Raw genomic sequence first — 115,343 nt, 5'->3', positions numbered from 1 at the left:
TCTGCAACCATCCCTTCTTTAGACGTCGGCACCGGTGGTCGAACTAACTATGGTCAGAACCTTCGCGGTAGAGCAATGTTGGTAATGATTGATGGTGTCTCGTTACAGTCTTCTCGCCCGATTAGTCGTCAGTTAGACGCAATAGACCCATTCAACATCGAGCGAATTGAAGTACTATCTGGTGCAACCTCCATTTATGGTGCAGGCGCTACTGGTGGTGTTATTAACATTATCACCAAGAAAGCGTACTCGGATGACTTGTCGTTTGAATCCTACGTGAGTGGCACTACAGGTTTTAATAGCAGCGATGACTTTGATTACAAACTCGCTCAGTCTATCTCGGGTGGTAATGAGCGAATTACCGCTAGAGGTTCGGTTGTGTACACCGAGACACAAGGTGCATTTGACGCAAATGGCGACATTGTCACCCCAGACATGTCACAGGGCTCTTTGCAGTATAATTCAACGCTCGATGTTATGGGATCGACCGAGATTCAAATCTCCGATGCCAGCAAGTTAAACCTTGTCGCACAATACTATGACAGCCAGCAAGATTCGCCATACGGTTTGTACATTGTTAACAATAAATTTGTTGACGTACGAGAGGGGTTCGATTCCGACCGTGAACATGGTACAGAGCGAGTTCTCTTAAGTGCGAACTACGCTCACGACAGCGTATTCGGTCATCAACTGATAGGCGAGTTATCTTACCGTAGTGAAGACCAAACCTTTACTCCTTATTACCAAAGTGCCTCTCAACAAAAAACAGAAGTTTTTGCTGGGCGCTTAGCGTTAGCTAAAAGCTGGGAGTCATTCAAACTTGTTTATGGTGTCGATGCGTACTTAGACCGTTTTGAAAGTAACCAGGCTCTGTTCGATCCAACCATTGCGAACAGCTCTGGGAACTTAATTAATCGAACCTATGCCGAAGTGGGACGTTACCCAGATGTTGATGTGGCGTCTTACGCAATGTTTGTCCAGGGGGATTACCAAATCAATCAAGATTGGTCAGTACAAGCAGGCTACCGCTACCAATACATGGACAATAAGATTGATGATTTTGTTGCCTATAGTATACAAAAGAAGATCGCATCGGGTAATGGTGTATCAGCGGATGCGGTACCAGGTGGCAGCACCGACTACTCTGTGAGCTTATTTAATTTGGGCACTATTTATCAGCTTAACGATGAATCTCAGCTTTGGGCGAACTTCTCTCAAGGTTTCGAACTCGCTGATCCTGCAAAGTACTACGGCCAAGGTAGCTACGATGCCGCGGATGCAAATGGTCACTACGCGTTGAACAATAGCATTAATGTATCTGACTCAAAAATGTCGGGCATCAAAACGGACAGCTATGAAATTGGTTACCGATTAGATACGGATACTGTCGCACTGCAAGCGGCGGGTTACTACTCGGTGTCGGATAACTCAATCAAGTATGACAAGAAGACGCTCCTAATCACCAATGTTGATGACGAGCAACGTGTATACGGTGCCGAAGCAAACATTAACTACTGGGTAAACCGTGATATTTTGTTAGGTGCATCAGGTCACTATGTGGTTTCTGAGCTGAAAACCAACGGTAAGTGGGAAGATCTAAGCGCGGGTAAAGCAAGTACATCAAAAGCGAACGCGTGGGCGGCTTACTATCAGGATGGCTATTCACTACGTCTACAAAGCCAGACGATGTTTGATTACGAAGATGACGCAAACAACAAACTAGATGGATACACTACGTTTGATCTTCTTGGTAACGTAACACTACCTATCGGGCAGTTAGGTTTTGGTATTCAAAACCTATTTGACGAAGACTACACAACCGCTTGGGGACAACGTGCGCAGATTCTTTATGCAGCACACTACGATGCAGCAGCGTACGACTACAAAGGAAGAGGTCGCACATTCACACTGAACTACAGTGTCGAATACTAAAGCTAACTCTCTCCGAATATCAAAAAAGCCGCTTGAAGCGGCTTTTCTTTTAGGCTTGATCTGTCTGCGCTGTGTCTACAACGTTTTCCGTGTGTTCTGAAGCTTGGTTTTGTTCTTCAGCTTCCATTTTCGCGCGTTCAGCTTTGGAGATATAACGCGGCTTGTTGCTCTTATGTAGCTTAGCATTATGCTTCTTCTGCTTCGCTTTCAAGATCTGATTGATTTTCTTCTTGCGGTTCATGGTGGTGGTCCTTTAATTTAGCGAGGCAGGATAGTTACTTTTTTATCAAGTTACAACTAAATAAGCGCCGGTATCGGTCGCAAAATTCAAGTACGTTCCTATGTCCAATCATCTATCGCGTTTTAATGGAGCCCAAATGAAAACACTGTACACCGAACGTTTGATACTGCGTCTTGTGAGTGTAGATGATGCACCATTTATACTAGAACTTTATAACCACCCAGACTTCTACCGTTTTGTCGGAGACAAACAAATTCGTACCGAATATGAAGCGGCGCGTTACATAAAAGAAAACATGCTACGCATGCAACAAATTAAAGGCGTGAGTTTACTCGTTGTAGAGAAGAAAGAAGATGGGCAACCCATCGGGATTTGTGGGTTGGTTAAACGTGACACATTACAACACTATGATCTCGGATATGGATTTTTACCTTCCGCTTATGGCTACGGCTACGGAACGGAGTCTGCAACCGCAGTGCTGGAATACGCTAGAGAGGAAATGAAACTCGATAATTTGGTTGCCATCACCAACAATGACAATATTCGTAGTATAAGTTTGCTCAAAAAACTGGGCTTTGAGTTTGAACGAGTTGAGCAGCAATATGATAATGGCCGCACGTTAGAACTTTACACAATGATGTTGTGATTTTTGCATAGCGCATGAGCGATATTTTACTTGGCAAACTCGCCACTGAATTTAAGACAGTAAAAGCCATGGTAGAGGTTTACTGTCATGACCATCATGGAACAAAACGTGACTTATGCTCAGAATGTCGTGAGCTGCTTGAATACGCAGAAGTGCGCCTCGACCGCTGTCCTTATGGAGAGAATAAACCGACGTGTAACAAATGTCCGATTCACTGCTACAAACCAGAGCCGAAAGAACAAATGCGTTTGGTCATGCGTTACTCTGGCCCCAGAATGTTACTGAAACATCCCATCTTGGCGGTTCGTCATTTGCTTCATGAAAAGCGCATGGTACCGGAAAAGCCTGCAGCGAACGCGTCAAACCGTCACAAGCGTTTATCTAAACAAAAATGCGAAGAATAAAAAAACGAGGGCGGCATGCCCTCGTTTTCGTTGAGTTCGTTGAGTAGAAGCGGCGTGATTAGAGGCCAGCGGCCATACGCTGCTTGGTTTTGCTCGCAGCAAGTAGCATGTATACGCCAGTCGCAACCAAAGCGGCAAACAAGTAGCCTAGCAAGCCGTGTTCTTGGCCCATGAATTTATCAGCGACAACAGGACCAGCAACAGAGCCGATGCTGTAGCTAAACAGCATGACTTGTGTCGCAGAGACAATAAAGCGTTCATCAAGTCCTTCGCAACCTAAGTTGATTGCTATTGGGTACAAGGCAAAAGTAGCTGCACCTAAAAAGAATAATGCAGCAGCCAATACCACGGCTGACGAGGAAATAAAGGTCATACCGATCGAAAAAATACCCAAAATACAGAAAAACGCCATTAGCACTGTGCGGCTCATGTATTTGTTTAACGCGGTCACCATTGGTTGAACTAGCATGCCACCTAGAATAACTAGCGCCATCAATGTACCAATGTCTTGATGGCTAATTTTACGGTTAGTTAACTCAACTGGCATTAATCCGTAGATCGCACCTAAGGTCAAACCTGAAACAACACAACCAATAATTGCTGCATGGTTTAGTTTGGCAATTTGCTTAAATGATAAAGCGGTTGATTCATGGCTGTTTGGCTGCTCACACTCAATGAACATTAGCACCAGCATCGCCATTAGGATCAACGTCGTGATCGCAATAAACGGAACGCCGCCACTTACGCCAAGCACGCCAATACCAAACTGGCCTAATGCTGAACCACCATAAAGCGATAGCATGTACAAGCTCAAACGTCTCGCACGCGATGCTTCGTCTCCAGACATTAGCCAAGACTCAACAATGACAAAAACACCAGCAACCGCGATACCCGCAATAAAGCGAGCGGCAAGCCACATCAATCCGTTAGCAAACACGGGTAGTGTGACGATAGTTAGCGAAAATACGGCCAAGCAACCAATAAACGCGTTACGGTGACCAACTTGACGTACGATACGTTCAATAAAAATCGCACCAGTTAATAAGCCGCCATAAAACACACTTGCCAACCAACTCGCGTAATCTGCTGAGATGTTGTATTCACCGAGCATGAGAGGGATCAAGCTCATTAAATAGCCCGAAGCCACCGCATAAAGAGACAGTGCGACGACTGGAACTGTAACTCGTGGTGATGCTGCAGGAACGACTGTGTTTTCCACTGTTTTGCGCCTATAAGTTAAATGAAATCTAAGGGTTATTCGGCGCGAATATGAGGCTAATAGTTAGGCAAGTAAAATGATAAATTTAAGTCGTTTCGACAAATAATATTTGTTAACTAGATAGGTTGATAAGTTGCATAAAAACGCCAACCTACAAACAAGGTTGGCGTGGAAGATTATTTAGTAAGTGCTTGATTTAACCATTGATCGAATTGAGTTTTAGGTAACGCACCATTGATCATATCAACACGTTGACCATTTTTGAAAACCATAATGGTAGGAATGCTGCGAATACCAAATTGCGCCGCAAGTTGTTGTTGAGCTTCGGTATCAATCTTAACAAAACGAGCCGTTCCGGCTTGCTCATGAGCAACATCAGAGAAAACAGGAGCAAAACCAACGCACGGGTTGCACCATGGGGCCCAAAAATCTACTACAACAGGCATATCACTTTGTAATAGAGCAGAAAAGTTATCTTGCGTACCTTCGATAGGCGAGCCGTCTAAAAGTGCACTTTTACATTTACCGCAAGTTGCAGATTCGGCAACGCGCTCATTAGGGACACGATTTAGACCGCCGCACGAAGGGCAGCGAGTTTTAAACGATGACATGACTTCTTCCTTTATTACGTATTGATGAAAACATGACTTACCAGTCAGCCTCATTATTTGTATACTTATTTTTTAACCTGCCGAAATAACGCAGCGCAGGTTTGTATTTGAGCCTAAGGTTCTAAGAAATTTTATTAAAATACAACAATAAATAGGTCTGCGATGACAAATTACTACGCTGAAATTACAGGTTGGGGGAAATGTGTTCCGCCAGCCGTGCTCTCTAACGATGATCTTAGCACTTTCCTCGATACTTCCGATGAGTGGATTCGTACCCGCACTGGTATCGAAAACCGCCGTATTAGTCATGTAAACACGTCAGACATGGCGACCGTTGCTGCTAAACATGCATTAGCTCGAGCAGGCGTCGATGCAACAGACGTGGATTTAATCATTGTGGCGACTTGTTCACCAGATTCATTGATTCCAAATATCGCGTCTAAGGTACAGCAGAACCTAGGTATTCGTGCAGCCGCTGCCTTTGACTTAAATGCCGCATGTACGGGATTTGTCTATGGCCTAGAAACGGGCACACGTTTGATTCAATCAGGTAACTATCGTAACGCGATCATTATTGGTGCGGAAAGATTGTCTTTCTACATCGATTGGGCAATGCGAGATACCGCTGTTCTATTTGGTGATGGTGCGGGCGCCGTTGTGTTATCAAGAACGGAAAAAGAAACGGGTTTACTACAGTCTCAAATCGGTTGTGACGCAAAAGGCCGCGATATTCTGTCCGTACCAAAGTTTGGTACTTGTATGGATCGCTTTGCGGAAGACAACGGTTACTGGGATTTCAACTTTGTAGGACAAGAAATTTTCAAACGTGCAGTAAAAGGCATGGGGCTAGCTGCGAAAACCGTACTGAAAGCATCACAGTTAACGACGGAACAAATCGATGTTGTGATTCCGCATCAAGCGAATATTCGTATTATTCAAACCTTGTGTGACCTGTCTGGAATTCCACACGACAAAGCGTTTGTTAACATTCAAAACTATGGCAATACTTCAGCTGCGACGGTGCCAATTGCATTGTGTGAAGCGGTAGAGCAAGGTCGAGTTAACCCAGGTGATAATATGCTTCTTGCTGCGTTTGGTGCAGGTTTGACATGGGGTGCGGCAGTATTGAAATGGGGTGACCGCGTAACGCCAATTGGCGAAAGTGATGCGGTTCTGCCTGAATGTGAGCAATCCGCGTTAGAATTACTTGAGCGTGCCATTAAGCTGTGTAACGAACGCCGTCGCGACGAGGTGTAACGGACACTTTGCAAACATAAGATGAGTAAGGGAGCGCGAGGCTCCCTTATTTGATGATGCGTTCTACAGCTACCTGTAAAATATCTTACGACATAAAACCCAGGTTTGAATGAGTAAAATTACGGATGTTCGGGAACACGTATTCCAGTGCAGCGTTATCACTCACGCCCATCCACTGCGCTAGTGTTGAACCAACTTGATCAGCGGCAATTTTGGGTATGAGTCGGCCTTGAGAGTAATCATCGTTTCCGCCCAGTATTAGTTCCGGCCATGTACCGATAGGTTGTTTCCCATTTACCGCGCCTCCAATTAATAGTTGATGGCCACCCCAGCCATGATCGGTACCATTTCCGTTGCTCATCATCCGTCGACCGAAGTCAGACATAGTGAAAGAGGTGACTTGCTTGTTTAGCCCTAACCGTTCGACTACACGATACATTGCTAAAAGGTTTGTCGCGAGATCCTCAAGTAGCACTGGATGACGTGCCAGTTGCGAATCGTGTAGGTCATACCCAGAGTGTTTAACGAAAAAGACTTGTCGTTGCTGCTTCAGGACATCTTGGCTTGCTATCAATTTGTACACGGTTTGCATCTGCTTGCCGAGCGTCGATGACGTAAACAGCGGCTCGTCAGCAATGTGGTTGAGTTGCTCGCTCAGTACACTGCTCATTACCATCGACTCATCAACCATCAAATTAAAATGACCATTAAATGGATTGTCAGTTTGATGAGAGAGAAGGCGATCATAGATACCTTTGTATAAAGGGCTATCAATCGCGGTAAGCTGAACTGCGCGATCTTTTTTCAGGACGGTTTGGCGGTGTTCCATTGCCCGTAACCAAAGCGAGTTGCCATGCACACTGTATAGCGGTGTTATTTCTGATTCAGAGTTTAATACATCCAACATTCTGCCAGCCCAACCAAGATTTTTAGACTCGCTCATTCCACCAAGTAACCAAGCGTCTGTTTGAGAATTATGAGAAAACAGTTGCTCGGGAAGTGATGCTTCACCTTGCTCAATAGCTTGTTTGGTGACGGGATGGTTGAGAATGCCACTATTGAGCACGATGCTGGCATCGCCTTGTTCGAAAACGGAAGTTAACGCATTTAACTTGGGGTGTAAGCCGAGCTTCACTGGGTGATTTGAGCTATCGACAGCACTCAAATTGATAGGGAGTATGTCTTCTTTGGCGACAGAGAGTGGCCCTCTGACTTTGGAATATTGATGATAGTGCGTCTCCGATAATGGTAGTACGGTGTTGAACGCATCGTTTCCGCCAGCTAAATAAACACATATTAATGCTCGAAAGTCATTAGATGGCGCTGCGAGAGAATAACCTGGCAGACTAAGAGAGGCTAGTGCGCCCATCGATAGCGTGCTTTGTATAAAATGTCGTCGTGAAATATCCATAATTCACTCCTAATCCTGAATATAGAATTCGTCGCCAGAAATGGCGGTAAATATCACTAGAGCGAGTTTTGTTGTTGGCACATAGTCCCCACGATAATCATTCAGGGCGGTGAGCATGAGCTCTTTCAATTCAGCAGAAGCCGTTCCAGCAAAGAAACGCTCGTTAACCAATTCGACTAAGGCACGGTGATCGTCCAGAAAAAGATAAAACTCGTTAAGATCGAAGTGGTAGGAATCACCACCTCCTCTACGAGTGCTGGTTAACATATAGTTGACCAAATCGGTATAAACAGACCAATTGAGAAGTTCATACTCTGGAGAGTTAATACCAGACTCCGTAAACTCGTTAGACGGCTGATAGTCTGGAGAGTAAAAATTAAACACGGAAGGAGAACGAAGCGGCCCTTGATTAGCGATGTTCATCATCGTTGTTGCGTCTTCGTAACGTGATCCTTTAACCGTAAAACCTGATGCTCGATGAAAATTAGTCAGGACCAGTATCGGTTCTTTCACTTTTATAGGCGGGGTATCCGTCATCCCTAATGCTTCAGGGTCGAGCAATATGGCTCGAACAACGGCGGTTAGATCGCCTTTTTCTCCTTCCCCATTGTTGTTAAATATCGTTGCAACACGCGCGACGTACTCTGGGCTTGGATTTGAACTGACCAAACGTTGGATAAGTAATTTTGAAACAAATGGAGCAACATTTGGGTGAGACATCAACATATCAATCACTTTTGAAAGCTCTTCTTGTGCGGTTAGACCCGATGGGATCACGTTCCCTAGAAATCGCTTCTCGCCGGTGTCGTGTCGCTGACTGATAACTCGCATCGGTTTCACGAATGCGATGTCGGAATTTTTCCATCCAGTTAATGCTCGCGCGAGCTCTTGAATATCAGTTTGATTGTACGTGGGGATAGGTTTGCCTGTTGCGTGGTTTAGCTTTTTACTGCCATCTAAATTGAGTTCATACAAACCGATAGTGAATAACTGCATTAACTCTCGAGCAAAGTTCTCATCGGGAAGCGTTCCTGTCGCACTATTTTCTTTTGCACTACCGAGCATAGACAAATAGCTCCCCATGACTGGATGGATGGAAACGTCATACAACAGGTCTCGGTAGTTGCCAAACGCATGCTCAACCAACAGATCGTAGTAATTCACTAACCCTGTAGGTTTGCTGGAAAGAACGCCGCCATAACGAGAAACGACTACGATCTGACTCAATGCATAAGCCGTTCGCTGCCTAAGCTGATCTTCAGCAGTAACAACAATTTGATACCAAGCATTTTCTCGGTTTGACTGTAGGCCTTTAGAAAAAGGCGTTTGATAAAGTGGTTGATGGTAGGTTGCTGGCAGGTTGATTTGTTTCTGTATCCAATCCTCTAACCCGTTTTCCCTAACCTCATTAATTAACGCAGGTGTTGGTCCAAAAGAGGTTTGATAGAGAAAACGCGCAACGGTTTGATCGGATGGGGATTGCTGTATTTGTGCTGATACATTAGACACATGGCTCAGCAATAAGATAGCCAATCCTAGTACCCAAGCAGAGATTTTATTTAGCTTCTGACGTCTCATAGTTAACTCGCTTACCCGAAGTAACGATTTAAGTCCATTTAACGGGAGTTATTAAGCTCTTTTGAGCTGTTTAGTAAATTTATGAAAATCAAGCAGCTGCATAGGCGAGTATAGTAGCTATAAGTGGTGAACAAAAAACTCAAACGGTCAATTTGGTACTATAGTGCTAGAAGTTTTTGATGCTATTTTTTCTAAGATACTGATATTAAATATGGCCAGTGAAGAGTAATAAGCAGAGATATCGCAATGGATATAGAAGGGGGACAGCTAAAGTACTGTTAACAAGAGATTGGTATGTTTGTTAAGGCTTAAGTTAGTTTCAAGAAATTATTGAGCCAATAAATAAAGTCCATTGGTTTGCACAAGAGAAAACCACACGGATGTTCTCTTGTACAAAGCAACAAAGGTTATTTTCGGGCAAGCTTATGGTGAGCACGAGAAAAGTGATCGGCACAAAATGCGCCAACAATCGAGAGTTCGCCAGCCAGACAAAGCGAAGCTGCGACTTCGGCTAACGCTTTCGCATTGCCGTTGCCGTGCAAACCCAAAATATCCAAACATGCTTTTTGCGTTGGAAGGCCAGTACCACCGCCAACCGTTCCCACCATGATGTTTGGCAAGGTCACGCACGCGTACAAGTTGCCTTGAGCGTCCACATCCATACGAGTGATTCCAATGGCAGACTCTGCAACGCAAGCGGCATCTTGACCACAAGCAATGTAAAGCGCGGCAAGGGCATTTGCGTAATGCGCGTTGACGCCAATTGTCCCGCTGAGTAAACCACCCACCGTGGTCATTTTGCCAAATTGAACCATAGACTCCGGCGTCGTATGCAGATATTTTTCCACCAACTCAGCAGGAATGGTCACTTCGGCGGATACTTTCTTACCGCGTACCGAGCGCAGTGTGTGTGCGTTTGGTTTTTTGTCGCCTGATAAGTTGCCATCCAAGAATGCTTGAGTTGGTTTGATTGGGCTGGTCGCCAAAATATGATGGAACACTTCGTTTGTTGCGATGGTCACCATGTTTTGTCCGGAAGCGTCACCAGTCACGTATTCAAAGACCAAATAAACATGGTTTCCTTCGATATTTACATTGATGTCTTTGAGTTTGCCATGTGAGGTGGTGGATTCCGCAATTTGACGAAATACGTCAAACTGGGTCACAACCCAACTGACGAACTGGCCGGCGTCAGCAAGGTGATTAAAGGCGAATACTGGTGTTCGGCTCACCCCTTCACTTAGTAACAATGCGCTCGCGCCACCAGCGGCGGTGATAAGATTTGCGCCACGGTTGTAGGAAGCGACTAACGCGGCTTCTGTCGTTGCGAGCGGAACCAAAAAGTCATCGTTCGCATACAAGCCGTTGACGCGCAAAGGGCCTGCAATGCCGACCGGCACATTAACAGTACCAATGAAGTGCTCGATGTTGTTGGAGTAAGCATCGCAATGTGACTGCGTGAAAGGATCAAGGAGATGATCTTTATTGGTCACGTGTTCCAATACTTGCCAACGGCGCGCCAAATGCTTATCCGACAGGCCAGGGCTTAAGCAGAGACGTTTCTCTGGCTTGTGAAACTTCGGTTCTAATGCCGATTGAATCTTACTGCTGGTTTCGATATCGGAAAGGGCGGAGCTTTGAACAGGGTTATCTTGGTTTAACTTCGGCATACAAACGTTAACTGAAAAATCGAACCAGAGATTGTAGTGATTGAGGCTTTGATTACAACGTTGATTATACGTTTTGCAACAAATACCACTGTGCAAGCGCCTTTATTATCCAAGTGATTTGATATTGGAGCGACGAATTTACCGGACATAAATGGGTTTTGACAATGAATGTTGCAGTAAATGGCAGATCCGGGAGGTTATGCCTCTTAGAGAAACTGGCCTGTAGGTGTTTGGATTCGACAAGGTGTAAGCATGAGTGCCTTAAAAGCGGAATGGTTCAATCTATGAAAGGAATAAATTGTCTAACCCAGTCCCTTGGGTCAGACGTTAGTTTGAATCAGTTATTCAAAAACTAGTTGAAGGCGCGAGCCACACGTCCCGCACTTTGAATACGGTAATGACCAACGTAAGCAGGAACAAATACAGATTGTCCTTTCGAGGCAGTTAACGTCTCACCGTTATCACTGATGAGTGTCAGGTCGGCATCAATCGCCATCAAAATCTCTGCGCTATTGGCATCAACCACTTCATTGTTCGGTTGGTTAAGAATGCTGAAACTAAAGTCTGCCACTGGAACGGGGTAAAGGCTCTGGCAACCATTGGCATTGGGTTTTAGGACAAGGCTGTGAAACGGCTTAGGCACAAAGTCTGTGCATTTAACCAGTTCTTCAACATCCATATGTTTCTGCGTGAGTCCTGCACGCAAAACGTTATCTGAGTTCGCCATGATCTCTAATCCCGTGCCTTTAATGTAAGCGTGTGGCGTTCTTGCGCTCAGGAACATCGCTTCGCCAGGTTGCAGCGTGATGACATTCAACAGTAATGGCGCAAACAAGCCGACATCGCCAGGGTATTGAGTGGATAGATCCAAGATGAGCTGGAAAACGTCGCTGTCAGTGCCTTGCTCTGATTGACGTGAGGCGCAGGCAAGAAGCTGTTTCAGTGCTCGCTCTTTTGTTTCTCCTTCCATGGTAAGAATGTGCACAAAGAAATCTCGCAAATCTTGTGAGTTGATTTCGCGTTTGAATGCATCTAATGGTGCGCGTAGCTCATCGATATCACAAAGGCTAAATGCCTCAATAATATCGGCATACGAGCGAAAACCGTTCATGGCTTGGTAACTTGTCAGTGCGTATACCAGCTCAGGTTTGTGGTTTGGATCTTTGTAGTTACGATGGCTCGCGTTTAGTGGGATCCCAGCACTTTGCTCTTTTTCGAAGCCTATTTCGGCATCTTGCTTGCTTGGGTGAACTTGAATCGACAGTGCGTGTTCGGCCGCTAAGATTTTAAACAGAAAGGGCAGGTCGCCAAATTTTGCTGCGGTTTCTGATGATAAATAAGCGGGTTGGTTTTGTTTGATCAGTTCAGACAAAGGCAGCGTGTTTTGCTCAACCTGAACTTCAGAGCAGCCGTTTGGGTGAGTACCCATCCATACTTCTGCTTGAGGCTCATTCGTTTCGTTAGAAAAGCCAAACAAATCGTGAATAGAAGAGGTGCTTCCCCAAGCGTAGTTTTGGATTTTGTTGTTCATTTGAAAGAAGCTATGCGATGAAATAGTGTTCAAATTCATGAATTTTTCCCATAGTTAACCCTCCGAACTGAATCGGAAGAAAAATTGAGCAGAGATACGTTAAATAAGGAGGGCGAGCGCGGTTAGGTCACTCGCCAATTTGCCCGAGGGCGATAAGTCGATTTACAACCGAGGTTTTGGTTCGAGTGGTTTTCGTGATGGTTGCGCTTGCAAAAATGGCAGCAACAAAAGGCCAATGACGGCTGCACAAACTGAAATGGTGATGAAGAAACCTGTCCAATGATATTCTTCAAGAATTAATGCCAGTGGATAGCCAGACAATGCTGCGCCCATGTAGGCGAACAAGCCCACGAATCCTGTTGCCGCGCCGGCAGAATCTTTGTGAGAGCACTCAGCCGCCGCCATACCGATAAGCATTTGTGGCCCAAAGACAAAGAAGCCGATGGAGAACAATCCCGCCGCTTGGAATGCAAAGTTGGTCAGAGGCATCAGCCAAAGCGCGGAGACAGATAAGAAAATCCCAATAGCGAACAGCAAGTTCATTGGCCCACGGTTACCGCCAAAGAGTTTGTCTGAGCCCCAACCCGCAACCAATGAACCAACAAAACCGCCGATTTCAAACATCGACAGAGCAGCGTTGGCGTTAATCAGGCTATAGTGATGCTGCTCGGTCAAGTACAGGTTTCCCCAGTCATTGATTGCGGTTCGGACGATGTAAACCAACACATAACTGAACGCGAGTAGCCAGATGTATTTGTTGTTAAATACGTACGATTTCAGAATTTCGCGGTAGGTGAGGCCACGTCCGTAATTTTCTTGCGCAAGTTCTAGTGCGTCGTTGCGCCATTGTCCGACACTTGGTAAGCCCATTGTTGTGGGTTTGTCGCGCAATCGCCAACAAACTAATAGACCGAGTAATACCCCGATGATGCCGGGTAGAATAAAGCCTTCACGCCAGCTGTAGTGCAACGTTAAATAACCCACCAAAATAGGGATCAGCGCGCCACCAACGTTGTGTGCGGTGTTCCAAATCGCCCATAAGAAGCCACGCTCGGAACGTGAATACCAAGTCGTTAACAGCTTGGAGCATGAAGGCCAGCCCCAGCCTTGGAACCAGGCGTTTAAGATCCACAGAGTAATGAAAGCCGCGAGTGAGCTAGAAAAACCGAACGCGATATTGACCAGACCTGTCGCAATCAATCCTAATCCCATGAAATAACGAGGGTTAGAGCGATCCGAAATCGTGCCAGAAATAAACTTCGAGCAGCCGTAGGTGATGTAGAAAAGTGTACCGATAAGACCCAAGTCGCCTTTATCTAAGCCAAGGTCGGTGATCATCGCTGGTGCTGCGTAGTTAAAGGTCTTACGGGTAAAGTAGAAACCTGCGTAGCCGATGTACATCCCCAACATAATGTGCAAACGCCAATGGCGGTAACGCTGGTCGATTTGCTCGTTGCTCAGACTCGGTTGAGTAAATTTAGGTGAACGTAAAAATCCAAACATCTTGAGTTACACCTTAGGTAAAGTAATGCTGATTTGTGTGCCGATCATTTGATCGCTGGTGGAGTAGATAACCATTTTTCCACCTAACGCGTGCACACGCTCTTGCATGCCGCGAACGCCCATGCCTTTCATGCTGTCCTGAACTTTGAAGCCGACACCATCATCGTGAATCATTAGTGACACCGCCGCTTCTCCGATCGTCAGTTCAATACTGATCAACTGCGCTTCTGCATATTTGGCGGCGTTATTCAATGACTCTTGGCATAAACGGAATAGGGTGACTTTGAGCGTGTCACTCAAGTTGGTGTAATCGCCTTGCCAGTTCAGTTGAACAGTCGTTCCGTGATTGGCAAATTCCATCTCTCGCGTCAGTTGCTCGACGGATTCTTTCAAGTCCAAATCATCCAGCATTTTTGGTCTTAGCTTGCTTAACAGTCGCTTAGTGGTGTCGTACACGTTGAGGGAAAGCCCTTCGATCATGTCGGCGCAACCTACGCGTGTTTCGGCGTTATTTACCCGCTTAATGATGTTGGCTTGTGTGCGGATCGCCGTGATGTTCTGTCCAATTTCGTCATGTAGCTCGCGCGCAATATCGCGTCTTACCGATTCTTCCGCTTTGATAAGCTGGCGAGACAAATTCTGATTGCGTGCAAGTTCGCCGCGCAGTTTGTGATTGAGGTCTTTTTGTTTCTGAACCCCTAAGCCGAGCATAATGCCGGTGATGGTTTGCGCCGAGAGAGATAATAACAAATCGGTGATTTCTAGATTTGATACGCCGCTGCGAGCCGCAATCAGCGCAATGCTGTTGAGCATGGTGGCGAGTAGAGCACCTTGCCAGCCGTAACGCAGAGCAAGCACGATGATTGGAATCGCCATACAAAACGGCGCAAACCGTTTTAGCTCTTCAGGCAAACTGGTTTGCACCAAAATACTGCCGCTCAAAAGCAGCGCATAAAGCACGATATGACGCACCTGAAATACAACGGCATTACTAAGTAGGAGAGAGCTAAGCGGAGACCAACGACTTTGGAACAAATAACTCCATAACAAGTAGCACATAGGCACCACGAGCAAGCCTCCAGAAATGCTAGCCAGCCATACCATGTAAACCGAAGGAACGTGAAAACCAACGGCCATCACATTAATAAACGCACTAATGATAATGACTGCGCTCATCACGGCTAAATGGCGGTTTTGGTCTCCGTAGTAGTATTTTTTCGCAATCAGAGTGACCGGGATACTGGCAATGCTCGCAATCAGCACGGTAAGCCACTGCGGTTGACCCAGTAACATTGCAAGTGCGATAGAAAGTCCCCACTCCGAAAGGTAAATCGTCGGCCAATAAGCGGTGCGAGTGTGTAGGGCGACACCTAATCGTAAAGCGAAAGGAAACAATAAGATCGCCAACTCGGGATCATTGACAAAGTAATAGGCAATCACCCACAAGCAAAACCAAGCGCAAGCCATAACAAAAAGTCCGCAAATGGTGGTAACAGCATAAGCTCGCATTAAAAGGACTCTTGAGAAAATAGTTTGGCGAGCTCAACGTTGTTTTTCACGCCGAGTTTGTCGATGGCATTCGCACGATGAACATGCACAGTCTTGTGGCTCAAGCCAAGCTCTGCCGCGACAGACTTTACATCCAACCCAGTGGCAAGTAGCTGACATACCTCGTTTTCACGTTTTGTCAGTTGGCATAGAGAGGTGGTGTTGTCGCTAGGCGTTGCAAGTTTAAGTGCAATATCTGATGTGAGGTAACAGCCGCCAGAAGCACTGGTTCTCACGGCTTGAATAAGTTCGTCTGGGCTACAGCGTTTACTAAGATAGCCTTTTGCACCTAGCTTTAGTGATTTTTCCACCATCGCAGGGGAGTCATGCACGCTAAGCATCACGCAGGCAATGCCAGTTGGTATTTCGCTGAGAAAGTTTAAGCCGCTTTCATCTGGCATGGAAATATCTAGGATGACGACGTGTGGGTGTACCGCAGGCAACCCTTTTCGCGCTTCGGCGACAGAGCCGAATTCACCAACAACGGTAATATCACTTTCTAAATTTAATAATTGTGCGAAACCCGAACGCACGATGACGTGATCATCAACTAGAGCAACATGAATCATTATTACAACCAAATAGAGCAGACGACTAACAGCAATAAGCTCCAACAGGAGCCAATAGAAAAATCTTTAATGATACTGAATTGAACCATGCTTTTTAATGATCTTGCGCGCTTTACCGAAGTAAAGCGCGCAGAGAAGTTAGGCTTGGTTTTGTGCAAGTTGAAGCTTCTTCGCGTGTCGAATCTTCTTCTCTTCCGCGATAGCGACGAAAGCAAGCAAAACAATACAAATCATGGCGGAGGTATCTAGGGCTGCGAAGGTACCTTTCCAACCTGTTAAGCCGAAGATAGGTGTACCGTCTGCAATCATACCGAGACCAAGTTTCGCGAAGCTGTCACCGATTAGGTAAGCGAATGTACCTTTTACGCCGTCAGCCACACTGATTGCTTTTTTAGGGACAAAACCAACCGCGGCAACACCGATAAGAAGTTGCGGACCAAACACCAAGAAGCCCAATACAAATAGAGAGGCTAAGTACATGAACTCGCTAGTGGCGTGTTGGTAGAACTCAAGCGATACGATGATCAAACCAAGAGACACACAAGCAACCAATGCGCGGCGACCGTTTGCTAAGTCAGATAAGTAACCCCACATCAAAGTACCCACAAGCGCACCGACTTCGAATAGAGTAAAGCCAGAGATTGCCGTTTCTTTTGACAGACCAAGTTCTTGGTACGCGTATACCGTTGACCATTGGTCGATACCGATACGAACGATGTAAAGGAAGATGTTGGCAAAGCAAAGTAGCCAGATAACTTTGTTTTTAAGAACGTATTCAACAAAGATTTCTTTTTTGGTCATCTGGTTTTCTTCAGCGGCGGTGTCTTCTTCACTCACTGCTTCATCGAAAAGTTCTTCTACTTTACCTAGACCGTAAGCTTCTGGAGAGTCGCTACCAAAGCGCATACCGATAAAACCAACGATGATCGCGATGATAGAAGGGAACACGAACATGCCGATTACGTGGCCGTCGAATAGGTAGTTGGCACCGAAAAGAGCAACACCCGCTGCGCCCGCACCACCAACGTTGTGTGACATGTTCCACAAGCCTAGGTAAGAGCCGCGCTTGTTACGAGGTGTCCATTTTGTAATGGTTGAGTAACTAGAAGGGCCACCAGTACTTTGGAAGAAACCACTTAGAGCGTAGAAAGCCACCATCAAGAACAGGCTTGCACTACCGCCGCCCATGCTGAAGCTGAAACCAAGCATTGCAAGACCAGAAAGGATCAGCATAAAAGGGAGGAATTGCTTGGTGTTCTTACCGTCAGCGTAGTAAGACACAACGGTTTTACCGATGCCGTATGTGATGGAGAAGCCAAGGCCAATAAGACCTAGGTCTGTCATGCTCAAACCGTAAGTAGAGATCATGTCGTTTTGCGCGACATTGAAGTTCTTACGAATCAAGTACATGGTTAGGTAGCCGATGAATACGACCAAGTAAGATTGGATGAACGGTTTAAACCACATCTTTCTTCTAACTTCGACAGGAAGATCGAGTGTCGGCTTCCGCACCTGTTCGAGGAATTTTAACATGATGAACTCTCTTGTAATTGTTTTAGAAACACAACGGAGACCGTTATGCGCTCTTGTTACCTTTGACTGAGCGGAATTCTAGAGAGTGGTTTTGTGAGGCACATGAGATGGTTGCCTAGATCGGCTAGGAAAAATTCCTAGAAATGCCTAGGAAGGTAGAAAAGCGTGAAAAGAGTCACACAAAATCCTTACTAATTTATGGGTTTTTTACTGGTTTCTTATCGGATTAGAAAGTGTTCAAATGCAAGCGGATTAATATGCTTAAGCGTAGTGCTGACAAGGGGTGAGTACGTTTGGTTGGAAGAGTAGTGTCTCGTTGCTAGCTATCAATCGCGAACGAGAAGCAAACAACAGAGACCCAGAGGTCTCTGTTAGAAATATTAGGAATTCGGCTAGGTTGACGTGTTAAGGGGCAGGGCTGTATAGACGCGGCGAGCCGTGTTTTGGTAAGTGAATTAGGTTCAAATGGTTTCTTCTTGCCCATTCGACAGTTAACGCTGTCGGTGCAGATAAGCAAACCAGAGTGGGGATACGCGCGCGAACGGCTTTGTGGATCAACTCTAAGCTGCAACGGCTTGTCATGATTGCGAAGCCACTTTTAGGTTCGATGTGATTGTTGGCCAATGCGCCAATCAACTTATCTAGCGCGTTGTGACGGCCGATGTCCTCTCGGCACAACTTGATGTTGCCTTGTAAATCTGAAAATAAAGCGGCGTGTAGCGCGCCAGATTCACGTGCGGCTTCTTGATGCACTGCGACTTTGTCTCGCAGCCCTTCGAATACATCGGAGCGCGGAGGAAGAGACGGTGTTAGCGGTGCTAAATCAGGCAAAGCTTGTTCCAGAGCCTCGACACCACAAATGCCGCATCCAGTTGTGCCGGCAAGATTCCGGCGTTGTGTTTTTAACGCCCAGAAAGCGCGGTTGCTGATTTCCACTTCCGCATAGTGAGATTCGTGATCGCCACCAACTTCAATGTCTTTGATCTCTTTGAAGTCGTGGACGATGCCTGTGCTTAGGCTAAACCCTTTCACAAAGTCTTCCAGATGGCCTGGCGTCACCATCATGACCGCTTGGCTAATGCCGTTGTAGCTGATAGCTAAGGCGGATTCACTCGCCAGCGACATTTGTTGCACTGGGCGGCCATCAATCAATTCTCGGTAATTGAACGCACTTGGTTGAGGTGGTGCTTGATTGAAATCGGATAGTTCAAAATAAGATTGAGTAGTACATCTCATGAAATCACCTCATAAGCCGTTATGTATGCCAAAAATTGACGTGTGGGTTGTTGTTATCGATTGAATATGTTTTTTGCTTCTGCGAAGCACTGATCGGTTAGCGCGGAAAAGGGTTCTTGTTTTCGCTTTAACAAACCTAGCGGGGCGTGAACGGCGGCTTCTTCGATAGGGATAATGCGAAGCGTATCGTTCAACTCTTCCAATCCACAGTTCAGCGGCATAATGGCGCAACAAAGGCCACTGGTTACTGCTTGGATCAAGTGAAAGGTGGAGTTACTTTCAATGACGGTTTGCGGAACCAGCCCTTTACTCACAAAGCTAAGATCAATTGAGTGGCGATAGTGCATACCCTTCGAAAGCAGCCCTAGCGGAATGTTATTGAGTGACTCCCACAACACTTCAGATTCGGCAAAATCGAAATGACGCTCATCGAATAAAACGCCAAGTTTGGTCGAGTCGAGCTCGATAACATCGAAGTAAGCGGTGTTAACTTGATCGACATAACACATCCCCAAATCTAGTTGATTGCGATTGAGTTGGTCTATGATCTGTTCGGTCGTCATGGAGAGTATTTGAAAGCGTAACTCAGGGAACTGTTGAGCTAATGGTTTGAGCAATTGCATAGGGTTTTGGCTGGCGAGTGGCACCATTCCAAGCCGAAGAGAGCCGACCAATTGACCACGGCAGTTGGCGGCTTCGGCTTGCAATCCATCATGAGCTGCTAAGACGGTTTTTGCCCAAGCCAAAATGCGTTCTCCGGCTTCTGTAAATCCTTCAAATCGTTGACTTCTTTGGATTAATTCGAGATCGAGTTCTTCCTCTAAGCTTCGGATCCTCATGGACAAGGTAGGCTGCGTAATGTGGCACAATGCGGCGGCTTGACCAAAGTGTTTGGTCTGTTCAAGTGCGATGAGATATTTAAGTTGTTTGATATCCATAATGGCTTGTTAACCTTGCGTTGTGAGTCACATGTACGGGGGAACTCCCTAAAAAGGGCACAGCACTACCGTACTTTTTAAGCGCTGGAGCGTTTTAACTAGGGAATGGAAAACCAAAACCAAGTCAAGAATAAAACCACACTCAAAATTGATCTGAATCAAGGCTATTCCTGATATTAATTAGGGTCAAATTTAAAGTATCTATAGTGTGATAGATATTATCTATTATCAAGAGTGCCGATTTTATTGAGTTCGTTAATCGAACTAGGTGGAATCGAATGGGAAAACGATTAACCTCATAAATTGTATTGATTAAAAATGTGATAACCGTCAGTGGAAAAATTCGTCATAGATTTTGTTTATCACTCGGTCAGGATTATCAATTGGACGCATATTGAATATCGACTTAATCTTTGATTTAGATCAAGACGCAGCAATGCGAATTGAATCTACCAGTCTTAGAAACAGTAGGCGGGTATCCGATATCAAGAATCTAGATAAGTAAACGCTCGGACAAGCGAGAGCGTGTTGAGTGGTTACTTATTTGGATTAAAAAATACATGGATTAGAAACTAAGCCCTTCAATACTTCCGCATTATCTCAATAAATAACGCGCTTGTTTTCACGGGCACCCTGCTTGCTGGTATATCTGCGAGGAGTAAAGTCGTGAGCCAAAAAGAACAAATAAAAGCATACAAAGGTCCAGCTGGTGGTTGGGGTGCACTGAAAGCCGTAACCAGAAGTTGGTGGGGCAGTGAAAATGCAGTTAAAAACATTCGCACTATGCTCAAAACCAACCAAAATGGCGGTTTCGATTGCCCGGGATGTGCATGGGGTGAGTCGCCAGATAGTGGTAAAGTCAATTTCTGTGAGAATGGCGCGAAAGCGGTAAACTGGGAGGCGACTAATCGTCTGGTTGATCCTGAGTTTTTTTCCAATCACAGCGTTTCTTCTCTCTCAACTCAAACCGATTACTGGTTGGAATACCAAGGCCGTATCACGCACCCAATGCGATACGATGCTGAATCCGACCACTATGTGCCTGTCTCTTGGGATGAGGCTTTTTCTCTTGTGGCTAAACATCTCAACCAATTGGATTCACCACACCAAGCGGAGTTTTATACCTCTGGCCGTGCAAGCAACGAAGCGGCGTTTTTATATCAGCTATTTGTGCGCGCATTCGGTACCAACAACTTCCCAGATTGTTCCAACATGTGTCACGAAGCCAGTGCAATCGGGATGAAAGACACCATTGGCGTTGGTAAAGGCACAGTGATCTTTGATGATTTTGAAGAAGCCGACGCGATTTTTGTGATTGGTCAAAACCCGGGCACGAATCACCCACGAATGCTTGAACCTCTGCGCGAAGCGGTAAAACGTGGTGCTCAGGTTATCTGTCTAAACCCGCTGAAAGAGCGCGGATTAGAGCGTTTCCAAAACCCACAAATGCCGATTGAGATGTTGAGTAACGGCTCAGAGCCTACAAACACGGCGTACCTGCGTCCTGCTTTGGGCGGAGACATGGCAGTATTTCGTGGCATCGCGAAATTCTTGTTGCAATGGGAACGCGAGGCATTGCAAAACGGTGGCAAAGCGGTATTTGACCGTGAATTCATCAAGCAGCACACGATAGGTATAGATGACTATTTGGCTGAAGTGGACGCAACCGCTTGGGAACACATCACGGAACAATCGGGTCTTGATTTAAGTGAAATCGAGATGGTGGCGAGCATGTATCGACGTGCAGAACGTGTGATCATGTGTTGGGCGATGGGGTTGACTCAGCATCGTCACTCTGTACCAACCATTAAAGAAGTCGCAAACGTGCAAATGTTACGAGGTAACGTTGGTAAGCCGGGCGCGGGTCTTTCACCAGTACGTGGTCACAGTAACGTTCAGGGCGACCGTACGATGGGCATTGATGAAAAACCTTCAGATCTGTTGTTGGATCGCATTGAAAGTCGATTTAACTTTGCCGTCCCGCGCGGTGAAGGCCACAACACTGTGCAAGCCATTAAAGCGATGGAAAAAGGGCAAGCGAAAGTATTTATCGGTTTGGGCGGTAACTTTGCACAAGCAACGCCAGACACAGAACGTACGCACAACGCGATGCGAAACTGTAATTTAACCGTACACATTTCGACGAAGTTAAATCGTTCTCACCTTGTCACAGGTAAAGATGCGCTTATTCTTCCGTGCTTAGGCCGTACTGAGATTGATCAGCAAGCGACTGGCCCACAAGGCGTGACGGTTGAAGATACCTTCAGCATGGTACATATCTCATTTGGTCAGCTAAAACCGCGTTCGGAGCATTTGCGTTCAGAACCAGCGATTATTGCCGGTATTGCCAATGCGACACTCGGGGCAAAACCAATTGATTGGTTGTGGGCGATTGAAGATTACGACCGTATTCGCGATTTGATTGCCGACACGATTCCGGGCTTTACCGACTTTAACCATAAGCTTAAACACCCGGGTGGATTCCACTTGGTAAACCCAGCTGCTGAGCGTCGATGGAATACACCAAGCGGCAAAGCACAGTTCAGCTCTAGCGAGTTGCCGAAGCAGTTGATCAGCGAAGCGATACTCGAAAAAGGCCAAAAGCCAGATTTGATCTTGCAAACCATGCGCTCACACGACCAATACAATACGACACTTTACGGCTTGAATGACCGTTATCGTGGAGTATTTGGTATGCGCGAAGTGCTGTTTATCAATGAAGCGGATATTCGTAAACTCGGTTTTGAACCGGGCGACAAAGTGGACATGGTGTCATTGTGGGAAGATGGCGTTGAGCGCCGTGTGAGCGGATTTACGCTTGTTGCCTATGATGTACCAGCAGGTCAGGCGGCGGCTTACTATCCAGAAACAAACCCATTAGTTCCTTTGGACAGTTATGGGGATAGAACGTTTACGCCAACCTCTAAGTTTATTGCGATAAAATTGGAAAAATCGACATCCGATAAGATCGCTTTGGTGGAAGCGGAATAGTGACCAAACCGGCACAACGACATTTCCGATAAGCAAACGGCTGATATTAATTATCAGCCGTTTTTAATTGCGCTCAGTCTGCATTTAGTGCGCATAGCTTGTGTATAATGTTAATGACATTATGCTGCTCGATAATAGACAGATAAGGCCGATTTGAATCTAATTTCAAGTAGTAAAACTAATAAGAAGATGCTTATGACCTTGAAAAATATAATTAAATTAACAATCAGTCACTTAGTGGCAGTTTCTATTGGCATTGCGATAGGTATCTATACTTTACCGATCCTTATTGCACCACCTGCGCCGACCGATGAACAAGTTGCTAAGAGCAAGCAAGGTGCAGAATACAGCGCAGTGTTTAAGAGGGAACTCAAAGGTAGCGATGCTTTTCATTGGGGAGAGGGAGAGATTCATTTGAGTTCTGAAGTCATTACGTTGGTAGGAAAACTCGCTCCCGGACCAGACTATAAACTCTATCTATCTCCTAAGTTTGTCGAAACGGAACAAGAGTTTAATGACCTTAAATCTGAAATGAGCTTAATTGGTGATGTAAAAACGTTCGATAACTTCGTTGTTGAGGTTCCTCAAAGCACTTCAATTTCTGAATACAATACGGTTGTTGTATGGTGCGAGACATTCGGTGAGTTCATTACTTCGGCAAAGTATCAATAAATCTTAGCAGTAGAGTAAAAGGCTTTTCTTTTCACTTTACGCTAGGATGTTGTTTCGCATCATTAGAAGGCAAAGACTCTTAAACATTCTAAATTTAAGAGTCTTTGTTTAGAGTTATTGACAGAACCATTCGACTTGTAAGTCGTTTGCACCTTTCAGGCTACGTTCTGGAAAAACAAGATTTCGAACTATTTAGAGTTATTCTCTGTTTGGCTTGTTTCGTTCTATGACGCTAATCGCAATGGCTAAAAATAGAATATCTTTTACTAAAAAAGAAGTTTGTCACCAAAACCCCATCAGACACTTTCCATGTATTCGGTGTCGTAATTAGAAAGCTGAGTGTCGCAAGAAAAATAATTGCGGCGGCTATGCCAGAAAAATAAGCGACTCGTGTGTTTTTAAGGCCAACGATTAATCCAATAGCGACAATGATTTCTGTTGCGCCAATGATGTTTGATACGGCTTGAACTGACATCACATCATACAACCAACTCATCAGAAAATGATTTTCAACGAGCGGTTGTATAAGCTTGGCCTCTGTAGGTGTGAATTTATAAATACCAATCCATATTAGAACTAAAGAAACGCCGAAAACTCCGATAAGATATCCAATTGAGTCACATTGATGATGGCTTTTTACGTTTTGCATAATTAACTACATTCTCCTGTTTGTTAGCGCTTCCCACAAGACCTATAAGGTTGGTAGAAAATTTCATAGTTTTTTTCGCTCAAACAACAGATATTAAAAATCACGTTATACAGAATTACGTGTTTGATAGAACTTAAGGATATTTCGTGGAAGTTAAAATTTTTCAGGTTGACTCGTTTACATCAGAGGTTTTCAAAGGCAATCCCGCGGGTGTTTGTATCACAGAGTCAAGCCTTGATGAGGAAACGATGTTGGTCATCGCGGCCGAGATGTCGTTATCTGAAACGGCATTTCTGTCACTCAGTACAATGCAACTTCGTTGGTTTACACCGAGGACGGAAGTTGCTTTGTGTGGACACGGCACACTTGCAACGGCGCACGTTCTGAAAGAGCAGGGGTTATATAATACTGGAGATACGATTGAGTTCGTTACGCTATCTGGGGTTTTAACCGCACAACTCGATCATGAAGAAATTCATTTGGTGTTTCCTGCTCCAACTTTAGATATGCGAGCTAGTATTAACAAAGACTTACTTCATGGTTTGGGGCTAGATGCCGCCAATGTAGTCGCCTACGGTCAGTTTGATAATAAGCAGTTGGTCGTCATTAATGATGAATTTGTGCTTGAACAGCTCGACCCTGATTTTGGTGCGCTGCTTAAACAAAAAGGCCGTGGCGTCGTCATCACTGCTCAATCAAGCACTGACGCCGATTTTGTCTCTCGATACTTCGCGCCTTGGGTAGGTGTTAATGAGGACCCAGTTACAGGCTCTGCACATTGCGCTTTATGTGTTTACTGGGCTAAAGAGCTCAACAAAAAGCAACTGAAAGGCTTCCAAGCCTCCAAGAGAAGTGGGGTCGTCCATACAGAGTTTTTAAGCACTGAGCACGTTAAGCTTTCTGGAAATGCAGTAACGATATTGCGAGGATATATGAGAATCGCGTAGCGGTCCTTGTGGGAATGATTTTATTTTCGTGTTACCCAATGCTCAATAGTGAAGACGCTTGAATGCTGCTTATTTAAGTGGCTGATTTTTTTGTAAAAACACCCTGGCACGGTGGTGTATAACGATTGGAGAGTTATATGAAAACTATCGGTCTTCTAGGTGGTATGAGCTGGGAGTCGACGCTTAGTTATTACAAATTGATCAACGAAGGAGTCAAAGAGGCGTTAGGCGGCCTAAATTCCGCAAAAATTTGTATGTATAGCGTGAATTTTTCGGAGATAGAGAAACTTCAACATCAAGGTAAATGGGAAGAAACGGCAAGCATTCTATCTGATGCTGCATCTTCAATAGAAAAAGGGGGCGCTGACTTCATTCTTATTTGTACTAACACAATGCACAAAGTTGCGCCTCAAATTGAAGCCAGTATTAATATCCCCATACTACATATCGCAGACGCGACTGCTGAGTTACTTCGTGAGAAAGGGGTTCAAAAGGTCGGACTCCTTGGTACTCAATTCACAATGGAGCAAGACTTTTATAAAGGAAGGCTTTCCGACCGTTATGGGCTTGATGTCGTCATTCCCGATCAAGACGACCGCTCTAAAGTACATAACATTATTTATAAAGAGTTATGCCAAGGTGAAATCAAAAAGGAGTCAAGGACGATATACTTGCAAATTATTGAAAAACTAAAAGAGCACGGAGCTGAAGCTGTGATTCTCGGGTGTACTGAAATTGCCTTACTTGTAAACCAAAGTCACACCGATGTTACACTACTCGATACCACTTCTATCCATGCTCAAGCAGCAGTCCGTTTGGCAATTGAAGGTGAATGATCTACGCTTTCTTTCCTGCAAAAAAAGAGAAAACCAAGCACGTGGTTTTCTCTTTTTTATTATCAAGTTATAAGCGAGCAAATTTGAGAGTTCTGTATCCACCAATCAAGTTGCGGGCTTTGTAACCATTGTTGACCAGCTGACGGTATGCTACGTTACCGCGTAACCCAACTTGACAGTAAATCACGATCTCTTTGTCTTTAGGAAGTTCGTGCATGCGACGACGTAGTTGATCGACAGGAATATTAATTGCACCTTCAAGATAACCAACGGACTCCAATTCACCAGGATTACGAACATCAAGTAACAGTTGGTCTTCTGTCAGTGAATCCATTTCATCATAATGAATCGCGGTCGCATCGCCTTTGATGATGTTATTTGCCACAAACGCCGCTTGGTTAATTACATCTTTAGCAGAGCCATAAGGTGGCGCGTAAGTTAGCTCGAGGTGTTGCAGTTGCTCTACCGTCATACCAGCACGCTGAGCAACTGCCATTACGTCGATACGTTTATCAACACCGTCTTTACCTACTGCTTGCGCACCTAATATTTTACCTGTTACTGGATCAAACAGCATTTTGAATGACACGGTTTCTGCACCTGGGTAGTAACTCGCGTGACTTGCTGTATGCACATACACTTTTTCATAAGCGATGTTTTCACGTTTCAGCTGTTTCTCGTTTTTACCAGTAGAAGCGACGGCTAAATCAAAAATCTTACAGATCGCCGTGCCTTGCGTACCTTGGTAAGTTTCTTGGCGGCCAAGCATGTTGTCTGCTGCAATTCGGCCTTGACGGTTTGCCGGGCCCGCAAGTGGCACTAGAGTTTGCTCGCCAGTCACAAAGTCTTTCTCTTCTACCGCGTCGCCGACAGCGTAGATCGAAGGATCGCTGGTTTGCATGTATTCATTGGTATAAATACCACCAAGAGCGCCGATTTCTAAGCCAGCTTCTTTCGCTAATTTGGTCTCGGGGCGAACACCAATTGCCATAATCAAAATATCGGTGGTGAGTCTTTCACCGTTGTTTAGTGTTAATTCCAATTCACCTTCTAGATGTTGGTGTTTTTCGCTCTCACCAGAGTCGAAACTTGCCACGTGCTCGTTAGGTACGAATTTCACCGACTCAAGTGCGACGCCAAGTTTAAGGTCGATGCCTTTCTCACGAATTTCAGCATGTGCGAAGCCAGCCATTTCACGGTCAACGGGCGTCATCACTTGATCCGCCATTTCAACTAATGTGGTTTTTATGCCTAGCTGGTGGAAGGCTTCCATCATTTCCAAACCGATAAAACCACCACCAACGACCGTAGCGTGTTCAACTTTGTTGGTTTCGATCGTTTTAATGATGCGATCCATATCTGGAATATTGCGCAGCGAGTGCGTTAACGGGTTATCAATACCCGGAATAGGCGGCACAACTGGACCTGCGCCAGGGCTGAGTAGAAGAAAGTCGTAGCTCTCTTGGTATTCCGAGCCATCAAGCAAATTGTTAACCGTAACCGTTTTGTCTTGACGGTTAATAGAAACCACTTCGTTCATCACACGGACATCAACATTGAAACGCGCTAGAAAGCTCTCAGGCGTTTGAAGAAGCAGTTTGCTGCGCTCTTGGATATCGCCACCAATGTGATAGGGTAAGCCACAGTTTGCAAATGACACAAATGGACCGCGTTCAAACATAATGATTTCTGCGTCTTCACTAAGACGACGAGCGCGAGCTGCTGCAGATGCACCGCCAGCAACCCCACCAATAATCACGATTTTGCTCATGGATTTCTCCTGCTGAATGATCGAAAACGCCTACACCTTACTTAAATAAATTAGCTGAGTCTAATGTTATTTAATCTACATTAGCATTGACTTAATAATATTAATTAGTAATATCTAATAAAATGTAATGTAATGTAATGTAGTAATGAAGAGGCATAAGAATGGGCGACAGTATGCTACAAAGTGCGACCGAAGCGAGTGAGCTGCTTAAAATTATGGCTCATCCAGAGCGCCTAATCGTGATGTGTAAGCTGATTGAAGGTGAGAAAGGGGTCGGTGAACTGTTTGAAGGTTCATCATTAAGCCAATCTGCTTTTTCACAACATCTCACCGTATTGAGAAAGCACGACATCATTAAAGCTAGGAAGGTTTCTCAGCAGGTATTTTATTCAATTTCTGATGAAAGAGTTGGTCCGCTGGTTGAAGCGTTTAAGCAAGTTTTCTGTAAGTAATTAGTTTGGCGGATGCTATGTTTGAAGTTCCTTGGATGTCGCTTTTGGGCGGCATAATAGTTGGCGTATCAGCGATAACACTGATGCTATTTACTGGCAAGACTGCTGGGATCAGTGGGATCTTAAACGGTGCCGTTGAGAGCGCAGACCGCGTTTGGCGAATTGTTTTTTTAATTGCGATGGTATTAGGTGGCTTGTTTGCTGTTTATGTTCTTGGCGGGCATGTACCAGATCAGTACAGCGGTTCTCTTATTTTAGTTATCGTTGCTGGCTTGTTAGTCGGTGTTGGTACGCGTATCGGCAATGGTTGTACTAGTGGCCATGGCATTTGTGGAATAGGGCGTTTCTCAATCCGTTCTGTGGTCGCGACGTGTACTTTTATGGCCACAGCCATGTTAACCGTCTTGCTAGTATCGTGAGGAATAGTGTCGTTATGAAAACTCACGTAATGAAAAGTATTAAGCAAATGTCCGTTGTTGCATTTTCTGGTGTGCTCTTTGGTATTGGTATGGTGGTCTCTGGTATGGCTGAACCGGCAAAAGTGATTGGCTTTCTCGATATTACTGGGGCATGGGATCCAAGCTTAGCCTTCGTAATGGGCGGAGCACTTGCGGTGTTCGTTCCAGCTTATCTTTTATTAATAAAGCCAAGAAGCGAATCTGTGTTTGGTGATGAGATTGTATGCCCAACTTCTAAAGCGATAGACAAAAAGTTAGTCGGTGGTGCTGTACTGTTTGGTATTGGTTGGGGCTTACTGGGTGTGTGTCCTGGTCCTGCGGTTGCCAGCCTTATTACTGGCAACACACAAGTTCTGCTCTTTATAGCGGCAATGTTGGTTGGGTCATTCACCGCTAAAAGAATGGTTCGTGGCTAAAGAGTTCTTCAACGCAAAAAAGAGTATCTCAACGTTAACAGAGAACTTAAACGCTAAAAAGTGAGTGTCGTAGAAACCGGGCAATGCTCACTCAGTTTATAGTCGAGTACATCTTGTGTTTTGAAAACGGTTTGAACACCAGACGACGCCTTTAAATCACCACTCGCAATGATGTGGTCTATCACCGAGCGGAATTGGTGGGTTTTATTCGGATTACGATTAGAGCGCACTTTACATTCTGCTTTAGTGTCTTTAGTCACTAGCTTTGCACTAGTATTGTCCGATATCACGTCCCACAACCAATCTCCTTGATAACCCAAGTTGTGGTTAAAGTCGCCAAGCACGACATAATGTTGTTTGTTGTCCTCGCGCGCCTTTATCCACTTAGCTAGTGCCTGTCCTTGTTGTTTCACTATCTTACAATCGCGGTTATTACGATACGCGCCACTGCAACCCGCTTTCAGATGTACAGAGAGTAGGTGAGTCTCGTTTTCTTGGTTTGGATTTAAAACAAGGTAGCTCGCGAAGCGCAGCTTGATGTTGCCTCGTGTGATAGAGAAGTCTGGCTTGTCTAATACGCTTACGCCATTGCGCACGGCAAAGCCTGTGTATTGGTTGGTGTCGTTAAACTGAAGGTGTCGGTTGGAGGCGTTTGAACGATCGGAAAGATAAATAGTGAAGTCATTGCCAACGGCTTTTTGGATGGCAGCAGCACTTTCGACTTCTTGAAAAGCAAGAATGTCGGCTTGTGTTTTATCCACATAGTGGGTCAGTTTTTCAAAATCTTGTGGTGTTCTCGACACTTTTCCACCATCTATAGATAACCATTCTATGTTCCAACTGGTTAGATTGATGGAGTTTTGAGCAAATGAAAGAGAACTAAAAAGTAATATTAACGTAACAAAAAGTGATCGCATTTTGGCCTGTTGCACTCCTATCTTTTAGCGTATTCCTTTCCATCCTTTATCCTACAAGACCTCCAAAAATAGCAAGTAGATTTAGTACCAATTTTGCAATTTTCATGGTTTTCTTCGCAACTGAGATCAACGCCAATAAGATCGATTTCTTCTTGTTCGCTAGCCAATCTTTATTGATCAAAATCAATGTTTTCGAGTGGTGCTTCTCGTTAAATACGCCACAATATATTGTGTTGCTAGAATAAAAAATAACCCCATATAGTGTGTTTGTGGATAACTCTGTGAGTATGCTCGGGTAAGGAGAACAAGGTGAAACCAATCGTAATCAAACGCGACGGATCAAGAGCTCCGTTCAACAGGGATCGTATCCAAGCAGCAGTTGAAGCAGCAGCGGAAAACAAAGATAGAGATGTCGCTATTTATGCTCTTAATGTGGCTCTTGCTGTCGAGTTACAGTTAAGAGAACACGATGAAGTTCACATCCATGAGATTCAAGACTTAGTCGAAAATGAACTCATGCAAGGTCCTTACAAAGCCCTAGCGCGTTCTTACATTGAATATCGCCACGATCGCGACATCGCTCGTGAGAAGCAAAGTGCACTAACTCGCGAAATCGAAGGTTTGATTGAAGAAAGTAATCTGGATCTAATCAACGAGAACGCGAACAAAGACGGCAAAGTAATTCCGACTCAACGTGACTTGTTGGCTGGTATCGTAGCGAAACACTACGCGAAGACGCACATTCTTCCTCGCGATGTGGTTCAAGCGCACGAAGTGGGTGACATTCACTACCACGATTTAGACTACGCACCGTTCTTCCCAATGTTTAACTGTATGCTTATCGATCTTAAAGGCATGCTGACGCATGGTTTTAAAATGGGTAACGCTGAGATTGATACGCCAAAATCAATTTCGACTGCAACAGCGGTAACAGCACAAATCATTGCTCAAGTCGCGAGCCACATTTACGGCGGTACAACCATCAACCGTATTGATGAGGTTCTAGAACCGTACGTAATCACAAGCTACGAGAAACACCTAGAGATTGCAAAAGAGTGGAACATTGCTGAGCCAGAAGAGTTCGCAAAAGCGCGCACTGAGAAAGAGTGTTACGACGCATTTCAATCTCTAGAATACGAAGTAAACACGCTGCATACAGCGAACGGTCAAACCCCATTCGTTACGTTCGGTTTTGGTCTTGGTACAAGCTGGGCATCCCGCCTGATCCAGAAATCGATTCTGAAGAACCGTATTGCAGGTCTAGGCAAGAACCGTAAAACAGCGGTATTCCCTAAACTTGTATTCGGCATCAAAGATGGTTTGAACCACAAATCAGAAGATCCAAACTACGACATCAAGCAACTTGCGCTTGAGTGTGCGTCTAAGCGTATGTACCCAGACATTCTTAACTACGACAAAGTAGTGGAAGTAACCGGTTCATTCAAAACGCCAATGGGTTGCCGTAGCTTCCTTGGTACTTACGAAGAAAACGGTGAGCTGATTCACGAAGGTCGTAACAACCTTGGCGTCGTGAGCTTGAACCTTCCTCGTATCGCTATCCGTGCAAACGGAAGCGAAGAGAAATTCTACGAGCTTCTAAATGACCGCCTACGTCTTGCTCGTAAAGCACTAGAGACACGTATCTCTCGCCTTGAAAACGTGAAAGCACGCGTGGCCCCAATCCTATACATGGAAGGCGCATGTGGTGTTCGCTTGAAAGCAGACGACTCAATCGCAGATATCTTCAAGAACGGTCGTGCGTCTATTTCTCTTGGTTACATCGGTGTACATGAGACAATTAACGCGCTATTCGGTACAGAAGCGCACGTTTATGATGACGCTGTTTTGCGTGAAAAAGCGGTCGCGATCATCAAGCATCTAAAAGATGCTGCGAATCAATGGGCTGACGAAACAGGTTATGGCTTCAGCTTATATGCAACGCCAAGTGAAAACCTATGTAGCCGTTTCTGCCGCATCGATGCGAAAGAGTTCGGCGTAATTGAAGGCGTAACAGACAAAGGTTACTACACCAACAGCTTCCACCTAGATGTTGAGAAGAAGGTGAACCCATACGACAAGATCGACTTTGAGATGCCTTACCCAGAAATCTCAAGCGGCGGCTTTATCTGTTACGGCGAGTTCCCGAACATGCAACGTAACGTTGAAGCACTAGAAAACGTATGGGATTACAGTTACACCCGAGTGCCTTACTACGGAACTAACACGCCAATTGATGAGTGTTACGAGTGTGGTTACAACGGTGAGTTTGACTGTACAAGTAAAGGCTTCACTTGCCCAAGCTGTGGCAACCATGATTCAACCAAAGTGTCAGTAACACGTCGAGTTTGTGGCTATCTAGGCAGCCCAGATGCACGCCCGTTTAACTTCGGTAAGCAAGAAGAAGTGAAGCGTCGAGTTAAGCACCTGTAAGGTTTACTTAAGCTCAAACCCAATAATGAAAATCAACTTTAAACAGGTTGATTTTCTCTTTCTCGATAACACAGAGACGCATTATGAATTACCACCAATACTATCCAATTGACGTTGTTAACGGACCGGGTACACGCTGCACGCTGTTTGTGTCGGGTTGTGTGCATCAGTGCCGTGGCTGTTATAACCAGTCGACGCAACGTTTGGATTCTGGTGTACTTTTCACGCAAGAAGCGGAAGACAAAATCATCGCTGACTTAAACGACACGCGTATCAAACGCCGTGGCTTGTCGTTGTCGGGTGGAGATCCGCTTCACCCTGCTAATGTGCCTCATATTTTGAAGATAGTGAAAAGGGTGAGAGAGGAGTGCCCAGGTAAAGACATTTGGGTTTGGACTGGCTACACGCTGACGGAACTGAATGACGCGCAAAGGGAAGTGGTGCAATACATCGATGTTTTGATTGATGGTAAGTTTGAACAAGACAAGAAAGACCTCAATCTCGAATGGCGTGGCAGTTCAAACCAAATCATTCATCGCTTTACGGACATCTAATCAAGCATTCTCCGCACATAAAAAGGGCTCACGCGTGCATAACGGGTGAGCCCTTTTGGTGTGAGTTCGTTAATGTCTTTTTGGTTACGCTGTCACCGATTGGTCATCTTCAACCATATTATTTATCCAACGTTTAGATTGAATACGGTAAGTCGTCAGTACGCCTTTCACTAACTCTTCCGCGAGCAGAGACATCAAGACAAAATGCAAAGGCAGCCCTAACACCATGCCTGTGTAATAAGTAAGGGGGACACCAATAGCCCACTGACCGAACGTGTCGATGAAAATGCTATAGCGAATATCAGCGCCACTCTTTAGTACGCCGCCAATCCCAACCATGTTAAACACCCTCAAAATCATACCTAGCGCCATGACTAAACATACGTTAAGTGCCATGTCTGCATCGGTTAACGGGCTCAGTACCAATAGGTGATGAATCATGGGCGAGCTCAACCACACTAGGAAAAACAGCAAGGTGGCTAAGATTGCGCTGGTTAACACATACCACCACGCCGTTTTCTCGACTCGGTCATAATGTTTTGCACCAATATCATTCCCAAGAAGAACGGATGCAGCGACCGCAAATCCCATAAAGGTTGAAATCAGTACCCCCTTCAATCGGTGATAAGAATGAGATGATCGCCAGTTCTGAAACGCCCAATTGACCATAGATGATGCTGTAAACGATCAATCCACCAGTCCAAAGCGCATCGTGGACCAACATGGGTAAAGAAACCTTAAAGTACTTTTTTCGATACTGTTTTAAGCGGCCTTGTACCCAATCGAACTTAGTCGGAATTAGGTAAGCATATCGTTTGTAGAAAAAATAAATCAAGACGGCGGTTTGGAAAAATCGAGAAACAAAACTACCTACGGCTGCACCAAATACGCCCCATTGAGGGAAACCAAATAAACCAAAAATCAAAACATAATTAAGCGCGACGTTAACGACAATGGCGGAGATACTAACGTTGGTTGCCAGTTTGGTTTGGCCCACGGAGCGCAATACCGCTTCAATCGGTACTACTATCGCCGTAGCAATGAGGCTAAAGCCCGTAACCACAAGATAATCACTTGCATAAGTGACGTATTCAGGATCGTCTGACATAAAAGAGACGATCTCTTCATCAAAAATCGCATAAAGAACGATAAACGGCAGCGTCACCAAAATGGAAATAAACCAAGATTGCGCCAAAGTTCTGCGAATTCCGGCTAGGTTTCCTGAGCCGTAGTATTGAGAAGCAAGTACGGTAACTGCACCGCACAGGCCAAAGACAACCGCTAGGTTGAAGAAAAAGATACGATTTCCAACTCCAACTGCTGCCGTTGCAGATTCTCCGAGTAGGCTTACCATGAAAATATCCACGACACCGAGCAAAGCAAAAAGCATGGACTGAAGTGAAACAGGTAGGCCAATCGTAATCAGCTTTTGCCAAAATGCTTTATCGATGTATTCGCGTGTTAAGAGCATCGCATTTCTCCTTAAAGATTAATGCGAGTAGTTTATCCTCATGATTTGGCGGTGTATTTTTCAAAGGAATCCAAAACCTTTGTAAAACTCTCTACTAACGCACATGTGAGCAATAAATCATGGAAGATAAACAAGAACGCTACGCGATTTCAGAAAAAACTTATCAAGAGTTTATTGATCACAGTCGAGTATTAGCACTTGAGGAGAGAGGCATTGTGCAGTGCGGCATTGCCACTTGTCGTGACTTCTTCTCTGTTTATCGTAAAAACCAAAAGAAACACATGCTGCTCTATACGGTACGTGGTAAAGGGTGGCTAGAGAGTGGGGCTTGTCGATACGATTTGGAACCGGGCTCGTTGATTACAGTACCCGCAGGTGTTGAAAACGGTTTTGGTATAGAAGAAGAACCTTGGCAGATCGCGTGGCTTTTTCTGGCTCCTGATAGAGAGTGGCCGATATTAGAATGCGATGTTCGCTACCAGCTTTCATCTACACCTGAAGTGATGTATGCATGTATCCAAACACTACTACGCAGCATTCACCTTCCAATCGATTATGGTGGTGCGGTAGGTGAGCATAGTGTGGCTCAGTTAGAGCTGATGTTAAACATGCCGCCCTCAGAGTCGATATCACGCAGCCAATTGAGGCTTCGGCGTGTATTTGACCTTGTCCAACGTCAGCTCCATAAGGATTGGAGCGTTGAGCAGGTAGCGGCTCTATATCCATGTTCGGAGCCTCATTTGCATCGACTGACTCAAAAGCAGTTTGGTCGAAGCCCAATGGCACATTTAACGCGTATGCGCATGGAATATGCTGCTAGGTTACTTCGTTCAACAGAATGGCCAATTCAGCATATTGGAGAAATAGTCGGATATCCGACCAGCGCTAACTTTAGTACACGTTTTAAAGCGTGGTCGACCATGACACCAAGAGAGTTTAGAAAAAACGGTAGAGTGGATTGGTACGACGAGGAGTGAATCGTTCTTTTTCTAAACGATAGAGCGCACAAAACTCACCGCAATCCAGAATTTTGTTCTCTAATTGATGAAATAAGTGAAAAATCATTTCGTCATTTTTTGCGATGGTGTTAACGTGAGGTTCGGTACTTGAATTTCAAAGGGTTATGACTTTCATGTTTTCTAATCTCCCAACTCCCGTATTAGATCCTATTTTATCTCTATCCGTTGCATACCGTAACGATGAACGTCCAAACAAGGTTGACCTTGGCATTGGCGTATACAAAAACAGCGCAGGCGAAACGCCGATTATGGAAGCCATTCAAATGGCGCAGGATGTCGTTGTTGAAACTCAAAAAACCAAGTCTTATGTTGGTCTTGCGGGTTGCGAAGAATTTAATAAAAGCATGATCGATTTGCTGCTGACGGGAACGTCTGCAATGGATCGTGTTGCAGCAATTCAAACGCCAGGTGCAAGTGGTGCGCTGCGTATGCTCGGTGATCTGATGAAGATCGCACAGCCAGATACGACGGTTTGGATTTCCAACCCAAGCTACGTAAACCACAAGCCAGTAATGGAAGCAGCAGGCCTTAAAGTTAAGTTCTACCACTATTTCTCTTCGGAAACGAAACAAGTAGACACCGCAAAAATGATGGATGATCTTGCGAAAGCTGGGCCTTCAGATGTGGTACTTCTTCATGGTTGTTGCCACAATCCAACTGGTGCGGATATTGACTTCTCTGCTTGGCAAGCCATTACAGAATTGTCGCAGAAGAACGGTTTCATCCCATTTGTGGACATTGCCTACCAAGGCTTCGGTGATGGCCTAGAAGAAGACGCAAAAGGTCTTCGTTTTATGGCAGATAACGTTGAAGAGATGTTGATTACTACTTCATGTTCGAAGAACTTTGGTCTGTACCGTGAACGAACTGGTGCAGCGATTGTGGTTGGTAAGAACATGCATGATGTAACCAATGCAAAAGGTAAACTCCTCACTCTAGCTCGCTCGACTTACACGATGCCACCCGACCATGGTGCAGCTTTAGTTAAGACCATTCTGCAAGATGACAATCTCACTTCCGTTTGGAAGCAAGAATTGAGTGAAATGCAACATCGTTTGGTTAGCCTTCGTCAAAGTTTGTGTAACGAGTTGAGAAACAACCATAATACAGCTCAATTTGATTTCATTGAGGGTCACAAAGGCATGTTTACTGTGCTAGGCTTTAGTGGAAACCAAATGGCGCAACTGCGTGAAGATTATGGCATTTATGGTGTTGGCGATGGTCGAATTAACATTGCCGGACTTACCGAAACTCATATTCCATACGTAGCGGACGCAATTAAGAAAGTATCTCAAGCTTAATTGGAGTGTGGATGAAAAACTGGAAACTGATTCTGCCGCTTATGATGAGCGGCAGTTTAATTGCTTGTACGTCAACTCAAACGACGCAGGAACCTGTTGAGCCAAAGCCGCCAAAGGTCGAAGAGCCCGTTAAAGTCGAGCCAGAAGTGAAACCTGAGGTAGATCCAAAGCCTGAGGTGGAGCCCAAACCAGAAGCGAAACCTGAGAAAAAGCCGGAACCAAAGCCTAAGAAGCCAGTCAAGGTCACAAAAACCCCCGATGGTATGTTAATTCTTGGTTCTGAAGAGTGGGTTTATGTTCCTGAAATTGACCAGACTTTCAAGGCTAGAGTCGATACAGGTGCGACAACATCATCAATTAGTGCGACTGACATTGTTCCGTTTGAGCGTGATGGTAAAGACTGGGTTAAATTTAAGATAGATTTAGGTGACAAAGACACCAAAGAATTTAAAGTACCCGTTGAGCGCTGGGCTAAAGTTAAGCAGTCTTCGTCAGAAGAGGTGGATAAACGAGCGGTGGTAAAAGCCTACATTACCGTTGGGGATCACAAAGAAAAGACAGAGTTTACGTTAGCCGATCGCGGACATATGACGTTTCCAATTTTGCTTGGTCGAAGCTTTTTTAGAGATATCGCCGTTGTAGATGTATCGAAAAAATATGTGCAAGATAAACCTAAAAAAACCGCTAAAAACTGATGTATTACAGCTAGTTTCTGCTACAAGCTAATAATTCGTGATTAACAAAAAATGGCCTCCAAAATTGGAGGCCATTTTTATTGAATCATATGCTTGCTTGTGATGCCCTGGTAGTCATAGTCATAGTCATGTCCACTAAAATGCAAAACGAGCAGACATTACAATTTGCTGGCCATAGACACCATTATTTTTGAAATCTGCACCAAGCGATAGTTGCTGAGTTGAGTGGAATCGTGCGCCCAGATTGTAAATGGTGTTCGAATCGTCATTATCTATGATTTGGCCGATACGGCCATGTAGCTCAACATTTTGCATAAACCAAATACGAGTGCCAATATTCACTTCCGTGCGCCACTCGTCGCCCACTTTATCACTGCCGTTCTCTTTAATGTTGTGTACCAACATTTGGCCATAAATATCTGCAAATTGGCCTGCTGGCCCATTAAAGCCTATACCACCAGCAATGTCCCAGTCTCCGCTGAATTCACTGTCTGCGCGAGCAATGAAATGGGTATTCTCTGTAAAGTAGGTATTGAACTCGCCACCAAATGTACCAGGGCTAGTGCCCATGCGAAATTCCATCGTGTTGTAGTTGAAATTATTTGCGTGTGCGGAAAGTGGCAAAATAGCACACAAACCAAAGGCTGCAACCTTTAGAGCTTTACCTAGCATGGTGTCTCCGGGCAAGATGATTAAAATGAACAAAAAAATGGTCTGCAAAAAGCAGACCAAGATTGATAAAGCTATCATTTTAAGTGCTTGCCGTCACTATTTAGCTGTAATCGTCACTACATCATGTTGATATGCACAGCAATCGGGGTTTGTTTTACATGACCACGAGTTGTTCGACTTCAATCTCTGGTTTGTTCCCGCCTTCAAATTCGCCAAACAGACGGACTTTAGTCGTGTGATCAATCGGAGTATTTAGCTGAATATCGTCATCGAGTTCGACCATCACTTCACCGGAACCATCGCTAAAGACAAACTTATCCGCGCGAACTTGACGCAATAAGTTACCTTCAACGACCACATCTTTTTCAGTAAACATATTGGAGTCGTTTAGCAAGGCATCCAATTTTTCCACAGTGACAGGACCGTTAAACTGCAAGTTTGATTGGTTTTGAGCGTTATCTTTCGCGAACGCGATAGAAGGAGCAATAGCTAAGGCGGCGATTGTTGCGATAATTGTATTCTTTTTCATGTTACATCCTCATCGGTTTGTTTTGATGGGGTCATTAAAACAGGGCTTGTTTGAACCAATGATGATTTCAACATTCATATTCTATTCATTTGCTTGAGTAAGTGGGGACGATGACGTTATGATTGTTCATCTTCCTCTATTCCTTAGAAACATTCATGAAATCAGCGATCCCATCTTTAATGGTTCAAGGCACCACTTCGGATGCCGGAAAAAGTGTCCTTGTGGCAGGTTTATGCCGTGTATTAGCACGAAAAGGGATAAATGTTGCCCCATTTAAGCCACAAAACATGGCACTAAATAGTGCGGTAACCAAAGATGGCGGTGAAATAGGTCGAGCACAGGCCGTTCAGGCACAGGCGTGTAATATTGAGCCAACTGTACATATGAATCCGGTTTTAATTAAACCTAACAGTGATACAGGTGCTCAGATCATTTTGCAGGGTAAGGCGATTTCCAATATGGATGCGGCTGGCTTTCATGATTACAAGAAAGTGGCGATGGATACGGTGTTAGATTCCTTCTCTCGTCTGACTCAAGAATTTGATTCGATCATTATCGAGGGCGCGGGGAGTCCTGCTGAAATCAATTTACGAGAAGGCGATATTGCAAACATGGGTTTTGCTGAGGCCGCTGATGTACCAGTGATCATTGTTGCTGATATTGATCGTGGTGGAGTGTTTGCACATTTGTACGGAACACTTGCGCTACTTTCTGAATCTGAACAAGCGCGAGTAAAAGGATTTGTTATCAACCGTTTTCGAGGTGATATTCGTTTATTGCAATCGGGCCTCGATTGGCTAGAAGAAAAAACAGGTAAACCTGTACTTGGTGTACTTCCTTTTCTCCATGGTTTGAATTTAGAAGCAGAAGACGCGATCACTGCGCAGCAAGAGTTGCACTCTGAGGTAAAACTGAATGTTGTTGTGCCTGTTTTAACCCGGATTAGTAATCATACTGATTTTGATGTGCTGCGATTGAATCCAGACATCAATCTACGTTATGTAGGTAAAGGCGAAAAAATAGATAAAGCCGACCTGGTTATTTTGCCTGGGACCAAATCAGTGAGAGACGATCTGGAGTATCTAAGAAGCCAAGGGTGGGATAACGATATCTTGCGTCATATTCGTCTTGGTGGAAAAGTGATTGGTATCTGTGGCGGCTACCAGATGCTTGGAAACTTGATTGATGATCCAAACGGCGTCGAAGGCCAACCAGGTCAAAGCGAAGGACTTGGGTTGCTTGATATCACTACGACGCTAACTAACAGCAAACAGCTTACAAACACACAAGCACAGCTTTCTCTTAACGGCAAAACAGCCAATGTAAAGGGTTATGAAATCCACGTAGGGCGAAGTGAAGTACGGGGCCTGCAACCTCTTACATTCAGTTCCGGTGAAGCGGAGGGGGCGATCAGCGAGTGTGGCCAAATCATGGGAACCTACCTTCACGGGTTCTTTGACGAGGCAGATGTCTTAAGCCTGGTATCAGAATGGGTAAACGGCACCCAAATCAAACAACAAGACTTTGAAGAGTTAAAGGAGCAAGGCATTAATCGCATCGCAGATGCGATAGAACAACATATGCGCCTTGATTTTTTGTTTAAATAGCACATTAACTGATTGAACTTTATATTCAAATAACCTGTTCTTTCGCTTGCCTTGTATTGGAGTATCTCTATGAAAGCATGGAAACAGCATGCTTGCCTTGCGGCAGTATTAAGCATTTCATTTTCAGCAAACGCAGCAACGAACCTAAAAGTGTATGCAGCCTCTTCTATGACGAATGCGATTAACGAGATCGCGCAAAACTTTGAAGAAAAGTATGACGTTTCTATCACTCCCGTTTATGGTGGTTCTTCTTCTATCGCTCGACAAATTATCAATGGCGCACCAGCGGATGTATTCATTTCTGCGAACACGAAATGGATGGATTATTTGGTCGATAAAGACGTCATTTTTCGTGACAATGTCACAAATCTAGTGCGCAATAGCTTAGTGTTGATTGCTCCCCAGTCTTCAGAATTAACCTCATTTAACTTTTCTGATGCAAAGGCATGGGAGAAGGCATTGCATGGAAATCGTCTTGCTTTAGGCAATCCGACGTCAGTACCTGCTGGTATGTACGCGAAAGAGTCATTGACTACACTGGGTGTATGGAAAGCGGTTCAAACTCACGTCGCACCAGCAAAGAATGTGCGCTTAGCTTTGGCGTTGGTTGAACGTGGAGAAGCGCCTTTAGGTGTGGTCTACAAAACCGATGCTCAGTTAACTGATAAAGTCAAAATTGTCGGCGAATTTGCGAGTGATACGCATGCGGCTATTGTGTACCCGGCTGCAATTGTGAATGATTCTACTGAGTCGGAGCAGTTCTTCCAATACCTAAAATCGGACGAAGCCGCACGCGTTTTTGCTCAATATGGCTTTCAGCAATAAACCGGCCTTCAATTATAGGAACGAAGCGTGACAGAACTGGAATACCAAGCCTTAATGTTAAGCCTCAAAGTAGGCGCGTACGCAGTACTTTGGCTGATTCCTCTCGGCGTTTTTCTTGCTTGGCTACTTTCTCGAAAAACGTTCTTTGGTAAATCGATTCTCGATAGCTTAATTCATTTACCACTGGTATTGCCGCCAGTGGTAATCGGCTATTTATTGTTGATTTCTTTAGGACGACAAGGGGTCCTTGGAAAGTGGCTCTATGAAAACTTAGGGGTAGTATTTAGCTTTAATTGGAAAGGGGCAGTAGTCGCTTGTATTGTCGTGGCTTTGCCTTTGATGGTTCGTTCAGTACGCTTAAGCTTAGATAGCGTCGACCCTAAATTGGAGCACGCAGCCTCTACGTTAGGCGCTTCTCCTTTAAAAGTGTTTCTCACCATCACGTTACCACTGACCATTCCCGGAATTATTACGGGCACGATGCTGTCATTTGCTCGTAGTCTTGGCGAATTCGGGGCGACGATCAGTTTCGTCTCTAACATTCCGGGTGAGACCCAAACGATTCCGCTGGCAATGTACAACTTTATTGAAACGCCAGGTGCAGAAATGCAGGCGGCTCGTCTGTGTATCATTTCTATCGCGTTAGCCTTGTCTACATTAATGATCTCTGAATGGCTAAATCGTAAAGCGGCAAGCAGATTGGGTGCGAAGCAATGACGATTAAAGTCCAATTTAAACAAATGCTTGGTGAGACTGACTTCGACATCAAACTTAAGTTACCCTGTAATGGAATTAGTGCCTTGTTTGGACGATCTGGTGCAGGTAAAACGACGTTGATTAACATCATCAGCGGATTGGTCACTCCAAGGCAAGGGTATGTTGCGGTTGGTGAGCATGTTTTGTTTGACAGTGAACAGGGAATCAACCTACCAACGCACAAGCGTGGTATTGGTTATGTGTTTCAGGATTCACGTCTGTTTCCTCACTATTCGGTTCAAGGCAATTTGTTATATGGCGTTAAAGAAAAAGATGACGAGTATTTTGATGCAGTCACCGAACTCTTGTCTATCAAACCGTTACTAAAGCGCTTTCCGGTATCACTTTCTGGTGGTGAAAAGCAACGTGTTGCGATTGCGCGCGCATTGCTATCTAAACCCAATTTGCTTTTGATGGATGAGCCACTTGCCTCACTCGATATGCCAAGAAAGCGTGAGGTAATGCCTTTTCTTGAGGAGTTGTCGGAGAAGGTAAATATCCCTATTATCTATGTCACACACAGTCTCCAGGAAATTTTAAGGCTTGCTCAGCACCTTGCAATTATTGACCAAGGTAAAATTTCGAGTTCAGGTAAGCTTGAGGAAGTGTGGGCTTCTCATGCTATGCGTCCATGGCAATCTTTCTCAGATCAAAGCAGCTTATTTGAAGGCCGGATTGCTGAACATCATGCACGTTATGCACTGACTTGTATCAGCCTTGCACCTAATGTATTCCTGTGGGTGCAAAAGATCGACGGAACACCAGACACGCCAATACGCTTGCAAGTGCGTGCCAACGACGTTTCTATCACGCTCGAGCAACCCAAGGCGACGTCGATTCGAAATATTTTGCCTGCTATTGTCGATTCCATCGAGGCGTTTAACGCAGCCGATGACAAGCAGAGTATTAATGTATCACTCAAGCTAGACGAGAAATGTTATTTGTGGGCAACGATCACACCGTGGGCCCTTGATGATCTCAACCTAAAAGTTGGTAGCCGTGTTTTTGCACAAATTAAAGGTGTCAGTGTGACACAAAAAGATATGGCACTAGCGCCTCATTAACCGTTTAGACTGATTTACGCTTCATGATCAAAAAAGGCCGCAAAGTGCGGCCTTTGTTACTAGAAGAATGTCGGAATTACTTCGCGAATACTTCTTTGAATTCACGCTTAAGAAGTGGGTCACGACGTGCTTTCTTAAGTTGCTTAACCATGTCTTTCACACAGTTGTGAAGCACATTATCAAGTAGTTGAGCACGGTATTCTTCTTTATCTTCATCTGTCATGTTTTCTGGCAGATTAAGAGTCGGAAACTCTTCCATCACATTAATACCAGCGAATGCTTGGCCTACAGAAACTAGAGCATGAAACTGTTCAAAGTTGTCTAGAATGTTCTGTGCACTTGCTGGCATTTCGTCCCATGATTCACGTACCGCTTCTTCAGACACTTCATGGATAGAGGTAACCATTTCGAACATTTGCTCTGGAACTTCGTCAAATTCGATAACTTTACGTAGCTCTGGAGAAATGCTGGCTAGATCGATTTTTTTGCTTTCGCTGTTAGTTGCTTCTGACATGGTGTGTCTCTCATTACAAAAAGGCGGGAATATTAATACCAAATGCATCAAATAGCTATACCCATTAATCCACAAGATGACCAAAGTGAATGAGTTTGTTGAACTTCTGCTCACAGGCCATGATTAGATAGGGTAACGTCCAGTCTAACTGCTTTATGCAATGGATTCCGTGATATTCAAACAAAAATATAGCACTTAATTATGAGTCGAATGCAACAACTCTATGAGTATGGTATATGTTTAATAAAGACATAATTAAAAATGGAACGCGTTATGCAACCGACAGGGACATCGATGCGAATCCTTCTGGTTGACGATGTTCAGCTAGACAGGATGCAGTTGGCTATTCGTCTAAAGCAACTTGGACATATTGTAAAAGCCGTAGGTAGTGGACTAGAGGCGTTAAATACCTACGAGAGTTTTGATCCGGAACTGGTGTTACTCGATATATCAATGCCAGATATGAACGGTTTTGAAGTCTCTCTTCATATAAGAGAAACGTTTCCGGATTGGATCCCTATTATTTTCTTGAGTAGTCACGAAGAGCCAGAAATGATTGCTAAAGCCATAGACGCGGGCGGTGATGACTATTTAATTAAGCCGGTAGATAAACTGGTACTGAACTCTAAACTTATCGCAATGCAGCGTATTGCTCATATGAGACGAGAGCTTAAGCAAGCGACAGCTCAATTGGAGCAAGTTAATCAACTTTTGACTCAGCAAGCGAATGAAGATGGCCTAACCAAACTCTATAACCGCCGTTATATCGACCATAAGTTGGAATCGATGGTTGCATGGCATGGCCGTCACAATATGCCAATGGCTTTGATTCTATTGGACGTCGATTTTTTTAAACCGTTTAATGATAATTACGGTCATATTGAAGGCGACCGTTGCTTGCAAGCGATTGCGAATCAACTAAAGGCGACGTTTTGTCGCTCTGGGGAATATGTAGGTCGATATGGTGGAGAAGAGTTTGTTGTGTTGCTAGGGTGTACCGACACTCAAACAGCAGAAAGAGAAGCCGAGCGTATACAAGAGGCTATGTATTTTCTCGATTACCCACATGAGTATTCTAGTGTGTCAAATAGAGTGACAGTGTCACAGGGTGTTTTTGTTTTTCAACCAACAGGGAAAGAAGTGCAATCAGACTTGTATGCAACCGTTGATAAAGCACTATATACATCAAAATCTTTGGGAAGAAACACACATACTGTAGTTAATTCTTTTTAAAACAAAGTCTTATGAATACCACTTTTTTGTTGCGTTGTCACGTTTTGGTAATTATTTTAAAGTTAACTCAAAGTAAGATAGGCAAACAGTGCGAACGGAATGTCGCAATCGGGCGTATACCTTATACCTTTGATTAGATAGATAACATCGGGATAGTGGCAACGATGAGTGCAGTTATTATGCTGATGGGGAAGTTCGGTTTTGTTTTAAACCCAGACAAGCTCGTTAACTTTCACGATTGGTGAGGGTCTAACGAAGCTTTATGCAGTCACGTCCGGCCTTTTTCGCTTTGTAAAGTGCTTCGTCCGCTGATTTAATAACGTCCAGAGGAGCTTGCCCATTCCGGCTATCAGCAACTCCGAAACTTGCGGTAACAAAAACCGACTTTCTTTTCGAACTGTTGCTACCACGACGTTTTTGTCCTTGTTTATGGTTCTCAGGGCGAGATTCTTCATCGCGTAATATCATCTCGTATTCTGCAATCGATTTGCGAGCTTCTTCCAAAAAGTTCTTACATTCGTCAGCGTATTTGCCTTTAAAAACGATGGTAAATTCTTCTCCGCCAAATCGATAAACTTTTGCGCCGCCTGGGGTTTTAGTGAGGCGCGAAGCGACCATTTTTAGAACGTCATCACCAGTATCGTGACCGTAGGTGTCGTTAAACTTTTTAAAATGGTCAACATCAAGCATTGCGATCGTGAACTTCTTACCCATGTGTTTTAGATCGAGATCAAGTGCACGTCTGCTTGGAATCAGCGTTAGGCTATCGGTGAAAGCCAGTTGATGGCTAGCGGAAGCGGCATAAATAATGATAAGCAGCCCTGTTAGCGTAAACATGGTGCTTGATATGTACTGCACATCAAAGAAAATGAACGTCGCAGACGCCAATACCATGGCAGAGTAGGTCATCGCATGAATAATTTCATTCTTCTTTAAAACAAGGATTCCAAGAAAACAGACAATACCCACGCAATATAAAACAAGAATTAAAGGCAGTTTAGAGACCGTAGGTACAATAAATAAAATACCGCTTGTCCATTGTTCAAACCCTCCTTCAACGTAATATGCTAGCGTTAGATAAGACCAAAGAACGAACATTGCTAACATCAAGATGTAAGTCAACATGGCTCTAGAGTCAAAACCTTCTTTACTAAACAAAAATACCGTAAGAAACGAGACAGGAAGTAACGTGGCTAAAATGGTTAGCTCAAGTAAAGCGGTACCACTTTGAAGCGGGACTTGTAGGCGGTGCTGTATCACGAAATAGGCTAGCAACATTGCCAAGCACACCATGGACTCTCTGCCTTGCTTAAATGAATAACAAAGGAGTAGCGCACAACCTAATAGTATGTACGGCAAGTTTGCGGCAATGCCCCAGTTTGCCTGAGTCATCTGAATAATGCTGTCCATGCCCGAACTCACTATGCCCAGTAGCAAAAAAGGGAATAAGAATCTGAAGCCTGATGAAGTCATTGACGATGAGGACATCTATTACAAACTGCCTGAAAATAGTTGACTATATAATTGGTTAGGTAAATCGTTTTATCAATATGGATATTTATCCGTTATTGAATTTCGAACTTTGAGAACTAGCAAGAATACGTCTATTTGTTCCTTTTCCCAAGTATTTTGGAAGACATTACGGCAAAAAGAGAGAGATTGATTAAATTAAGAGCAATCAATAAGTTGTTATAAACAAGTCGTTGCTATACTCATTTCATAGGAAAAAGGAGATTTACAGATGCAGATAAGCTCAGATGTGCACAATTACATGGAAACATTAGTAGGCCAGGTTCTCAGTTTGCCCGAATTTTTAGAACAGTATGACAACGAACAGTTAGCCGATATTGCTTGCCTTGCGCTTATCCAGCTCAAGCCTGTCTATATCCGTCATGATATTGATTTTTTGTCTTCACTTCCTGAACAAAAATTAAGCCAGTTTAAGCAAAGCGCGGATATAGCGGTGAAAAACGCCGCAGAAATGGTGAAAGAAGACAGGCGTAAGAACCGAGAGTATGATGTGCCTGTAATTTTTTCCCATACTAGTTATGATGATGACAAAGAGTTGGATTGGTATGAAAAACCGATCCTTAACGTTAATATCAAGTAAGAGTCGCTCAGTTGACTAGTGAGTTGACCCAAGGAGGAATCGTGGGATTTTTTTCGCGTTTGTTTGGTGGTAGTGAGAAAACCGCTGAAGCTAAAACTATCGAGCCAGTTGAGTATAAAGGTTTCTTTATTTACCCAGAGAGCCTTTCAGAGGGCGGACAATATCGCATCGCTGGTCGAATAGAAAAGCATGACAATGATGAAGTGAAAACACATCGGTTTATTCGCTCCGATTTACTTGGCTCAGAGCAAGATGCCAATGACCTTATGTTGAAGAAATCTCAAATGTTTATTGATCAAATGGGCGATAAAATCTTCGACTAGCAATTTACTGCAATTTGATTCCAGTCATCTTAAAAAGAGCCATTAGTGTATATGCTAGTGGTTCTTTCTTTTTAACGCTTAAATCTCTGTTAAGTCAGTATTTAATCGTTACCTGGTTAGACCTCAGTCTAGTACGGTGTTGCGTTGTTATTTTTCGAGCACAGAGCGACAATCATTCATTACTTAGCGTTATATGTAATGAAATTTAGTATTTAAATTACAAAACACTTGAAGTAATGAGACGCGTTCGATACAAACAGAATAATAACAGGGCTGTTAGTCAAGGTGTTATTGTGCAAATGGGTGTCCCCAAACATCATCTTTCGTTTGCAATTGTCTTGCGTGGTAAACAGATAGAAATAAAAAAGAATTAGAGTAGAGCGACGCTCTGTTTTGGGACTAATTTATTGATATGTATACAAGGAGTATGCGTTTTGCAAATCGGTGTACCTAAAGAGATACTCGCGGGTGAATCGCGAGTGGCTGCATCGCCGAAGTCGGTTGAGCAGTTAATAAAATTGGGATTCGATGTCGCGATTGAATCCCAAGCGGGGGTGCTAGCGAGTTTCGATGATGCCGCTTATGAAGCAGCTGGTGCGAAAATCGTTTCTAGTGAAGAAGTTTGGGCATCTGGCCTTATTTTAAAAGTTAATGCGCCAATTGTGGATGATGAGCAAGGCATTGACGAAATTGCGTTACTGCAAGATGGATCAACACTGGTTAGCTTTATTTGGCCGGCTCAAAATGCTGAGTTGATGGAACAACTTTCAAGTAAGAACATTAACGTTCTTGCCATGGATTCCGTTCCTCGTATCTCACGTGCACAAGCCTTAGACGCGCTATCTTCGATGGCTAATATCGCTGGTTATCGTGCAGTGGTTGAGGCAGCTCATGAGTTTGGTCGTTTCTTTACAGGTCAAATTACGGCTGCCGGTAAAGTACCTCCAGCGAAAGTATTGGTTGCGGGTGCTGGCGTCGCTGGCTTGGCGGCTATCGGTGCTGCAGGTAGCTTAGGTGCCATTGTCCGTGCGTTTGACGTCCGCCCAGAAGTAAAAGAGCAAGTTGAATCGATGGGCGCTGAGTTCCTGACCGTTGACTTTCAAGAAGAGTCAGGCTCTGGGGATGGCTACGCAAAAGAAATGTCTGATGACTTCAACAAAAAAGCGGCAGAATTATACGCAGAGCAAGCTAAAGATGTTGATATCATTATTACGACCGCGCTCATCCCTGGTAAACCTGCGCCGAAGTTGATCACCAAAGAAATGGTCGACAGCATGAAAGCGGGCAGTGTAATTGTTGACTTGGCAGCCGCTAATGGCGGTAACTGTGAATATACAGTGAAAGACCAAGTTATCATGACGGATAACGGGGTAAAAATTGTTGGTTACACTGACATGGTTGGTCGTTTGCCTACACAATCTTCTCAGCTTTACGCGACAAACCTTGTTAACCTTCTAAAACTGCTGTGTAAAGAGAAAGATGGCAACATCAATATTGATTTTGAAGATGTTGTTATCCGTGGCATTACCGTGGTGAAAGAAGGTGAAGTTACTTGGCCAGCGCCACCAATTCAGGTTTCAGCTCAGCCGCAAGTGAAACAAGAACAGCCTGCGAAGCCAGAGCCTAAAGTAGAAGAACCTACGTCTCCAACGAAGAAAATTATTGGTGTGGCAGCGGCTGTTGGAGCCTTTGCATGGGTTGCATCGGTTGCTCCGGCAGCGTTTCTTTCTCACTTTACTGTATTTGTTCTAGCGTGTGTTGTCGGATACTACGTAGTATGGAATGTTACCCATGCACTTCATACTCCACTAATGTCAGTAACGAATGCTATCTCTGGCATTATTGTCGTTGGTGCATTACTGCAAATTGGACAAGGTAATGGCGTCGTTTCATTCCTATCTTTTATTGCCGTATTGATCGCGAGTATCAATATCTTCGGTGGTTTCACCGTCACCAAGCGTATGCTTGAAATGTTCCGCAAAGATAAATAGGAGTCACAATGTCTGCAGGATTAGTACAAGCAGCTTACATTGTTGCTGCATTATTTTTCATCATGAGTTTGGCGGGACTTTCAAAGCAAGAGTCTGCTCGTAATGGTAACTACTACGGTATCGCTGGTATGACGATCGCGCTGATAGCGACGATCTTTAGCCCAGATGCGCAAGGTTTTGGTTGGATCATTATCGCGATGGCGATAGGTGGTGCGATCGGTATTTTCTATGCGAAGAAAGTAGAAATGACCGAGATGCCAGAACTGGTTGCGATTCTACACAGCTTTGTAGGTTTAGCTGCGGTTTTAGTTGGCTACAACAGTTACCTAGATGCGCCAGAAGCAGCAACACATGCTGAGCATGTTATCCACCTTGTAGAAGTATTCTTGGGTGTGTTCATCGGTGCCGTAACTTTCACCGGTTCAATTGTCGCATTTGGTAAGCTGCGTGGTGTGATTTCTTCGTCGCCACTTAACCTGCCTCATAAGCACAAAATGAACCTCGCAGCGGTTGTTATTTCTACGCTTCTTATGATCTACTTCGTAAAAGCAGATGGCAGCATGTTCGCTCTTATTGTGATGACTTTGATCGCGTTCGCATTCGGCTACCATTTAGTCGCTTCAATCGGTGGTGCTGATATGCCAGTTGTTGTCTCTATGTTGAACTCATACTCAGGTTGGGCAGCAGCGGCAGCAGGTTTCATGCTAGCAAATGATCTATTGATTGTAACAGGTGCTTTGGTAGGTTCATCAGGTGCGATTCTTTCTTACATCATGTGTAAAGCAATGAACCGTTCGTTTATCAGTGTTATTGCCGGTGGTTTTGGTCAAGAGATAGTGATTTCAGGTGACGAAGAGCAGGGCGAATATCGTGAAACAACGGCTGAAGAAGTTGCAGAGATGTTGAAGAACTCAAAATCAGTAATCATCACTCCAGGATATGGCATGGCAGTAGCTCAGGCACAATACCCTGTTCATGAAATTACTGATGTACTTCGTTCACAAGGTATTGAAGTTCGCTTTGGGATTCACCCAGTAGCGGGTCGTCTACCGGGGCATATGAATGTGTTACTCGCTGAAGCAAAAGTACCGTATGATATCGTTCTTGAAATGGATGAAATCAATGATGACTTTGCAGAAACCGATACCGTATTGGTTATCGGTGCTAACGATACGGTCAACCCAGCCGCACTGGAAGATCCGAACAGCCCAATCGCTGGTATGCCCGTATTGGAGGTATGGAACGCGAAAAACGTAGTGGTATTCAAGCGCTCAATGAATACGGGTTACGCAGGAGTACAGAACCCACTGTTCTTCAAAGAAAATACATCAATGCTATTCGGTGATGCGAAAGAAAGTGTTGAGTCTATTTTTAAAGCACTTTAACCATTCTTGATTTAAAACTATACAGGGTCAGCAATCGCTGGCCCTTTTTTGTTCCGTTTCAATGTTATAGTAATGCAAATCCTTCTGTTAGCAGATGTCAATTGCTTGTAGATTGATGTATAGTTTTGGCTAATGTAACAAGTGACGGTAACAGTTTGATTAAAAAGTTTTTGCTCGGTTTTGCAACTGTATTGCCGCTTTTTTCGGCACCTGCATTTTCCGATTCACTACCAGAAAGAATAGATACGTTTACAGAGCTATTTAACTATGAAGTAGCTCTTAAGTCGTACGATATTCGTATTCTGCAATCAAATTATCCTACCAAGTTACTTGCGCCAGATTCGCTTCTGCCGCAAACGTCTGACTATCCGTTAAAAGATATCCAACAGCTTTACAGCTTGGCGAATACTTGTCGTGGCAAATTACCATTAAGTCCTTTAATTACTGAGCCTTTAGTATTTACAAGAGCGATTTGTAAAGGGACGCAGCTGACACCTCGTTGGTTCTCGCGTAGTGGTCTCATTCACCCTGGTGGTGGGACGTACGCGGCACGTTATGTGGATAAGTATCCAGAACTCAAACCCAAACTATCTCAGTACATGCATATAAAAGAGCGTGATAACGAGGAAGGGGATGAGTTGCTAGAAAGCTTGAAAAACATGGATGACGACGCCATTAATGCTTTGATTGCGGGCGCGAGCATGTTTATTGAAGGTAACGAACTTTGGCTAAGACGTGGTGACCGTTACTTTGTTTTCGAGAAAGATATCTGGCAAGAGAACGTAGCGAATGCGGGTCTGTCATACGCTCTAGCCTCTCAAAGCAAAAGTTGCTTTGTTAAACGAGGCAATATTTGTTGGGATGTAGAAGATCACTCGCAAGTTTTGCGGATCAGTATGATCATACTGGTAATCGCCAATATTCTTTTGGTGATTGGTTGGGCGGTGTACCGTTGGAATAGCAAGCGAGAAGAACTACGTAGTAGAATGCTCGTGTTGCAAATTTTAACGCATGAGCTCAGAACACCGATTGCATCTCTGTCACTAACGGTTGAAGGCTTTCGTCGAGAGTTCGAGCATTTGCCTGAAAGTGTGTATGACGAATTCCGCAGATTGTGTGAAGATACGCGCCGCCTGCGTCAATTGGCAGAAGCAAGTAAAGATTATTTGCAATCTGATAACCAAATGCTTGCAACAGACTGGGTACCATCCGTTGCAGATTGGTTAGAATTTAAGATCGAAGAAGAATTTGATAGTGCCGTGCTTTTTAACATCAATGAAGATGTGGCTGCTAAAGTTAATGTGTACTGGTTAGGAACTTGTATCGATAACTTGCTTCGTAATGCGCTTAAGTACGGTGTCGCACCGGTTGAATTGGATGTCTCAACTAGTGAAGAAAAAATAGTATTCCAAGTCCGAGATGCAGGAGGCCTAACGGCTAAAGATTGGGCAAATTTGAAGAAACCGTTCGTAAGTAAGAGCGGGTTAGGACTTGGATTAACAATCGTTGAATCTATGGTAGGCCGCATGGGCGGAAAAATGTCCTTAATGGGACCACCTACAACTTTTATATTGGAGATACCTTGTGAAACAGACACTGCTTCTCGTTGAGGACGATAAAAACTTGGCTGACGGCCTGTTAGTAAGCCTGGAACAAGCAGGATATGAGTGTTTACATGTGGAGCGTATTGCAGACGTAGAGCCACAATGGAAAAAAGCTGACTTGGTAATTCTCGATCGCCAACTCCCAGATGGTGACTCTGTACAATGTCTCCCAGAATGGAAACAGATTAAAGACGTACCAGTTATCTTGTTAACGGCACTTGTTACCGTAAAAGATAAAGTTGCAGGCCTTGATTCCGGCGCGAACGACTACTTAACAAAGCCTTTTGCTGAGGCGGAGCTTTTTGCGAGAATCCGTGCACAGCTACGAGCACCGGATTCAGCAGAACAAAGCAACGCTGATAAAGTGATTACAAAAGACTTAGAGATTGACCGCTCGACTCGTGAAGTGACTTATAAAGACGAGCTAATTACGCTTACTCGAACAGAGTTTGATTTGCTGCTTTTTTTGGCGTCAAACTTAGGTCGCGTGTTTACTCGTGATGAGCTACTTGACCACGTTTGGGGTTACAATCACTTCCCGACAACACGTACGGTTGATACACATGTACTACAGCTTCGTCAAAAACTGCCAGGACTGGAAATTGAAACACTTCGTGGTGTTGGCTACAAGATGAAAGCATAAGTCGTAATGAAAATACTACTCCCTGTAGTTCTCTCATTAGCGTTAGTGAAACCAGTCCATGCAATGGACTGGTTTCAAACTAACACGCCTTTAACACAGGCACATCAACACTTACTTGAAGATGATCTTGCGGGTATGTTCAACTCTCTTGTTGAACTCTGGCAAACGGAACCAAGTAAAGATTTGACTCCTCACCTTAATGATCTTCTTGGTCAGTCACTATCTAGAAACTGTGGCAAGGCTCTCACTGGTGTAACGCTGCCTGATTGGATAAGTGGTGTGAACGTTATTCGTCAGACTATTCAAAGCCCTGGGCGAGATACATTTAGATTGGTAATCAAGCTAAGAGCTACAACTGACATCGAAAATATTTCATTTAATCGATGGGTGGATGATTCTATATCCGCGGACAGTTCATTCAGCTATGAACAACAGCCGAGCGGGACAGAACTTGCCAACGAGCGTAGCTACTCGAAACGCTATAACTTAACAGGTAAACTTGAAGCTGGTTTATATCACTTAACCGTTGTTTCTACTGATAAACAAGAGTATCGAACTTGGGTAATACTTGGAGATTCAAACTCTTCTCAATATGTTCGTTGGACATCTAAAGAGAATTGGAAAGTAGAAAAGAGCGCACTTCGTAATCCCCATTGTCCATTACCGCAACTTGAAGTCGGTTTGTATGACTACATTGATGGCCAGTACGAGCAAATGTGGAAAAAGACTTACGAGTCTAACTATCCAAATTCATTGGAGCTAGCGGGTGTCCCAAACGATAGATACGTATTGGCGGTAAGTATCAATAGTCGCCGTTGGCAGGGCGATATAATTGTTGAGCAGGCTCAAACTATTAGCCGAACCTATGATCTTTCCCAGGAAGAATAGTTAAAGAAATACTACTTGTGCCGATAAAGGTTCAGGACGAACTAAAATCATAAGTGTAGTATGAAAAACAAATATAAAATTCTTGCCACTTCTGTTGCTACTATTCTTTTCGCTAATGCTGCTTCTGCTGCTACTTATGCGATAGAGGCTCGTAGTGATGCAATGGGGGGCGTTGGTACCGTATCAGCAACTTATCTAACTGCGCCTTTTTTCAACCCCGCTCTTACTGCGATTTATCGCCGAAATGACGATGCAGGAATGATCGTGCCAAGTTTTGGTGGCAGCTACGATGATCAATATGATCTAGTTGATGAAATCGAACGCATCAGCAAATTGACAGACGTCGATGAAATCAAAAAATCGATGAATGCTATCGATGGGAAAAAGACAGACTTTGATCTTGGTGGTGTCGTTGCCATTGGTATCCCCAACAAATTCTTATCTGCAACTGTATACGGTAAGCTATACACTGAATCATTCGTACAACCAAATGTTGATACCTCAGGTACTAATCCATTAGATGATAGCTATGTACAAGGTGTTTCTATTGGCGTGGCTGAAGCTGGTATTTCACTTGCTAAATACACTAATTTCATGAACCAACACCTTTCTTTTGGTGTTACTCCTAAACTTCAGCGTATATACACATACTCATACGCCACGAGTTTTCAGAATTTTGATACTAAAGACTTACGTGAAAATGAGACCGCGGAAACGATGTTTAACTTAGACGCAGGCGCACTTTGGTTCTTTGGCCCATATCGTCTCGGTATTTCAGCGAAAAATTTGATCGGAAGAGACGTTAAAACAAAATCATTCCAATATGGCAGCGATACGATAAAATCATACGAATATAGCATGCGTCCTGTATACACCGTTGGGGCAGGGATTGTTGCCGATTACTTTACGATGAGTGTTGACTACGATCTTAACGAAGAAAAACGTTTTTCATCCTTTGATGATAATACGCAAATGATTCGAGCTGGTATTGAATTTGATATTTTGCGTCAAATGGCATTACGAGCAGGGTATATGAAGAACTTAGCTCGAAGTAAGGACGAAGGAACCATTACTGCTGGTATCGGGTTGTCTCCACTTAAGTTGTTCGAATTGGATATCGCAGCTCAGTACACAAACGAGAACGCTATGGGTGCATCCATTAATTTCCTTGCTACCTATTAATTGAATCGTTATAGTCAGCTCCTCAAAATGAGGAGCTTTTTATGTTTGACGATTTACCCCCTCTATCTCACCAAGAGCAACAACAAGCTGTAGAGAGAATTCAAGAATTGATGGCGAAGGGCACAAGTACTGCAGAAGCTATCAAAATTGTTGCCGAACGGATTCGTTCTGAGTACGCAGAAAAACAACAGCAACAAAACTAATCAATTCATGGACAGGGCATACGCCCTGTTTTTTTTGCCTTTCTATTTTCAATTCCTTTACATTCCCAAACACCACCCTAGTTACGCTGTAACTACAATTTACTAAACCTATATGATTTTAATCTTGTTCAATTGCCTTTAAGACTAAATAGCGAGTTAGTAAAATTTTACCCAATCGTGTTAACCTTAGTTTTCGTAGCACAGGTAATTAGGCGTTTTTTAAAGAACTCATAAATTAAACTCAATAATATCAATTCTTTACCTCGGGCATTTAATCTGCCGACCATATTGGTTGCGATTAATCTTGTAATTTAATTACAAAGTGCGAGAGGACTTCGTTCCCAGGTAGAGGATTATGCTGAAAAAAGAAAAAAAGATACACCGTAACTTATAACGGTAATTAAACTAGACTTATTAAATAAGCGATATAAGAACAGTAAGCACTCGCAGACATATGTAACAGATGAATCGAAGTTCATCTTATTGAGCTGCTTTTTTAGCCGAAATACGTCTCCTGGATTTGAGCGGAGCGTTACATATTGAACACGCTTAACCTAAAGTAGTTTTACTAAACTAGGCGACGTTGAAGTGGGTAATATGAAACCTCAAGAGTAGTAGAAATCAAGAGCAGTAACGCCTATTACAACGTAACGTTTCCTGACGTCCTTCCTGTTAAATAGTCCGATAATTAGAGAAGAAATTGGGAAAACATCGTTGATCTTTGGATGAGTAGCAGTAGTTTTGATGTTGTGTTCGCTCTATGTGGACTAGACTTAATATGAGAACAAAAACTAACCAAGGGAGGAATGATGGGTTACAAGCACGTTTTGGTTGCTGTCGACTTATCTAAATCTAGCCAAGCCGTTATCGAAAAAGCAATAATGCAAGCAGATAACTCAAGCAGCAAACTCTCATTTGTTCACGTAGATGTTGATCGCATAGTCATGGAAGCGAAGGAAGAGCAAGAATTGGAAAGAAGGCTGCAAGAGCTCGCTGATAAATGCTTATACCCAGTAAACGAGACCATGGTAGTAATCGGCGATCTTCATATAAAACTATCGGGAATCGTCAAAAAAGAGGGGATAGATTTAGTTGTCTGTGGTCATCATCACAACTTATTGAGTCGCTTTTTTTCATCGATACCAAAGGTTGTGAACGAAGTTGAAGCTGATTTATTAATCGTCTATTTAGACGAGTGATCGACAACTCTTGTTCGCACTCATCATTTTTTGTCACTAACAAGCCGAACGTTTATGTTCGGCTTGGTGTATCGGTGATAATAAAAGTTTTTAGCCAGGAATGATTGATGCCTCATGAGATAAAACAGATGCAGACTCCGCGTTTGACTGCAGATCAAAATGTACGTTAACTTGCACGCCTTCTCGCTCAAAAGTGACATCATCAAAATCGGTCATAGCGATTTTGAATCCATTTCTAGCAAAAAAGCCAGTCACCATAGTTCGCTGCTTAATTTCTAATGCAGACGCGAGTAGCTTATCCATGGCATTCTCCTTGGTTATTGTGGGGATATGGGTAGAAGATACACATAGATTGGTATGAAATCAATTTTGTATAAAGTTGCTTTTGATGAAAATTTTAATGTAAGTCAATCTATCGTTTACCCCACGTGATTTATTCCACGCAAAACCTTGATAACAAGACGGCAGAGCATCTCACATTGTGATAGCAAGCATAAAGATGGGGGTGTTAATAAATACCGCCGAAACAATATGTTACAAAGATTAGCGTTAGGCCTAGTTGAGTAGACAACGCAAAATTCTAAATCTGAACAACCGCCCTAAAATGACTCACTCTTCAATACTTGTGATAACTCAGACCTAATAAAAGTAGATATCTCAGCTAGCTTTCTTGGCAAAGGGTTTTGATAAGGGTAGGCAATATACATGGAACGTTCTATATCAAAAGTTTGCGATATTCGGATGTTTTTGTCTATATAATTACTTTTAACAAGATAGTTTGGAATGACACCAACCCCAACTCCCTCAGAAACAAAGTTTATTAAAATAGAGGTGTTATCAACTTCGATAACATCAGTATATTGATTTTTAATTGATTCCTTATTCGAATGATGTTTGTAGATTAATAGTTTTTTGTTGTTAGTATTACTTATCCTAGATATCAAAACATCACTATAATCACCAATTTTATGTGCAATAAGAGTGTCATCAATAACATTATTAAGCCTAATCGCTAAATCTACATTGCTTTCTAATAAATTTTCTACATTGTTACTTGACGATATTTCAAAATCAACTTTTGGATATCGTTCTTTTAAGTCTTTAAGAACAGAACCAAAAATAGAAGAGGCTATAGAGTTGGGCATTGTGATTTTAAACTTTCCATCAATGCATTCACTCAACGAGCTAGCTCTGTAATTTAACTCGTGCAAACTCTCTAACGTCTTGATAGCAAGCTCTCTAATGCTTTCGCCATGATCAGTTAAAACGAGTTTCCTTGTTGTTCTGTGGACGAGTGTTACGCCAAGTTGTTTTTCTAATGCTGCTAGCTGCCTGCTGACTTGAGCTTTAGACTTTCCAAGTTCTTTTGATGCCTCTGTAAGAGAGAGGTGTTTACAAATGGCTGCAAAGCAGATCAGCTCATTGTTCATCAATTCCATGATTGTTACCTTTTTGCAACTCTGAGTCACGTTGTCTTTTAACTGGTGGGAAAGTATAACTTGCATCATCGGAGGGGGACAATGATATTTAAAAGCCGCCATGAAATAATGGCAGACTACTATCTTAATAAAACCATATTGGATATTAAGTTAAACCGATATCCTGAAGGAATTAACTCAATCGGATTAAATATAGAAATAAAGATTTAAAAATAAAAAAAATTGTCTCGCGAAATTACTAAGTTGGATTCGGGTGATTTAATTGTTGATTGTGCATCATTGATAATGACTCATTCCATATCGGAAAAAGTAATAATAAAAGTTGAAATTGATTCTTTAAATTATAAAGTTAAACGTGTGAGGATATTTAAATATGAAGACTGCAATACAAAATTCGAAAAGATCTGTTTATCAGAAAGATACATTGTATAGAATTATAAATAATATTAGTACTTTGTATACCAAATCACTAGTAAAATTATTTGGTGAAGAGTTGAGAATCCATCATTGCAAACATAAGATTAATGTAAGAACCACTAACGAGTTGAGTGAGCATATGAAGAAAGATCTAGGTATAGATTGAAAAGTAGCGAGTTTACACCTGTTAGATTCCTTGTTCCTATAAAGATAATCTAGTACTTACACGTTTGGGTTAAGCAAACGCGTATCCATGTTGACTCATATTGAATGAGCAAGATGCAGAGCCAACGTGTACAGTGTTGAACGTAACCCAAGATACAATGAAGGAACTTAATCAGCCACACGGTTTTAAAGCAGCAACAGCCAAATACGGTGTAACTAAACTGACCTCACCAATGCTAATCTTCTAACCCTTAAGTTCGCATTATGTATATTATGTTAAATTGTATATCGCCGTACGCTAAATGTTGTCTGAGTATGCTCCTATTCCCCTGCAGATTTTAAATTTAAGGGCCTTACTGTGAGCATTAAACATAATGGTTATTTACCATAAAATAGCTAATATCGATCTATCAATCTACGATTGCTTGCTCTTCAATTAGCAACTTATAAAAAATGGCGTCTATTTCTTTAGACGCCATTTTTGTTTACTGGAAATATTAAATTAGCCACCGGCTAATTTGACTGTCATGCCTTTCTTTTCAAGATGTGCCTTGATCTTGTCTCTAGCATCACCTTGAATCTCGATATTGCCATCTTTTACAGACCCACCACAGCCACAGACTTTTTTGAGTTCTGCCGCTAATAACTTTAAAGGTGCATCATCCAAGTCTAAACCTGTAACAATGCATACACCTTTACCTTTACGGCCTTTCGTTTGGCGCTGAATCCGAACAACACCATCGCCTTTAGGGCGAGATACTTTTTCTTCTTCCGGTTTAATTCGACCGGTTTCTGTTGAATATACCAGAGTCATTCTATTGTTTCTTTTGTTGTTGAGCTTGCATCGCTTTTTGCTTTGCAACCAAATAAGCTTCGATATGGCGTTGAATAGCGGCTTTACTGCCCTTAATCAGTTTACCATTAAACATACAGTACCAAGAGTTAGGTTGGCCTGTATCATTTTGAATAGTATAGCCGTTAAAGACCTCTGATTTTGCAACACCTGTTTGCTGCACTCTCTGTCCGAGTGAAGCAAACTCTTTGGGATCAATAATCGATGCGGTGTCACACCACCAATCAATGCTTTTCTTTACCGCCGTCAAACTTCCCTGTAAGACGTGGTTCTTGATTTTAACCTTCCAAACACTGCCATCTGATCCGACTGACTGCAGGTTAAAACCTCTATAATTTGAAATCGCCATACCACTGAGTCATCTGTTTAATGCGTTGATATAATCATAATTGCTACTTAGCAATATTCAAATACGGCTTGAATAAACCTTGCTCTAGAAAACAACTTGTATCATAAAACGCGTCTCGATAACGTTAATCACTTTGCACTGTTTATACAATCTTCCAAGAACTCATGAAATTTGTGCCCGTTGTTTTGAAGCATTTTAGGGAACATTGAGATCGGAGTCATTCCTGGAAATGTGTTTACTTCGTTTAAGTAAATCTCATCATCTTCCGTTAGGAAAAAGTCGATACGAGATAAATGACGAAGATTCATTTGTTTAAATACCGTCTCTGACGCGTGTTGGATGGAATCTAATTGTATTTGAGTTAGATTCTTCGCCTCAACTTCTGTGAGCGAGTGACTTGAACTGCTGTACTTTTCATCGTACGAGTAAAAAGCACCATCAGGCGCGATGACCTCGCCTGGTTTAGTGATATGTAGTTGGCCATTCATCTCATATGCAGCAACTTCAAGTTCTCGAGGTTTTACTGCTTTCTCAACCAACACTTGGTCAGAAAACCCAAAAGCATCATTTACTGCATTAGAAAGCTTGTCTTTTTCTGTGACACTGTAACAGCCAACGGAAGAGCCTTGGCGAGCGGCTTTAACAAAAACTTTTCCCCACTTTTCAAAGGCTTTATGAGCTTGAACGTGAGCTTCTTCATCGTTTCGCGTTAAGAATAAGTATGGCGTATTGGGTATGCCGATAGCGTCGTACCAAAGCTTAGATGTGATTTTATTGAAACTATTGCTACTCGCTTCTGGCCCGCAGCCAAGATAAGGAATACCTGCGATTTCAAACAGAGATTGAATGTCGCCTGTTTCGCCAGGAAAACCATGTATACAAGGCACGATGAAATCAATGGTTTGATTAGATTCACTTGAGCACAACTGCTTGGTATTGAGATCCAAGTAAACCAACTCACCTTGGTTGGTCATCCAACCTTCGTTTTTTATTTCTACGCGTGTAACGTGAACGTCTTCAATAAGATTTAGTTGTTGTTCGACAAAGTTTGCAGACAATAATGAAATCTCGTGCTCAGAAGAGCCACCGCCGCATAGTAAAAGAATATTTTTAATCATGAATCCATCTTTCCGTGACCTACAAAAGATACTATTTATTATGATAAACCTTTGAAGTGTGACGTACAGTAATTTTAATGTGAGGAATGTTGTTCGAATAGGATTTGAGCAAATAAATAAGGGAGCTATTCGCTCCCTTATTTGATGTGTTAATTTAATTTGTTAAGCGTTGGGTAAGCTGAGTTTTTGATTGCATCAATGCTTTTAACAAATGGTCTTAACTGCTGAAATTGAGCTGGTAAAGTCGAAATCGCTTGCTTGGCTTCTGCGCTTGTTGCGTAGTCTCCGTATAAAACTGAGAACCACTTAGTACCGTTGACGACTTTGTAGTTTTCCCAAATTGGCTGACCGTTCTGTGGCAGCTTATTTGCAAACTGATCGACTTTAGCTTGGCTACCCACAGCTGCGACTTGAATGGTATAGCCGAATCGTTGAATGCCAGCTTGCTTTTTACTTGGTGGTACGATCTTAACTGGCTTCGCCTGCTCTTTTGGCGTTAGCTTGACTACTTTCTTTTCTTCAGGCTTTGCCGTCATTTTCACAACAGTTGGTTGTACGTCTTTTTCTACTACAGCGTTTTCAGACGCCATAATTGGTTTAGAGATACGATCTGATTTGTAGTCCTCTCGGTAACTTTCTGAGGTCACATCCGTGATGTAAGTTTCAGATGCACAAGCAGAAAGCAGAACTGACAAGCCGATGATTGCGATTTTTTTCATGAAGTAACAAATGCTCTGGATAAATATTACGATAAATCATGCCGATAGCAGGGCCGTTTATCAAGCATCAAATACAATAATCTGTGATTTTGATGTGATGAATAACACAAACTCCATAAGCATCGTACACATTTTCTGCAATGTCTGGTCTGAAGATGTTTTATCAGTAAATTATTCGTTTATGATTGATATGAAACCGAGAAGCCAACGTGACTTACAAACGGCTAGGAGTCAGCATGAATAAACTACATAAACTCTTTAAACCCAACTCTGTGGCCGTTATTGGGGCATCTCAAAAAGCATTGCGAGCAGGACATGTTGTGATGCGCAACCTTCTACAAAGTGGATTTGGTGGCGCGATTATGCCAGTAACGCCGCGATATAAAGCCGTATCTGGCGTGATCGCTTACCCTGATGTAGCTTCCCTGCCCTATACGCCAGATATTGCAATTTTGTGTACGAACGTTTCACGTAACGAGCAATTGCTTAAAGAGCTAGATGAGAGAGGCACACCGTTTGCGATTGTTATCTCTGATGACCCTAAGCCTTTAGATATCTCATCATTGAACATTCGAGTCTTAGGCCCAAACAGCTTAGGTATCATTCTTCCTTGGCACAATTTTAACTGCACGTTTTCCCCTGTTGCAGCTAAACCCGGAAAAATTGCTTTCATCTCACAATCCGCGGCGGTTTGTACCACGGTTTTAGACTGGGCAAATGATAAGAACATTGGTTTTTCTTCGTTCATTTCGATTGGGCGTGGACAGGATATCGATTTTGCAGATTTGCTCGACTATTTGAGTATGGATGGAAACACAGAAGCTATTCTGCTTTATGTTGATAATATCCAAGACGCTCGCCGATTTATGTCTGCTGCGCGCGCCGCTTCACGTAACCGACGTATATTGGTGCTAAAAGCGGGCCGCTCTAAAGAGATGAATACTTTTGAGCAGCAAGACGGAGATACACTTGACGTAATTTACGATTCTGCTATTCGCAGAACTGGTATGTTACGAGTCAGCAATACGCATGAGCTTTTTGCCGCGGTAGAAACACTCACGCATTCTGTGCCACTTCGTGGAGAGCGTTTAGCGATCATCACCAATGGCGGCGGCCCTGCTGTTATGTCCGTTGATACTTTGATTGAACGTGGTGGCCAACTCGCAACGCTTGATGACGCTTCCATTGAGCAATTACAAGCAGTACTTCCATCCAACTGGCGTGCTCGAAATCCGATTGATCTGTCTGGTGACGCAACCCAGAAACGCTATATTGATACCATTAACGCACTGATGAATAACGACTGTGCAGATGCGATATTGATTATGCATAGTCCTTCTGCTGTTTCTGATCCTCTTGACACTGCTCAAGCCGTTATTAATGCAATCAAATCTCACCCTCGGCATAAGCATTTTAATATTTTGACCAACTGGTCAGGAGAACAAACGTCGAGAGAAGCGCGACTGGCCTTTACTCAAGCAGGCATTCCAACCTATAGAACACCTGAAAGTGCGGTTGTAGCATACATGCACTTGGTCGAATACAGACGAAACCAGAAACAACTAATGGAAACGCCAACGACGGCAGAGCCATTACATTCAGGAAGTGTGAGTTCAGCAAAAGAATGGGTAAACGAACGACTACTGGATAAAAACACAGTCTCCTTAGATACGCATCAAACTAGCCCATTATTTAAGCTGTTCGGGTTTAACGTTTTGCCGACGTGGATTGCATCTGACGACATTGAAGCCGTTCATATGGCAGAAAATATTGGATATCCTGTTGCGGTTAAATTGCGTTCTCCAGACATTCCTCATAAATCTGATGTTCACGGTGTCGCTCTAAATTTAAGAAACAGTCGAGAAGTTTCCAACGCAGCGCTATCCATTTTAGATACCGTAAAGCTCAGCTACCCTTCCGCCAATGTACATGGGCTGTTGGTACAAGGGATGGCAAAGCTCGGCAGCGCTGAAGAGCTACGGATTAGTATTGCAGTAGATAAAGTCTTTGGCCCAGTGATCTTGCTTGGTCAAGGCGGCTCTGAGTGGAATATCGCCCAAGATGCCGTCGCTGCACTTCCTCCTTTGAACATGACTCTTGCGCGCTACCTTGTCGTTGTTGCCCTAAAGTCTGGAAAGATTCGCCTGCAGAAACACAAAGATGCGCTCGATATTACTGAGTTGTCGAAGTTCTTGGTTCGTATCTCCCAAATGGCAGTTGAGTTACCAGAAGTACAAAAACTGGATATCCATCCAGTGCTAGTGTCCGGAAGCGATTTAACTATCCTTGATGCAGATGTCACACTGTGTAAGTACGAAGGAGACGCCCAAAAACGGCTAGCGATTCGCCCTTTCCCGGCAGAGTTTGTCGAAACGGTGACGCTTCGAGATGGCCAACCTATCCTGCTTCGCCCTATCTTGCCTGAGGATGAGCCGCTGCATGCTCAATTCATTAATAGCGTATCGAAAGAAGATCTCTATAAGCGTTTCTTTTCTGAAGTTGGAGAGTTCAACCATGAGGCTTTGGCAAACTTTACTCAAATAGACTACGACCGCGAAATGGCGTTTGTTGCGGTAGCGTTTAATACTGACGGACCGTCTATCATAGGGGTAGCCCGCGCATTGATTACACCAGACAATAGTGACGCTGAGTTTGCTATTTTGGTTCGTTCAGATTTGAAAGGAAAAGGTTTAGGCAAAGTGCTGATGCAGAAAATAATCAGCTATTGCAAAGTTAAAGGCACAAAGCAAATGTCTGGAATGACCATGCCAACAAACAGAGGGATGTTGATGTTGGCTCAGAACTTGGGGTTTGAGATCGATATCCAGTTTGCAGACGGTATGGCAGATATGGTGCTCCCTTTAAATTGAAAAGCGCAGCATTAGCGATGACTTTTACTTCTTACATTCGGTAATCAATGGGAATCTAAGAAGTAAAAGTTACGTTGTTACTTTAGTTTCCAATTCTTTTTTAAGTACTGAATACACCAGGATTTTGCCTCACCCATAGTGTTCCGGCGCCATGCCAAAATAATATTCATCGGCTGTTCTTCAGTGCCTTCGATTCGTTTCAATACACCACTATCAATAAGAGGTTGTGCAATTTGGCTTGGTAATGTACCAATACCTAAACCTGCAGTGAGCGCTTCTACTTTTGCCGTAAAGTTGGTGACGGTCAAGCGAGGCTGTTTTTGAATAATATTAATTGAGAGCGCGGGTTGCTCACGTGCGGTATCTGCAATAGCAATGATCCGATACTTTTCTCGCGCTGCTTCATCAAACTTACCACTACGCTTGTGAACATAGTGATCAGCGGAAGCTACCCAATACATACTCATTTTACCAATTTTTTCTGACTTAACTTCTTGAGGAAGCGTATCCAGTGATGGGCAAATCAGTAAATCAGCTCTCCCCGTATTCAACGACTCCCAGCTACCAGCCAGAATCTCCTCTTGCAGCCTGACTCGAGTTGAGCTGACCTCGGCCAGCGCATCAACCATCGGGAAAAAGTTGGATATAGGAATAATGCCATCGAAGGCAATGGTAATATCCAGTTCCCAGCCATTCGCCAATAACGTTGCATCGTTCACTAACTTTTCACTGGCTTGTAAAATGGCTCTTCCTCTTTCAAGAATAAGCTTACCTGCTTCAGTAAAATGGGCTTTGTGACCAGAGCGATCGAAGATAATAATGTCTAAGTCTTGCTCGAGTTTCTGGATTTGATAGCTCAGCGATGACGGGGCTCTGTCTAACTCATTCGCAGCAGCAGCAAAACTCCCTCTTCGATCAATAGCATCTAGAATATGGAGTGCTTCTAACGTAATTGGACTCTGCACATGGCCTCTCTTAATGTGATATTCATCACATTCGTTGTATTTGGATGAACTTATCAAGAACTAACGACAAATAATATAACATATTGATAACTAAAGACTAGGAATGCTCATAGCCTAAGAATAAGATTCAATACAAATTAATAAATGACAATGGTAATGATAGTAATTACCATTTAGATCCATTAATATCCGCGTGTTGTTACCTATTATGGATCTAAGGTATTGAAGCCAATGTATAAAAAATCAATTTTGTCAGCCTCCATTTTAGTTGCCCTTTCCCATACTGCTTATGCGGAAGAAGCTTCTAAGTTTGAAGAAGTCGTTGTGTCGGCCACCCGTACCAACCAAACCATAAACACTGTTGCTGCTTCTGTTGCTGTTGTATCAGAGAAAGACATCGAAGAAAACATGGTAAAGGACTTGAATGATCTATTCGAGTATACGCCAGGTGTTACTGTTAATGGCACTCAACGCCAAGGCGTCCAAAGTATTAACATTCGCGGGATGGAAGGTAAACGAGTTAAAATCTTAGTAGACGGTGCATCTCAACCAGGTGTATTCAGCGGTGGACCATATTCGTTTATCAATTCTAGTGCCGTTACTGTCGACCCCGATATGCTAAAGAGTGTCGAAATTGTTAAAGGAGCAGCTTCTAGCCTACATGGTAGTGATGCAATTGGCGGTGTTGTCGCATTCGAAACAAAAGATCCGAAGGATTTCCTCAAAGATGGTAAAGACTTTGGTGGTCAAGCTAAACTCTCTTATTCATCGGAAGATAACTCTTTTAGTGAGCATGTAGCTTTAGCAAAGCGTTTCGGTAATACAGAAGCACTTATAGCCTTTACACGCCGTGATGGTGCAGAGCTACAAAATTTCTCTAAGGCGCCTTACGATAACTATTCTGTGGACAACCAAGATTATTACAAAAACGATCTATTGGTAAAACTTCAATCTCAATTGAATGACGCTCATCGCTTGGAGTTCTTGGGAGAAGTTATTTACAACGAGACTGACTCAGAGATCGCACATAAAAGTTACAAAAACTTCAACGCTGAAGACACAACCAAGCAAAATCGCATTGGGCTCAAGCACATTTGGTTTGCAGATGCAGCTATCTCGGATACGATCACGTCCAAGCTTACATGGATTGGTAAAGAAGAAAACGGCGTCTCTAATCGCTTTATCGAAGCTAGCCCTGGTTACCCACCTTACGTACCGCCTAGTGGTGACAACCAACAGAAAAAAGATTACGAATATACTGAAGACAAATTTGAATTCGAAACTCAGTTAGATAAAGAGATTCAAAATCACTATATTGTTTACGGAATATCGTACAAACATAGTGACATCAGTAATACCAATCGCGAGTTTAATTCCGATCCTAGCACGCCAGATACTGTTTACGTTTACACACCGGATGCAAAAGAAGAAAGCTTTGGTTTATTCTTGCAAGATGAAATATCGCTTCTTAATGACAAGCTAATTCTGACTCCAGGTGTGCGTTACGATTACTTCTCTACTAATCCTTCAAATACTTCTGAAGAGTCATTCGAGAAGTTTAGCGACTCTGCATTAACTGGTCGTTTAGGAGCAACTTACTCTATATCGCAACCAGGCACGATCTTCGCGCAAGTGAGCCAAGGGTTCCGAGCGCCATCGTTCGACGAGCTTTACTACACCTACGATAATCCGGCTCATGGCTATACCAACCGCCCTAACCCAAATTTGGGATCTGAAAAGAGTTTGTCTTATGAGCTTGGTTACCGTCATAACACTGCAGCGTCGGCAACTGAAGTAGCGTTCTACTACAGTGATTACAGTGACTTTATTGAGCAAACGTCATCAAACAATGGTGGTTTAACTGAATTCACAAATATCAATATTAGTGAAGCAAACATTAAAGGGGTTGAGCTCTCTAACCGTCTTGATTGGCATGCCATTGCTGGTCTTCCATCAGGCGTGACAACTCGCTTTGTTGCAGCATACACAGAAGGTGAAGATGGTGATGGTAATCCTTTGAACAGTGTAAACCCATGGAATGCCGTGGCTGCTGTAAATTACGATTCACCAAATGCACTTTGGGGGACAAGCCTAAAAGTAAACTACACGGCTAAGAAATCGAACAGTGATATCAACTCTGATGGTGATAAAGGCGGAATCAAAGACCAAGTTGCTTTGCCGTCTGCGACAGTCGTTGACTTAACGGCGTACTACAAACCAATGAAAGATATAACCATTCGTGCTGGTGTTATGAATCTAACGAATGAAGAATACCATCTTTGGAACGATGTTCGCGGTAAGACTGAGTTAAGTCGAGACAAAACGCAAGCTGAGCGTAATTACAACATTAGTGTTAAATACGAGTTCTAAACCTTAAAAACACAAAAGCCAGCGTAATGCTGGCTTTTTTTATGGCTTTCATTTCAAAAATGTAAAGAAAAGTATGAAAAATGAAAGTTTACTGTTTTGCCATCTCTTTTTTCACCATTACTGCTGCTGCAATGATGAAAGTGATGATCAGACCGAGTTCCATGAACTACCCCAATAGCTATGAGAAAATTTATAACCCAAATTAAGAGTCGGGCATAGTTTAACAGCTCTATCTATACTTGCTACCTTTTAACCAGTAATTTACGATTTTTTCCGATTTGGATCAAAAAAGACGCAATCACGCGCCTTTTTGTTACTATTATGTAAATTAAAGATTAGGCGTCTGGATAACCTTGAGGGTTAGTAGACTGCCAGCGCCATGTATCGCCAGTCATTTCTTCTAGAGTGCGAGTTGCTTTCCAACCTAACTCATTCATCGCTTTTGATGGATCCGCCCAACACTCTGCAATATCACCTGGACGACGCTCAACAAGTTGGTATGGGACATCTTTACCACTTGCGGCTTCAAATGCTTTCACCATGTCCAGTACACTGTAGCCGTTACCAGTACCAAGGTTATAGATATGAAGGCCAGCTTTGCTACCTACTTTTTCTAATGCAGCAACGTGACCATCGGATAAGTCCATTACATGAATATAATCACGTACGCCTGTGCCATCTTTGGTCGGATAATCACTACCAAACACAGAAAGGAACTCTCTTCGCCCTACCGCAACTTGAGAAACAAACGGCATTAAGTTGTTTGGAATACCTTGAGGATCTTCACCTAGCTCGCCTGTTGGATGTGAACCTACCGGGTTAAAGTAACGAAGAAGTGTAATGCTCCAGTCAGGGTTCGCATTTTGGAAGTCGGTTAAACACTCTTCCACCATTAACTTGCTGCGACCATATGGGTTAGTTGCGCTAGTTGGAAAGTCCTCAGTGATGGGTACAGATGCAGGATCACCGTATACAGTCGCTGATGAACTAAATACCAACGATTTAACTCCGGCTTCGCGCATTGCATCAACCAATACTAAAGTGCCATTAACGTTGTTGTCGTAATACTCTAGAGGTTTTGCTACAGACTCACCGACGGCCTTTAAACCTGCAAAATGGATAACAGCTTCAATATTGTGCGACTTTAGTGCTTCTACCATCGCCAATTTATCTCTGATATCGGCTTTAATGAAGGTTGGCTTTACACCACATACCTTTTCAATTCGATCTAATACCGTAGATTTACTGTTGTACAGGTTGTCTAGAATCACTGGCGTCATGCCAGCTTCGATCATTTGAATACACGTATGACTACCGATATAGCCCATACCACCCGTAACGAGTACTTTCATTTTATTATTCCTTCTGACGCGAATCGTGTTAGTTTAAAGCTTTGACGTTACGATTTAAACTGTCTCTTGTAATTCGCATCCCATTAATATTGCTTGGCCTTTCCCGGCTTTCTTTGCTTGATACATTGCCGTATCCGCACTTTTTAAAACTCGAGTAGCATCGCGCTCATTTACGCCGACTAATTTTACGCCGATACTAACGCCAACTTTGAGTAAGTGACCTTTGTACTCAATTGGAGCACATATGCTCTCGAGCAACTGTTCTGCTATTCGGGTGACCACTTTTTGATTGGCGGGATTAACCAACATGACAAATTCATCACCAGAAAGTCTTGCGATTAAATCACTATGTCTCGTCGCAGATGTTAGACGCTCGGAAACTTTTTTCAAAACTTCATCACCTGCATCATGACCGTAGGTATCGTTAACTTCTTTAAATCCATCCAGATCGAGGTACAAAACTGCAAATTCGTCACGCAAGTATCCAGAGCGTTGTACTAGTTGTTCCAACTCTAAATGGAACTTAGATCGATTGGCTAACCCCGTTAAAGCATCGTGATGAGCTAAATGCTCCAATCGTTCCATCTCTTTTGCGCCGGAAAGGTCGGTAAGAACAATAACCAGATCATAGAAACCATAGTCTTCACACTTAACGATACGATTGACTCGAGCAAACATCGGTACAAACTGACCAATATGGTTCTTCTCGATAACTTCACCTTGCCAAACGCCATAATTTTCTATCGACTCGATGATACTAGGCATCATTTCCTGTAACTTGCGCCACTTTAGCGTTTGGATGAATGACTTCCCAATAAGCTGATCCACCTCTAAGCCGACTAACTTAGTGACGGCAGGGTTTGCCATCGTAATGACACCGCGATGATTAAGAACAATGAGACCATCTTGGCTGCTTTCAAAAACGCGTCCCGCAACACGTTGCCGGTTTATGGCTTCTTCAATTTCGGTGATATCTTGAATCGAAAACAGTAAGTATTCATGTGTCGAGAGGCGACGACTGGTTAGGCTCAACTGCTGTTCGTTATCTGCATTTTTGAGGTGAATATCATCGCACTCTAGGCCTCGACTCAGGATCTGACTCAGCTCATTCGGTGTTTTGGTTTTAATTAGATCACGAATATTGGCATATTTAAGTTCATCTAATTTTTTTTGAAATATTTGCTGGGTCGCCGTATTACAATGAATAACACGTCCGGAATTGTCTGTAATAACTAATGCATGCTGAACAGATTCGATAACCTCTTCTGAAAATGCGCGCTTTTGTTCTAGTGTGTCTAGCGAATGTTGCCGCTGCTTCTCACGTACTGTTAACCTATTCATCATTTGATTGAAAGAGCTCGCGAGGTCTCCAATTTCATCCTTGGCGTAATAGCGAGCTTGATTTTCCGTGTTTCGTCCGTGTGTCACATTCTCTATTACGCGGTTGAGTTCCATCACGGGCCTGAGAACAAGCCTCTCGATACTTATGTAAAAAACAGTGCCACCAGCGATCAGAAACAGAAGAAGTAAAGCGCCATCTCGAAGTAAAGATTGTATGGCTTCTACAATTGGGCGATGAGAAAGCGTAACTCTCATGCTACCAATGACATAGCCATCATGGATAATCGGCTCTAGAACATAAAGAAATTTGGTTGATAAGGCATAGCCTAGAGCGTGCAACCTACTTCTTTCGGTTTGACTTGGAACGGGTGCCAGTGCCCCACTTATCTCCATAACAGCGAATGGTTGGTCATCTTGGTCATAAAGTGTGACCCGCGTTACATTTGGCTGGTTTAAAAAGTTGGCGAGAATAGTTTGAGCTTTTTGCTTGTCCTTTGTCGTCAGCGCATCTTTAATTGAGAAAGAAACGTTGTTAATCAACTTTCTTGTCTTCTCGACCAGTTCATGCTTAGACGATTGGTATACAGTATACGAGGTGTAACCTTTTGAGATAACAAAGATAGCCGTTAAAAAGACCAGAAGAGGCCAAATAAGCTTCGCTCGTAATGACATATATATTCCTGTCGCAGACAACCACAAAAATGACAGAAGAACCATTATGCAATCTATCACCCATGAAGGGCGACAAGATTAACACGATGCTAATGCAAAATAACCTTAAATTCTCAAAAATTGGATGGAAAAGAAACGAAATACCTTAAAATTCGGATCAACTCAAATAACGGCAACATCTTTATGGACTAACGTGATCTTTTTCGTCACCTATCTGCTCAAAAAGCCTCGTTTTCATGATAGAAGAATGAAGTGAGTCACTGAACCTAGATGCATTTTCCTGCATCGTAAACCCATTGCTTGTGTAGAAATAAAACGTATGACATTGAATAAACAGCAACTTACATTGAACTGTGATATGGGCGAGAGCTTTGGCTCTTGGAGTATGGGCGCAGATGAAGAAGTGATGCCCCATGTTGATATGGCGAACATCGCGTGTGGTTTTCATGCCTCCGACCCTAATGTCATGCACGACACTATCACCCTAGCGAATGACAACGATGTTGATATTGGCGCACACCCAGGTTACGCCGACCTACAAGGCTTTGGCAGACGAAGCATAAGCATGACGGGTGATGAAATTACGAACATGGTTATATATCAGGTTGGTGCTTTACAAGCATTATGCCGAGCGCAATACACAGACATCAGTTACATAAAGCCTCATGGTGCTCTATACAACGACATGATGAAAAGTGATGCGATATTTAGAGCGGTAGTAAAGGCGGCAGCACTGTTCAAAGTACCGTTAATGATCCTAGCTTCACAGGAAAACGAAAAATACTTAGAAATCGCAGACGATTATGATGTTCCCTTGCTATTTGAAGCATTTGCAGATCGTTTATACCAAGATGACGGCTTACTGACTCCTAGAACACAGCCCAATGCCGTGTTAAAAAGCGAGCACGCGATACTTGAGCAAGTCCGGACCTTAGCTGACTCTGGGCGTGTCAAAACCGCTTCAGGCGGTTACATATTATTGGAAGCCGACACAATTTGTGTTCATGGTGACAATGAAGAGTCGATCGCGCTGATCCAAAAGATCCGCCAAAGCCTATACGCTGGAGGAAATTAATGCATAAAGAGAAATTTAATATCTCTTTGATCTCCGAGTGCAGTATTTTCATTAAGTTTGATGAGAGTATTTCTGAAAATGCAGTCGGAGAGCTTGCTCGCAGCATAAGAGAAACTTTCGCTTCAATTGTTATGAACGTTGTCCCCTCCTATCAAACTATTCTCATTGATTACTTACCTTTTCGAATCAACGAAAAGAACTTAGTCAATGAGCTGCAACAAATCGTGAGCCAGTTTGATACTCAATCACTTAAGCTTTCCCAGCCGAATCACATTACTATCCCTGTATATTACTCTGAAGAAACCGCGTTAGATCTATCTCGTTTTAAAAAGCGAGGTCTGTCATTAGACGATCTTATTACCCTGCATACGAAAACCGAGTACGCGGTTTCTGCAATTGGATTTGCTCCAGGCTTTGCATTTCTCTCTGACGTTGATACTCAATTGCACATGGCAAGGCTTGCCACACCAAGAACTCAAGTGCCGGCCGGAAGTGTAGGAATCGCAGACTCTAAAACGGCCGTCTATCCATCAGATAGTCCTGGCGGATGGAACATTATTGGTAAAAGCCCGCTTGCGCTCTTCTCCGACTCTCCTCCTTTTATACCGTTTGAAGTGGGTGACAAGGTCACCTTTAATGCTATTTCAAAACAAGAGTTTATCGATTTAGGAGGCGTACTATGAGTTACGGTGGATTACTGGTGGAAAAGCCAGGACCGCTCTCTTTAGTTCAAGACTTTGGTCGTTTTGGCTTAGCGCATTTCGGTGTGACTCAAGGTGGGCCGGTCGACGACTATGCTTACAGCTGGGCCAACCATTTGCTTGGTAACGTAGTCAATTGTGTTGCGATTGAAATTACTTTGGGTAACGCTTGTTTTATTGCCTTGCATAACTGCCACCTTGCTATATGTGGCGGTGATTTAAATGCAAAAATAGATGGTGAACCTATTTCAAATTGGTCCGACTTTACGTTGAAAAAAGGACAGAAGCTTCAGTTCGGAGTCGCAAGAAATGGACTCCGCTCCTACTTGGCGGTTAAAGGTGGATTTAATGTTGCTCAGCACTTAGGAAGCGCATCGACCGTCTTGCGAGAATCTCTAGGTGGTTATGATTCAAATGGTGGCGCTTTGAAAGCTGGCGATATTCTTCCCTTTGTCCCTCATAACTTACCGAAACGTAAACCAAGGCAAATGACGTTTCGCTTTAAACCAGATTACAACTTACCCATTAAGCTGAGAGTGATTGAAGGCTATCAGAACGAGGACTTTGATGAAGACGCTCGCCAAGCATTTTACAACAAAGCATTCATCATCTCCCCCAATTCGAATCGCATGGGCTACCGTCTTGAGGGCAATAACATTCGTCCACCTTACGAAGGCGTCCTATCAGAGGGAATTGCATTAGGTTCAATTCAAGTACCTAGCGATGGTAACCCTATTGTGCTGCTCAACGATCACCAGACTATTGGCGGGTATCCTAAATTTGGCTGCGTAGCTCGTATTGACTTACCTAGACTGGCACAGGCGAAACCCGGACAAAAAGTCAATTTTGTGAAAGGAGATAGACTAGGCTTGCAAGAAGTATGGTGCCAATGGGCTCAGTTTTTTGGGTATTAATACAACCACTGAGCCCAAACACAGCCGATTATGCAGGCATACCATAACGCACTGCTAAAGCTTGTGGATAGCCTCGCTCTTGAGTGAGTTTAATCGCGTACTGCTCGACCTCTTGTTCAGACCACTTCACAGCGACCGGATGCTGTGTTTCCACATTTTGGTTAGGATCGATGTCAAACCAGAATTGAAGCATTTTTTGCGCTGCGAGTAGTGTCGATGACGCTTTTACCACCTCTATTCTCGCGTAGTGGTTATCTTCAAAAGTCACATCTGCCGCTCTGAGTACTGGATCTGTTCCGGGAATTTGCTGAGCGCCAAATAATGCTTTTCCTCCTTTTACAGCAGAGTGATAGTCGGGTATGAACTGTGCCATGTGTTTGATGGCGTTGTTCGTTCGCTCTTCTAACACTTCTTCTCTCCAGCCGTTACGGATCTTCGAGAGTAAAGGCATAGGCAGTTCAGGTTGAGCAGATGAGTTCGTGCTCTCCACTAAACCATCTTCAAACAGCGTGATTCCTTTTGTCATACCATGAAGTTGAAAGTAACCATCGCCATAAGGCGTCAATTGAGCCATTCCTTTATCGGTTCCACGCGGGCCATGAAAAATAACTTCTGGCCATTGTTGTTGACAGTCTGCCCACCTCGTAACGTAAGCGGCTTTAAACTCCACCAACCTGTCACGCTTGGCACCAACTGTGTTGTCAATTGAGCCTGTTTCAAAGCCACACGCGTTAACCAAGTAGTCGCATGTCATCAGGTAATCGATACCTTCACGTTCATAGCCAAGTTGCCAGTGTTCCCCCATCCAATCGGCTTGCTTAAACGTTGCTTGTGTGAAGACCGAAGCATTAGGAAGCGTATCTAGTGTTAAGTTGGCAATTGCGGCGAGGCGAAAAACACTCCAACCATATTCTTGAACTGCGACAACAGGATACTTTAGCGCTTCAAGATCAGCATGTTGAGCAAAAGGAATGCACCACTCATCGAAGTTTGTAGGATGACTTGGTTGAGTACGTTGCGCGAGAGCTTCTAGCTCCGCTTTTGAATACAGTTTGTAGTATTCACTTGGCTCGCCGAGCACTTTATTACTCTCATCTTTATCAACGAGCGTTTGATAAGCACTTTTCACAACCTCTAATCGCGGAATTAGTGTGGATGGGTCTCCACCATCGGAATGAGGAACCGCGATGATTGTCGGACGAATATTCAGTGAAAGCGGATACAGGCGAACAGTATCAATAGATTGTGCTAACAAGTCTAAGCATTGTTGCTCGGAAATCTCTCGATATAAATTACCACCAGCATGCAAATGACAAATGGGTGGACCATTTACTAGTGATACGCCCTTCTCTATTACGGAAACTTTAAAACCCAGCTCCGCAAAATGAATTGCTGCTGTTGCACCTGCTACACCGCCACCAACAACAGCGATATGCTTATCTTTATAACTTGGAAACTCAGACTTCATTGCTTCACTAAAAATTTTATAAGGAAAATTCTTTACTAACGGTGGATTCTACTCGTGTTTGGACTTGATTAAAATCACAAAAAGTTCATGGGTTTGCGAAATATCCAACAGCGCCTGTAAAGTGCATTAAAGTAGAAAAAATTTGCGAAAAAGTACTTGACGACATGGTTAAGAAGACACTTTTTTGTGTCTATGTGAATAAGAATTTCACTGTAAGACCCATGGCGCAAAGCCTGCAGAAACACCCCACTTTTTACCCCATTTAGTTATCCCAAAAGTTATCCACTGTTTTTGTGGATAACTAAAATAAAAGTGTCATGGAGTGTTCCAAACTTGATAACACTCGCTGCGATTAAGTGTTTACTGGCGTTAACAATCTTTTCAACAAACTCATCACTACAAGTGCCAACGTAACAAATGTTACAAGCGGTAAAGCTATCCACAATTCGGGGTTCTCAGATAAGTAAAACACGTGCTTTCCGGTAGGTTAGCATGATTATCTGGATGATATACACATGTCATACGTCTGGTCATACACGAATGGTTCAAATTACCTAATAAAAAGAGGAAGATTTTTTTACATTTCTATCCGTTGCGAAGGGAAAATTTTTAGGAAGTCACTTAAAACCGATATACTACCGATTGCTCAAGAGATGGTAGAAAATGTATTAATCGAAACAAGGAGAATTGGGAAAATGTCTGTAGAGCTACTGAAAGCTATTGTTGATGACCAGATAGAGATTGCGTTAGATGCTGTTACAGCCGTTCTATATCCCCGTTCAATTCAAGGTAAGGCAGCTATCAAAGCTCACTACAAGCAGACTATAGGCGCGACCTTACACAATATGCAGGTAGAAGATGCAGAAGGAATGGCAAGCGAAGATCTAAGCCAGCATTACAAACATGTGCCTACTTTTAGAGAATCACAGGTTGATAAGCTTCGCCGTCCTTCGAATTTACCTCAAGCAGATGAAAACGATTGTGGTTTAGAAGAACATTATGAACAGCCTACCCAAGAGTTAGGACTACTCGACACATATAAAAAATCGATTGCTAACGCTCTAGCCAATGATGACCTAGTTACGGCTCACAACAACCTAGCTGCTTTAAAACAAAGTTTTGAGATTGGTACAGCGTCACAAACTGAGTTAGTAGATTCCCCAACCACACCGACTTTCAAAGAAGCCTTAGATCAATATATTCATGATAAATCGAGCAACTTGTACATTAATAAAAACAAGCCTGTTAGTAAGAAAGCCTCAGATGAAAAGATTAACTATCTATCAGGTTTAATTCTGCACTTGTTGAAGGATAAACCAATCGGCGACATCAACGGTAAGGATATTGATAGAGCTTTCAGGTTGTATAGTCAGTTCCCTTTAACCAAACACAACCCTTGGAAGTCGATGACCCTTGAGGAGCGCATAGAAGCAGCAGAACAAGGTGATGTTCCAGAAGGTGAACGTGTAGGTAAAACACTAGCTAGGATTAAAACGGCTGTTAATTTGTTTTTTGACCACTTTTGGCGTTTGGCTGTGATAGATAACAATCCAGTGAAAGATATGCGCTTTAATGACTTTGTTGGAGGTGGTGAACGTGGTTCATTTACAAAAGCTCAGTTGAATGACTTTCAAACCTTTGCAACGAATAATGATTTAGATGGTTTCAAAGTAGCGATCCTTCTTCAAATGTATAGTGGGATGAGGAATAGTGAAATCTCTAACATTCAACCAGAAGATATTAAGACTGAGCAAGGTGTTGATTACATACATGTAAGAGGAACTAAAACCATCAATGCTGAGCGTTACATCCCTATTCACTCTAAGCTAAAAGAGTTCGGTGTGGTCGACTATATTAAAGCAGGTGGTGAAATATACACCTCTCAAAGCATCACACAACGTTTTAATCGTTTGATGCAATCTCTCAGTATGTCTAAAGAAGATAGCAAAGGCTTACCACTAAGCTTTTACAGCTTTAGACATAACTTTGCTTCTGGTTTGGCTTCTGGTGGTGTTTCAGAGCTTCACATTGAATGGTTAATGGGTCACAGCCATACAGGAACAAAACAACGTTACATAGATAGAGGTGTTGAACACGTTCCATCATTAGCGGAGAGTATCAATTGCTTAAGCTATGAATTCATGTAGAACTACAGGCGGCCACGTTGCCGCCTTATTTACCTTTTAAGTTTGCACCTCGCAGCGTTTGCCAGTGTACAAAGTCATGTTCGTTAACTCTTACAAAGGGGTAAGGCGCAGCAAAATAGACTAACTGATTACAGCTAGTACAAAGGTGGGGGATCTGATTGTGTCTCGTTATCGGGTGGTCTTGCGATACACGATAAAAACCTTCACCACATTCACAACGGTATTCTACGAGCAATGCAGATTTTAACGGTCTGGTAAAATGGTTCTCTGTAAGCTTCATATTGACATCCTCACTTGCTCAAAATGCTAGAATACACTAATGCTGTATAAATACACAGTATTAGTCGAGATATTGAACTGGTAGCGGATCTTTATGAGAGTCTTAAGTATTTGCTGTACCGAACGTTTGTAAAATGAGTGAGGAGAGTTCCAGCTCTTAACCGATTATTGTTGCGTATAACTTTTTATTATAGGAAGTACTCTGGAAACTCTAATGTAAACCATTCAACCGATTTGCCATCGAACAGCTCTCTGATTTCGGCAATGTCATCTTTGTTGTGCAGGTAAAAGGAGATATCGATAGGAGTGCGTATATCAATAAATGGGTCACCAATCATTAACTCCCCAACCTCACCACTTTCAAGATCTTTTACTTGCTTACCTTCCGTTAGTATCAGCTTTGACATGTTTGTTCACTTTCTCTCTAAAACAATCGCTAGTTTACTTTCGATTGACTAACGACGATGTAAGTAATAACTATGACATGCATTAGGTTTACCACCACAAGAGATAGGATTACCTTCAACCACCACATTGAAATACCTACCAAAAGCATCATCAAACAAGCACCAAATGTAGCTAATAGGAAGATTATTGCTGCACCATACAAGTTGAAGAAAACAGACAAGTAACCGTTGTTTCTCCATTCACTAAATGTTGGATTTCTTGATACAGAAAGTAGATAAGCTCCAATCGCAGCTATAAACCCTGTCATAGTTATACTGAACGTTGTTACTATACCTAACATTGTGGGTATATTGGCAGGATTAATAGCTGGGAAAAATGGAGTACCTTTTATCCAAATAATGAAGTGGTAGATAGCGAGAATCATAGGAACACCTAGGAACGATAGTCCCCACACTCCTCTCTTCCACCATTTTTCTTCATTATCGGTTAGCATTTCCATCGATTAATACTCTAGTAAAAATTTTTATTCTTAAGGTTAACCCATTTGGGACAAGGCGCAGATGTTTTTAGCTTGGAACTGTATTTGCTAAACTCTTGATTTGCCAATGTATTAACTTGACCATTTGCATAACTTTTATCTTGAATCTGAGTTTCAATAGTATTGCCAGATTTGGGATAAAGAATATCATATAGAATCATCGTCTTATCTAGTAAGATGTCCTTAATTGTTTCTTGGGCTGAGTGAGCCTTGCCTCTCAAATATACCTCTGCGAAATCACTGTTATTAGTATCGTTTTTGATGATCTCCAGCAGTGGATCTATTTGCGTTTTGATGTCAGCCCTACTATGAGCTTTACGCTTAACTTTTATCTCAATCTCTAAGTTGTCTGTATTACTTGTCGCATTTAAAAACGAAGCTAACTTACTGAATTGATTTGAGTCATCCCTCATTAACACTTTTGCTTCCGAAACTAAATTGATGTTCTTAACATTGTTCTTAGCTACGCCAGAGTTAATAGGCTTTAGTTCTAACGTGTATTCTGGTGTTTGTAGAAGACCATTGAGAACTTGATTCAAATAGTACTCTACATCTTCTTCTGTAGCCCCACCATGAGATGAGGCAATACCAATAACTGGTAGTTGGTCATCAAGGTGGACGTAAGTTACCTTTTCTAAACTGGCAGTGCCAATAATAGATTGTAAATCTTCAACAGTACCTGATGCTCTATCAAGCTTCCGATAGTTGTGTAATTGAGTTGGGGTCATCAAGTAGTAGACAGATAAGTAGGTAGCTGCCTTTGCAAAGTACAGCTTTCTAGAAGTTTTCTGATGAGTTTTCTCTAGAACAGCTTGTTGTTTCTGATAGGAGCAGTAAAAGTCGATAATGTCCTTCACACAAATCATGCAAGTGGTGCCTGATGATTTGAACTTGATCGTATAGGTATAGTAATTAAGCTTCATTGTGTATTTTGTTTGTGAAATTTGTTTCACTTAGTATACAAAACTTATTGCTTAATAGTATTGAAGTGGTTCAAAAACAACAGATGAACTTTTTCTGAAGCAGTGAATAGTTCCTTCAGCAATCACCAAGTATATGATCAATTACTCTGTCCAAATCCCATTATGATCTCACAACCAACAACCTTTTCTTTGTTGTAGAGCTTCACAGCATCATTGAACGCTTGTGTGAGTTCTTCTTGTGTTGGTGGCGAAAAAGGTAAGCCTGTATTTTCAACAAATTGCTGTAGTACAAAAATCAAATGATTGAACCCACCAGTTTTTAGAACGCTAAACAGTGTTTCATGCTCAGTCAGAAGAAATCCAAACAAAGCTTCTGAAGTATCGGTAGAGGTTAGGCTGATTAATGGACAGTATACCCCTTTCTCTTGGATCTCTTCTTCACTGTAACCAAGGTGTGTTAAGTATCTGTATAACAGTGAGATGTGCTCACCAATAAATCGAATTTGCATAGTACACCTCTCGATTAAAGTTTAGGGAGAAGAGAAGATTTACTATCTTTTGGTGCTGTCTTTTCTGCTTCTTTGACAGCTTCAAGAGCTAAGACAATCTGCTCACTGTCTTTGATAGATTTTTCTAAATCTGTAACCAGTGATAAGGCCATTTGAACCGCTTTCAATTGGACTCCTGAAATATCCTTGTTCTTACCTGTGGCGGCGTCGAGGATAACCTTTGTGAGCTTTGGGAATGCTTTCGTGAGATCACCTAAGCTTTTATTTTTCTGCGTAATCAGGTCTAGGATTTGATCTAGTTGCTGGTCAAGAATTCGCTGGTTTGTATTTTTTGGTTGAACTGGGATGTTCACTGTTACGGCTGACATTGTGTTGTTTCCTTATTTTTATAGGAGGTTGGCTTTTGTGTATAGTTCATGAGCTTCGAGTTTTAGTAACTTCACTGTGTCTTTGAATCGACTAGAAATTTTATAAACGGTTGTTAGTGTCGGGGATGAGTTGTGTACGGCTGGCTGAAGCTTTACCACTTGCTTAGGAGTTAGGTTCAAACCTAATAACCAGACTGTGATTACCGTACTCTCTGCGATCCTTGGTGTATCACCTATCAATGAGAACGTAAGAGTTCTTAAATCTGATTGAATTAATTCTGCAAGGCGTTGTTTTGCTGTCATTGGGATACCTTGATGTGTTGAAATATCGTGTAAAAAGGTGTGCTGCTTACTTTTGTCCAAATACGCCAACATTTAACATAATTTACTTGTATTTCAGTATCTTATGAAAGTTCTTGGTGTGCTGCTTAAAATTGGGGTATTTGGACTAGTTCGGGAAGGATGGAAATATTTCTATATGTCTAATTATACCATAAACAACATATTTATTCTTAAAAATACGCATATTTATGAAATTAAATTTGACACATAAGCATTTAAAATATTGGCTCTGGTGTAGATATGGCAAAATATCTAAATGGATAGATAAGGTAATGCTGGCAAGGTTTGGAAATTCAAAATTGAGAGATCGACTCACTGAGCACGGCACACACCCCCAGATGTGAAAATCGTAGAAATGTAGAAATATTTATGCACCTTACCTGCATACAGAAGACACTCTATTCAAACACCCCACTCTATGTACGTCCGTACAAGCACACACAGCCGCTTTAGGACAACTCGATGCAAGTGCATTCTTCACACAATTAACCTTCTCTCAGAAGCGTACATAAGCTTTAAACACTACCCTTTGCAACGATGTTGCAGCTACAATACATTGTCACGGTGTGACCAACATAATTTCATTAAACAATACAAAAATGATTATGTGCGCACCAAACCACAATCATACACCAAGCCTTATACAGTAAGGGATTCGAGCGTTTTATTACCGTAATAATAACATTTCAAGTGCGCGATAGATCCATTATGTTAAATTAGGCTGTTCTAATATTTATGAATTGAGGTTGAATGGTGTATTTTCGATAGTTTTCTATCTTTAAAGTTGGGAGTTTTGAACAAGAAAAGTTTGAAATTATTTGCACTATATTGGGGCATTGCAAAAACAGGTAGCTTTGTATAGATACCTCACCAACATCGTATATAAAGATAAATTAGAATTTACTAATGCACTGTTCATTATCTCCCTCCCTCTAAGCACATCCTAATCAACATCAATACAATCACACCAATTCACCGCTAAAACGCTTGTCTGAGCCGCATAGAAGCATTTGCTCACCAATTACCCCACACTCACACATCCAGTGCACAAATCGACTTAATATCAGAGTATTTGCATTTATATTGCACAAATGGGTTATATGCATTTCTTGAATTATTATTCAGCATCGAATGTTGCATTTTTGGTAAACTGATTACCATTTATGAAAAGTTTTAATCTGTGGGGTAAGAATGGATAGAGAGGTTTGTTTAGCAAGTAATAAGAAACCTATCGTTAATAGGTGTATTGCTTAATTTCACTAGTAATGACCTCTTTATCATCCACTATCGACTACTTTACAGAACCAACAACGGGTCAAGAATACGCCTAGTTACTGCACTTACATCGGCACAATCTCGGATAGATTTTACTTTTAAGGCTTCTTGATAATGTGGAAATACATGATCGTAAAAGTCATCTAAAGATGGTGCATTATTCAAATCTGTAATAACCCCATTATAAACTACGGTTTTCATCTGCTTATAAGTTTCATCCCAGTTTTTACTTCTATCACTTAGATTAGAATTAGCGATAATACTAAAAGCAGTTTCTGCGTTTTCTAGATAACTCCGATCTTCAATCGGTGAGCCGATATCATTTGAATATCTGCTGATAGCAGCACATGTCAGGTTAGACGCTGTTACTCCCAAGAGCACTTGGTTTTGTTCTTCCGTTAATTCTAAGCTAGGGATAGATACCGATTCATAGTCACCACAGCCTGATATTGCTATTACCAACAACGTTGTAACGTATTTTCTTTTCATCATAAGCCTCATCTATTAATCTGTGCATCTTACGGCACCGTGGGGATCTTTCTTACAGATTGATCCGTCCGACCCCCTCAAGTTTCCGTGAGCATCTTCTCGCCACGTATTACCCTTGTTATCTCTAATGATTCCGTTTACATCAGTCTTATATATTGAGCCGTCTGAGCCTCGTATAGCTCCATGAGCGTCAACCTTATACGTTGTTCCGTCCGATGATCTAACAGTGCCTTGCGTGTCCGTCCTGTACCTTGTCTCTACCCCATTGGAGTCCTTACAACGTGTTATTCCTATCGCATCGGTTTTACAGATGCTTTCTGCTTGTCCAGTAGCCGTAAGTAAGCACATAGCAGCCAGCAATAAACGTTTCATGGTGATGTCTCAGCGTTGAACAGAGTTAAAAGTATCATGAGGTTAAGTATAGCAATGTGTTGGATTACGACACTGCGAACTCTTTGAATAACACAAGATTTATGAAAGCAACACACAGCCCCTTTAGGGGTTAGATGAACACATCACACATGGAAAGTGAAATAGCTTGTCTATGAGCTTTACAGGTGGGTTGTATCGTGAATCTTACATACACATAGATAGCGGAGCTATAAAACACATTCACTATCACGAAGTGATAAACACACAACATGTGTAAGCGGAGCTTAAAGACAACACAGGGTTTCTTTTCTTAGTGAACACAGTGAACATAGAAAACACATAAGCGTAGCGTTGAGGACGAGGTTACGAGTCTCTTCTATATAACATATTAGTAAGCCCTTTAGGGCAGACGAACACAGTGAGTCTCTGATCTTACATATCTATATATTAATATTGTTAATACAAATATTACTGTGTTGGTTAGACGAACATGGTGAGTCTTGAGTGAGCACAGCGAACGAGATCTAACATATGGTGTTTAGGACGAATGTAATGAGTCTATGAACGTAGTGAAGATCTGACATATATTGGTTTGACGAGTTTACGAGTCTCTGATCTGACTTAGTATTATCTATATATAACATAGGTGACCTCTAGCGGGCAGTTTTGAGGTTAAGATTGCCTAAATTCAGGCACTTTTACTTATTGGTAGGATAAATCTGCCTGAAATCAGGCAAAGTTTAGATATGTAGAAATAAAAGATTGCCTAAATTTAGGCAGAAATACAGACTGGTTTCACAAGAGTGCAAAGTGTTGTTTCAGCTAAGAGGAAGATTAGGTAGATCACGACATTTCAAAATTAATTGAAAATAATTTCACCTTACCAAACATCATTCTATAAATAGCATTCTGTTAATCTCCTATATTTTTTATGAAAAGTCTGTGTTTGGACAGATAAAACCACTCCAATAAATTTAATATCTAACAGTTAAACGATTCCTAGTGATAAGCTCTAAAATTTGCAAAATAATCTAGTTCATGAGATTATTGAAACATCGCTATCACAAACAAAAACAGTAGTCAATGACAAATAACAAAAGTTCTTGACAAAGATCTCATATCTTGGTATGATTATTGTATAGTTTGAAATTAACCAATCAAATTACCCTGCTCTATCGGTCATCCTGACCACCTAGTTACACCTACTCCGTAAGGTGACATCACCACAATCTAACCTTTGCAACTGTGCCTTTACACGAAGGAATCACACAGGGGCAGTTTTCGTGTATCTGCTATATAAGGAAATCTTAAAATGAACGACATTATTAATAACATTCCCCAGCTCGATTGGGATTACATCCGATACCAACTAAAGCGACTTGAGCGAGATGAGATAAAGCGCACCGCTATTGTGAGAACATCATACCGCAACCCAGATGACCTGCTCTTGTGTATGCAAAATGACATCATTCTGGCTCTTTATTACCGTCAACAGAAACAGGAGACAACAGCATGCTAACACCAGAAGAAATCAGAGAGATTGAACTTGAATGCTACCTAGAAGAAGTGGAAGCCCTAGAGGGGCAGATTCCGTGGGAATGGTTATCTAAACGACCACAAGTTAAAGAGTTAGTAAAATCGTTAGGTCTACTACCGCAAACGCACTAATAGGAGTAACACTCGTGAAAATTCAACTCAAACACCCATACGACAAATTGGTTGGTGATTTGGCAGATCAGACAGGACTCAGCCCGACTCAATTAACAATCGAGCTAATGCAGCAATTACAACGTCAACTTTCTGAAACAAGTGCCCAAGTGGAGGCAAAGGAGAATACAAGTGGTAAGCGACTATAACAAGAATATTGGATTTGTTCAGATTGATGCTAGATATACGCTGGCAACTGGATTTAAGAATAAAAAGACAGGAGAGATCATTCCTTTTGATGGTGTGGACTTCAAGATCATTACCTTTATTACTCAACGTGAAGCCTACTTCAAGAACGTTAAACATTCTCCCTACTTCGAAAGCCTAGACAGGATTTGCACTGCTGTTACTGGTAGTTCATATCGTTCTAGTGGAAGTAACAGAGCACGTATAAAAAAGCTAATGCAGATTGGTTTACTTGATGTGGCAACAACTTCTAAAGGTTCGATTAAAAATGCTGGTAAGAAGTCAATCCGAAAGCTTGATAATGTGTTGAAAGATTACGATCTGGTAAACCCTGCCCTTTCTACTTTCGATACACCAGAAGCAACCGAGCAACGTAATGAGGCTAAAGCTGAACGATTAGAAGAACAGAAAAAACGAGAAGAAGACAGAAAGCAACCTTGTTACGGAACAGAATCATACTTCACCGAACACCCACACGTCGAATGTTATATGTTTGCTCTTACGGAACCAGATGGTTATGACGACGAAACAGATGCAAATTTCGGATTTGTCGATGATATAAACACTACAACTAACGATCCATGCCCTACTTACTATATGTGTGCTGCAGAGTTAGCAAGTTACAAACAGTGTTTAATGGTGGATGAAGAAACAGAAGAACGAGAGGACGCAGCAGTATATAGTTTTGTTCAGTCTAGTGATGGAAAGCCCGAACCAGTTAAACACATGGCACCTGTTGAAGCAGCAGAGGCAACAACAACGATTGTTGAAGCACCAACAGAAGTAACAGCACCGAAAGGTGACAAGTCCAAGCTGGTCAGCCTGATCGGAAACGTTGATGTTTCAGATATAGATGTTGAATCTAAAGGAGTTGGTTGGTTTGCTGCACCACTCGCCAGAAATGAACTTGATGTTGCAGATACAAAACGTTGGTTGAAAGTGTTGCATACACATTTCTGGGATGACTACTCACCAGATCAAACAATTGTAGAGGCAATACGTCAAAAGCTCACTTGTGATTGTTGTAAAGGTAAACTCGATAACTTCGGTTGGTGTCAAGACAGCAAGTGTCCAGAAAGCGACAGGCTACCGTTCTAAATGATAAAGCATCATCCCTTCCCTTTTAAACCCTCGTCAGTGCAACGCTGACAATTAGACCAAACGCTAGACCCACAACTAAAACAAACCTGATACATGCTTGAATGAAGCACAATGTAGGGCTACTTGTATGTATCACTCCAAACAAGAGGAAACAATGATATGAACACTAATGACACTTTTATTCTTTTAAAACCAGAAGAAGCGGAAACGCTGTTCATAACTCAAGATCGAGATATTGCCCTTGATATCTTAAAAAGCTCAACACCTGAATCATTAAGCTGGTGTGAACTCGAACTCAATGAAGAAGTTCAGGAGAGCATATACTTATACCTTGATGAATGGATCGATATGAACGATATCAAGATCCCATACAAAAGGATTGAACATGGTGGTTTTGCTTATGACCCAATTACAGTAGATGAGTTTGTTATTATCCTACGTGATTACCCCGATGCTGCAAGCAAACTGATTGAACTATCAGATTTAAGAAAATATCCGGTGTTGATGGAACAATTCTCACTATTGGCAACAGAACTTGAACGTGAAGTTTATGAAATCTATCAGAAATTCCCATTGAAAGATAAGTAACAGCAGCCCAATACAACCCTCTGTAACACCCTCAGAACCTATCTAAATAAAACCTAATATATTGCCCTATCTATACGTGCTGAAACGCTTGTAGACACACTCACGCACGTAATTTGGGGCAGAAATAACTATAAGGATAATAACGTGAAGAAATACCGAATCAAAGCAATCAGAAAGAGCCGTAAACGTTTTAACTTTTCATTATTGAACAAATAAGAGGTGAACTAATGGAAGACTTAAACAACAAATATGAACTTCTATACTCAAAACTCGAACCAGTTAAGCAAGAAAAGTTAAGAAATATTGTTGATCAATGGTTGCCTCAGTATAAGCAAGATTTAAATACAGTTTTGGAAGAACACCCAAACCTACACCTTGTACAGTCCCCAGTACTAGTGCCTGTTGGTGGAGGTGTTGCAGTGAGTAAGATGCGCTTTCAAACCTATCTCAAGAATTCAAAGACAGATACAATTTTTTTGTTAGATGTTGGTTTGTATTCATATAAAGAGAAAGGAGAAAAGGAGCGTGTACCATTTATTTTAAAATGGCTGGAACGAGCATTAACGCCACGAAAGAAGAAAAAAGAACCTAAGAACCTTGTTGAACGCTTCGAGTTAATGTTGAAATCCTTCGATAACGGCAGTGACTTGAAAAAGTGTCTTGATACCCTGCACGAATTAAACATAGTTTTACGTCCACACCTTAAAAATATAATGAAAGGTGTACGAGGTGCTCCTACCGTTTACGATTGGCGTTATAAATGCAATATATCAAAAGAAAAAATTAAGACTCTTATAAACAACCTAACAGAATAACTTTTCCTAGCACAACAAAAAGCAAAAGTATATATTATTTTCAAATTTATTATTGTATAAAAATCTATTATTTGGTATAATGGTTGCATAGAGTAAATAAAAAGACATAAGACTTCTTTTATATGTTACCTCTAGTGTTGCAATGCTTCTTCAAACATTCCTCATGTTTACTCAGCTTAATAGTAGTGACGGGCACCTCCTTTCCTTTAGCTATTGTTTTAAGTTGAGGTTTTGCAAGATTGAATTGTAATCAAAATGTTTACAATACTCTATATACCCCTATTCACCTCTCCAGTGAAATAAAAATAAGTTATACCCTTACCTAATTTAAATCAAACCTAATCAAATTAATGGAGACAAAACCATGCGAAAACGGCTTTTGTATAACTCTCCTGAAGCTTTACTCGATGAGCTTATTACAGGCAAACGAACAATCCAAAATACTTACATATTACGTTATCGAGCTTTAAACGTTTATGATGACTATGAGCAATTTCAGATCATAGACGAAGCTATAAAAATGTATCAAGCATCAAACAAAATAAAATTAATCGATTTCTAATCTATCCCCTACCAATAGCAGCAACACTATAATAATAAAAAGGAAGTAACATGAAGCTAAATGAGCTTATCGAACTGTACCCACATTTTACCAAACAACAATTAATTAGACTCCGCACCACTTTCAATAATATTAAATCTAGATGTAATAGTAAAAGTCATCATCATAAGCACTATCACCATGTTGATTTCAACTTTACAGCTTTAAATTCATTTATCGACTTCATTTTAAGTGAAAAAGAAAAAGGTCGAGATTATTTTCAGATTAAAGATCCTAATATTTGTCGAATCTTTGATCAAGGGGCGTATTCCCCGACCAATTGCATTATCCGGAGCAGAAAGGCCAATATTAGAGAAAGTTCTGGATATGAATTCAAGATTTACGACAGTCTGACTGGAAAGGTCGAGTATTTTAATAGTGTGAGGCTTTTCTATGAAATCAACAAGAATGTATTAGACATTTCACTCGCTACATTATATCGACGTATCAAAGATAATAAGATTATTAATGTAAACGATGGCGTAACATTTGGCTATATCAAAATTTCCTACATCAAATAACTATAACAAGGCATATCATGAATTACCTTTCAAAAGAAATCTTATCACGACCTCAATTAGCGAGTGTTGAACTTTTTACAACTGTTAGTGAGATTCTTGAAGATCGAGAACTTCGAAAGCAATTAGCCTCTGATAATAGCGGTTTTAAATCTACAAACACTTTGATTAATAAAATTGAATCATTACCTAACACGAAGGTTTTAAATGTAGAGGGTGCGTGTACTTACCGCAGCAATCCGTATCAAATGTTGTGTGGTGGGTGCAGTTATCAAGACCTTGTATCACAAATGGAAAGCTATGCAGCTAATGGAGTTAAAACCGTTGTCATGCTTGCCGATTCTGGCGGCGGTGAGGCTATGGGAGTGTTTCAAGCTGCAACCACAATCAAACGTATTGCCAAAGAGAATAATATTAAGCTCATTGGATACTGTGATGGAATGGCAGCCAGCGCTTGTTATGCACTTTTAGCGATTTGCGAGAGCATTTATACACATCCTATGGGTCAGCTTGGTTCTATTGGTGTAGTTGTTCAGCTTACTGATACATCAAAAGCTCTTGATATGGCGGGAATTAAAAGAATTTTCGTATCTGCAGGTGAGTCCAAAATTAGCGTGAATGAATCAGGGCACTTCAAAGATGAGTTTTTAGCAGACCTTCAGCAAAGCGTCGATGAACTTTATACAGATTTTATCAATCATGTAGCATCTAACCGCCCTATGTCAGCTAAACAAGTAAGAGATACGCAAGCTAAGGTTTTCTCTGCCAATAAATGTTTAGATATTGGCTTAGTCAATGGAATCAAAACACCAGATGAGTTTCTTCAGTTTTTGAAAAATTCAAAACTACATCAACCTGTTAATTCACAAACAAAAGCGTCTACATCAACCTCTAAACCAACTTCAAGTACTTTAACTGGCTATGAACGTGCTAAAGCCGTAGCACAAGCAAGTGTTAAGCCCGTAGTCAAGAGTGATGAGCCAGAACCAGAACTAACTTATGAGCAAGAAAAGTTAGAACACAAACTCAAACTTGAAGCAGCAGTTCGTAGAGCAGCGATGAAACGTAAACAAGAACAAGGTGGTTTGTAATATGGCAGAAGAAACCAAACTAGTTTTACAGAAACTCCGTACTCTCCAATCCCTAATTAAAAAACAAAATAAGGATAACAATAAATGAGCATTGCAACCGACACCTTACCAAATATCCAAACTGTTGAAGAACTTATCAAAGAATATTATCGCACTCAAGTGACTAAACCAGAACAAATTGATCAGGAACGTGTTGATAAGGTGGTTAATTTCAACCTAGCCTCTTATAACCTTCCTTTTATCAACACGTCCGCACCTAAAGCATTTAGTTCACGTAAAGATGAAATTACATACCTTTTAAGCGGTAGCAACCTTGTTAAAGAAAATAAACTGTGTGCATATCACCACGAATTTATCCGAGAAGGATTACAACAGCTTCTAGTGACTCATGATGAATTGTTGAAAGAAGGATATAAAACAGTCTCTAGTCAAGAACACAATTTATTCCATCAATTGAGTGTTAATAAGCTTATCATGAAGAAGCATGATTGCTTGATTAAGGAAGATATTAAAACTATCAAAGAACAAGTTGTATCTCTTATTAATGAACTTTATGAGATTGAACGTAAAGAAAAAATGGATGTTGTAAAAGCAACGAATTGGGCTCAAAACAAGCATTCTGAACAGCAAGCAGCTTATGATAAAGCTATTGCTGAATTAGCAGCTAGTGAAGCTAATAGCCTAAATGATATGTATGTTAATTTCTCACAATACTTTGATAGCATTGAGTCAAGAGATTATTGGTTCTTTGATGAGTTAAAAGATATGTGTGGAAACGCCTCAAACAAAGATATCGAAGAAGTTCTTACCCATTTAAATTTCATCCCTCTTCGTAAATATCTCGCTGATGATAAACAGCATAAACTTTGGGTGAAAGAAAGTGAAGCTGAAAATCTAGACTATAAGAGTATCCAATATAACAAATAAAATGATAACTGCCCCTTTTAACTAAGGGGTGGTTTATAAAAAGCCTATGGAATTTATACAACTACCTCCCCTCCTTCTGATCCTCATCCCTATTCTAATTATCAATACCCTATTTGGTAAACCAAAAGAGAAAGATCCTAAAGAGGATTATCGAACAGTATTGAAGAAGATAAAGAAGATTGTGGATGAAGAACTGAGAAAATAAGGAAGATTTATGATTACACCCACATATATTATGGATAACAACCTTGGAAGATTTTACGCCGATGCGTTTACTGAGGTGTTACCCAGTTATCAAGCTAATGCTACCAAATACCCAGTAAGCGATAAGAGCGTTATCACTTCAAATGTAGTTAAGAGCAACCCTACATTATCACTTACCTGTTACGTTGGTAAGAATCCCCTCTCAAATATAAATGGTAATTTGTTAAGTGTTGATGACAAACGCCCTTTGAATGCGCATGAAATTCTACTCAATTGGTTTAATAGAAGCACTAAATTAACGATAGTGAATGAATTTTATAACCTCAAAGATTACGTCATTGTTAAATACACCCCTAAACAAGTTGGGACAACAGATAGTATGGAATACCGTCTGATCTTAGAGCATGTCCGCAATGTCTCTTATGAACGAGGCTACTTATTAACGTTTGCAGATGAACAAAAGACACTCGATGCTCAACGAAAAACCAACAGCACTAATAGTGGCTTTAGTGGCAAGGTGAACGAATTACCTGACCTCTATAAAGACGGTTATGTGAGTTTGATGGGGCTAGAACAAAAATCGAACGAACAAGTGATTAAAGAATTTTTTAACAGAGAAGGTTAATAATTATGGCTCGACAACTCCATAAATTTACAAATACCGTTGCATGGAAATTAGATCGCCCCAGTTGGAACTCAGTATTAAAACAGTCCAAGCAGCTTGCAAGACAACTTGAGAAAGCTAACCCTGAAAATGTTCTTGGTGTTGGTGGTTCTCCTAGAGCTAGGCGACAACGACAACAAGATCAAGATTCTCACATAAAACATTATCGAAAATTACAGCTTGAACAAGAGAAATTCGAAGCTACCCAGAAGAAAGTGTTGCTACGATTTGCTCAATCCACAAGTACAATTCGTGATATGGGTGTTGCTGAGAAGAAAGTTTTACTGAACAAGCTCAAACAAGCTTCAAGCACAGAAGAATTGCTTCACCTTGAGAAACGATTGAAAAACCAAATCTCAGATCGCAACCGCCGCGAGAAACAAAGGACACGAGAACTTGCTAAACAGAGCGCACTTATAACCCATCAGCACAATGAACGCCGTAAGGCGGCAGCGTCATCACTCAAACGTGCTGGTATGGCAGCAGGTTTAACGGTTGGTAGTTTAGCCGCTTTAGGCGCACAGCAGAGTTTACAACGAGCTACCGAGCTGGACCAAGCCATTAAAAAGAGTGGTTTAGATGCTATCACGTTTCAAAATATTAGCGCCGCCTCAGAAAAGTTCGGTTTATCAATGGACAGCGTTTCAGACCAGTACAAAGACTTCGCAGACAAGCTCGGAGACTACCAACTAACAGGTGGAGGCGAATTCTCCGATGTGGCTGAGTGGTTGAAGAAGAACAATAAGATCTCCGAGGAGATGCTAAAAGAGCTAAAACCTCTCGAAGCAATGAAGTTGATTCAAGAAGAAGCTAAACGCCGTGGAACGGATATGAATAAGCTCACGTTCCTCATGGAAAGTTTCGGTAATGACGCAATCCTCCAGTTCAAAGCGATGGCTAATATTGAGGAAATTCGAGCACAACGAGAACGATTTAACCTCAACCTCACACAGCAAGATATTGAAACATTAGTAAAAGCACGTCAAAACATTTCGTTAATCGGGGAAGGGTTTGGTCGCCTAATGGATGAATTTCTTGTTGGGTTTGGTGGAGGTAATATCAACTCCATTATGACTGACTTAAAAGAATTACAGCCTACTTTCCGACAAATGGGTGAATCTGTAAGGTCTTTCGTTAACACAGCAGTTAAACATGGTGATGAGATTATCACGATTGGTAAAACAATTGCTTCAATTTGGGTCGGTTCGAAAATCTTCACTGTATTAAGCGGTGGCTTGAGTGTTGTAAATACATTAACAAATGCATTCAAAGGTTTGTTCAAGCTTATTAGCCGTGCAGCAAGTGCACTAGGTCTTGGTAGTGCAACAAGTGCAAGTGTTAAAGGTGGTGCAGCCGCACGAGCAGCAGGTGGAGCACGAGCAGCAGCAGGTATGGCAGCAAGAGCTAACCCTTGGTTAATGGGCGGATACGCTGTATATGAGGGCAGAAAAGGCGGCTTGTTAGATCCTGAAAACTTTTTTGGTAAAAATAAATATACCGAGTTCTTAAATACAAATATCTTCGATCTACTTGGTCGTGCTGGTAAAGAGATTAGTTCAATTCAAACACAACCTCAAAAAGTAGATGTAAATCTTCACGTTCGTTCTGATGTTGATAATTCTGGTAACATCATCCCTGTTGTTCGTGGTGAAATTGACCGCGCTGAGGATGATCGAATGGTGGCATTTTATAGCAACCTATCACCTTCAAACTAGAATCTAAGATATGACATTACCCCACCTTATTGGTGGGGTTTTTTATGTCTAGAACTACACGTAAATCAACTATGAAGATTTGACAGACTCATTAAAATTGTCATACGCTGATGATATCAGTGGTATACAAATTCAAGCATTATCATGTAAGCCACTGATTTAATGGGCTGAGAGTCCCACTGTTTTTGTGGATAACTAAAATAAAAGTGTCATGGAGTGTTCCAAACTTGATAACACTCGCTGCGATTAAGTGTTTACTGGCGTTAACAATCTTTTCAACAAACTCATCACTACAAGTGCCAACGTAACAAATGTTACAAGCGGTAAAGCTATCCACAATTCGGGGTGAATTTGTGCATTGAGATCGAATCCATATGTCATGACTGCGGCCACACAAACTTCCGCAGCAAATACCGCAACACCACTAGCAATCAACGCCATAATTCCGTACTCGGCCCACAGGGTTGTGTTGATCCGTTTCTTACTTGAACCTAATGTGCGATACAAACGAATCTCTTGTTGGCGTTGGGACAAGCTTAACCTCAGTAGCGTAAAGATGAGCAGCAGACCAGCAACAACGCCTAAAAGAGCAAGGATGGTGATTGCTGATACGATTTGCTGAATCAAAGCCTGAATTTTCTCGCCCATAGTTCGGATATCTAAAACAGAGACCGTTGGGTGAGCACGTGACATTGACGTCAACAACGCTTCATTTCCTTCTTCAATCCTATAACTGATGAGGTAAGAACCAGGTAAATTAGCCATCACGTCAGATGAGAAAATAAAATAAAAGTTAGGCTTCATGTCACGCCATTCGACATAACGGATGGTATCTACTACTGCATCGTAATTCTGGCTGTTTATTACAAAGCGCAGCGTATCACCGAGTTTTATGCCTAAGTCATTTGCTACATCCGCTTCTACAGATACACTCCCTTTGTTTGTCCATTCACCCGAAAGCACATCATTATATTCTGGTAGGGTATCTCCCCATGTCAGGTTTAGCTCTCGACGTATCGCGTCAGAACCTTCTCCTTCGTAATCAATCTCTTTGACGTTTTGACCGTTAATCTCTGTTAGTCGTCCACGAATTATTGGATAAGCTTGTGACCGCGTAACTCCATTTTTATCTAGGGTTTCTAGGTAGTTATCGAGCTCATAATCACCAATGTTCAAAGCGAACACATTTGGCGCGTCTGCAGGTAAGGTTCTCTCCCAATCCGCGAGAATATCGCTGCGCACAAGCCAAATGATAGACAGCAACATCAAAGATAATGCCAAAGCACCAAACTGTAGGCCGCTGGTTACTGGCGTCCGGTTGATACGACTCAACGCAAGCTTCATTGCAGGATGGGTTGACACACGTGCAAACAGCTTTGTGAGTGTGACGCTAACTGCTGCGAGTACCACAAACTGTACCGCTATACCAGTGAGCACGATCCAAACTAAGGTGTTATCTGCATACAGTAAAAGCAGTGGAACAACGGGAACTAGAACAAGTAACATTCGCTTCCAAGAACGTTGCGCTTTACCCTGCTGTAGCACTTCTAACGCGGGAGTTTTAATCAAGCCTAACAATGGTATACCGAGAGCAGGCACCGTAATCAAGACTGCTGAGATAAATGCCACCAAAAATGGTGTGACGCCGTAACTAGGGAGTGGCTCGGGTAATAAGTCTTTGAGTGGAATGCGTAATAAATATTCCAGCCCGCTCCCTAACAATAGACCGACGACACTGGCACTAATGAGAAGGATTGTGACTTGAATAAATAACCACTTTTCAATCCATCGGCGGCTCGCACCAAGACTTTTCAACATCGCGATAGTTTGTGTCCGGCTGTTCACGTAATTTTGACAAGTAAGAACCAATGTTGTCGCCGCCATAATGATGACAATTGCTACTGTCAACGACAGATACTGCGTCGTGCGTTCAAAAACCTCATTACTACGACTGGCAGTATCTTGCGTGCGCCAGCGATCGCTCGGAGAAAGCTGCGTATCATCTTGTAAGCTCTTTAGTGTTTTATCATCGGCTTGTAAAAATAGACGGTATTGAACTCGACTCCCAACTTGAATTGCTCCTGTTTTATCTACGTCACTTTGATGAATGTATGCAGAAGGCATTTGCTGAAATGGATTAAAGCTCAAGCCTGGTTCCATCAATACTGCGCCTGATACAGTAAACTCGGCATCGCCTATCGTGACACCGTCACCTGGCTTTACGCTTAGTTGAGTCATAATCCGCTCATCAAGCCAGAGTTGGTTCTCTTTAACGCGACCGGCTGGATTATTTTCAAGAACGAGCTCTCCCATTAAAGGGTAATTATCATCCACCGCCCTTACAGAAATAAGCTGCATACCATTATCGCTAAATGCCATAGTGGCAAAGCGTGTCATCGTCGAACGTTCAAGGCTTTCAGTCGAGGCTAACAACGTGTCCGGAATGGGATTAGCAGACACAAACACCGCATCTGCCGTTAATGCGTCCTTCCCCTGCTTGACGATCACCTGCTCCATTCGTTCTGCTAATGCAGAAAGCGCAAAGATACTCGCAATCACGAGAATAAGAGCAACGCTAATAGGCCAAAGATTCCCCTGCCTTATTTCGCCGAAACTCCAGCGTATCAAGCTTTTATTCGACGAGTGCTGTGTTGTACTGTTTTGCTCTGTGGATGTTGCTTCACTTGATGATACTGCAGACATTACATCTCCTCCTTAAGCTCACCCGCCTCCATACGATAGATACGGTCACATCGGCTTGCTAGATGACCATCGTGTGTTACTAAAATCAGAGTTGTCCCGTGCTGTTCATTAAGATCGAATAGCAGCTCAATCACTTTGTCTGCGGTTTGATGGTCAAGATTGCCGGTAGGCTCGTCTGCGAACAACAGCTCAGGCTGTGTCATAAATGCACGCGCTAGCGCAACTCGCTGTTGTTCACCACCAGATAACTGGCTTGGTAGATGATCGACACGTTTTTCCAATCCAACAGCAGCTAATAATTCCGCTGCTCTTGCTTCATCTTCGGCTTCACCACGTAAAAGACAAGGAAGCGTGACATTACGTAATGCACTCAAACTCGGGATTAACAAGAAACTTTGGAAAACGAAACCTAAAGAGTCAGCCCGAATTTTCGCACGTGCTTCATCGTCCAGTTTTGATAATTCATGACCTAATAAAGTAATTTCGCCTGATGTCGGCGTATCAAGACCAGCTAGCAACGTCATCAATGTTGACTTACCTGCACCGGAAGTTCCGACGATGGCGATTTTTTCTCCTTTTCGGATGTCAACATTTACGTCTTTGAGGATTGTTAATTGTTCTTGATTAGTAGAGACTTGTTTAGAAACCAAATTGGCTTGAACAATAGGTGCATTAAGTACAGGTGTTTGCATGATTCGTATACTTTCCTTAGTTCTATTTTTTTGCTTTTCCGCTACTGCACATGCGAGCGAAAAGCTACTTGTCTTGGGTGATAGCTTGAGTGCAGGCTATCAGATGCCGATCGAAGAGAGTTGGCCTAGCTTACTCCCTGATGCGTTGTCAGAACATGGTCAAGATGTAACAGTTATTAATGCCAGCATTTCTGGCGATACCACTGGCAATGGCTTAGCACGGTTACCTCAGTTGCTAACTCAGCATAGCCCTGACATGGTACTTATTGAGTTAGGTGCCAACGATGGCCTAAGAGGTTTCCCTCCTAAACTTATTACGTCAAATCTTTCAAAAATGATTACCATGATAAAAGATTCTGGTGCGGACGTTGTCATGATGCAAATTCGGGTTCCGCCTAATTATGGTAAGCGCTATAGCGATATGTTTTACGATATCTACCCTAAGCTTGCACAGCATCAACAAGTTGCCTTGATGCCATTCTTCTTAGAGCATGTTGTCACCAAACCAGAATGGATGATGGATGATGGCCTTCACCCAAAACCAGATGCACAACCTTGGATCGCTGATTTCGTTGCTCAAGAATTAATTAAACATCTCTAATTTTAATGGTCTAGCTCAATAAGTTTTACGTAACTTTACGTTAATCTATTTTCAATTCCACTCATCGAGGATAGATAACAACATGCGAATAGAACCGTTAATTCAAGGTGTTGTTGCTCGCTCTGCGCACCCCAAAGGGTGTCATGCATCTATTAAAGAGCAAATTGAATACGTAAAACACGCCCCACAGATCAAAAAAGGCCCAAAACGGGTTTTGATTATTGGTGCCTCCTCTGGTTTCGGCCTAGCGGCACGAATAGCCCTAACGTTCGGTGGCGCTAACGCCGATACCATTGGCGTCTCATTTGAGCGTGGCCCTTCAGAGAAAGGGGTTGGGAGTGCGGGTTGGTATAACAACGTCTTTTTTAAGCAAGAAGCAAATCAAGCCGGGCGTACCGCAATAAATATTGTTGGCGATGCATTCTCTGGTTCGGTGCGCAATCAAGTGATTGAAGCCATTGAAACGTACTTTGAGGGTGAAGTTGACTTAGTCATCTATAGCTTGGCAACCGGTGTTCGACCTAAACCTGAATCTGATGAGTTTTGGCGCAGTGTCATTAAACCTATTGGTGAACCTGTCACTGGCGCTTCTATCATGCTGGAGAACGATAAGTGGATAGAAACCACCTTAACGCCTGCAACAGAAGAGGAAGCCAATGCCACCATTAAAGTAATGGGCGGCGAAGACTGGGAAAGCTGGATTGACACACTCATCAATAACGACTCTATCGCAAACGGCTGCAAAACCATCGCCTTTTCTTACATGGGCCCTGACATCACGCACCCAATTTATCTCGATGGTACGTTAGGTCGAGCGAAAATCGATTTACACCAAACCAGTCATTCATTAAACCTCAAACTCGCCAACTTTGACGGCGGTGCTTACGCAACCGTGTGTAAGGCGTTGGTGACGAAAGCCAGTGTATTCATCCCTGCGCTAAGTCCCTACCTGTTAGCGCTTTATCGAGTGATGAAGGAAAAAGGTACTCACGAACGCTGTATTGAACAAATGCAGCGACTGTTTACTACGAAGTTATACGATCAAGAGAAAGTGCCAGTTGACGGCGAACGCTTGATTCGAATAGATGACTTGGAACTTGAACCGCAAGTTCAACAAGAAGTCCACGCTCTTTTAGAACAGATGAATGCTGAAAACTTTAAAGAGATTGGTGATTACCAAGGTTTTAAAGATGAGTTTATGAAGCTCAATGGCTTTAACTTTGAATATGTCGACTATTCGCAAGACATTTCTATTGAATCGTTAATGTCGCTTAAGCCTTGATGCTTGTTACCTGTTTCAAGGATGAGATATGTGACAACTATTCCTAGTCCTGAACACTTTTCAGGACTTTTTTTTGTTTCGAGCCCTAGCCACCCTATACTTAATTAAAAAGCGAGAACAAAATAGAGCAGTCTGCATTTTTAATTCACAGGAAGTGAAACCACGTAAAGGATGACCTATATGGGGAGATTGCAAACATTAGACTACGAAATCCCTGAGTCTATGCGAAGAAGTTGGCAGGAAATCGTCAACTTACTGGCTCAAATAACACACGTACCCACCACATTAATTATGCGTATCCATCCGGATCGCATAGAAGTAAATACATCTAGCGAAACTCTAGGTAATCCTTATCGTACTGGCGATGCAGAGCTGCTTGGTAACGGTTTGTATTGCGAGCAAGTTATAGAACAGAAAGGCGAGCTTGTAATCCCCAATGCGCTTGAAGATGAAGAATGGCAAAATAACCCAGACATCAAACTAGGCATGATTTCTTATTGCGGCTTACCGCTATTCTGGCCAAATGGGGAGACATTTGGAACAATCTGTATGCTTGACTCTGAGAGAAACGAGTACAACGATAGTTACCGTCAGTTGCTTGAAACTTTCAAAGATTCAATCGAAGCACAGCTTTCAGTTGTGTACCAACAACATAAACTTCAGCGACTTAACACCGAGCTAAAGAGTCGAATTGAAAATCGTACCACGGATTTAGCCCAGTTAAGTTACTCCTTAACACAAGAAATTGATCGCCGTAAAGCCGCGGAAAAACAAGTGAGCTACCAAAAAACACATGATCAGGGAACTGGGTTTCTAAATCGCTCTGCACTTGAGAACATTGTCCAATACACCTTACAGTCCCTTGATAGTGATCAGCAATCGCTTGTGGTCATCAACATTGGTTTTAGTAACGCTCGCAGTATTCAGACCAGGCACGGGTTCGAGGTCTTTGACAACATTTTAAAAGAATTTCACTCCAGATTAACCAGACACGGTGCTAGCGGATTTATCACTGGTAGACCAAGTTCGAATGACATGGTTTTATTGATTTGGGGAGAGGATATTGAAGCTCGGTTAAATCAACTATTAGATGATATCACTAAAATTAGCGTAGATGGATTTGTCTTCAACAAAACAGAAATACATTTGCACACGTATATCGGTATAGTTCAAGCTTACAAAGATTGCAGCAATGCTAAGCGTATCCTTCAACATGCATGTTACGCGATGCTTCTATGTAAAGAATCCGGCGAACCTTTTAGTTATTTTAGAGAAAATCATTCGGCGGATCTCAATAGTCACAATGAACTGGAAAGTTACCTTTTACAAGCAGTGCGTAACGACGATTTAGTGTTGTACTTTCAACCTCAAGTAGACTCCAAAACACGTAAATGGATTGGCGCAGAAGCCTTGCTTCGCTGGAGACATCCAATACTTGGCGACGTTTCCAACGAAGCATTGATACATATGGCCGAACAAAACGGGCTTATCTTTGAAGTTGGCTCTTTTGTTCTGCGTACCGCGATAGACAAAGCGAAACAATGGTCTGAGTTAATCGATAACTTCAAAATTGCCGTCAACGTTTCTCCCATTCAATTACAAAACGTAAATTTTGCAGAACAAGTGCAACACCTACTCGACACTTTCCATTTGCCAGCACACTTTCTCGAACTCGAAGTAACCGAGAGCGCTCTAATTGCTGATGAAATAGTAGCACGCACAACGTTAAATAAGTTGCATAAACTAGGTGTGACATTGTCACTTGATGACTTTGGTACAGGATATGCTTCGTTCAGCTATTTAAAGAAATATCCGTTTGATGCCATCAAAATTGATAAAAGCTTCGTCCAGCAAATGGAAAAGTCAGATGATGATCGCGAGATCATTTGTTCAATCATACACATTGCAAAAAAACTGGAACTCCAAGTAGTGATCGAGGGCATTGAATCCCACCAACAAGAGCAGTTTCTTATTGGTGAGGGTTGTGATATCGGACAAGGTTTTCTTTATGGTAAACCTATGCCTTGTAATGAATTTGAGCAAAGTTTGTTTAATCAGCGCCTTTCTGGCGGGCAATACGCCTACTCTTCCTAAGCATTCTCTTTACTATGAGGGCGGTGGTTTCTATAATCGCCGCCCGCTTCTATTAAAAGGCCAATATCTTCATGGATCAGTTGACTGCCACGCTTAAGAAAATTGAAAAGCAGAACTACCGAGCTTATCAGCAAATCAAAGGTCAATACGACTTCACTGATTTCACTTTGTTTGTCGATCATGTACAGGGTGACCCTTATGCATCGGCGTCACGTTTTCGTGCGACTCGCGCATGGTCTTTGACTGGTCTTGAGTGGCTAAGAGACGAGTCTCCTGCATTTCAAAGAGGTGCACGTGATTTTATTGCGCGTAGTTTTGAACAGTTTGCTAAACAAGAAAACTCAGTATCAATTTCACTGACAGGCCAAACTGTACTGGATAGCACCGCGGTGTTGTTTACTGAAGAAGGTATTGAACTGCGTTTTCGAGTTAACTTACCGGCTGAAGGTCGTTCAGTATTGGGGAAAAAAGCCAACAACATACTGACTTTCCACCTGCCTAAGTTTATCCGTCGAGCAACTTTAGAGCGTGAACTCGACAAAGCCGCTTTAATTAAGCACTGCCAAGTTGTTGAAGACCAAGATGCCCTGCGAGAACAGTTAGAGGCCAATAACTTAGTCGCGTTTGTCGCAAACGGCAGTATTCTTCCTCGAATTGCAGGTAATTGCGACCTTCCAATGAAAGAAGCCGTTGAGTTTAAAGCCCCTGAATCTCTACAAGTCACTTTACATGCGCCAAACAAGGGCCATGTCACAGGATTAGGAATTCCAAAAGGTATCACACTGATCGTAGGTGGCGGCTTCCACGGTAAATCTACCTTATTAAATGCAATAGAGCGTTCAATTTACGATCATATTCCAGGAGATGGCCGCGAATACATTGTTGCCGATAACAAGGCTATGAAGATTCGTGCCGAAGATGGCCGATGCGTACACCACTTGAACCTGTCGAACTACATCAACCATTTACCGATGGGTAAAGATACGGCGGACTTTTCTACTCAAGACGCATCAGGCTCAACGTCGCAAGCCGCTTGGCTTCAAGAGTCTATTGAAGCGGGTGCAAGCACATTATTGATTGATGAAGATACTTCTGCTACCAACTTCATGATTAGAGATGAGCGTATGCAGGCATTGGTGGCAAAAGGTGATGAGCCAATTACTCCTCTCGTCGACCGCATTGGTCAATTACGAGATGATCTTGATATCTCTACCATTATCGTTATGGGTGGGTCGGGCGACTACTTAGACGTTGCCGATACCGTCATTCAAATGCACGACTACCAAGCCGTTGATGTGACTGAAAAAGCGAAAGAAGTTATCGCTCAGCACCCTACTCAACGCCATAACGAGTCAGAAGAACGTTTACAGACCTTCCCACCTCGAGCACTGAACCGCGTTGCGTTGATGAATATTCTGACTGACGGCAAGTTCCGTGTGAATGCGAAAGGCAAAGAGTCACTTCGATTTGGTAAAGAGTTTACTGATCTTAGCGCTTTGGAACAGATAGAGTCAGCCGATGAAGTCAACACAATTGGCTGGTTATGGTTCCAAATTGCTCAACTTCCAGGTTGGTGTAATCATCCGGCGAAGGAGATTGAAGAAATGCTGTCTGGTGAGTGGCATGCCGCTCTTCCTAAACAAGGCGACTTAGCCAAACCACGCACACTAGACGTTATGGCTGCCCTCAACCGCATGCGAAAATCTCAGTTTAAGTCATCATGCTAGTTTTGATACGCTGACAGAGACAGTTCAATCAAAAGGCAGCTATAGTTAGCTGCCTTCCTTTATCTTTATTCTTAGCGAATCATTCGTTTCTCAGTACATTCCACGCTTCACAAAGAACTCTAAATCTTTCTGCATCGCCATTTTCTCGATCAGGATGCCAACGAAGCGCGAGTTTTCGCCATTGTTTTCTAATTTCCGCAGGCGTAGCGTCAGTGTTAAGTTCAAATAGTGACAGTGCCTTTGTCTTATCTACGCTGGCTACTGACGAACCACCGATGAACTTTTGATAAGTTGTCCAAAATTCATTCAACAGTCGACGCACTTCATCTTCGTCCGCTTCGTAATTGCGCCAATCTAAATAATACTCACGCAAAGGATCATGAATATCGATCTTATGCCTCAAAGCTTCCATCGAAGACATGAGCTGAATATCCATGGCTTCGACTTGAAGCCAGCTATCCGGATACAGAGTGTCTTGCAGTTGATATAATGCATTCATGACCAGGAAGTTTCTTTTGAATAAATCCTTATCGGGAGAGTCGTCCAGCTTTGAAATATAACCTTGTTCACCCAACGAGCTTGCCAAGGTGTGCACTTTCCAATTAGAGGGCTGTTTTCTCAGAATTTCTAACATTGGCCAAAGCAGCGGATTTTCTATTGCATGAGGCTCAATACTATTGACAGTACGTTGTCCTTCCATTCATCCTCTCTGACACGAGTTTAGGGCCCCATTCACGGCACAAAAAACATAGTTTCCACTTTGTAGCATAAATGCAAAAAGGCCGATAGTCATTCACCATCGGCCTTTGTAAGGAGATCACGTAAAGGTTAAATAACCCCTAGCTCACGTAAACGTTCCATAAGGTAGCTATGTGCAGTGTAGCGCTCAGATAACACCACTTCCGGCTTTGGATGCAGGAACAACGGTAATGAGATACGTGACTTTTCTTGACGGCCACCCGTAGGGTTGATTACACGGTGAGTCGTTGAAGGGAAATAACCACCTGACGCTTCTTGAAGCATATCACCAATGTTGATGATTAAGTTCCCGAAGTCACATGGTACATCGATCCAATCACCCTCTTTACTCTTTACTTGCAGTCCAGGTTCATTAGCAGCAGGCAAAACCGTTAACAGGTTAATGTCTTCATGCGCAGCAGCACGAATAGCGCCTGGCTCTTCTTCGCCTGTCATCGGTGGGTAGTGAAGCACGCGTAGTAATGTTTTGTCACTGTTATTGATCATTTCTGACAACGCGATAGAGAACTTCTCTTGAACGTCCTTAGGTGCGTACGCTTCAACCCAACCTAATAGCTCTTGAGCAAATGCATTGGCACGCTCGTAGTACTCTAAGATTTCAGCTTTAAGCTGCTCTGGGATCTGCCCCCAAGGGTAAACATGAAAGTACTCTTTGATGTCTTTCACTTTGTGCCCTTTCGCCACTTCAGACACAGAAGGTGGGAAGTAGCCATCTTGGGTGTCTACGTTAAAGTGAAAATCATTCTTTTGTTCTGAACAGAAAAACTCATGCCAGTTTTTGTAAATTGACTCTACAAGCTCTTGTGGAATCGGGTGGTTTTTCAACACACCGAACCCCGTTTCGCGTAGAGAGGTAACGAACTGTTGAGCAGCATCGTCAGCAAGATAATCGACAGTTTCCAGTTTCATGGCTTTACTTCTTTTTTATTAGACTGAATCATGGATTCTATGGATGGGCATGTTGTAAATCAAACTTTAATGAAAAGTGCACGCGCAAACGTTTTAATGTTGAGCAGTTTGCCAATAAATCAACATTTTCAGTGATCAAAAAACCCATTAAAATATCAATTGCACACCGTTCAATTAAGTGCAATCATTAACACAATCTATGGAGTCCCACTGTAAGATAAATTGAAGGATCAAATAACTCTATGAAAAGCACCTCGACACTCTTAGGATTAACGATTTTTTATGCCATCGTGTTTTTATTTTCTGCGTTGGAACCTAACTCACGCGCAGTTTGGTTTGCGGAGATTATCCCGGCGATTGGTATTCTTGTTGCTATTTGGGCGATTTCGATTCGCTATCAGTTCAGTAATACGGCTTACTTTTTAATGTTCATCTGGCTCTGTTTGCACACTATCGGTGCGAAATATACGTTCTCCGAAGTGCCGTTTGACTGGTTTAACGACATGATTGGTTCAGAGCGAAATAATTTTGATCGCGTTGCGCACTTTTCAATTGGCCTTTACGCATATCCGATCGCTGAATACTTGATAAACAAAAAACGGTTTAACAAAGCGTTCTCTTGCTGGTTTGCTTTGTTTGCTATCATGTCACTTGCTGCTGGCTATGAGATTATCGAATGGTGGTATGCGGAGTTGGCTGGTGGCGATGAGGGAATTGCCTTTCTGGGCTCGCAAGGTGACATATGGGACGCCCAGAAAGATATGTTGTGCGATACCGTTGGTGCAGTGTTGTCGTTATTCTTAATGTCGGCTCAACGTCGATTCTCTCAACCATTCTAAATAAGGGTTAAACCCATCAACAATTGGAACCTGTACGATTTGAGCTACCTCGTATTCGTGCAGGTTTTCTATTTTCTCTTCCACCAATTCATAAAGTTCTCGACGAGTTTTGATCACCAGCAACCATTCGTTGTCAGTACAAATCTCCCCTTTCCACACATAGTGACTTTCAATAGGCATCGTTTGAATACACGCGGCTAATTGAGCATCTAGCAAACCTTTAATGATCTGATCTCGATTTTTTTCATTACTGGTTGTACTTAAAACCATGCAATAGTCATGTTTCATACTCATTTTCTAGCCCTTTATTATTTCATCGTCACTTTGCCGCCAATCATTTTGTAAGCGGGGGTTCCTCTTACTAAAGTGTCTCTTGCAAACTCTTGTCCGCAAGCGGGGCAAATACATGGGGTTTGTGTGAAATCGTCAACAATGCGCTCTTTGAAGCATTTAACCAGTGCGCCTTTCCCGCCTTTACGGTACTTAAATAGTTGAGTTTTACATTTAGAGCAAAAGATATCGACGGTTTTCGTCGGTTGTTTTTTATTCGGTTTCGCCATGGTTACTTTCTATATCCGGTTTGACCCATACATTATTAAAATCAAACCAACCTAAGGCATTACACTTTGCATTTTGTAACGCACCGCTGTGGTCTTTATTCACGCCTAGCCAGCAGTGAAACATAGGAATCACCTGACAGCTTTTTACTAATTGTCGTCCTAGCTCACGCGCAGGAAAGTCTGTGTGCATGCCGGCACGCCATTGATCGACAAGTTTAGCCCATTCACTAAAATCGTAACCTGAACTGAACTTCTCAATATCACTGTAATCCAGGAGCCAGCCCGCCAACGCGTCATTTCGGTTCGTTGCAATGCCCATAGCTTTCACCCAGATATCCACTTCCTCCGGTGCGGGCGGTTGAGCATCATAACGAATAAACTCAACCTCTATACCGTGCGGTTTTAAGAGTGTCTTGATGGCCTTGGCAACTACTGGAAACATCGGATGCTTTTTCTGATACGCTACGGAAATTACCTTATTAACCTGTGGTACGCTGCCCGCTTCTGCTGGCCTAAGATCAATCCAACCGGGCTTAAGGCCAAACGCTTGCAATACTCCCAGTTCCATCACTTTATCTTGTGGAACATGCGCGTAAATCTGGTGACTGTTGAGGGTTTGCGAGAGGAACTCTGCCCAACGTGGATCTTTTGCAATCCCGGTGTTTTTGTTTAGTAATAGGAATGTACAGCCAGGGTCCAGCTCGACTTCATCGGATGAACCTTGTTTATCCATCTTCGGTTTTGACAGGCTTGGATAAACCATTGAGGAATGGGCTTCATCGATTACCCACACCTCCACTTGGTCAAGTAAAGGGCGAAAACCAAAGTAGCCATCAAAAGCAGTCAAAATAAGACGCTTATCATCATTCATTTTAACTTGGAACGGCCCTGTCCCTATCGGTTGTCTATCGAAGCTTTCAGAACGCAAAGCACTCGGTAGCAAAATTTTTGCTTGCGACTCACTCAGAGCCAGAGGAAGGTAGCGATCAGGACGGACGAGCTCAATATCAACGGTCCACTCTTGTGGTGAAGACACCCGCTTTATGTGAGAAAACAAGTTCAAGCTATTTAACGCAAGCACACTTTCAAGAACACAACTGGTTGTTAACGGTTCACCGTTATGAAAGCGTACTCCACGACGAAGATAAAAACGCCAATGTGTATCAGAAATTGCTTCCCACGTGTGGGCTAAATCTGGTTGAAGTTGTTCATTTTCATCAAGGCGAGTGAGTCCGCTAAAAATTTGTCTGGCGATGTGCTGTTCAGAACGCCGCATCGGTTTCTGCGGGTTTAACATCGACAATGGTCGATAATAAGGCAAACGCACGACCTGCTCGCCCTGTCGATGCTGAAGCCCTAAATAACCTTGGATAACCTGCGTCAATCGTGCCGCATCGTTATCAAGCGCATCTAGAGCCTGACCGATTTTCCCTTCATCGAGATAACGCCTGGCGAGGTTTTCGCTGACGTCGCTTCGATTACGTTTAAAAACGAGTTTCGAAAGTTTTCCTCGACCCGCTGCCGGATGCCACTCAATCCAGCCCTCTTCTTCAAGTTTATTTAGAACAATACGAGCATTACGACGTGTACAAAACAACGCTTCCGTGATGTCTTCGAGCTGAACGTCCGTATCGTGACCGGAAAATTTTTCAAACAGTGTTTCGAACTGAACACGTAAACGAGGGCTACTCATAAAGAGGAAATTCTTATCTTGTTGTCGATAAGCTAAGTTTCCTCATTTTTTCCCAAAAGTGCAAACATCACACTATAAATTATTGAATATCGATACCAATTTCTCGCGAAAGTTCAGCCAGTTGTACCTCGTTGTCCAGCTTGATAGACCATTTGCACTCTGCTCCATGAGATAAAAAAACGTTCGCTCCTCTACCCAGCAACTGAATTGTATCGGTTTGCGCTTGCAAGGTTACCATTGCACTGCCGGAGAGCTTAATCACTATTTCACGCTGGGTTGCAATGATTTTTCCTAATGAAAACTCAATCACCATCTTAGTTTATACCGACTTTGTTTTGTGTTGTTTCACAGCGATGGTCAAGCGACTGGTACACACTAAACGGCCTCGCTCATCAGTGATATCGATTTGCCACACTTGCGTTGAAATACCCAGATGAAGCGGTTTTGCCGTACCAATCACATGACCACTTCGCATGGCTCGCACATGGTTCGCGTTAATATCTAAACCGACGCAGTAGCTGCCCTCATCGACAGAGAAGTTTGCAGCCAATGAGCCTAATGTTTCTGCGAGCACGACTGATGCACCACCGTGAAGCATTCCTAAAGGTTGATGAGTAAAGCTGCATACGGGCATGGTTGCTGTAAGGGAGTCGTCAGTGAAATCTGTATATTTAATTTGTAGGTGCTCGATCAGGGTATTTTTTGACGTGGCATTCAGAATCTCTATGCTTACGGGCTTTTTCCATATACTCATTGTTTTACTCTTAGTTTCACAAACTGGTTTGTTAGGTTGTAACGATGTGCTAGGAAGCTAGCATAGACGCTACTTGGGCATAACTTCAAGACGTAACATCTCACCTTCTTTATTAATCAGATGAATAACTTGATCCATGCATCATGTTACTATTTGGGTATATACTATTGCTTCAAAACAAAAAATTAAATGGAGCCTGTTATGAAGGTATGGATGAAAGCCTCTGCTCTTTTAACTATCGCGGGTTTAACAGCGTGTAGCGCATCACCGACGGGTCGCAACCAGATCCTGATGTTTTCAGATCAGGAAATGTCATCGCTTGGCGCTAAATCTTTCGAACAAATGAAGAAAGATATCCCAATCAGCAAAGATCGCAAAACGAATGCCTACGTTCAATGCGTTGCCAAACACATCACTGACACCATTCCCGCTCAATCTGGATTTAAAGACTGGGAAGTCGTTGTTTTTGATAGTGAACAAGTCAATGCGTTTGCTCTACCAGGTGGGAAGATCGGCGTGTATACCGGGCTTTTAGATGTCGCGAAAAACCAAGATCAGTTGGCAACAGTTATTGGTCACGAAGTCGCTCACGTCCTCGCTGACCACAGTAATGAACGTCTTTCACAAAGTCAGTTAGCAAATGCAGGGTTGTCTCTAGCAAACGTTGCCATTGGCGCTTCCGAGTACAAACAGTATCAACAAATGACGATGGCGGCACTTGGTGTCGGTGTTCAATACGGTGTTATCTTGCCATACGGTCGTACTCAGGAATCTGAGGCTGATATTGTCGGGCTGGAATTCATGGCAAAAGCAGGTTTCGACCCACGTCAAAGTGTCGATTTATGGAAAAATATGAGTGCTGCATCAGGTGGTTCTCAACCACCTGAATTCTTCTCAACCCACCCATCGCACAGTACGCGCATTAAAGATTTACAAGCAACCATAAATAAGCTGCCTGCGTATAACGCGAAAGCACCAAGATGTGGCTAATTCATTGCTACTATCGTCTACCTACTTAACTTGCCAAATAACAAAAAGCTCCCTAGGGAGCTTTTTAATGATTCTAATCAAGTGCCCAATATCTGTAGCGGCAAACTTAACAAACTATCTCCGAGAGTGGCAAAATACCAGATGATAGAAACAAAACCTCCGACAGAGACCAAGTACCAAGCAAGTGAGAATAGCTGCCCATAACGGGTTAATGGCAATAAATGGCTTTGATGTCGAGCTCTCCATTCCATCACCACTTCTAACATTCCCATTAACAATAAAAATCCTAGCAATGTCAGACCGAAATAGTAACTGATAAAAATGCCTAATAAAGCGGTCGCAATACTGCCAACTAACCCGACCCAAGTATTCATTGAGAAGGTAATACTTTTGAGCACATGGCCACCATCTAATGGTAAAATAGGCAGCAGATTAAATAGGTTTAGCAAGGCGTTAAACACAGCAAGCCCAGCGAAGATCACCTCACCAGTCATCCAATAAAGCAAAGTAAAAACAACACTAAGTACTAAACCGAAAAATGGTCCCATGATTGAGATAACCACATCCTGCCAGCGCGTGTTTATCTTTTCGTCACTTAGCGCCAAACCACCTAGGAATGGAATCAAATAGATCCCTTTGGTCTTCATTCCAAAATACTTCATCGCTCTAATGTGACCATATTCATGAAAAACCAAGCAAGCGATCAACGCTAGCGCGAACTCGATGGAAAATAGCCAAGAATATGCAGCGAGACTTGCAGACGCTAACGCCACTTTAATAACTTTCGCACTTTTAAGTGCTTTCATCCCAAGAGATACGAGGCCTATTACACTTAAACGCTTTTCGGATGGTGGCGTAACTTCTGGCACTTGGCGCTCGATGTCTTTTTCATTTCGACAACCTTCGTTGACGAGCTCACCGTTAATTGTGACCTTGTAACTCAATTCAAACGGTTGCCATGTTAAAGAACACTCTAAATGACAGTTCAGGATTTCCTCACCCGCAGAGAGCTTAAACTGGTGTAGACAAGTCTCTGCGGTATTGTCACTGACATCGATTTGAGACACCAACGTATTATCCCAATATAACTGCTGCCACCCAGCCATCGATCCTTCGAGCCTTAGCGAACGACCTAAAAATTCAACATTCAGTAATTCCAATGCGGTTCCTATTGCGTCTATTGAATAACTACATAGCGAGCGCGAATTATGCCTGTGAAGTGAAGAAACAGCAAAGCGAGCTATCTCTTGATTTGATCGTTATTTAACTATAAAGCTCGCAAAACAATTCTGGTCGTACCATTCTCTTCAAAAATATAACGATAATACATGCCCTTACAAGCCATCGTTTGACCTATGCATCATATTTAAAACGCAAAATACGCTCAAACTTTGACAAGTTATTAAACATACAATTAACATTACATTTACATCACCGTTGTATTTCGCGTATTAACAATTGGTGTAAGTACCACACAACAATTACAAGGACTTCGGTCCAGCATTATGACACCCTAGGAGGGTCAAGGATGAACAAGAAGCACTGCTCTCTGCTTACAATTTCAATATTGTTTGCGTGTAATGCCCACTCAGCGGGCTTCCAGGTAGCTGAACATTCGGCATCTGGTCTTGGTCGAGCATTTTCAGGTGAAGGGGCTGTCGCAGATAATGCCAGCGTCCTTGCTCGTAACCCTGCAGCAATGACACTTTTCAAAGAAGCTCAATTTTCGGGCGCGTTATCTATCATCGACCCTGAAGTCGATGTGTACGACACTGTAAACAATGAACACGCGAAAGATGTCGCCCCTTTACAGATCGTGCCAGCAGGTTATTACATCAGCCCTATCAATGATAACTGGGCTTGGGGTATCGGTATGTTCACAACATACGGTGTTGCTACTGACTATCCAAATGATATTTCCGCAGGTGATATGGCGGGTGACACTTCCCTACTTTCAGTAAACATCAACCCTAATGTCGCTTACCGTATCAACGAGTCTTTCAGTGTCGGTGGTGGTATCAACCTAGTATACGCTGAAGCAGAGCTGACTCGCCACAAAGGCGCACTTGCCGGTATTTTAGGTGGTAATAAGTCCGATAACCTTGTCGGCATGGAAGGTGAAACTTTCGCTTGGGGTTGGAATGTCGGCGCTTTATTTGAGCTAAATGAAAACAACCGTTTTGGCTTTGGCTACCGCTCTAAGGTTGATCTAGATTTTGATGACGGTGAGTTTAGTAGTTACGACTCTGGTCGAGCTTCATCACCAAAAGTTGATGGCCGTTTAAAAATCTCTCTCCCTTCAATTATCGAATTATCGGCTTTCCATCAACTGAATGAACAATGGGCTGTACATTACGGCTGGCAACAAACCGACTGGAGCACATTTAAAGAACTAAAAGCGACCAGTAACGAATGTAATGACGGAGTATGTTTCTTTAAACCTGAGAAATATGAAGACAACAATCGCTACTCCGTTGGTGCAACTTACATACTTAATACAGACTGGACATTCCGTGCAGGCTTTGCGTACGACGAACAAGCAGGTGAAGCGACATTGAGTATCCCTGACAGTGACCGTTTTTGGTACAGCGCGGGCCTAACTTACGCAATGAGTGAGAATTTAACTTTCGATGCAGGCTTTGCACTTGTTAAGAGTAAATCAGGCTCTTTCACTGAGACAAATGCTCTGGGTGAAGAGATTAAGTTTGACTCAGAAGGTACTGCTTACATCAGCGCGGTACAGATGAACTACACCTTCAAATAATGGGATTACGGAGTAAACCAATGAAACACACGTTTAAATTATCAATGCTTTGTTCTGCAATCCTTCTTGCTGGTTGTGGTGATGATACCTCCAGCTCTGGTACTTCCGACAAAGTTCAATTTGAAGATGAAGTCCAAGCATTGCTTGATCGCGAAACATCCATCAGTTTTACGCTTCAAGGAGCGAACGCAGATGTACCGGCACCGTCTTACTTATTAATGGACACAAGCGATGGTACGCTTGGTCTGCCAACTGATGGCGATGATGCTTTAACCAACCCTAGAGCCTCGATGAATACGATGGATGGATGGTCAACGTCTATGCCAATCGTTCTTAACTTCAACGGCGATGGTTTTGCAACGGGCATGTTGCCGTCTGGTGTTAAAGTCATCAAGATTAACCAACGCTTAACCGAGTGGGACGGTAAATCTAACCCAATCGAAGAGGTACTCGTTCAGAATCAGGACTATGTAGTTCAAGCAAAAGGTAACTCTCTATACATCCAGTTCTTGGCTGCACTTGATGAGTCAAGCGAGTACATTTTTGCGGTTACACAAGATGTTACTGACGTGAATGGTGAGCCAATTGGTACATCAGCAAGTTATGCGACTGGTAAATCGAAAGAAATCGTTTATGAAACTGGCGACCTTGCTTCTGTTCAAGCAGTCACTCAGGCGGTTGAAGGCATTTTTGGTCTAGCTCAAGTTAATCCTAACGACATCGTTTACTCCTCATGGTTCAGTACCCAGTCTGTAGGTGATACGTTAGCGGCAGTCAAAGGAGTAACCGCTACTGGTTTTTCTACTGGCGCAAACACACTAAATACCGTTTACAAAAATGACTCAAACGAAGGTTCAGTAGACTTATCAACGGCCTACACAATAACGCTCGGTGAAACCCAAGACTTTAGCACTGCGCTAGACTCTGACGATGACTTTAGTAAATACATTAGCGATCTAGAAGCAGCTAAAACGGCAATTAAAGGCCTTTACATGCAATCAGGTGCCGATGTAAGCGTGACACAAGGTGTGGTAAGACTGCCTCATTACTTGGAAAAAGGCGCAAGCTGGAACATGCAACCAATGGTATCTGCGATGCCAAGCCTAGCGAAGCTAAGCGCAGCATTAGCGGATCCGAACGAGCAAGCAAATATGGTTCAGCAGCTATCAACAGGCGTTTTTGCAAATGATCCTGTTGATGTGACAAAGCTTGCTACAGATCCTACAGAGCAGCTAAAACTTGTTGGAGCTAAGCTTACTCTTACCGATGGTACCCAGCTTGATAGTGAGCGTATTATTACTCGCTACTCGCCTGTTCCCGTAGTGAAATCGGTTGAAGATGTCGAAGTACTGGTCTTCACACCTAAATCTGGCGTCGCGGCAGACGTTGTGATTTATCAACACGGCATCACCTCAGCGAAAGAGAATGCGTACGCGTTCGCGTTCAATATGGTAAAAGCAGGTGTGGCAGTTATCGCTATTGACTTACCTATTCATGGTACGCGCAGCTTAGATGAACAACGTTCCGCAAATGCGAATGTACTGGCTTATCTAAATCTTTCCAACTTAGCCGTTGCGCGTGACAACCTACGTCAAAGTGTTCTGGATGTGTTAGGTTTGCGCGCTAGCTTGGTAGTATCTGCTCAAGGCGGTCTTTTAGCTGGAGGTCCTCTGCAAGGCTTCAACCCAATGACGGGTTCAAAAGTCAAAATGCTAGGTCATTCACTTGGCGGTATTGTCGCTACATCTGCCGTCGCAGCAGCAAACAATACATTGGGCAGCCCTACTGCGGATGCGCTGTACACCTTTAGTTCTGCATCAGTACAGAACTCTGGTGGACAAATTGGTAATTTGTTACTGGGTTCAGACAATTACGGCCCTCAGATCAAACATAACCTCGCTTATGCAGCATCAAAAGACTATGCGAATTACGCTGATGCATCATGTGCGGATCTAGAAGATAAAACATGTTACGAAGCATTTGAGGCTGCGGCAACGGAAGCTCAAGTAGCAGCGCTAGAAGCAGGTTTCTCACAATTTATCTATGCAGCACAGACTACACTAGACACTGTCGATCCGTTCACAAACGCTTCAGATTTAGTGGCATCTGGTTCGCTAACGACACCATTCTTTATGACAGAAGTGGATGGCGATAGCACAGTACCAAACAGCGTTCCAAATGCACCATTCGCGGGTACTGAACCGCTTGCTAATAAGCTAGGGTTGAAGACTGTGAACAGTACGGACACTGATGTGAATGCAACTGCGAGCTTTGTACAGTTTAATGCTACTGCATCGCACAGTACTTTTGCTTCGCCAAATGGCACTCTGTCTGATATTGATCATCATGTAGAGATGCAGATGGAAAACACTGACTTCTTAATGGATGACGCACTAACAGGTGTCACTAACACTTCTGTTTTGAAGTAATCGCAACGCCCTTCCTACCAAAGCCCAGTTTCTACTGGGCTTTTTCATTTCAATTGTATTCAAACCCACTCATATTTCCTCTGCTATAGTTAAAACGATGTCTTTGCCTAACTCACTTGTTTAAAAGGAAAACTCTATGCGCGTATTGACTGTTATTGCCACTGTATTACTTCTTGCTGCATGCGGAAGTAGCCAATATCTGATGTCGACAAATGAAGGGAAAATTATTACCTCTTACGGTAAACCAGACCTGAACGAGGAAACGGGTATGTACGAGTATGAAGACATGGATGGTAAAGAAATGAGTATTTCAAAAGAGCAAATTGTCCAGATTGTCGAACGTTAACGACAGGCCCTCTGTAAATTAGAGGGCTATGTTCTAGCCACCCTCTCTCTACATTTACCTCTTTTAGGTTTGTAATCGTTGTAGAAATTGACACAACCAATTCATAAACCAAAACAATTAATAGTGTCTTTTATACTTCCGTATTATTTATTTAGCGAATATTTTACATCTTCACCTTAATCAGGTTGGAGTATTGTAAAATCTAATCTTTAATTCGCTAACACCCTTTTATTTCTCAGGATAAAGTGGATAATACCGCCACAAAATAACATTACTAAGGTGAGTCCTTATGTCTATTGAAGCTACTCTGCTTGCGCGCTGCGAGTCAAAATGTGAACTGTGTTCTTCTGAATCTCAACTAACTGCATACGCTGTCCCACCTCACGGTAATGTGACGGTTGATACTGCCATCATGGTTTGTGATAAGTGTCTGGGTGAGATCGATGAGCCAAAAGACATTAACCACTGGCGTTGTCTAAACGAAAGCATGTGGAGCCAGGTTCCTGCTGTACAAGTGACTGCATGGCGCCAACTCACTCGCCTAAACACAGAAAGCTGGGCTCAAGATGCTCTTGACATGATGTACATGGAAGAAGAGCAAATGAACTGGGCAATGAAAGGGATGTCTGCTGACGATAAAACGGTTGACTGTAACGGCACTGAACTTAAGAAAGGTGACGATGTAACAGTAATTAAAGACCTACCAGTAAAAGGCACTAACCAAGTAATCAAACAAGGTACAGTGATTCGTGGTATTAGCCTTGGCGATGATCCAAAGCTAGTTTCGGGTAAGGCAAATGGTGGTCAGTCGATGTACGTGATCGCAGAATACTGCCGCAAGAAGTAATATCGCACTTCAGTCATGTCAAAACGGGGCACCAATGGTGCCCCGTTTTTCTATACAACACTTAATCTACTATCATGTCTACCTCCTCTAGAGTGTTTCTTTTCTAGGGCGTAGGTTGAGTAGGCATGTTTTACAAATAAAAAAAATACCGGCTCATAGGCCGGTATTTCTTACACTATTTCAATATCAACGGTACATACCGATGTCTTTTTGAATATGTGCTGACAAGTCTTCTGCGTAGTAACTGCGTGGCGCAGTGTTATCTACAAATAGAATGTCCAGTAAGTGAGCAATCAGTCCTTTGAAGTTAACCGCGTAGGTTTTCTTATCCATAGAGGTTGGTAAAGCTACATTTGTCATTTGCATTGCTTGTGCCATGATTGCCTCTCTTTAAAAGCAGTAGTCTGTTTAGTTGGTTGTATATTAGTCAGTTTCTTATTGTTTAAGAAATGACAAATTTTACCCATTCAAATTAGAATTTCTAATAAAACAAACTCATTACAAAACTCAAAAATACAAATGAATAATAACGGCATAAATAATCACAATTGCTGTAATTACATTGAATAACTGAACATTACCTGCATAATCGCTCCTTAAGCAATAACATATATTTAACAATATTTTTCGTTATTTCTTTTGATTTTAGTGCTTACTTTATATTT

108 protein-coding genes and 2 pseudogenes (2 of these 110 only partly in view) are annotated in these 115,343 nt (G+C 42.6%); 59 read left to right on the top strand and 51 right to left on the bottom strand.

Going from position 1 to position 115,343, the window contains the following annotated elements; genetic code table 11:
- Positions 1 to 1,932, top strand: the 3' portion of a protein-coding gene (locus R8O10_RS04175) for a TonB-dependent receptor (RefSeq protein ID WP_318191134.1). The gene continues 240 nt to the left of window position 1, outside the view; the window shows 1,932 of its 2,172 coding nt (coding positions 241–2,172); its start codon lies off the left edge, out of view; the stop codon is at positions 1,930 to 1,932.
- A gap of 49 nt (positions 1,933 to 1,981) precedes the next feature.
- On the opposite strand, the gene R8O10_RS04170 is transcribed toward R8O10_RS04175, so the two are convergent.
- Positions 1,982 to 2,173, bottom strand: a complete 192-nt coding sequence (locus tag R8O10_RS04170) for a DUF2986 domain-containing protein (RefSeq protein WP_005376066.1) — start codon at positions 2,171 to 2,173, stop codon at positions 1,982 to 1,984.
- Positions 2,174 to 2,309: 136 nt separating this feature from the next.
- Here R8O10_RS04170 and R8O10_RS04165 point away from each other — a divergent pair, with 136 nt between their 5' ends.
- Positions 2,310 to 2,819 (top strand): GNAT family N-acetyltransferase, encoded by a 510-nt coding sequence (locus R8O10_RS04165; protein ID WP_005387984.1) that lies wholly within the window; start codon positions 2,310 to 2,312, stop codon positions 2,817 to 2,819.
- A 14-nt stretch (positions 2,820 to 2,833) separates the two neighbouring features.
- Positions 2,834 to 3,223: a nitrous oxide-stimulated promoter family protein gene (locus R8O10_RS04160; RefSeq protein ID WP_005387988.1), complete on the top strand. Its 390-nt coding sequence runs from the start codon at positions 2,834 to 2,836 to the stop codon at positions 3,221 to 3,223.
- Between the two features lie 58 nt (positions 3,224 to 3,281).
- On the opposite strand, the gene R8O10_RS04155 is transcribed toward R8O10_RS04160, so the two are convergent.
- On the bottom strand, positions 3,282 to 4,442 hold the full coding sequence (locus R8O10_RS04155; RefSeq protein ID WP_017634647.1) for an MFS transporter: 1,161 nt from the start codon (positions 4,440 to 4,442) through the stop codon (positions 3,282 to 3,284).
- Between the two features lie 176 nt (positions 4,443 to 4,618).
- Positions 4,619 to 5,053: a thioredoxin TrxC gene (gene trxC / locus R8O10_RS04150; protein WP_005376074.1), complete on the bottom strand. Its 435-nt coding sequence runs from the start codon at positions 5,051 to 5,053 to the stop codon at positions 4,619 to 4,621.
- A 162-nt stretch (positions 5,054 to 5,215) separates the two neighbouring features.
- On the opposite strand from trxC, the gene R8O10_RS04145 reads away from it, so the two are divergent.
- Positions 5,216 to 6,310, top strand: coding sequence for a ketoacyl-ACP synthase III (locus R8O10_RS04145; RefSeq protein ID WP_005387993.1), 1,095 nt, complete (start codon positions 5,216 to 5,218; stop codon positions 6,308 to 6,310).
- A gap of 85 nt (positions 6,311 to 6,395) precedes the next feature.
- Here R8O10_RS04145 and R8O10_RS04140 read toward each other — a convergent pair whose 3' ends face one another.
- The 10 genes from R8O10_RS04140 to R8O10_RS04095 all read right to left on the bottom strand — a co-directional run bounded on the left by R8O10_RS04140 (position 6,396) and on the right by R8O10_RS04095 (position 19,827).
- Positions 6,396 to 7,721, bottom strand: coding sequence for a DUF1501 domain-containing protein (locus tag R8O10_RS04140; protein WP_318191133.1), 1,326 nt, complete (start codon positions 7,719 to 7,721; stop codon positions 6,396 to 6,398).
- Positions 7,722 to 7,730: 9 nt separating this feature from the next.
- Positions 7,731 to 9,299, bottom strand: a complete 1,569-nt coding sequence (locus tag R8O10_RS04135) for a DUF1800 domain-containing protein (protein ID WP_318191132.1) — start codon at positions 9,297 to 9,299, stop codon at positions 7,731 to 7,733.
- 407 nt (positions 9,300 to 9,706) lie between these two features.
- Positions 9,707 to 10,969, bottom strand: coding sequence for a hydroxymethylglutaryl-CoA reductase (locus tag R8O10_RS04130; RefSeq protein ID WP_005376082.1), 1,263 nt, complete (start codon positions 10,967 to 10,969; stop codon positions 9,707 to 9,709).
- A gap of 352 nt (positions 10,970 to 11,321) precedes the next feature.
- Positions 11,322 to 12,539, bottom strand: a complete 1,218-nt coding sequence (gene manA / locus R8O10_RS04125) for a mannose-6-phosphate isomerase, class I (RefSeq protein WP_318191131.1) — start codon at positions 12,537 to 12,539, stop codon at positions 11,322 to 11,324.
- 123 nt (positions 12,540 to 12,662) lie between these two features.
- Positions 12,663 to 14,003 (bottom strand): MFS transporter, encoded by a 1,341-nt coding sequence (locus R8O10_RS04120; RefSeq protein ID WP_318191130.1) that lies wholly within the window; start codon positions 14,001 to 14,003, stop codon positions 12,663 to 12,665.
- Positions 14,004 to 14,009: 6 nt separating this feature from the next.
- Entirely contained in the window at positions 14,010 to 15,512 is a 1,503-nt protein-coding gene (uhpB, locus tag R8O10_RS04115) for a signal transduction histidine-protein kinase/phosphatase UhpB (protein ID WP_318191129.1), read from the bottom strand.
- On the bottom strand, positions 15,512 to 16,120 hold the full coding sequence (gene uhpA / locus R8O10_RS04110; protein WP_005376090.1) for a transcriptional regulator UhpA: 609 nt from the start codon (positions 16,118 to 16,120) through the stop codon (positions 15,512 to 15,514). The genes uhpB and uhpA overlap by 1 nt, the downstream gene beginning before the upstream one ends.
- Before the next feature lie 138 nt (positions 16,121 to 16,258).
- On the bottom strand, positions 16,259 to 17,653 hold the full coding sequence (gene uhpT / locus R8O10_RS04105; RefSeq protein ID WP_021707729.1) for a hexose-6-phosphate:phosphate antiporter: 1,395 nt from the start codon (positions 17,651 to 17,653) through the stop codon (positions 16,259 to 16,261).
- 405 nt (positions 17,654 to 18,058) lie between these two features.
- Positions 18,059 to 18,889 carry a formate dehydrogenase accessory sulfurtransferase FdhD gene (fdhD, locus tag R8O10_RS04100; protein ID WP_318191128.1) on the bottom strand — a complete coding sequence of 277 codons (831 nt, stop codon included), beginning with the start codon at positions 18,887 to 18,889 and terminating at the stop codon, positions 18,059 to 18,061.
- Between the two features lie 53 nt (positions 18,890 to 18,942).
- On the bottom strand, positions 18,943 to 19,827 hold the full coding sequence (locus tag R8O10_RS04095) for a LysR family transcriptional regulator (RefSeq protein ID WP_005460961.1): 885 nt from the start codon (positions 19,825 to 19,827) through the stop codon (positions 18,943 to 18,945).
- A gap of 666 nt (positions 19,828 to 20,493) precedes the next feature.
- Between R8O10_RS04095 and R8O10_RS04090 the strand changes: the two genes are divergently transcribed.
- Positions 20,494 to 22,818, top strand: coding sequence for an FdhF/YdeP family oxidoreductase (locus R8O10_RS04090; protein WP_318191127.1), 2,325 nt, complete (start codon positions 20,494 to 20,496; stop codon positions 22,816 to 22,818).
- A gap of 195 nt (positions 22,819 to 23,013) precedes the next feature.
- Positions 23,014 to 23,490 (top strand): DM13 domain-containing protein, encoded by a 477-nt coding sequence (locus tag R8O10_RS04085; protein WP_005376099.1) that lies wholly within the window; start codon positions 23,014 to 23,016, stop codon positions 23,488 to 23,490.
- Positions 23,491 to 23,688: 198 nt separating this feature from the next.
- Here R8O10_RS04085 and R8O10_RS04080 read toward each other — a convergent pair.
- Positions 23,689 to 24,139 (bottom strand): annotated as a pseudogene (locus tag R8O10_RS04080) (YkgB family protein).
- Positions 24,140 to 24,285: 146 nt separating this feature from the next.
- Between R8O10_RS04080 and R8O10_RS04075 the strand changes: the two are divergent.
- Positions 24,286 to 25,086 carry a PhzF family phenazine biosynthesis isomerase gene (locus R8O10_RS04075; RefSeq protein ID WP_318191126.1) on the top strand — a complete coding sequence of 267 codons (801 nt, stop codon included), beginning with the start codon at positions 24,286 to 24,288 and terminating at the stop codon, positions 25,084 to 25,086.
- A 137-nt stretch (positions 25,087 to 25,223) separates the two neighbouring features.
- Positions 25,224 to 25,922: an aspartate/glutamate racemase family protein gene (locus R8O10_RS04070; RefSeq protein ID WP_318191125.1), complete on the top strand. Its 699-nt coding sequence runs from the start codon at positions 25,224 to 25,226 to the stop codon at positions 25,920 to 25,922.
- A 67-nt stretch (positions 25,923 to 25,989) separates the two neighbouring features.
- Here R8O10_RS04070 and R8O10_RS04065 read toward each other — a convergent pair whose 3' ends face one another.
- Positions 25,990 to 27,693, bottom strand: coding sequence for an FAD-dependent oxidoreductase (locus R8O10_RS04065; RefSeq protein WP_054700896.1), 1,704 nt, complete (start codon positions 27,691 to 27,693; stop codon positions 25,990 to 25,992).
- A 161-nt stretch (positions 27,694 to 27,854) separates the two neighbouring features.
- Here R8O10_RS04065 and R8O10_RS04060 point away from each other — a divergent pair, with 161 nt between their 5' ends.
- The 3 genes from R8O10_RS04060 to R8O10_RS04050 are packed head-to-tail and all read left to right on the top strand — an operon-like array spanning position 27,855 to position 29,019.
- A complete protein-coding gene (locus R8O10_RS04060) occupies positions 27,855 to 28,145 on the top strand; it encodes an ArsR/SmtB family transcription factor (protein ID WP_005376206.1) in 291 nt (96 codons plus the stop codon).
- A 5-nt stretch (positions 28,146 to 28,150) separates the two neighbouring features.
- Complete coding sequence (locus R8O10_RS04055; protein ID WP_254901900.1) at positions 28,151 to 28,564, top strand: YeeE/YedE family protein; 414 nt, start codon at positions 28,151 to 28,153, stop codon at positions 28,562 to 28,564.
- A gap of 14 nt (positions 28,565 to 28,578) precedes the next feature.
- Entirely contained in the window at positions 28,579 to 29,019 is a 441-nt protein-coding gene (locus R8O10_RS04050) for a YeeE/YedE family protein (RefSeq protein ID WP_054700899.1), read from the top strand.
- Positions 29,020 to 29,072: 53 nt separating this feature from the next.
- Here R8O10_RS04050 and R8O10_RS04045 read toward each other — a convergent pair whose 3' ends face one another.
- Entirely contained in the window at positions 29,073 to 29,936 is an 864-nt protein-coding gene (locus R8O10_RS04045) for an endonuclease/exonuclease/phosphatase family protein (protein WP_318191124.1), read from the bottom strand.
- A gap of 309 nt (positions 29,937 to 30,245) precedes the next feature.
- Here R8O10_RS04045 and nrdD point away from each other — a divergent pair, with 309 nt between their 5' ends.
- A complete protein-coding gene (nrdD, locus tag R8O10_RS04040) occupies positions 30,246 to 32,366 on the top strand; it encodes an anaerobic ribonucleoside-triphosphate reductase (protein WP_318191123.1) in 2,121 nt (706 codons plus the stop codon).
- 83 nt (positions 32,367 to 32,449) lie between these two features.
- A complete protein-coding gene (gene nrdG, locus R8O10_RS04035) occupies positions 32,450 to 32,920 on the top strand; it encodes an anaerobic ribonucleoside-triphosphate reductase-activating protein (protein ID WP_005376213.1) in 471 nt (156 codons plus the stop codon).
- An 84-nt stretch (positions 32,921 to 33,004) separates the two neighbouring features.
- On the opposite strand, the pseudogene R8O10_RS04030 reads toward nrdG, so the two are convergent.
- Positions 33,005 to 34,391: pseudogene (locus R8O10_RS04030) on the bottom strand (MATE family efflux transporter).
- Positions 34,392 to 34,510: 119 nt separating this feature from the next.
- On the opposite strand from R8O10_RS04030, the gene R8O10_RS04025 reads away from it, so the two are divergent.
- The 3 genes from R8O10_RS04025 (at position 34,511) to R8O10_RS04015 (ending at position 37,406) form a co-directional block, all read left to right on the top strand.
- A complete protein-coding gene (locus R8O10_RS04025; RefSeq protein ID WP_213907658.1) occupies positions 34,511 to 35,368 on the top strand; it encodes an AraC family transcriptional regulator in 858 nt (285 codons plus the stop codon).
- Positions 35,369 to 35,523: 155 nt separating this feature from the next.
- On the top strand, positions 35,524 to 36,711 hold the full coding sequence (locus R8O10_RS04020; protein ID WP_318191122.1) for an amino acid aminotransferase: 1,188 nt from the start codon (positions 35,524 to 35,526) through the stop codon (positions 36,709 to 36,711).
- An 11-nt stretch (positions 36,712 to 36,722) separates the two neighbouring features.
- Positions 36,723 to 37,406 carry an ATP-dependent zinc protease gene (locus tag R8O10_RS04015; RefSeq protein WP_318191121.1) on the top strand — a complete coding sequence of 228 codons (684 nt, stop codon included), beginning with the start codon at positions 36,723 to 36,725 and terminating at the stop codon, positions 37,404 to 37,406.
- 135 nt (positions 37,407 to 37,541) lie between these two features.
- Here R8O10_RS04015 and R8O10_RS04010 read toward each other — a convergent pair whose 3' ends face one another.
- Together R8O10_RS04010 and R8O10_RS04005 are read right to left on the bottom strand one after the other, a co-directional pair.
- Positions 37,542 to 38,078, bottom strand: a complete 537-nt coding sequence (locus R8O10_RS04010) for a hypothetical protein (RefSeq protein ID WP_017634623.1) — start codon at positions 38,076 to 38,078, stop codon at positions 37,542 to 37,544.
- Positions 38,079 to 38,232: 154 nt separating this feature from the next.
- Positions 38,233 to 38,607, bottom strand: coding sequence for a YgiW/YdeI family stress tolerance OB fold protein (locus R8O10_RS04005; RefSeq protein ID WP_005376220.1), 375 nt, complete (start codon positions 38,605 to 38,607; stop codon positions 38,233 to 38,235).
- Positions 38,608 to 38,762: 155 nt separating this feature from the next.
- On the opposite strand from R8O10_RS04005, the gene R8O10_RS04000 reads away from it, so the two are divergent.
- The 4 genes from R8O10_RS04000 to modC all read left to right on the top strand — a co-directional run bounded on the left by R8O10_RS04000 (position 38,763) and on the right by modC (position 42,859).
- A complete protein-coding gene (locus R8O10_RS04000; RefSeq protein WP_047101159.1) occupies positions 38,763 to 40,214 on the top strand; it encodes a cobyric acid synthase in 1,452 nt (483 codons plus the stop codon).
- A 69-nt stretch (positions 40,215 to 40,283) separates the two neighbouring features.
- Positions 40,284 to 41,039: a molybdate ABC transporter substrate-binding protein gene (gene modA, locus R8O10_RS03995; RefSeq protein ID WP_017634622.1), complete on the top strand. Its 756-nt coding sequence runs from the start codon at positions 40,284 to 40,286 to the stop codon at positions 41,037 to 41,039.
- 27 nt (positions 41,040 to 41,066) lie between these two features.
- Positions 41,067 to 41,756 (top strand): molybdate ABC transporter permease subunit, encoded by a 690-nt coding sequence (modB, locus tag R8O10_RS03990; RefSeq protein ID WP_054575444.1) that lies wholly within the window; start codon positions 41,067 to 41,069, stop codon positions 41,754 to 41,756.
- Positions 41,753 to 42,859, top strand: a complete 1,107-nt coding sequence (modC, locus tag R8O10_RS03985) for a molybdenum ABC transporter ATP-binding protein ModC (RefSeq protein ID WP_085569024.1) — start codon at positions 41,753 to 41,755, stop codon at positions 42,857 to 42,859. The genes modB and modC overlap by 4 nt, the downstream gene beginning before the upstream one ends.
- Positions 42,860 to 42,935: 76 nt before the next feature.
- On the opposite strand, the gene R8O10_RS03980 is transcribed toward modC, so the two are convergent.
- Positions 42,936 to 43,373, bottom strand: coding sequence for a DUF3069 domain-containing protein (locus R8O10_RS03980; protein WP_005376232.1), 438 nt, complete (start codon positions 43,371 to 43,373; stop codon positions 42,936 to 42,938).
- Between the two features lie 273 nt (positions 43,374 to 43,646).
- Between R8O10_RS03980 and R8O10_RS03975 the strand changes: the two genes are divergently transcribed.
- Entirely contained in the window at positions 43,647 to 44,606 is a 960-nt protein-coding gene (locus R8O10_RS03975; protein WP_017634619.1) for a diguanylate cyclase, read from the top strand.
- A gap of 249 nt (positions 44,607 to 44,855) precedes the next feature.
- Here the strand turns inward: R8O10_RS03975 and R8O10_RS03970 are convergent, their stop codons facing one another.
- Positions 44,856 to 46,094, bottom strand: coding sequence for a GGDEF domain-containing protein (locus R8O10_RS03970; RefSeq protein WP_318191120.1), 1,239 nt, complete (start codon positions 46,092 to 46,094; stop codon positions 44,856 to 44,858).
- A gap of 253 nt (positions 46,095 to 46,347) precedes the next feature.
- Here R8O10_RS03970 and R8O10_RS03965 point away from each other — a divergent pair, with 253 nt between their 5' ends.
- From R8O10_RS03965 to R8O10_RS03920, 10 genes are all read left to right on the top strand, one after another.
- Positions 46,348 to 46,716 (top strand): late competence development ComFB family protein, encoded by a 369-nt coding sequence (locus R8O10_RS03965; protein ID WP_005376241.1) that lies wholly within the window; start codon positions 46,348 to 46,350, stop codon positions 46,714 to 46,716.
- A gap of 41 nt (positions 46,717 to 46,757) precedes the next feature.
- Positions 46,758 to 47,039: an HlyU family transcriptional regulator gene (locus R8O10_RS03960; RefSeq protein WP_017634616.1), complete on the top strand. Its 282-nt coding sequence runs from the start codon at positions 46,758 to 46,760 to the stop codon at positions 47,037 to 47,039.
- 434 nt (positions 47,040 to 47,473) lie between these two features.
- The gene (locus R8O10_RS03955) at positions 47,474 to 49,030 is read left to right on the top strand and encodes a Re/Si-specific NAD(P)(+) transhydrogenase subunit alpha (RefSeq protein WP_033907060.1); all 1,557 of its coding nucleotides are present in this window, start codon (positions 47,474 to 47,476) and stop codon (positions 49,028 to 49,030) included.
- Between the two features lie 8 nt (positions 49,031 to 49,038).
- Positions 49,039 to 50,415 carry a Re/Si-specific NAD(P)(+) transhydrogenase subunit beta gene (pntB, locus tag R8O10_RS03950; RefSeq protein ID WP_005376248.1) on the top strand — a complete coding sequence of 459 codons (1,377 nt, stop codon included), beginning with the start codon at positions 49,039 to 49,041 and terminating at the stop codon, positions 50,413 to 50,415.
- A 155-nt stretch (positions 50,416 to 50,570) separates the two neighbouring features.
- Positions 50,571 to 52,025 (top strand): sensor histidine kinase VxrA, encoded by a 1,455-nt coding sequence (vxrA, locus tag R8O10_RS03945; RefSeq protein WP_025767766.1) that lies wholly within the window; start codon positions 50,571 to 50,573, stop codon positions 52,023 to 52,025.
- Positions 52,000 to 52,662 (top strand): response regulator transcription factor VxrB, encoded by a 663-nt coding sequence (vxrB, locus tag R8O10_RS03940; RefSeq protein ID WP_005376251.1) that lies wholly within the window; start codon positions 52,000 to 52,002, stop codon positions 52,660 to 52,662. Before vxrA ends, vxrB begins: the two co-directional genes overlap by 26 nt.
- A 6-nt stretch (positions 52,663 to 52,668) precedes the next feature.
- Positions 52,669 to 53,550, top strand: a complete 882-nt coding sequence (locus R8O10_RS03935; protein ID WP_318191119.1) for a DUF2861 family protein — start codon at positions 52,669 to 52,671, stop codon at positions 53,548 to 53,550.
- A gap of 60 nt (positions 53,551 to 53,610) precedes the next feature.
- Positions 53,611 to 54,732 (top strand): conjugal transfer protein TraF, encoded by a 1,122-nt coding sequence (locus R8O10_RS03930; RefSeq protein ID WP_318191118.1) that lies wholly within the window; start codon positions 53,611 to 53,613, stop codon positions 54,730 to 54,732.
- Between the two features lie 41 nt (positions 54,733 to 54,773).
- Positions 54,774 to 54,935, top strand: coding sequence for a YoaH family protein (locus tag R8O10_RS03925; protein WP_005376257.1), 162 nt, complete (start codon positions 54,774 to 54,776; stop codon positions 54,933 to 54,935).
- A gap of 809 nt (positions 54,936 to 55,744) precedes the next feature.
- The gene (locus tag R8O10_RS03920) at positions 55,745 to 56,134 is read left to right on the top strand and encodes a universal stress protein (protein WP_042520919.1); all 390 of its coding nucleotides are present in this window, start codon (positions 55,745 to 55,747) and stop codon (positions 56,132 to 56,134) included.
- A 90-nt stretch (positions 56,135 to 56,224) separates the two neighbouring features.
- On the opposite strand, the gene R8O10_RS03915 is transcribed toward R8O10_RS03920, so the two are convergent.
- From R8O10_RS03915 to R8O10_RS03890, 6 genes are all read right to left on the bottom strand, one after another.
- Entirely contained in the window at positions 56,225 to 56,437 is a 213-nt protein-coding gene (locus R8O10_RS03915) for a hypothetical protein (protein WP_005376260.1), read from the bottom strand.
- A gap of 296 nt (positions 56,438 to 56,733) precedes the next feature.
- On the bottom strand, positions 56,734 to 57,573 hold the full coding sequence (locus tag R8O10_RS03910) for a LysR family transcriptional regulator (protein WP_318191117.1): 840 nt from the start codon (positions 57,571 to 57,573) through the stop codon (positions 56,734 to 56,736).
- Positions 57,574 to 58,657: 1,084 nt separating this feature from the next.
- Positions 58,658 to 58,969, bottom strand: a complete 312-nt coding sequence (gene yciH / locus R8O10_RS03905; RefSeq protein WP_005376292.1) for a stress response translation initiation inhibitor YciH — start codon at positions 58,967 to 58,969, stop codon at positions 58,658 to 58,660.
- A gap of 1 nt (position 58,970) precedes the next feature.
- Positions 58,971 to 59,357 (bottom strand): DUF3319 domain-containing protein, encoded by a 387-nt coding sequence (locus R8O10_RS03900; RefSeq protein ID WP_005376294.1) that lies wholly within the window; start codon positions 59,355 to 59,357, stop codon positions 58,971 to 58,973.
- A 128-nt stretch (positions 59,358 to 59,485) separates the two neighbouring features.
- Positions 59,486 to 60,475 carry a D-alanine--D-alanine ligase gene (locus R8O10_RS03895; protein WP_033907069.1) on the bottom strand — a complete coding sequence of 330 codons (990 nt, stop codon included), beginning with the start codon at positions 60,473 to 60,475 and terminating at the stop codon, positions 59,486 to 59,488.
- Between the two features lie 149 nt (positions 60,476 to 60,624).
- On the bottom strand, positions 60,625 to 61,194 hold the full coding sequence (locus tag R8O10_RS03890) for an SPOR domain-containing protein (RefSeq protein ID WP_005390018.1): 570 nt from the start codon (positions 61,192 to 61,194) through the stop codon (positions 60,625 to 60,627).
- Between the two features lie 236 nt (positions 61,195 to 61,430).
- Between R8O10_RS03890 and R8O10_RS03885 the strand changes: the two genes are divergently transcribed.
- The gene (locus R8O10_RS03885; protein WP_318191116.1) at positions 61,431 to 64,064 is read left to right on the top strand and encodes a bifunctional acetate--CoA ligase family protein/GNAT family N-acetyltransferase; all 2,634 of its coding nucleotides are present in this window, start codon (positions 61,431 to 61,433) and stop codon (positions 64,062 to 64,064) included.
- 77 nt (positions 64,065 to 64,141) lie between these two features.
- On the opposite strand, the gene R8O10_RS03880 is transcribed toward R8O10_RS03885, so the two are convergent.
- On the bottom strand, positions 64,142 to 65,029 hold the full coding sequence (locus tag R8O10_RS03880; RefSeq protein ID WP_033907071.1) for a LysR family transcriptional regulator: 888 nt from the start codon (positions 65,027 to 65,029) through the stop codon (positions 64,142 to 64,144).
- Between the two features lie 231 nt (positions 65,030 to 65,260).
- On the opposite strand from R8O10_RS03880, the gene R8O10_RS03875 reads away from it, so the two are divergent.
- Positions 65,261 to 67,399: a TonB-dependent hemoglobin/transferrin/lactoferrin family receptor gene (locus tag R8O10_RS03875; RefSeq protein WP_318191115.1), complete on the top strand. Its 2,139-nt coding sequence runs from the start codon at positions 65,261 to 65,263 to the stop codon at positions 67,397 to 67,399.
- Positions 67,400 to 67,734: 335 nt separating this feature from the next.
- Here R8O10_RS03875 and galE read toward each other — a convergent pair whose 3' ends face one another.
- Together galE and R8O10_RS03865 are read right to left on the bottom strand one after the other, a co-directional pair.
- Positions 67,735 to 68,751, bottom strand: coding sequence for a UDP-glucose 4-epimerase GalE (gene galE, locus R8O10_RS03870; protein ID WP_005376309.1), 1,017 nt, complete (start codon positions 68,749 to 68,751; stop codon positions 67,735 to 67,737).
- Between the two features lie 54 nt (positions 68,752 to 68,805).
- Complete coding sequence (locus tag R8O10_RS03865) at positions 68,806 to 70,764, bottom strand: diguanylate cyclase domain-containing protein (protein ID WP_318191114.1); 1,959 nt, start codon at positions 70,762 to 70,764, stop codon at positions 68,806 to 68,808.
- Positions 70,765 to 71,083: 319 nt separating this feature from the next.
- Between R8O10_RS03865 and R8O10_RS03860 the strand changes: the two genes are divergently transcribed.
- Genes R8O10_RS03860 through R8O10_RS03850 form a run of 3 tightly spaced genes read left to right on the top strand, consistent with a single transcriptional unit; the run spans position 71,084 to position 73,454 of the window.
- Positions 71,084 to 71,839, top strand: coding sequence for a 5-oxoprolinase subunit PxpA (locus R8O10_RS03860; RefSeq protein WP_053307689.1), 756 nt, complete (start codon positions 71,084 to 71,086; stop codon positions 71,837 to 71,839).
- Complete coding sequence (locus R8O10_RS03855; RefSeq protein WP_238967191.1) at positions 71,839 to 72,522, top strand: 5-oxoprolinase subunit B family protein; 684 nt, start codon at positions 71,839 to 71,841, stop codon at positions 72,520 to 72,522. The genes R8O10_RS03860 and R8O10_RS03855 overlap by 1 nt, the downstream gene beginning before the upstream one ends.
- Positions 72,519 to 73,454 (top strand): biotin-dependent carboxyltransferase family protein, encoded by a 936-nt coding sequence (locus R8O10_RS03850; RefSeq protein ID WP_318191113.1) that lies wholly within the window; start codon positions 72,519 to 72,521, stop codon positions 73,452 to 73,454. Before R8O10_RS03855 ends, R8O10_RS03850 begins: the two co-directional genes overlap by 4 nt.
- 28 nt (positions 73,455 to 73,482) lie before the next feature.
- On the opposite strand, the gene R8O10_RS03845 is transcribed toward R8O10_RS03850, so the two are convergent.
- Positions 73,483 to 74,922, bottom strand: a complete 1,440-nt coding sequence (locus R8O10_RS03845) for an FAD-dependent oxidoreductase (RefSeq protein ID WP_005376318.1) — start codon at positions 74,920 to 74,922, stop codon at positions 73,483 to 73,485.
- A gap of 515 nt (positions 74,923 to 75,437) precedes the next feature.
- Between R8O10_RS03845 and R8O10_RS03840 the strand changes: the two genes are divergently transcribed.
- Positions 75,438 to 77,069, top strand: coding sequence for a tyrosine-type recombinase/integrase (locus tag R8O10_RS03840; RefSeq protein ID WP_318191112.1), 1,632 nt, complete (start codon positions 75,438 to 75,440; stop codon positions 77,067 to 77,069).
- A gap of 25 nt (positions 77,070 to 77,094) precedes the next feature.
- Here R8O10_RS03840 and R8O10_RS03835 read toward each other — a convergent pair whose 3' ends face one another.
- The 8 genes from R8O10_RS03835 to R8O10_RS03800 all read right to left on the bottom strand — a co-directional run bounded on the left by R8O10_RS03835 (position 77,095) and on the right by R8O10_RS03800 (position 82,203).
- Positions 77,095 to 77,349 (bottom strand): hypothetical protein, encoded by a 255-nt coding sequence (locus tag R8O10_RS03835; RefSeq protein WP_140086107.1) that lies wholly within the window; start codon positions 77,347 to 77,349, stop codon positions 77,095 to 77,097.
- A gap of 187 nt (positions 77,350 to 77,536) precedes the next feature.
- A complete protein-coding gene (locus tag R8O10_RS03830) occupies positions 77,537 to 77,755 on the bottom strand; it encodes a hypothetical protein (RefSeq protein ID WP_318191111.1) in 219 nt (72 codons plus the stop codon).
- A 29-nt stretch (positions 77,756 to 77,784) separates the two neighbouring features.
- On the bottom strand, positions 77,785 to 78,255 hold the full coding sequence (locus R8O10_RS03825; RefSeq protein ID WP_140101673.1) for a hypothetical protein: 471 nt from the start codon (positions 78,253 to 78,255) through the stop codon (positions 77,785 to 77,787).
- A gap of 11 nt (positions 78,256 to 78,266) precedes the next feature.
- Complete coding sequence (locus R8O10_RS03820; RefSeq protein WP_193291473.1) at positions 78,267 to 79,217, bottom strand: hypothetical protein; 951 nt, start codon at positions 79,215 to 79,217, stop codon at positions 78,267 to 78,269.
- Positions 79,218 to 79,354: 137 nt separating this feature from the next.
- Positions 79,355 to 79,726: a hypothetical protein gene (locus R8O10_RS03815; protein WP_318191110.1), complete on the bottom strand. Its 372-nt coding sequence runs from the start codon at positions 79,724 to 79,726 to the stop codon at positions 79,355 to 79,357.
- A 14-nt stretch (positions 79,727 to 79,740) separates the two neighbouring features.
- Entirely contained in the window at positions 79,741 to 80,094 is a 354-nt protein-coding gene (locus R8O10_RS03810) for a hypothetical protein (RefSeq protein WP_046876105.1), read from the bottom strand.
- Between the two features lie 18 nt (positions 80,095 to 80,112).
- Positions 80,113 to 80,397 (bottom strand): hypothetical protein, encoded by a 285-nt coding sequence (locus tag R8O10_RS03805; protein WP_169628653.1) that lies wholly within the window; start codon positions 80,395 to 80,397, stop codon positions 80,113 to 80,115.
- Positions 80,398 to 81,732: 1,335 nt separating this feature from the next.
- A complete protein-coding gene (locus tag R8O10_RS03800; RefSeq protein ID WP_193237678.1) occupies positions 81,733 to 82,203 on the bottom strand; it encodes a hypothetical protein in 471 nt (156 codons plus the stop codon).
- A 1,681-nt stretch (positions 82,204 to 83,884) separates the two neighbouring features.
- Here R8O10_RS03800 and R8O10_RS03795 point away from each other — a divergent pair.
- From R8O10_RS03795 to R8O10_RS03740, 12 genes are all read left to right on the top strand, one after another.
- Positions 83,885 to 84,091 (top strand): hypothetical protein, encoded by a 207-nt coding sequence (locus R8O10_RS03795; RefSeq protein ID WP_225495908.1) that lies wholly within the window; start codon positions 83,885 to 83,887, stop codon positions 84,089 to 84,091.
- Positions 84,085 to 84,240 carry a hypothetical protein gene (locus R8O10_RS03790; protein WP_176721303.1) on the top strand — a complete coding sequence of 52 codons (156 nt, stop codon included), beginning with the start codon at positions 84,085 to 84,087 and terminating at the stop codon, positions 84,238 to 84,240. Before R8O10_RS03795 ends, R8O10_RS03790 begins: the two co-directional genes overlap by 7 nt.
- Positions 84,241 to 84,254: 14 nt before the next feature.
- Positions 84,255 to 84,428 carry a hypothetical protein gene (locus R8O10_RS03785; RefSeq protein WP_225495916.1) on the top strand — a complete coding sequence of 58 codons (174 nt, stop codon included), beginning with the start codon at positions 84,255 to 84,257 and terminating at the stop codon, positions 84,426 to 84,428.
- Positions 84,412 to 85,563: a DUF6945 domain-containing protein gene (locus R8O10_RS03780; protein WP_225495918.1), complete on the top strand. Its 1,152-nt coding sequence runs from the start codon at positions 84,412 to 84,414 to the stop codon at positions 85,561 to 85,563. The genes R8O10_RS03785 and R8O10_RS03780 overlap by 17 nt, the downstream gene beginning before the upstream one ends.
- Before the next feature lie 162 nt (positions 85,564 to 85,725).
- Positions 85,726 to 86,154, top strand: coding sequence for a hypothetical protein (locus R8O10_RS03775; protein WP_153645747.1), 429 nt, complete (start codon positions 85,726 to 85,728; stop codon positions 86,152 to 86,154).
- Between the two features lie 227 nt (positions 86,155 to 86,381).
- Positions 86,382 to 86,969 carry a hypothetical protein gene (locus R8O10_RS03770; protein ID WP_193237674.1) on the top strand — a complete coding sequence of 196 codons (588 nt, stop codon included), beginning with the start codon at positions 86,382 to 86,384 and terminating at the stop codon, positions 86,967 to 86,969.
- Between the two features lie 364 nt (positions 86,970 to 87,333).
- A complete protein-coding gene (locus tag R8O10_RS03765) occupies positions 87,334 to 87,531 on the top strand; it encodes a hypothetical protein (protein WP_153645745.1) in 198 nt (65 codons plus the stop codon).
- A 50-nt stretch (positions 87,532 to 87,581) separates the two neighbouring features.
- The gene (locus R8O10_RS03760; protein ID WP_153645744.1) at positions 87,582 to 88,091 is read left to right on the top strand and encodes a hypothetical protein; all 510 of its coding nucleotides are present in this window, start codon (positions 87,582 to 87,584) and stop codon (positions 88,089 to 88,091) included.
- A gap of 17 nt (positions 88,092 to 88,108) precedes the next feature.
- Positions 88,109 to 89,179, top strand: coding sequence for a S49 family peptidase (locus tag R8O10_RS03755; protein ID WP_153645743.1), 1,071 nt, complete (start codon positions 88,109 to 88,111; stop codon positions 89,177 to 89,179).
- An 84-nt stretch (positions 89,180 to 89,263) separates the two neighbouring features.
- Positions 89,264 to 90,106, top strand: a complete 843-nt coding sequence (locus R8O10_RS03750; RefSeq protein WP_225495920.1) for a hypothetical protein — start codon at positions 89,264 to 89,266, stop codon at positions 90,104 to 90,106.
- Between the two features lie 214 nt (positions 90,107 to 90,320).
- Positions 90,321 to 90,935, top strand: coding sequence for a phage baseplate protein (locus tag R8O10_RS03745; protein WP_153645741.1), 615 nt, complete (start codon positions 90,321 to 90,323; stop codon positions 90,933 to 90,935).
- A gap of 5 nt (positions 90,936 to 90,940) precedes the next feature.
- The gene (locus R8O10_RS03740; protein WP_225495922.1) at positions 90,941 to 92,689 is read left to right on the top strand and encodes a hypothetical protein; all 1,749 of its coding nucleotides are present in this window, start codon (positions 90,941 to 90,943) and stop codon (positions 92,687 to 92,689) included.
- 246 nt (positions 92,690 to 92,935) lie between these two features.
- Here the strand turns inward: R8O10_RS03740 and R8O10_RS03735 are convergent, their stop codons facing one another.
- Positions 92,936 to 95,392 (bottom strand): ABC transporter permease, encoded by a 2,457-nt coding sequence (locus tag R8O10_RS03735; RefSeq protein WP_318191109.1) that lies wholly within the window; start codon positions 95,390 to 95,392, stop codon positions 92,936 to 92,938.
- The gene (locus R8O10_RS03730) at positions 95,392 to 96,084 is read right to left on the bottom strand and encodes an ABC transporter ATP-binding protein (protein ID WP_047101137.1); all 693 of its coding nucleotides are present in this window, start codon (positions 96,082 to 96,084) and stop codon (positions 95,392 to 95,394) included. Before R8O10_RS03730 ends, R8O10_RS03735 begins: the two co-directional genes overlap by 1 nt.
- Between R8O10_RS03730 and tesA the strand changes: the two genes are divergently transcribed.
- From tesA to R8O10_RS03710, 4 genes are all read left to right on the top strand, one after another.
- The gene (gene tesA / locus R8O10_RS03725; RefSeq protein ID WP_005376324.1) at positions 96,083 to 96,685 is read left to right on the top strand and encodes a multifunctional acyl-CoA thioesterase I/protease I/lysophospholipase L1; all 603 of its coding nucleotides are present in this window, start codon (positions 96,083 to 96,085) and stop codon (positions 96,683 to 96,685) included. The genes R8O10_RS03730 and tesA overlap by 2 nt on opposite strands.
- Positions 96,686 to 96,767: 82 nt before the next feature.
- Positions 96,768 to 97,967, top strand: coding sequence for an enoyl-ACP reductase FabV (gene fabV, locus R8O10_RS03720; RefSeq protein WP_005376325.1), 1,200 nt, complete (start codon positions 96,768 to 96,770; stop codon positions 97,965 to 97,967).
- Positions 97,968 to 98,147: 180 nt separating this feature from the next.
- Positions 98,148 to 100,061 carry a sensor domain-containing phosphodiesterase gene (locus R8O10_RS03715; protein WP_017634164.1) on the top strand — a complete coding sequence of 638 codons (1,914 nt, stop codon included), beginning with the start codon at positions 98,148 to 98,150 and terminating at the stop codon, positions 100,059 to 100,061.
- A 71-nt stretch (positions 100,062 to 100,132) separates the two neighbouring features.
- The gene (locus R8O10_RS03710) at positions 100,133 to 101,788 is read left to right on the top strand and encodes an ABC-ATPase domain-containing protein (protein ID WP_053349878.1); all 1,656 of its coding nucleotides are present in this window, start codon (positions 100,133 to 100,135) and stop codon (positions 101,786 to 101,788) included.
- A 79-nt stretch (positions 101,789 to 101,867) separates the two neighbouring features.
- On the opposite strand, the gene R8O10_RS03705 is transcribed toward R8O10_RS03710, so the two are convergent.
- Positions 101,868 to 102,488 carry a DNA-J related domain-containing protein gene (locus R8O10_RS03705; protein WP_318191108.1) on the bottom strand — a complete coding sequence of 207 codons (621 nt, stop codon included), beginning with the start codon at positions 102,486 to 102,488 and terminating at the stop codon, positions 101,868 to 101,870.
- 128 nt (positions 102,489 to 102,616) lie between these two features.
- Positions 102,617 to 103,456 (bottom strand): isopenicillin N synthase family dioxygenase, encoded by an 840-nt coding sequence (locus tag R8O10_RS03700; protein ID WP_005386285.1) that lies wholly within the window; start codon positions 103,454 to 103,456, stop codon positions 102,617 to 102,619.
- A 242-nt stretch (positions 103,457 to 103,698) separates the two neighbouring features.
- On the opposite strand from R8O10_RS03700, the gene R8O10_RS03695 reads away from it, so the two are divergent.
- Complete coding sequence (locus R8O10_RS03695) at positions 103,699 to 104,295, top strand: DUF2238 domain-containing protein (RefSeq protein WP_005376330.1); 597 nt, start codon at positions 103,699 to 103,701, stop codon at positions 104,293 to 104,295.
- Here R8O10_RS03695 and cutA read toward each other — a convergent pair.
- The 5 genes from cutA to R8O10_RS03670 form a co-directional block, all read right to left on the bottom strand.
- Positions 104,257 to 104,589 (bottom strand): divalent-cation tolerance protein CutA, encoded by a 333-nt coding sequence (cutA, locus tag R8O10_RS03690; protein WP_005376332.1) that lies wholly within the window; start codon positions 104,587 to 104,589, stop codon positions 104,257 to 104,259. The genes R8O10_RS03695 and cutA overlap by 39 nt on opposite strands.
- Positions 104,590 to 104,603: 14 nt before the next feature.
- Positions 104,604 to 104,855, bottom strand: coding sequence for a hypothetical protein (locus tag R8O10_RS03685; RefSeq protein WP_005376334.1), 252 nt, complete (start codon positions 104,853 to 104,855; stop codon positions 104,604 to 104,606).
- Positions 104,839 to 106,548, bottom strand: a complete 1,710-nt coding sequence (locus R8O10_RS03680; protein WP_318191107.1) for an SgrR family transcriptional regulator — start codon at positions 106,546 to 106,548, stop codon at positions 104,839 to 104,841. The genes R8O10_RS03685 and R8O10_RS03680 overlap by 17 nt, the downstream gene beginning before the upstream one ends.
- 79 nt (positions 106,549 to 106,627) lie before the next feature.
- Positions 106,628 to 106,861 carry a DUF3389 domain-containing protein gene (locus R8O10_RS03675; RefSeq protein ID WP_025767783.1) on the bottom strand — a complete coding sequence of 78 codons (234 nt, stop codon included), beginning with the start codon at positions 106,859 to 106,861 and terminating at the stop codon, positions 106,628 to 106,630.
- A gap of 6 nt (positions 106,862 to 106,867) precedes the next feature.
- Positions 106,868 to 107,302, bottom strand: coding sequence for a hotdog fold thioesterase (locus tag R8O10_RS03670; protein ID WP_005376340.1), 435 nt, complete (start codon positions 107,300 to 107,302; stop codon positions 106,868 to 106,870).
- 201 nt (positions 107,303 to 107,503) lie between these two features.
- On the opposite strand from R8O10_RS03670, the gene R8O10_RS03665 reads away from it, so the two are divergent.
- Positions 107,504 to 108,292 (top strand): M48 family metallopeptidase, encoded by a 789-nt coding sequence (locus R8O10_RS03665; protein WP_017634168.1) that lies wholly within the window; start codon positions 107,504 to 107,506, stop codon positions 108,290 to 108,292.
- A gap of 77 nt (positions 108,293 to 108,369) precedes the next feature.
- Here the strand turns inward: R8O10_RS03665 and R8O10_RS03660 are convergent, their stop codons facing one another.
- Complete coding sequence (locus R8O10_RS03660) at positions 108,370 to 109,398, bottom strand: site-2 protease family protein (RefSeq protein ID WP_025767784.1); 1,029 nt, start codon at positions 109,396 to 109,398, stop codon at positions 108,370 to 108,372.
- Positions 109,399 to 109,820: 422 nt separating this feature from the next.
- Between R8O10_RS03660 and R8O10_RS03655 the strand changes: the two genes are divergently transcribed.
- From R8O10_RS03655 to R8O10_RS03640, 4 genes are all read left to right on the top strand, one after another.
- Entirely contained in the window at positions 109,821 to 111,056 is a 1,236-nt protein-coding gene (locus R8O10_RS03655; protein WP_017821929.1) for an outer membrane protein transport protein, read from the top strand.
- Positions 111,057 to 111,076: 20 nt separating this feature from the next.
- Entirely contained in the window at positions 111,077 to 113,485 is a 2,409-nt protein-coding gene (locus R8O10_RS03650; RefSeq protein WP_213916617.1) for a VolA/Pla-1 family phospholipase, read from the top strand.
- Between the two features lie 136 nt (positions 113,486 to 113,621).
- A complete protein-coding gene (locus tag R8O10_RS03645; protein ID WP_005376349.1) occupies positions 113,622 to 113,831 on the top strand; it encodes a YgdI/YgdR family lipoprotein in 210 nt (69 codons plus the stop codon).
- 289 nt (positions 113,832 to 114,120) lie between these two features.
- Positions 114,121 to 114,678, top strand: a complete 558-nt coding sequence (locus R8O10_RS03640) for a PhnA domain-containing protein (RefSeq protein ID WP_005376350.1) — start codon at positions 114,121 to 114,123, stop codon at positions 114,676 to 114,678.
- Positions 114,679 to 114,864: 186 nt separating this feature from the next.
- Here R8O10_RS03640 and R8O10_RS03635 read toward each other — a convergent pair whose 3' ends face one another.
- Positions 114,865 to 115,056 (bottom strand): hypothetical protein, encoded by a 192-nt coding sequence (locus R8O10_RS03635; RefSeq protein ID WP_005376351.1) that lies wholly within the window; start codon positions 115,054 to 115,056, stop codon positions 114,865 to 114,867.
- 279 nt (positions 115,057 to 115,335) lie between these two features.
- On the bottom strand, positions 115,336 to 115,343 hold the 3' end of the coding sequence (locus R8O10_RS03630; RefSeq protein ID WP_213907029.1) for a TerC/Alx family metal homeostasis membrane protein. Its footprint extends 1,012 nt past the window's final position; the window shows 8 of its 1,020 coding nt (coding positions 1,013–1,020); the start codon falls outside the window, past its right edge; it ends in the stop codon at positions 115,336 to 115,338.

This window comes from Vibrio sp. 1727 (genome assembly GCF_033344415.1).
Lineage (GTDB): Bacteria > Pseudomonadota > Gammaproteobacteria > Enterobacterales > Vibrionaceae > Vibrio > Vibrio alginolyticus.
This window is presented reverse-complemented; position numbering and strand designations above follow the sequence as displayed.

Excerpts from the sequence above, each read along its gene's own strand:
- R8O10_RS03935 (WP_318191119.1), top strand. The coding sequence starts at position 52,669 with ATGAAAATACTACTCCCTGTAGTTCTCTCATTAGCGTTAGTGAAACCA.
- R8O10_RS03855 (WP_238967191.1), top strand. The coding sequence starts at position 71,839 with ATGCATAAAGAGAAATTTAATATCTCTTTGATCTCCGAGTGCAGTATT.
- R8O10_RS04025 (WP_213907658.1), top strand. The coding sequence starts at position 34,511 with ATGGAAGATAAACAAGAACGCTACGCGATTTCAGAAAAAACTTATCAA.
- R8O10_RS03970 (WP_318191120.1), bottom strand. The coding sequence starts at position 46,094 with ATGTCCTCATCGTCAATGACTTCATCAGGCTTCAGATTCTTATTCCCT.
- R8O10_RS03760 (WP_153645744.1), top strand. The coding sequence starts at position 87,582 with ATGAAGCTAAATGAGCTTATCGAACTGTACCCACATTTTACCAAACAA.
- R8O10_RS04165 (WP_005387984.1), top strand. The coding sequence starts at position 2,310 with ATGAAAACACTGTACACCGAACGTTTGATACTGCGTCTTGTGAGTGTA.
- R8O10_RS04060 (WP_005376206.1), top strand. The coding sequence starts at position 27,855 with ATGGGCGACAGTATGCTACAAAGTGCGACCGAAGCGAGTGAGCTGCTT.
- R8O10_RS03820 (WP_193291473.1), bottom strand. The coding sequence starts at position 79,217 with ATGAAGCTTAATTACTATACCTATACGATCAAGTTCAAATCATCAGGC.
- fabV (WP_005376325.1), top strand. The coding sequence starts at position 96,768 with ATGCGAATAGAACCGTTAATTCAAGGTGTTGTTGCTCGCTCTGCGCAC.
- trxC (WP_005376074.1), bottom strand. The coding sequence starts at position 5,053 with ATGTCATCGTTTAAAACTCGCTGCCCTTCGTGCGGCGGTCTAAATCGT.
- R8O10_RS03900 (WP_005376294.1), bottom strand. The coding sequence starts at position 59,357 with ATGGCGATTTCAAATTATAGAGGTTTTAACCTGCAGTCAGTCGGATCA.
- R8O10_RS03765 (WP_153645745.1), top strand. The coding sequence starts at position 87,334 with ATGCGAAAACGGCTTTTGTATAACTCTCCTGAAGCTTTACTCGATGAG.
- R8O10_RS04065 (WP_054700896.1), bottom strand. The coding sequence starts at position 27,693 with ATGAGCAAAATCGTGATTATTGGTGGGGTTGCTGGCGGTGCATCTGCA.
- R8O10_RS04045 (WP_318191124.1), bottom strand. The coding sequence starts at position 29,936 with ATGCGATCACTTTTTGTTACGTTAATATTACTTTTTAGTTCTCTTTCA.
- yciH (WP_005376292.1), bottom strand. The coding sequence starts at position 58,969 with ATGACTCTGGTATATTCAACAGAAACCGGTCGAATTAAACCGGAAGAA.
- R8O10_RS03925 (WP_005376257.1), top strand. The coding sequence starts at position 54,774 with ATGTTTGACGATTTACCCCCTCTATCTCACCAAGAGCAACAACAAGCT.
- R8O10_RS03770 (WP_193237674.1), top strand. The coding sequence starts at position 86,382 with ATGGAAGACTTAAACAACAAATATGAACTTCTATACTCAAAACTCGAA.
- R8O10_RS03815 (WP_318191110.1), bottom strand. The coding sequence starts at position 79,726 with ATGCAAATTCGATTTATTGGTGAGCACATCTCACTGTTATACAGATAC.
- uhpB (WP_318191129.1), bottom strand. The coding sequence starts at position 15,512 with ATGCGAGCTTATGCTGTTACCACCATTTGCGGACTTTTTGTTATGGCT.
- R8O10_RS03845 (WP_005376318.1), bottom strand. The coding sequence starts at position 74,922 with ATGAAGTCTGAGTTTCCAAGTTATAAAGATAAGCATATCGCTGTTGTT.
- R8O10_RS03710 (WP_053349878.1), top strand. The coding sequence starts at position 100,133 with ATGGATCAGTTGACTGCCACGCTTAAGAAAATTGAAAAGCAGAACTAC.
- R8O10_RS03700 (WP_005386285.1), bottom strand. The coding sequence starts at position 103,456 with ATGAAACTGGAAACTGTCGATTATCTTGCTGACGATGCTGCTCAACAG.
- R8O10_RS03920 (WP_042520919.1), top strand. The coding sequence starts at position 55,745 with ATGGGTTACAAGCACGTTTTGGTTGCTGTCGACTTATCTAAATCTAGC.
- R8O10_RS03680 (WP_318191107.1), bottom strand. The coding sequence starts at position 106,548 with ATGAGTAGCCCTCGTTTACGTGTTCAGTTCGAAACACTGTTTGAAAAA.
- R8O10_RS04020 (WP_318191122.1), top strand. The coding sequence starts at position 35,524 with ATGTTTTCTAATCTCCCAACTCCCGTATTAGATCCTATTTTATCTCTA.
- R8O10_RS03640 (WP_005376350.1), top strand. The coding sequence starts at position 114,121 with ATGTCTATTGAAGCTACTCTGCTTGCGCGCTGCGAGTCAAAATGTGAA.
- R8O10_RS03850 (WP_318191113.1), top strand. The coding sequence starts at position 72,519 with ATGAGTTACGGTGGATTACTGGTGGAAAAGCCAGGACCGCTCTCTTTA.
- R8O10_RS04170 (WP_005376066.1), bottom strand. The coding sequence starts at position 2,173 with ATGAACCGCAAGAAGAAAATCAATCAGATCTTGAAAGCGAAGCAGAAG.
- nrdG (WP_005376213.1), top strand. The coding sequence starts at position 32,450 with ATGAATTACCACCAATACTATCCAATTGACGTTGTTAACGGACCGGGT.
- R8O10_RS03755 (WP_153645743.1), top strand. The coding sequence starts at position 88,109 with ATGAATTACCTTTCAAAAGAAATCTTATCACGACCTCAATTAGCGAGT.
- R8O10_RS03775 (WP_153645747.1), top strand. The coding sequence starts at position 85,726 with ATGAACACTAATGACACTTTTATTCTTTTAAAACCAGAAGAAGCGGAA.
- R8O10_RS03695 (WP_005376330.1), top strand. The coding sequence starts at position 103,699 with ATGAAAAGCACCTCGACACTCTTAGGATTAACGATTTTTTATGCCATC.
- fdhD (WP_318191128.1), bottom strand. The coding sequence starts at position 18,889 with ATGAGATGTACTACTCAATCTTATTTTGAACTATCCGATTTCAATCAA.
- R8O10_RS03685 (WP_005376334.1), bottom strand. The coding sequence starts at position 104,855 with ATGGCGAAACCGAATAAAAAACAACCGACGAAAACCGTCGATATCTTT.
- R8O10_RS03980 (WP_005376232.1), bottom strand. The coding sequence starts at position 43,373 with ATGTCAGAAGCAACTAACAGCGAAAGCAAAAAAATCGATCTAGCCAGC.
- R8O10_RS04145 (WP_005387993.1), top strand. The coding sequence starts at position 5,216 with ATGACAAATTACTACGCTGAAATTACAGGTTGGGGGAAATGTGTTCCG.
- R8O10_RS04085 (WP_005376099.1), top strand. The coding sequence starts at position 23,014 with ATGACCTTGAAAAATATAATTAAATTAACAATCAGTCACTTAGTGGCA.
- uhpT (WP_021707729.1), bottom strand. The coding sequence starts at position 17,653 with ATGTTAAAATTCCTCGAACAGGTGCGGAAGCCGACACTCGATCTTCCT.
- R8O10_RS03840 (WP_318191112.1), top strand. The coding sequence starts at position 75,438 with ATGTCATACGTCTGGTCATACACGAATGGTTCAAATTACCTAATAAAA.
- modA (WP_017634622.1), top strand. The coding sequence starts at position 40,284 with ATGAAAGCATGGAAACAGCATGCTTGCCTTGCGGCAGTATTAAGCATT.
- galE (WP_005376309.1), bottom strand. The coding sequence starts at position 68,751 with ATGAAAGTACTCGTTACGGGTGGTATGGGCTATATCGGTAGTCATACG.
- R8O10_RS03805 (WP_169628653.1), bottom strand. The coding sequence starts at position 80,397 with ATGACAGCAAAACAACGCCTTGCAGAATTAATTCAATCAGATTTAAGA.
- R8O10_RS04015 (WP_318191121.1), top strand. The coding sequence starts at position 36,723 with ATGAAAAACTGGAAACTGATTCTGCCGCTTATGATGAGCGGCAGTTTA.
- R8O10_RS03705 (WP_318191108.1), bottom strand. The coding sequence starts at position 102,488 with ATGGAAGGACAACGTACTGTCAATAGTATTGAGCCTCATGCAATAGAA.
- R8O10_RS03910 (WP_318191117.1), bottom strand. The coding sequence starts at position 57,573 with ATGGAATTGATGAACAATGAGCTGATCTGCTTTGCAGCCATTTGTAAA.
- R8O10_RS03635 (WP_005376351.1), bottom strand. The coding sequence starts at position 115,056 with ATGGCACAAGCAATGCAAATGACAAATGTAGCTTTACCAACCTCTATG.
- pntB (WP_005376248.1), top strand. The coding sequence starts at position 49,039 with ATGTCTGCAGGATTAGTACAAGCAGCTTACATTGTTGCTGCATTATTT.
- R8O10_RS03965 (WP_005376241.1), top strand. The coding sequence starts at position 46,348 with ATGCAGATAAGCTCAGATGTGCACAATTACATGGAAACATTAGTAGGC.
- R8O10_RS04120 (WP_318191130.1), bottom strand. The coding sequence starts at position 14,003 with ATGTTTGGATTTTTACGTTCACCTAAATTTACTCAACCGAGTCTGAGC.
- R8O10_RS03930 (WP_318191118.1), top strand. The coding sequence starts at position 53,611 with ATGAAAAACAAATATAAAATTCTTGCCACTTCTGTTGCTACTATTCTT.
- R8O10_RS03735 (WP_318191109.1), bottom strand. The coding sequence starts at position 95,392 with ATGTCTGCAGTATCATCAAGTGAAGCAACATCCACAGAGCAAAACAGT.
- modC (WP_085569024.1), top strand. The coding sequence starts at position 41,753 with ATGACGATTAAAGTCCAATTTAAACAAATGCTTGGTGAGACTGACTTC.
- R8O10_RS03860 (WP_053307689.1), top strand. The coding sequence starts at position 71,084 with ATGACATTGAATAAACAGCAACTTACATTGAACTGTGATATGGGCGAG.
- R8O10_RS04140 (WP_318191133.1), bottom strand. The coding sequence starts at position 7,721 with ATGGATATTTCACGACGACATTTTATACAAAGCACGCTATCGATGGGC.
- R8O10_RS04000 (WP_047101159.1), top strand. The coding sequence starts at position 38,763 with ATGAAATCAGCGATCCCATCTTTAATGGTTCAAGGCACCACTTCGGAT.
- R8O10_RS03795 (WP_225495908.1), top strand. The coding sequence starts at position 83,885 with ATGAACGACATTATTAATAACATTCCCCAGCTCGATTGGGATTACATC.
- R8O10_RS03885 (WP_318191116.1), top strand. The coding sequence starts at position 61,431 with ATGAATAAACTACATAAACTCTTTAAACCCAACTCTGTGGCCGTTATT.
- R8O10_RS03660 (WP_025767784.1), bottom strand. The coding sequence starts at position 109,398 with ATGGCTGGGTGGCAGCAGTTATATTGGGATAATACGTTGGTGTCTCAA.
- R8O10_RS03975 (WP_017634619.1), top strand. The coding sequence starts at position 43,647 with ATGCAACCGACAGGGACATCGATGCGAATCCTTCTGGTTGACGATGTT.
- R8O10_RS03865 (WP_318191114.1), bottom strand. The coding sequence starts at position 70,764 with ATGTCATTACGAGCGAAGCTTATTTGGCCTCTTCTGGTCTTTTTAACG.
- R8O10_RS03715 (WP_017634164.1), top strand. The coding sequence starts at position 98,148 with ATGGGGAGATTGCAAACATTAGACTACGAAATCCCTGAGTCTATGCGA.
- R8O10_RS03730 (WP_047101137.1), bottom strand. The coding sequence starts at position 96,084 with ATGCAAACACCTGTACTTAATGCACCTATTGTTCAAGCCAATTTGGTT.
- R8O10_RS03915 (WP_005376260.1), bottom strand. The coding sequence starts at position 56,437 with ATGGATAAGCTACTCGCGTCTGCATTAGAAATTAAGCAGCGAACTATG.
- uhpA (WP_005376090.1), bottom strand. The coding sequence starts at position 16,120 with ATGATTCATGTTGCTCTAGTTGATGATCACGTCATCGTGCGTTCGGGT.
- R8O10_RS03830 (WP_318191111.1), bottom strand. The coding sequence starts at position 77,755 with ATGTCAAAGCTGATACTAACGGAAGGTAAGCAAGTAAAAGATCTTGAA.
- tesA (WP_005376324.1), top strand. The coding sequence starts at position 96,083 with ATGATTCGTATACTTTCCTTAGTTCTATTTTTTTGCTTTTCCGCTACT.
- R8O10_RS03675 (WP_025767783.1), bottom strand. The coding sequence starts at position 106,861 with ATGGTGATTGAGTTTTCATTAGGAAAAATCATTGCAACCCAGCGTGAA.
- R8O10_RS04130 (WP_005376082.1), bottom strand. The coding sequence starts at position 10,969 with ATGCCGAAGTTAAACCAAGATAACCCTGTTCAAAGCTCCGCCCTTTCC.
- R8O10_RS04070 (WP_318191125.1), top strand. The coding sequence starts at position 25,224 with ATGAAAACTATCGGTCTTCTAGGTGGTATGAGCTGGGAGTCGACGCTT.
- cutA (WP_005376332.1), bottom strand. The coding sequence starts at position 104,589 with ATGAGTATGAAACATGACTATTGCATGGTTTTAAGTACAACCAGTAAT.
- R8O10_RS03740 (WP_225495922.1), top strand. The coding sequence starts at position 90,941 with ATGGCTCGACAACTCCATAAATTTACAAATACCGTTGCATGGAAATTA.
- manA (WP_318191131.1), bottom strand. The coding sequence starts at position 12,539 with ATGAATTTGAACACTATTTCATCGCATAGCTTCTTTCAAATGAACAAC.
- R8O10_RS03810 (WP_046876105.1), bottom strand. The coding sequence starts at position 80,094 with ATGTCAGCCGTAACAGTGAACATCCCAGTTCAACCAAAAAATACAAAC.
- R8O10_RS04005 (WP_005376220.1), bottom strand. The coding sequence starts at position 38,607 with ATGAAAAAGAATACAATTATCGCAACAATCGCCGCCTTAGCTATTGCT.
- R8O10_RS03645 (WP_005376349.1), top strand. The coding sequence starts at position 113,622 with ATGCGCGTATTGACTGTTATTGCCACTGTATTACTTCTTGCTGCATGC.
- R8O10_RS03875 (WP_318191115.1), top strand. The coding sequence starts at position 65,261 with ATGTATAAAAAATCAATTTTGTCAGCCTCCATTTTAGTTGCCCTTTCC.
- R8O10_RS04050 (WP_054700899.1), top strand. The coding sequence starts at position 28,579 with ATGAAAACTCACGTAATGAAAAGTATTAAGCAAATGTCCGTTGTTGCA.
- R8O10_RS03825 (WP_140101673.1), bottom strand. The coding sequence starts at position 78,255 with ATGGAAATGCTAACCGATAATGAAGAAAAATGGTGGAAGAGAGGAGTG.
- R8O10_RS03890 (WP_005390018.1), bottom strand. The coding sequence starts at position 61,194 with ATGAAAAAAATCGCAATCATCGGCTTGTCAGTTCTGCTTTCTGCTTGT.
- R8O10_RS03650 (WP_213916617.1), top strand. The coding sequence starts at position 111,077 with ATGAAACACACGTTTAAATTATCAATGCTTTGTTCTGCAATCCTTCTT.
- R8O10_RS03655 (WP_017821929.1), top strand. The coding sequence starts at position 109,821 with ATGAACAAGAAGCACTGCTCTCTGCTTACAATTTCAATATTGTTTGCG.
- R8O10_RS03670 (WP_005376340.1), bottom strand. The coding sequence starts at position 107,302 with ATGAGTATATGGAAAAAGCCCGTAAGCATAGAGATTCTGAATGCCACG.
- R8O10_RS04160 (WP_005387988.1), top strand. The coding sequence starts at position 2,834 with ATGAGCGATATTTTACTTGGCAAACTCGCCACTGAATTTAAGACAGTA.
- R8O10_RS03835 (WP_140086107.1), bottom strand. The coding sequence starts at position 77,349 with ATGAAGCTTACAGAGAACCATTTTACCAGACCGTTAAAATCTGCATTG.
- R8O10_RS03895 (WP_033907069.1), bottom strand. The coding sequence starts at position 60,475 with ATGATTAAAAATATTCTTTTACTATGCGGCGGTGGCTCTTCTGAGCAC.
- R8O10_RS04010 (WP_017634623.1), bottom strand. The coding sequence starts at position 38,078 with ATGCTAGGTAAAGCTCTAAAGGTTGCAGCCTTTGGTTTGTGTGCTATT.
- R8O10_RS03750 (WP_225495920.1), top strand. The coding sequence starts at position 89,264 with ATGAGCATTGCAACCGACACCTTACCAAATATCCAAACTGTTGAAGAA.
- R8O10_RS04135 (WP_318191132.1), bottom strand. The coding sequence starts at position 9,299 with ATGAGACGTCAGAAGCTAAATAAAATCTCTGCTTGGGTACTAGGATTG.
- R8O10_RS03665 (WP_017634168.1), top strand. The coding sequence starts at position 107,504 with ATGAAGGTATGGATGAAAGCCTCTGCTCTTTTAACTATCGCGGGTTTA.
- R8O10_RS04095 (WP_005460961.1), bottom strand. The coding sequence starts at position 19,827 with ATGGATATCAAACAACTTAAATATCTCATCGCACTTGAACAGACCAAA.
- R8O10_RS03790 (WP_176721303.1), top strand. The coding sequence starts at position 84,085 with ATGCTAACACCAGAAGAAATCAGAGAGATTGAACTTGAATGCTACCTA.
- R8O10_RS03745 (WP_153645741.1), top strand. The coding sequence starts at position 90,321 with ATGATTACACCCACATATATTATGGATAACAACCTTGGAAGATTTTAC.
- R8O10_RS03800 (WP_193237678.1), bottom strand. The coding sequence starts at position 82,203 with ATGATGAAAAGAAAATACGTTACAACGTTGTTGGTAATAGCAATATCA.